Origin of the sequence: Bacillus sp. B1(2022) (assembly GCF_040259625.1) — a bacterium.
In the GTDB taxonomy this organism is placed as follows: Bacteria; Bacillota; Bacilli; order Bacillales; family Bacillaceae; genus Bacillus; species Bacillus velezensis.
The window spans coordinates 57,672-147,015 of record NZ_JANIFO010000011.1; the positions used below are offsets into that span (position 1 = coordinate 57,672).

The following is an 89,344-nucleotide window of genomic DNA, read 5'->3' on the forward strand; positions in this document are numbered from 1 at the left end:
CGTTCTTCCATATACTCAAAGACCATTTGGTGCCACTTGATGGCCGCGTTTAAGTGCTTGACGAAGACGTGTCTTAATTGAGGTGTGGCCGTCTCTGTAATGGCTCCGGCATAATTGCGGACAGATGTTTTGGCCAGAATGAGCAGGCCGCCGCTGTAAAAGGAGGAATCAGCGCGCTCTTCTGTTTCATCCTCACGAAAAGCGGGAGCTTCAGGGAAGAAAGGAAGCAGTTCACGCAGATTTTGTTCCAGCGAATGGATGGAAAATCTGTAAAGCTGTTTTAATCTGGCATCGCTTACGTCCCGCTCTGTTCTTTTTAATTTCACAAGTCCGTTTGCCTGGAAAGCTACTAACTCATGCAGTTCTAACGTTTCATGCCATGCTAATGTTCTCCGCTCAGTCATGGTGTAAGAATCTCCTTTATCCTTCATTTTCACTTTCAGCATATGCCCCGGTCCCGATGTTGTTCCTGATGTTTTGAAGTTTCCAGAAAGGGAAACTCAATGTAAAGGAAATACGAAATAGAGGTGAAACTATATGTGGGACATGATAAAGAACTTCTTCCTTTTCAGCAGCGGGGTTTTGCAGGCGACCACTCTCTTACTTATCGTTATCGTCTTGTTATATGTACGAAAAACCAAAAAGAAAAACAGAGATACTTCTGGTTTCATGGATGATCAGGATCACTGATACAACGGGCATTCTTTCACTGGGATGTCCGTTTGTCTGTTTTCATGTTTCACATGGAACATTGCGGCTGTCCGCGCTCATTTTACTTGCGATTTCGACTTATGTTAAAATATATACGTGTATTTTGGAGAGTTTATGGAAAATTCAGGTCTTGAAAGAGACATTGCGGCGTCAAAAGAGCAGTCGTCTAAGCTGCTCTTTTCTATTCGTATGTTCGAATGATACAAGGTTTGAGGTGAGTAAGTGAAAAATACAAGGGCTCTAATAGAAGGCGCCATTTTGATCAGTATTTTTGCAATCATTTCCCTTTTGGTCGTGTACCTCCCTTTACTGGGGGCAATTCTTCTCTTTGCTTTGCCGCTGCCGATCATTCTTTACACCATTCGGCACGGTCTGAAGCCAGGGGTATGGATGGGGCTTGCCAGCCTTCCTGTCAGCTTTATTGTAAGTTCGTTTACCGGGCTTACAGGCGCTTTTACGGCAGCCTGTACGGGAATCGCCATGGGATATTATTTTAAAAAGAAACAGCCCGGCTATGCGGTTGCTGCCGGCGCTATGGCGTATGTGCTGTGCGGCGTCGTTTTTTTTGTGGTCAGCATCGTGTTCCTTAACATGAATGTGGTTGATACCACCATGTCCCAGCTTCGGGAGTCGCTGTCTTTAGCAGAAACCATGTCAAAGCAGCTGGGTTATGGAGACCAGTTCGGGAAGCAGATCAAGCTGATGGAAAGTCAGCTGAGCACGGTTCAATATCTTTTTCCGACAGTGCTCGTATTGACCGGCATCGTTTTTTCTTTCCTCAGTTATGCTATGGCAAGGCCGCTTTTACGGCGATTTTCCCCTGATCTTCCGAAGATGAAGCCTTTTAGAGAGCTCAAACTCCCGCAAAGCGTTGTCATTCTGTATTTTATTGTGACGATATTAGGGTTTCTGCCTTTAGAAAAAGGGCATATGCTGTATTCGGTTTCATTGAATGGGGGATTTATTCTCAGCTTGCTGATTTGTATTCAAGGATTAGCGTTTATTTTTTTCTATTGCCGCGAAATGGAGATGCCGAAAGCCGTTCCTGTATTAGCAATTGTGCTGGGGGTGCTTTTTCCGCTTATCTTGTCCGTGTATCTCCTCTTAGGCATCATTGACATAGGCTTTAACATAAGAAATAAGGTGACGCGAAATTGAGTGTGACTTACAGGTGGGGAGTTGATAGAAATGCCTAGTTTTTATGAAAAACCGTTGTTTCGGTATCCCATCTATGCATTGATTGCATTGTCAATCATCATAATTCTCATCAGCATTTACTTTAACTGGCTGATAGGAGCCATCGGCGTTGTGCTGCTCGCCGTGATCTTGTTTTTCATTAAGCGTGCGGATTCTCTGATCAGAAAAGAAATTGACGATTATATCTCCACGTTATCCTATAGATTGAAAAAAGTAGGCGAAGAGGCATTAATGGAAATGCCTATCGGGATTATGCTGTTTAATGATCAATATTACATTGAGTGGGCGAATCCGTTTTTGTCTTCCTGTTTTAATGAAAGCACGCTCGTCGGACGCTCGCTGTATGACACATGCGAGGCCGTCGTGCCGCTGATCAAGCAGGAGGTCGATTCGGAAACGATCACCTTGAATGAGCGGAAGTTTAAAGTAGTGATTAAAAGAGATGAGCGCCTGCTTTATTTCTTTGATGTGACAGAACAGATTCAGATTGAAAAGCAGTACGAAAATGAGAGAACCGTGCTGGCATATATCTTCTTAGATAACTATGATGACGTCACACAGGGGCTGGATGACCAAACGAGAAGCACGATGAACAGCCAGGTCACCTCATTATTAAATGCGTGGGCGCAGGAGTACGGCATTTTCCTGAAACGGACGTCCTCGGAGCGGTTTATCGCGGTGTTAAATGAACACATTTTAACGGAGCTTGAAAACGCGAAATTTTCGATTTTGGATGAAATCCGAGAAAAAACATCCGTTCACACTGTATCTTTGACCCTCAGCATCGGGATCGGCGCATCGGTTTCTTCCTTGAAGGAGCTTGGAGATCTGGCGCAGTCCAGCCTCGATTTGGCTCTCGGCCGCGGAGGCGACCAAGTGGCGATCAAAATGCCGAACGGCAAGGTGAAATTTTACGGCGGCAAAACGAATCCGATGGAGAAGCGCACAAGGGTGCGCGCCCGGGTGATTTCTCACGCGCTCAAGGAGATTGTCTCAGAAAGCAGCAATGTCATTATCATGGGGCACAAATTTCCTGATATGGACGCAGTCGGAGCCGCAATCGGAATATTGAAGGTGGCGCAGGCCAACGGCAAAGAAGGCTACATCGTCATTGATCCGAACCAGATCGGATCAAGCGTTCAGCGTCTGATTGAAGAAATTAAAAAATATGAAGAGCTGTGGTCGCGGTTCATCACGCCGGAAGAGGCGATGGAAATTTCAAATGACGACACGCTGCTTGTCGTCGTTGATACACATAAACCATCCCTTGTGATGGAAGAGCGTCTCGTGAACAAAATCGAGCACATCGTTGTGATTGACCACCACCGCAGAGGCGAGGAATTTATTAAAGACCCGCTGCTCGTTTATATGGAGCCATACGCTTCATCCACCGCAGAACTCGTGACGGAGCTGCTTGAATACCAGCCGAAGCGGCTCAAAGTCAATATGATTGAAGCGACGGCCCTGTTAGCTGGTATAATAGTGGATACAAAGAGTTTTTCCCTTCGCACGGGCTCGCGGACGTTCGACGCCGCTTCTTATTTGAGAGCGAAAGGCGCAGATACGGTTCTGGTGCAGAAAGTTCTCAAAGAATCGGTCGGTTCTTATATCAAGCGGGCGAAGCTGATCCAGCATACGTCTCTTTATAAAGAACATATCGCGATTGCTTCTCTTCCTGAGAACGAAGAGGAGTACTTTGACCAGGTGCTGATTGCGCAGGCGGCTGATTCCCTCTTATCGATGAGTGAAGTGGAAGCTTCATTTGCGGTAGCCAGACGGGATGAGCATACGGTGTGCATCAGTGCGAGATCGCTGGGCGAGGTCAATGTGCAGATTATTATGGAGGCGCTGGATGGCGGAGGGCATTTAACCAATGCGGCAACCCAGTTATCGGGCATTTCTGTCTCAGAAGCGCTCGTCCGGCTGAAGGAAGCCATTGATGAATATTTTGAGGGAGGCGTTCAGAGATGAAGGTTATTTTCTTACAAGATGTAAAAGGTAAAGGAAAAAAAGGCGAAGTGAAAAACGTAGCAGACGGTTATGCACATAACTTTCTCATTAAAAAAGGCCTCGCTGTCGAAGCAAATGCGACAAACATCAGCGCATTGAAAGGACAGAAAGAAAAAGAGAAAAAAGAAGCGATTGCCGAGCTTGAAAGAGCCAAAGATTTGAAAGAAACGCTTGAACAGCTGACTGTTGAGCTGAGTGCCAAATCCGGTGAAGGCGGCCGTCTATTCGGATCTGTCACAAGCAAACAGATTGCAGAAGCGCTGCAAAAAACGCATAAGATTAAAGTGGATAAACGGAAATTGGAGCTCCAAGACGGTATCCGCACACTGGGATATACAAACGTTCCTGTAAAGCTGCACCCTGAAGTTCAGGCTGTGCTGAAGGTTCACGTAAAAGAAGAAGCGTAATACACAATGAAAAACCCGCCGATCCGGCGGGTTTTTTTCATGTCAGCAGACGGCGCAGCGCAAGAAAATGATGAGATTGTTTCATTTCCGATCATCACCAGATTGCATATTATATTACATCATAACGAAGGATGTGTCGGTATGAAACGATTTTTTTCTGAAACATATTTTAATAATCCGGAGAATAAAAAGGCGCTGGAGCACTATCCGCTGATCGGTGATGGAAAAGACGGGGAAGTCTATCGCTTAACACACAACAAATGCGTAAAATACTTCTTTGAAAAAGGGACATGCAAAAAGGAATTGGCAGCTTTAAAGACCGGACAAGGTTCCCCGGTGATTCCAAGACTGTATGAATACGGAGATCGTTATATTGTGATGGAATATGTCCAAGGCACCTCTCTTGCCCGCCATATCAGAAAAGAAAAATCCCTGTCCGTCAAACTGACTGCTGATATTTTAAATATGCTGGATGAATTAAAAAGAATCGGTTTTACCAGATGGGATGCCGAAATCAGGCACATTCTGATCAACGAACACGGAAATCTTAAGGTCATCGACCATAAAAGAGCTTTTTCCGCCATTACCCGGTTTCCCGTAAAACTATTAAAAGGACTGGACAAATACGGCTTGGCGGATGAGTTTTTGAACACTATAAAAAAATTAAATCCGTCACGTTACCTGGAATGGCAGCCGCACATGTAAGTTTCTGAAAATCCGCACATGTAAGTTTCCTTTTTGTAGGGTCGTCATATGATATTTGTAACATTTGTTTGGTGGAGTGTGGAAAAAATGGCAGAATACATTATGGTTATCGGCGCTCATCCCGATGATGAACTATTGGGATCAGCGGGCACCATAAAACGGCTGATCAATGAAGGATATAAAGTAATTTCCATTATTACGGCATTAGGAAGAAAAGAAGAAGCTCATCATATTAAACAATTAGGCGAACGCGCGAATCAAGAGCTTGGAATTGAGAAAGTCATCTTTTTGGAGCATACGAATTTAGAGCTGGAATGTATCCCTCTTCATAAGCTTGTCAAAGAATTAGAGCAGCTCATTCGCGTCTATCAGCCTGATAAAATCTTTACACATCATTACGGCGATATCAATATGGACCACCAGAGAACATTCCAAGCAGTTTTAACAGCCGCCAGACCGCTTCCGAATCAAAAGCCTATCGAACTGCTTACGTTTGAAACGCTATCTTCAAGCGAGTGGGAGAGGAATACGGCTGATAAACTCTTCAAGCCTAATTACTTCGTTAACATCACAGACACAATGGATGCCAAACTCGCGGCGCTTCACCACTATGACGTAGAAATGAGGGATTACCCTCATCCCCGTTCATATGAAGGCGTAAAACATCTAGGAAAAGTCAGAGGGATGACGGCGGGTGTGGAATACGCTGAAGCTTTTGAAGTCGTGCGGAGGATCTGGAAATGATCAAGACATTTTCCGTCCCCTATCCGTATATGGTCCAGACGCTTGACCGCTACTACGGGGTCAAAACGCGCCCGCGAAAAAAGGCGGCAGTAAAGACACAGTTGAAACATGAACATCATATTCCGCGGTTATACAGGAAAAAAAAGAAGTTATCCATTTTGATTGCCACGTTTTGGGACTACCCGCACACGGGCGGTTTATCAAACTATATTAAAACGCTTAGTGAAGGCCTGAAAAAGAGAGGTCATAAGGTGGATGTCATATCCCCTAATCTGTTTCCGTCCGCACAGGTAAAAGAACTGCGGGCGGCTGTTGTTCCGAAATTAAAAGATTTCTTTAAAGACAGATATGGGGTTTATAACGATCATATTTTGAAAAATAATCGGCTGATGTTTATATACGAGCAAATGCTTCAAAAGATTCATTTGGAAAGATATGATGTGTTCCACGCTCAAGATTTATTTACAGCCAATATGTTAGGCAGGTTCAATCAAATCTATAAAAAACCTTTATTTTTCACACCGCATGGCATGTTTACTTTCAACAGACTTAAATTTCACATCTTTAAAAAAGGCTCGGTAGAAGAGATTTATTATAAAAAATTAGAGATGAAAGCCATTGAATACGCAGATCGCCTGATTATTATCAGCGATACGTTCCGCAGCCCGCTCATGAAGCTCGGAGCCGAACAGGAAGACATGACAACGGTGGTCACAGGAATCGATTACGATGCAAAAACAGGCGGGAAAAGAAAAACCCCGTTACCGAAAAATAAGATCATCATCTCGTGTATTGCAAGATTAGGCCCGAGAAAAGGTCACAAATATTTACTGGACGCACTTTCGAGAATTCCATCTGATGTACTTGAGCATGTTGAAGTGCTGATCGCGGGCGACGGAGAGATGAGGAGCGCCTTAGAGGAACAGGCTCGAAAACTGAATCTATCTATGGTTTCCTTTTTAGGAAAAAGAGATGATGTTCCCGCTATTTTGAATGTGACGGACATATTCGTACTGCCGACCATTAATGATAGTCTGCCTATTTCGATTATTGAAGCGATGTTCAGCGGCTCGGCTATCATCGCGACCGATTGCGGGGGTATTCCGGATCTGATCCGCCATAACAAAACGGGGCTTATTGTCGAGCCGGGAAATGCAAAGGTTCTTGCCCGGGCTTTAGCGTTTTTTATCACTAACAAATCTGCGCGGAAGATAGCTGCTTCAAACGCAAAGGCCTACGCAGAGAAATATTTAAGCAGTGAGACGATGATAAAAAATATCGAATCGATTTATCAAAATACCAACAGCTCGGAGGGAGATCATGAAACATGAACATGCAGCCGTTGTACTTGATTTCAGTGCAAACGGGATTGGGATCATTCGCAGCCTGGCCCGAAGAGGAATCGATGTTTACGCGTTTGACACGGAGGGACCTTATCGTATCGGAAAATCAAGGTTGGCAGATTGCGGGATATGTCCCAGCCCTTTAACACAAGAGGAAGAACTGCTGACATTTCTGACTGATTTCGGGAAGCGATTCCAAGCAAAGCCGGTTCTGTACGCAGGATCTGATGATTATGCGGGATTTATATCTAAATTCCGCGAGACATTAGCCGGCTTTTTTTTGTTTTTGCTCCCGAGCCGCTCTCTGTTAGAAACGGTCTTAGATAAAAGCAAAGCATATGAATTAGCGGTCAAGCATCACATCCCCTGCCCGAAAACCTTTTTTCCGAACAACCGGGATGAGCTGGAAGAGGCCATCGCCAATATTGACTTCCCGTGTATTTTAAAACCGGTGGCCGGCCATGAATACAGAAAAAAAGTAAACAAAAAAGCAATTGTAATGAAGGATGCCGCACAATTGCGCAAGGAGTTCAGCTCCTACAGAGAAAATGGAGAACTGCTCGTGCAGGAGATCATCCCCGGAGACAACCAGTGTTTTTATAAAGTCGCCACTTTTTATGATGACCAAATGAAATTAATGGGCTTATTCTCTCTGCAAAAGAACCATCAATTCCCTGCAGATTTTGGCGCGGGGGCCCACGTCGTCAGCAAACGGCTTCCTGATTTAATCAAGAAGACCCTGCCGTTTTTTGAAGCGATTCAACTGAAGGGAGTAGGCATGGCGGAATTTAAAAAGGATCCCCGGGACAATGTTTACAAGTTTATCGAAATTAATCCGCGCTTTTGGCTCAGCCATAGCCTGACAGAACCGGCAGGCGTTCATTTCGTTTACATGTACTATCTGTATTTGACCGGACAACATGTGAAGCCCCAGCTCGAACAAAAAGACGGAATCAACTGGATTTATGAGGTGCGTTATTTCTTAACGTTTTTGAAGAAACGAAAAAGAGGAGAAATGACGTTCCGGGATTTTTGGAAAGGGTGTAAAGGAAAAAAAGAGTACGCTCTTTTTGCTTGGAATGACCCGATGCCATTTATCAGAAACACTTGGTCTCATCTCAAAAACAGCTGGAAACGGAAGCGGAAGGAAGATCGGCATGTATGAAAAGGATCTTTTGTATGGCGCATTTCAAAAACTGAGAATTGACGAAAAACTGTCGTATTCGTTCGGTGAAAGGGCTGCGGTGAATCCGGATGACATCACATGCCTGAAATCGACGGACAGAAGCGCCATTTATAAACTGTTTGTAAAGAAAAAATCCGGAACTGTTCCGCTGATATTGAAGGTATATAAATCTTCCCGTGAAAAAAATAAGGTCGAGATTAATATATACGGGAAAGCCCGTTCCGTTTTAGGGGATTTGCTGCCGGACATCTATCTTATAGAAGAAAGTGACCATGAAACGTGGATATTTATGGAGTTTGTCAGCCAGATCAGGGGACAGCTTACATTTCACCCGAAGCATTTCAAGTATATTATTCCGTCTGTCGCAGAATTGCACAGCCGCACCTTTGAAAATAAGAATATTTCTGACGGTAAATGGCGGTCGTGGCTGCCGGTATATGAATCGGAAACCATGAGAAAAGGGCGTAAAAAGCAGATCAAAAAGACAGCGGAATTATTGGATAGGGCTCTTAAAGATGAGCGCACAAAAGATATCGTGAAGCCTCATTATCGGCAAATCACAAACTTGCTTGAGCAGGAGGAGCCGGATTTTTTCCCTGAATTGATACAAAACGGCTCAGCCATCACACACGGTGATCTTCATATGCAGAATATCTGCACCCACGATGCGTCCGGGCATGAACCGTGGGATATTCAATTCATCGATTGGGAATCCGCAAAATACGCGCCGGTTTGGTTTGATATGACGGTGCTGGTTGAAATTCTGCTTGGCTTCAGAAAAGATTGGAGCCGGCACGCAGAAGATATTCGGACGTATTGCGTAAAAGTGTATACGAAAGAAATGAAAAAGCGGGGCATTCATTTTCAGACCCCTCCTATGACGCTTTATAAAATGGCTTATTTGCAGAGAACACTTGAAAAAGGGCTTCATACCCAATTGCGGAGAATCTTCGACAATCGGGGAGGAGAACTGCTGCCGTATCATGTTGACAAAGTGTCAAAATGGGGACGGGAATTAGGATTATAAGTTTGAGAGAGGGGGAGCGGATTTGAAAGAAGAGATCGGCAAGCCGAACGGTCTGGTGCCTCCAGCCTTATTGCGCGTCATGGATCAATTTTACGGGATCGAACATCAAAGTGAGCCAGAGATGCTGTATTCGTTCTGTGCGGAAGGAAAAAGCTCCCCTAAACGAAAAAAGCCATTGCGTATTCTGTACGCAACTTTTCTCCGTTACCCGAATGTCGGAGGGTTGGCGAGTTATATCACATCAATTAAGACGGGTTTTGAGCGCATCGGTCATCAAGCGGATGTCATCTCGCCGCTCCAAATGCCGCCATCTTTTTTTCAGGAAGATATCCCGCGGGCCGCTGACGAGATCAGAGCGTTTCTTGTTGGCAGATACGGCGCCGCAAACGAAAAGTTTGTGAAGAATCTCAGCTATTTACATGTCTTTCAAAGATTTTTGAAGGAGAAAGACTTAGAACAATATGACCTGTTTCACGCGCAGGATTTATTTGCGGTATTTTTGCTGGGATACCTTAATCAAACGTACCAGCGTCCTCTTTTTTTCACGCCGCACGGACATTTTACGAAAAGCCGGATGAAGTTTCATAAAATCCAAAAGGGTTCAATAGAAGAGGCATATTTCAGTGAAATAGAAAGGCAGGGTATTCGGGCTTCGGATAAAATCATTACAATCAGCGACTCCTTTCACGAGCCCTTGCTGGAGTACGGAGCGAAGGAGGCCCAGCTGAAGACTGTTCATACCGGTATTCACATTCAGGATGCCCCTGAGTCAAAACGTGCTGAAAAGCTCGTGATCGCGTGCGTTTCCCGTCTGACCGAGCGAAAAGGACATGATGTGATGCTGGACGCTCTCGCCCGCATCCGGCACCATTTATCCGGAGTTGATATATGGATCATCGGAGACGGAAACATGAGAGGGTTTCTGGAAGAGAAGAGACGGAAACTGGGCCTCTCAAATGTGTTTTTCCTCGGAAAACGACGTGATGTGCCGGCGCTTTTGGCTGAATCATCTATATTTGTCCTGCCGACATTGAATGATAATTTCCCTATAGCGATCATCGAAGCGATGTTCTCAGGTCAAGCCATTGTCGCAACTGACTGCGGAGGAATCCCTGAGATGATCCGGCATGAGGCCACAGGGCTTATTTGTCAGCCCGGCAACAGCCGCGAACTTGCTGATGCTCTCGTAATGCTGATTACGGATCAGTCTCTCAGGGAACGGCTTGGAAAAGAAGCGCGCTCCTATGCCGGCCGGCATCTGCGTCAGGAACTGATGGTTTCAAAAATAGAAAGGATTTATCAATCATTTTTCTGAATGATACCGGCGCCGCATGGCAGGTGCTTCAAGAGCAAAATAAAGAGGCCGGCGTTTAACTATCCAGCCTCTTTCCGAACTATTTTTTCATCTCATACAGAGTCTGCTGACTTTGTCCGCCCGGGCCGCCTGTCATTCCTTGCCGGGCTGAGCTTGTTTTTCCGGTGCTGTATGGGTCAGCTGAGATTTTTGTGCCGTTCTTTTTCATCCATGAGACAAGCTTTGTGTTGCCTGAATTGTTTCCGGATAATAAGGAATGTTTCACTTTTCCTTCGTCAACAATTTTTTCAGCTGTGAGACGGTTAAAATCGGATCGGTTCCGTTCAAAGAATGTTTTACCAAAATTTTCTTCGCGAAAAAAAGAGGCGGAAAGCCATCGCTTCCGCCTCCCGCACATATATATGAGAGAGCAGCCTTTATTTGTGATCGTTCTCTTTTTGGACTTCAGCTAATTTGGCAAGCAGAATGTGCTGAGGCATGTGCATGATTCTCTCAAGCGGCATATTCAGTGATTCTGCGAGCTTTTGCGCCGTTTCGGCGGAAATTTGCAGCGGTTTCATGTGATCACTCCTTCCGTTTCTTTATTGTACTAAAATCAGAAATCTATCGTAAGAGGATATGACAAAGGAATGGAGGTTTGAAAAGCGGGGCTTTATAACAGAATGGGGGAGGTTTTTTATGCAATCGCCATTGATGTTATTACAGCTGAAGCTGGCTGATTATCAGAAAAAAGCCGCAGAACTGCGGACAATTGACGAATTTATCATACTGAAACAGACATTGCAGGACATGATGAAAGTATTCGCCGCCTGTGAAGAATGGGAGCTGTATCAAAAAACGGCCGATCTCATGGCGCAGACGGTGCTGCACATCCGTTTCATCGAATAAGAAAAGCCCTCGCTCGGGCGAAGGCTTTTCTTAAAAGGACCGTTCTTCTTCAATGTTTTTATGCTGATCATAAATGACAAGCTTAGACGGGCTGTTCTCTTTAGCCGTCTGCTCCGCTTTCTCGATCGCCGCGTCCTTTGATGTATAAAGAGCCGTCGGCGCCACATTTTCCACCTTCACAAACCATCCGTCCGCATCAATACTGGGTGTTACTGCATATGTTTTCATCCTTCTTACCTCCTGGTTTCGATTTATTTATTTGTTTCCCAGCATTCGGAATGGTGAAACACGCAGCCGCTGTTTGACAAATACAGGGAAAGTGATGTTTTTCTATTCTTTTTCTTGAGAAATGGTAAAATGGAGTTTGGATATTTTTTAAGGAGAGGACGGTGCTTAGCATGACAGACCTTCTGAATGATCGGCTGCCGCCGCAAAACATAGAAGCTGAGCAGGCCGTGTTAGGTGCTGTTTTTTTACAGCCGTCTGCGTTAACACTGGCTTCTGAAGTGTTGATTCCGGATGATTTCTACAGAATGTCACATCAAAAAATTTACAATGCCATGCTCGTGCTCGGAGACCGCGGTGAACCGGTTGATTTGGTCACGGTAACGTCAGAGCTTGCGAATACCGATTTGTTAGAAGAGGTGGGAGGCGTCTCTTACCTGACGGACATCGCGAATTCCGTTCCGACAGCGGCTAATATAGAATATTACGCGAAAATCGTTGAGGAAAAATCGATTCTCCGCCGTTTAATCAGAACGGCGACCTCGATCGCTCAAGACGGGTATACGCGCGAGGATGAAGTTGAAGATTTATTAAGCGATGCGGAAAAAACGATTATGGAGGTCGCGCAGCGAAAAAATTCGGGCGCCTTCCAAAATATCAAAGACGTGCTTGTGCAAACATACGACAACATTGAGCAGCTTCACAACCGGAAAGGCGATATTACCGGGATTCCGACTGGTTTTATTGAGCTTGACCGGATGACGGCGGGTTTTCAGCGGAATGATTTGATCATTGTCGCGGCCCGTCCGTCTGTGGGGAAAACGGCGTTCGCCTTAAATATTGCGCAAAACGTGGCCACCAAAACGGATGAGAGCGTCGCGATATTCAGTCTTGAGATGGGTGCCGAGCAGCTTGTCATGCGTATGCTCTGCGCTGAAGGGAATATTAATGCCCAAAATCTCAGAACGGGAAATCTGACGGAAGAAGATTGGGGCAAGCTGACGATGGCGATGGGAAGTCTGTCAAACAGCGGTATCTTTATAGATGACACCCCCGGCATCCGCGTCAGCGAAATCCGTTCAAAATGCCGCAGGCTGAAGCAGGAAAACGGATTGGGCATGATTTTAATTGACTACTTGCAGCTCATTCAGGGAAGCGGCCGTTCAAGCGACAACCGCCAGCAAGAGGTATCGGAAATTTCACGGGCGCTAAAAGCGCTGGCGCGGGAGCTTGAAGTCCCGGTCATCGCCCTGTCTCAGCTCTCCCGGGGTGTTGAGCAGCGGCAGGATAAACGTCCGATGATGTCAGATATCCGTGAGTCGGGAAGTATTGAGCAGGATGCCGACATCGTCGCCTTCCTGTATCGTGATGATTACTATGATAAAGAATCCGAAAACAAAAACATCATCGAAATCATTATTGCCAAACAGCGTAACGGCCCGGTGGGCACCGTCTCACTGGCTTTTGTGAAAGAATACAATAAGTTCGTAAACCTGGAAAGGCGCTTTGATGACGGCGGTGTTCCGGCAGGTGCGTAAAGCCTCAAGCAATGTCTTGAGGCTTTTTTTCATCCGAAAGAATGAGAGAATGCCGTCCGTTCGGCAGACGAAAAAAAGAAAGCGCTTTTATATAATGGCATTAAGGGAGGGATGATGATGACAATTGAATTTCCTCAATTTCAAGCGGCGCAAATCCGGATTGCCCGGCCGACCGGACAGCTCAAAGAAATCATCAGGTTTTATGAAGAGGGCCTCGGGCTGAAGAGGGTCAGCAGTTTTTCCGGACATGAGGGCTACAGCGGCGTCATGTTCGGCCTGCCCCATACGCAATATCACTTAGAATTCACCGAAGAAACCGGCGCGTCTCAGCCGGCGCCCGTTCCGCACGGCGACAGCCTGCTTGTCTTTTACATCCAGGATCAGCAGGAGGTCATCCGCATCAGCACGACATTAAAGCAGATGGGATATGAGGAGAAAGCACCCGAAAACCCGTACTGGGAAGAAAAAGGCGTGACCATCGAAGATCCTGACGGCTGGCGGGTCGTCCTGATGAATACAAGCGGCATATAAGTGACTGTCTGAAGAACCCTGATTACGGGTTCTTTTTCTTGTTAAAGCATGAAAGTTTCGGGAGTAATAGATAGCAAATGAAAGAGAAAACGCTTTTAATCATGTTTAAGGCGAACAAATATAGATTGATAAGATTTAAATGTTCGGATTTACGATTGACTTTCTGTTTCGGCACTGATACACTTAATTTGTTTGAATGAGATATCGTTTTGAAAGGTTAACGGAGGTGCACGGATATATGTCTTCAGTAGTCGTAGTAGGTACGCAGTGGGGCGATGAAGGAAAAGGTAAAATTACAGATTTCCTATCAGAAAATGCAGAAGTGATCGCACGTTATCAAGGCGGAAACAATGCAGGACATACCATCAAGTTTGATGGCGTCACGTACAAGCTTCATTTAATCCCATCAGGAATTTTTTATAAAGAAAAAGCGTGTGTCATCGGGAACGGAATGGTTGTTGATCCGAAAGCGCTCATAACAGAGCTTGCGTATCTTCATGAACGCAATGTGAGCACGGATAACTTGAGAATCAGCAACAGAGCCCACGTCATTCTTCCATACCATCTGAAACTGGATGAAGTAGAGGAAGAACGCAAAGGGGCCAATAAGATCGGCACAACGAAAAAAGGCATCGGACCTGCTTATATGGACAAAGCGGCGCGGATCGGCATCCGGATCGCAGACCTGCTAGATCGTGACGTGTTTGCTGAAAAGCTTGAACGGAACCTTGAAGAGAAAAACCGTCTGCTTGAAAAAATGTATGAAACAGAAGGCTTCAAAATTGAAGATATTCTGGATGAGTATTATGAATACGGCCAGCAGATTAAAAAGTATGTATGCGATACATCCGTCGTCTTAAATGACGCGCTGGATGAAGGCCGCCGCGTTTTATTTGAAGGCGCTCAAGGGGTTATGCTTGATATTGACCAAGGGACATACCCGTTTGTCACTTCATCCAACCCGGTCGCCGGAGGGGTGACGATCGGTTCAGGCGTAGGCCCGACAAAAATCCAGCACGTCGTCGGTGTATCTAAAGCGTACACAACCCGTGTCGGTGACGGTCCTTTCCCGACTGAGCTGAAAGATGAAATCGGGGATCAAATCCGTGAAGTCGGACGCGAATACGGCACAACGACAGGCCGTCCGCGCCGTGTCGGCTGGTTTGACAGCGTTGTTGTCCGCCACGCCCGCCGCGTCAGCGGAATCACAGATCTTTCTCTGAACTCAATCGATGTGCTGACTGGCATTGAAACATTGAAAATCTGTGTCGCTTACCGCTACAAAGGTGAAGTGATTGAAGAATTCCCGGCAAGTCTGAAAGCTCTCGCAGAGTGTGAACCGGTATATGAAGAAATGCCTGGCTGGACGGAAGATATCACAGGCGCAAAAACATTAAGCGATCTTCCTGAAAATGCGCGCCATTATCTGGAACGCGTATCTCAGCTGACAGGTATTCCGCTTTCTATTTTCTCTGTCGGTCCCGACCGTTCACAAACGAACGTCATCCGCAGTGTATACCGCGCTAACTAAGAATTTGCAGCAAACAAGCCTCCGGTCACGGAGGCTTGTTTTTTTATGTAGGAAAAAAATAATAGATTTTTTTCAAAAAAGTAGTTGCCACTTTCGAATGTTCTATGATATTATAAATCTCGTTGTTACGGAACAGCTTCAATAGAGTACTGCAAGAAAGCTTTTGTCTGAATGCTCTATGATACATAATCCGACACATCAGGAGCCATTAGCTCAGTTGGTAGAGCATCTGACTTTTAATCAGAGGGTCGAAGGTTCGAGTCCTTCATGGCTCACCACTTTTTATGGCCCGTTGGTCAAGCGGTTAAGACACCGCCCTTTCACGGCGGTAACACGGGTTCGAATCCCGTACGGGTCATTGATTTACTTTAGCGTTATTGCTAACTCCTTATTTGTCCTCGGAGGGCCGCCACGATACGGCTCTCCGGACAAATTACTGTAAGGTCCGGTAGTTCAGTTGGTTAGAATGCCTGCCTGTCACGCAGGAGGTCGCGGGTTCGAGTCCCGTCCGGACCGCCATTTTACTTTACTTTATAGTATAGAAAAGAAACATCTGGCTCGGTAGCTCAGTTGGTAGAGCAACGGACTGAAAATCCGTGTGTCGGCGGTTCGATTCCGTCCCGAGCCACTTACCCAAACGCATCTGCAATAGTAGGTGCGTTTTTTCTTTTGTTATAAAAAAAGGGAGAGCCGGCTTTTCAGCCGGCCCAGAAGAAGACGTCAAACACTAGACGGCGTTTTTTTTCGTGAGGTTTCAAAAAAATATTATTTTTTAAAAGAAAATAAAAAACATGACAAAAGGATGGCAGTTCAATACGTTTTTGCGCTGTTCTCTTTAATTTTTTTATCTTTTGACCTGAAACCGTTATAATAGACGGGGAACGTTTTTCACGATCCGAATTGTGATCATCATGAAACATCAATAGATGAAATGAAGTCATTCTGGCAGGAGGAAAATCAAGATGATGGATAAGAAAATCCTTGTAGTCGATGATGAAAAACCGATTGCAGATATATTAGAGTTTAATTTAAGAAAAGAAGGCTATGACGTGCATTGTGCGTACGACGGAAACGAAGCCGTGGAAATGGTGGAGGAGCTTCAGCCTGATTTAATTCTTTTAGATATTATGCTTCCGAATAAAGACGGAGTTGAAGTGTGCCGGGAAGTCCGGAAAAAATATGATATGCCGATTATTATGCTGACGGCAAAAGACTCGGAGATTGACAAGGTCATCGGGCTTGAAATCGGAGCGGATGACTATGTCACGAAGCCTTTCAGCACGCGTGAGCTTCTGGCCCGCGTCAAAGCGAACCTGCGCCGCCAGCTTACGGTTGCGCCGGCTGAGGAAGAATCAGCTTCTAATGACATTCATATCGGTTCTCTCGTCATCTTCCCTGACGCTTATGTCGTATCAAAAAGAGAAGAAACGATCGAGCTGACTCATCGTGAGTTTGAATTGCTTCATTACTTAGCCAAACATATCGGACAGGTCATGACGCGTGAGCATCTGCTGCAGACTGTGTGGGGCTATGACTATTTCGGTGACGTGAGAACGGTGGATGTAACAGTGCGCCGCCTTCGCGAGAAAATCGAGGATAATCCGAGCCATCCGAACTGGATCGTCACAAGACGGGGTGTCGGTTATTACTTGAGAAACCCTGAACAGGACTAACCGGCGATGAATAAGGTTGGTTTTTTTCGGTCGATTCAGTTTAAGATCACGCTGATCTATGTGCTTCTCATTATCATCGCCATGCAGATTATCGGCGTGTACTTTGTGAAACAGGTGGAGAATTCTCTTCTCAAGTCCTATGAATTATCGTTAAATCAGCGCATTGACAATCTATCCTATTATATTGAGCAGGAATATAAAGGAGATAATGACAGCACCGTCATTAAAGATGACGTCAAACGGATTTTGAATGATTTTACGAAGAATAATGAAATACGGGAGATTACATTTGTTGATAAAAGCTATGAGGTCGTCGGTTCCTCCAGGCCTTATGGTGAGGAAATAGCGGGAAAACAGACGACGGACCCGATTTTTAAACGGATTTTCTCAACAAAACAGGCCTATTCAAAAAAATATTATGATCCTAAAAGCAAAAACAGAGTGCTGATTTCAGCAAAACCTGTCGTCACAGAGAATCAGGAAGTTGTCGGCGCGATATATGTCGTGGCCAGTATGGAAGATACCTTTAACCAGATGAAAACCGTCAACTCGATTCTTGCTTCAGGAACAGGCTTAGCCCTTGTTCTGACGGCTCTTCTCGGTATATTTCTCGCCCGCACCATTACCCATCCGCTGTCGGATATGCGTAAGCAGGCGATGGAACTGGCAAAAGGGAATTTCTCCAGAAAGGTGCGGAAATACGGGCATGATGAAATCGGTCAGCTCGCAACGACGTTCAACCATCTGACGAGAGAGCTTGAAGATGCCCAAGCCATGACGGAAGGGGAGAGAAGAAAGCTTTCATCCGTTATCGCGTATATGACGGACGGCGTCATCGCAACGAATCGCAATGGAGCTATTATTCTTTTAAACAGCCCTGCGCTTGAGCTGCTGAATGTTTCACGTGAAACGGCTTTAGAGATGCCGATTACGTCTTTATTAGGCATAAAAGAGAACTTTACATTTGAGGATTTAGTAGAACAGCAGGATTCCATGCTGCTGGAGATCGAACGTGACGATGAAACGACTGTACTGCGGGTGAATTTTTCCGTTATTCAGAGAGAGCACGGAAAAATCGACGGTTTAATCGCGGTTCTTTATGATGTCACCGAACAGGAAAAACTCGATCGGGAACGCAGAGAGTTCGTTGCCAACGTGTCTCATGAGCTGCGGACACCGCTGACGACCATGCGGAGCTATTTAGAGGCGCTTGCAGAAGGCGCGTGGGAAAACAAAGATATCGCTCCGCGTTTCCTAATGGTGACCCAAAATGAGACTGAGCGCATGATCAGATTGGTGAACGACCTGCTTCAGCTTTCTAAATTCGACAGCAAAGATTATCAGTTTAATCGGGAGTGGATTCATATGATCCGCTTTATGTCACTGATTATCGATCGTTTTGAAATGACAAAAGAACAGCATGTCGAATTTATCCGCGAGCTGCCGGACAGAAATCTGTACGTGGAGATTGATCAGGATAAAGTGACGCAGGTTCTCGATAATATCATTTCTAACGCACTGAAATACTCACCGGAAGGCGGACATGTCACTTTCTCAGTCGATGTGAATGAGAAAGAAGAGCTGCTTTATATCAGCGTAAAAGATGAAGGTATCGGCATTCCGAAAAAAGATGTGGAAAAAGTCTTTGACCGTTTCTACAGAGTGGATAAAGCGCGCACGAGAAAACTCGGCGGCACCGGGCTCGGCCTTGCGATTGCAAAAGAGATGGTTCAGGCGCACGGCGGAGACATTTGGGCCGACAGTGTAGAAGGCAAAGGAACGAAGATTACATTTACTCTTCCATATAAAGAAGAGCAAGAGGATGATTGGGATGAGGCGTGAAAATATAAAAACAGTCATACTGTCAGTGCTGGTCGTCATTAGTCTTGTTTTAACATGGGGAATTTGGACATTCCAGCCCAATTTTTCAGAAGGCACGGCCTCAACCAAATCGACTGTCCGGGAAAAGCATAAAATTGATAAAACGAGCCAAAAAGTGTCGCAAACGGTAAAACCCCGGGATATGTTTATTCATACAAACGGCTCTCATTATAAAGTGGATGATGAGACGCTCTTTAATGACCTGTGGGCGGATTTGCCGCAATGGGAAGTAAAAGGGATGAAGGATATTTCCGATCAATACGACAAGCTCGGTTTTAAAAATTGGCTTTACGGCAGAAACGGCAATTCGGCAAAGCTCGATCTGCAATTCAATGACACCATTCCGATTGATTTCTTCCAATCGATGTTTAAATGGTCGAATCCGTCAATGGAATACAGCTCATTTGACCATATTGTCATTCCGTTTAATGAGAATAAGACAAATAAGAAGATTTACATGGTCTCATACAGCAAGCAGCTGATTTTGGAAGTGACTGTGGAATCGGCGAATTACCGCAATCTGATGAATGAGCTGTACAGCAAAAAGTCGAGTATGCCGTTATACCACCTCTATTCGGTCGGAAAAAGCAAAGAATTTCTCATGCCGAATGCGCGGTTTAATATGAAGGAAAAAGAATTTATCACTGAAACCATTAAGACGAACCTGTTTAAGCAGACGCTTTTTAATGATCCGAGCACGGTCAGAGAAGACCCGAATTACAATCGGAATGTGCTGACTGACGGAATCAGCCGTCTGGAAATCAATTCGACACAGCGGCAGATTCAATTCCAGCATCGGAACCTGGCACAAAGCGCTTCTTATCAAACAGGGGAGCTGATTAAGAAAAGCTATAAATATTTAGAGGATACGGGAAGCTGGACGGATCATTATCAATTTTTCAATGTGAGTGATAACCAGCAGCTGAGTTTCTACATGTTTAAAGACCAAATGCCTGTGATCAACAGCACGTCTAAGCCTTTCGGATCCGGACCTGTTTTGACCCTGCAATGGGCCAATGACGAGGTTCTCAGCTACAAGCGGCCGAACTATGTTCTCGGACCGAATCCGATTAAAACAAAAGACGTAAAAATGATGAACGGCAATGAGGTTGTGTCTCTGCTGGAGCAGCAGGATAAATACGACGTGAATAAAATCGACCAGATCTTCCTGGCCTATCAAATGGTCTCTTCATCAACGAATGATCTCGTTGAACTGGAACCCGTCTGGAGTATGAAAATCAACGGGAAGATCGTTCCGATTACGAAAGATCTGCTGGGGAAGGAGGAGGACGATAATGGAGTGGAATAAGACAAAAACGATCTTCATCATTGCCTTCCTCATCCTCGATATTTTTCTCGGCTATCAGTTTTTTGAAAAACGCTCGAGCAGTGAATACGAAGTGATTAAAAATTCAAATGTGGAAAAAGACATGGAGATGGATCATATCACTTTCGGCAACCTGTCTTCTGATTCCGCTACGGGCTACCGGCTGACGGCGGGCCAAAAGGTATTTACCGCTGAAGATATTGATGCTTTGAAAGATCAAAAGCCTTTAATGGAGATGCCGGCGGATGATCACAAGGTTACCACACTGAAAATGAAATTTACCGATCCGGTCCGTTTATCGAAGCAAAAACCGCAGGAGGATGCGGAATCGCTCGTCAGCTCTAAAATAACCGGCGGTGAAAAATATAAACTGTGGAAAGTCGACAAGGATAAAAAACAGATCATTTTTTACCAGATGTATGACGGCCAGTTGATTTATCAGGATTTTGACTCGTCCACGGATGCGATCGGACAGGTGATTCTGCATCTGAACGATAAAAACGAGGTCGTATCTTACGAGCAGACCATGCTGGAGTCATTCAAGCGAATCCAGACGGAGAGCCTGATTCCTGAGCTTGATGCGGTCGAATTATTGTATTCTCAAAATTACTTAAAAGCGAATTGCGCCGTTAAAAGCGTTAAGTTCGGCTATATTGCCCAATATCCGCTGACAAGTACGCAGGTGCTGGCGCCGGTATGGAGAATTACAATTGAAGATAAGTCAAAAGGGACGAAGAAAAAGACACAGCAAACGTACACTGTGAATGCATTGGAAAGCACAGTCATTGATAACAATCAAAATAAATAATGGAGTGAGACACAATGGGCTTGCAATTTAGCGTGCTTGCGAGCGGGAGTACCGGAAACGCGTTTTATCTGGAGACAGAGGAGCACTCTTTTCTGGTGGATGCCGGCCTGAGCGGTAAAGCGATGGACGGGCTGATGGAGAAAATCGGCCGCAAGATAGACGACGTCGACGGCATCTTTGTCACTCACGAGCACAGCGACCATATTAAAGGGCTCGGCGTCATTGCGAGAAAGTACGGTCTTCCCGTCTACGCCAATGAAAAGACGTGGAAAGCGATGGAGAATCAGATCGGCAAGCTGGATACCGGACAAAAGTTTCTGTTCCCGATGGAAAGCGTGAAATCCTTCGGCGGGCTTGATGTTGAGTCATTCGGCGTCTCTCATGACGCGGCCGAGCCGATGTTTTATGTTTTCCACTACCAGGGCAGAAAGCTCGCGCTGATGACGGACACCGGGTATGTGAGCGACAGAATGAAAGGCATTATCCGTTCGGCCAATGTGTTTGTGTTTGAAAGCAACCATGATGTCGGCATGCTGCAAATGGGCAGATACCCATGGAGCATTAAGCGGCGGATTTTAAGCGATGTCGGCCACGTCTCCAATGAAGATGCGGCGCTCGCCATGACTGATGTCATCGGCGACGGCACATCGCGCATCTATTTGGCGCATCTGAGCCAAGACAACAATATGAAGGAGCTGGCGAGAATGTCCGTGCAGCAGACATTGGCTGCGAAAGGATTTGTCGCCGGGGAAACGTTTCAGTTATTTGATACCGATCCGAAAATCCCGACGCCGCTGTGCGCCGTGTAATTTTTCCAAATGAATCATGATTATTAATCCGCGATCTGACCCACACTATAAGCAAATCGAGTACTCTTGAAAGGATTTGAGATAGGGTGGATTATAATCGCGATGATGAACAGTACGCCTCCGAACAGCCCCGCCGCAGCAAGAGAGGGTACTTTCTATCAAGTCTGATCGGCGTCATCGTCGGGGCCGCGCTCATGGCATTCCTGCTGCCGTACTGGACAGGCGGAGACCATGGGGAAAGCAGCAAAAGCACCAGCCAGCGTCTCGGCAGCGAACAGGTGAAAACAGTCAACGTAAATGTCAATGACGCTGTCACGAATATGGTCAGCCGTGTATCGGATTCGGTAGTCGGTGTTCTCAATATCCAAAAGACCGATATTTGGGGAGAGGGCGGCGAAGCGGGAAGCGGGTCGGGCGTCATTTACAAAAAGAACGGAAACACTTCTTATATCGTAACCAATCACCATGTCATTGAAGGTGCGACTGAGATTGAGATCAGCCTGAAGGATGGCTCACGCGTGCCTGCTGAGCTGATCGGGAGCGACCGTCTGATGGATCTCGCCGTGCTGAAGGTGAAGTCTGATAAAATCAAATCGGCCGCCCAGTTCGGCAATTCTGATCAGGTCAAAGTCGGAGAACCGGTCATTGCGATCGGAAATCCGCTCGGGCTTGAATTTGCGGGATCAGTGACACAGGGGATCATTTCAGGCACGGAAAGGGCGGTGCCCGTTGACTCAAACGGCGACGGACAGCCGGATTGGAATGCGGAAGTGCTGCAGACCGATGCCGCGATTAACCCGGGCAACAGCGGCGGCGCTTTGATGGATATATCGGGCAAGGTGGTCGGCATCAACTCAATGAAGATCGCTGAATCCGCCGTTGAAGGCATCGGCCTGTCCATCCCGTCAAAGCTTGTCATTCCCGTTATTCAGGATTTAGAAAAATACGGAGAAGTCAGACGGCCTTTCCTCGGTATTGAGATGAAATCCTTAACGGATATTGCGAGCTATCATTGGAGCCAGACGCTGAAACTTCCGAAAGGCATTAAAACCGGGGCGGTCATTATGGGTGTCGACGCGTTTTCACCGGCCGGAAAAGCGGGTTTGAAAAAGCTCGACGTGATCACCGGGTTCGACGGACATAAGGTCAATGACGTTGTGGATCTCCGTGAGCGCCTGTATCGCAAAAAGATCGGCGACCGTGTGAACATCACGTTCTACCGTTCGGGAAAGAAAAAAACAGCGGAAGTCAAACTGACAGAAGCGGATCGATTACAGAAATAAAAAAACAGCCCGGACAACCGGGCTGTTTTTTATTGATTTATTTGTTAATATTATACTATTATGAAAACGGGAGGTGACACACATGAAAACGGCTGATGTGATCATCGTATTGAATGAAATTGAAGGTGAATGTGAAGGAAGAATTATTTTAGAATGCAGAATTTAAGAACATGAAACATGTTATATTAAACGTCCTTTTTCAGGGCGCTTTTTTTATGCCGTTTTTCAGAAGCCATAAAAAAGAACTGAACGCGGGTCACAACACGTTCAGTTAAAAATGGGTATATTTAGAAAAAGGTAGACGTAAACTTAGAACTTTGTGATTGAAACAGACTGGTGCTGCTGAATTGAAGCGGCAGATAATGATTTTTATTTGCAGATTGCTCTGTTTTCAGCGTTTCCTTTCACCAATTCAGCTTAGATTCCGTTTTGTTTCAGATAAAAGCGAATAATAGAAGGGGAAGCGAAAAAAATAAACACAGGCTGATACATCTAAGGAGAGACTGCATCATGGAAAAGTTGAAAGGCATCAAGCTGAGTGCAGACGGCGAGTCTGCACTCATTGATTCTTTAACGATGGGGCTTCATTACGGAACGGTCCTCGGGGAAGACAATATCGTCGAGGTGTACATCCGTTCTTTGCGCGAAAAGCTGAAAGACAAAGAACACAAGGTGATTCGCACGGTTCGGGGCGCCGGGTACAGGGTGGATCTGGCATGAAACGGCTGTACAGAACCCTGCGGTTCCAGCTCCTGTTCAGGTCACTGGCGATTTTGGCTTTGCTGTTATGTTTCATCGGCGGCACTCAGTACATGTTTATGACACGGACGATGTATGAAAATCAGGCGATCAGCATTCAGAGTGATATCAATTCAATGGATCAAAGCGTATGGAGGTCCATCAAAACCCTTGCCCGTTCCGAAACACCGGCTCATCCGAATTTGATTTACCCCGGGGTGACGGTTGCTTTTATCAATCAATCATACAAGATGTCTGTTTTATCAGAAGACCCGCACGCGGGGGCCGCTCCTTCTTTCCCGAAAAAAGTGTACCGGGATGCGCTGACAGATACAATGGCGCTTCACTATCAGGTGGCTCACAATAAGGCGGGTGAGGAAATCATCGTCGTGTTTCAGGCGATTTCCGTTGACGGAAGGCAGGCGGGAGTTGTGCAGATGAGCACGCTGACCCAGCCTCTGAATGATTCGCTTTTCCGCCAGATCAGCATTTTCGCGGTGCTTTCCTTTGCGGCTTTGGTCATCGGCCTGTTTGTTTTCTTGCCGGTGATTCGGCTCACACTCAAGCCGCTGTCCCGCATTGTGCGTATGATGGGTGACATTCATGCCGGCAGTCTCGATAAACGGCTGCCGATTGATAAAAGGCAGGCAGAAATTGAGTCATTGGGCATCTCCATCAATCAGATGCTGGAACGGATTGAAACCTCTTTTCAGGCGGAAAAAGAAGCGAAGGAGCGCATCCGGCAGTTTGTATCAGACGCATCACATGAGCTGAGAACGCCGCTTACCTCCATTCACGGCTGTATCGAAATGTTAATGCGCGGAGCGGCGGAGAAGCCGGAGCAGAAAGAAAAAGCGCTTCAAAGCATGTACGCGGAATCCGCCAGGGCGAATAAGCTGATAGAGGATCTTCTGTTTCTCGCGAAGATTGACCGGGTGCCGAGTTTTGAAATGAAAAAAGGCGCATTGGGAGACGTCATTTTGGAAATGGAGGCTCAGCTGAAGCTGCTCGCGAGAAACCGGAAGCTCGAGTTCTTTGTCGATCAAAAGATAGAAGCCGTTTTTGACAAAGACAAAATGAAGCAGGTCATTCTCAACCTCTTTTACAATGCGGTGCAGCATACGGATGAAGACAAGGGTGTCATCACCGTCTCCCTGCAGAAAGACGGAGGAATCATGCTTATGATTGCAGATAACGGAACGGGAATCGCTCCGGAGCATGTGCCTCATTTGTTTGACCGGTTTTACAGGGCGGAAACCTCCCGATCCCGTCAATCCGGCGGCGCGGGACTGGGTCTTGCCATTACAAAAACCATTATCGACAGCCATAACGGAACAATTGAAGTGAAAAGTGAGCAGGGAAAAGGCTCCGTGTTCATCATCCGGCTGCCGGGATAAACCGGGAAGCAGGAAGAAATATCACAATTTATGTATAAATTCTAAATTTTCAAAAAATAACTTGTCCTTTTCCAATATTGGTGATAATATCTAGTTATTGGTAAAGGGGGTGTGTACTGATGAAGATTGAAGAACTTGATCTTGATACAGAAACAGCAAGCTTGGTGCATCGTTGCTAGTAAAGCCGTGACTCCCCTCATTGGGGAGTTATTATCTTTCAGGGGGTATGTCATGATGTCAACGGACTGTAAGCGCTGGAAGTTTAAAGACAGCGTGCAGGTGCTGACCTACACGGCGCATATTATCATTCAATATCGAAAGGCGATTAAGCTTGCGCATACGAGTGAGATCAAAGAGGCGGTTGAACGGCTGACCATCGGCTGTGAAAAACAAGAGCTCTCTGATCTTCTGGGAGAAGAAGCGGGAAACCAGTTTTTCGATGCGTTAATGAAATTGGATGCTTTAATAGAGCCATGGCAAAACGGCCGTGAAGGCCGCATCACTGAAAAGCAGCTGTACCATTTTGAGAAATACAACCAAAACCCCAATCTGATCCAAAACAGATTAGACGGCAGCAGGGCAGCGATCGTGGGTCTGGGGGGCGTCGGAACGATCATTCTTCAAAACCTTTTGGCGGCGGGCATGCAGCATTTTATTCTCATTGATTTCGATGCCGTATCAGTACATAACCTGAACAGACAATTCGTCTATAATCAATCTTCTGTAGGCAAATTAAAGATCTCAGAATGCAGAGATTATATTGCGGGTATCAATCCCAATGCGGACGCAGGACTTTACCATAAGGAAATGACACAGCCGCAGGATCTGCGTGTGTTAGATCCGTATGAAATTGATATCGTCATAAATGCCGCTGACAAACCCCATAACATTTCTGAATGGGTTTACCGGTATTGTAAGGAGCGGAATATCGCGTTTATGACCGGGGGTGTCGGCAGCTTCAGCGGCCAATGGGGGCCTCTGCTCACGCCTGAATCCTATCAATCCGGCGTCACCTATGAAAAAAACATGCCGGCCGGACTTCTGAACTGTTACCCCGATGAACCGATCAAAGGTTCCTTAGGAGCGACAAACGGTATTATATCCTCGTTTATGTCTCATGACATTATCACATACCTTGCAGGCGGAAGCCCGAAATCCCTGAATACCCGCATCGGCCTGGACTTTGACGGCCTTCATATTACAGAAACGAAGCTTTCTCAAAAGGAAAGCGCTTTATGAAGACGATGCATCGTACGGCGAGAAAACCGGGCGACCCTCTAAAAATAGAAATCGACACAAGCCCGATACGCTTGAACCCATTAGATACGCAGGATTACACAAGCAAGATGATTTGCAGCATTATGTATGAAAGTCTGCAGGACGGCTATAACTGCCGGATCATCCGCAAAGATCCCCGCACCTGTCAGGTGGACATTCACCCGGACTATTTAGGCGACGCCGAGGGTGTGGTTCAAACGATCATCTATCATCTGACGAAAGAAAATCAAAGCCCCCATCTCGGCAGTTTCCTGAACATAAAACAGGCCGTTCCGTATGTAAAAGGCCTCGTCTCATCCGATCAGCTCGGGGTGAACGTAACAGGCGAAAAACGCTTTGGAGTCACCTTGGACGAGCCGTCTGATGAGATAGAAGCCGTTTTGCAGAGCAGCTTTCTGATTCCGGGGACCGCCGGGGGCGATGTGCCGGAAAACGGCCCGTACCGATTCAAGCGCACGTTTGAGAAGGGGCTGGAATTTGAGCGGAATCCGCAATATAAAATGACGCCCGCGGATCACCGCACGGTTCAGACCATCCAATTTATTTTGAATGATGATCTGGAAAAAAGCATCGGGCTGTACGAAGCGAATCAAACGGACGTGACCTGCCACACCCAGTTTCATCATTCAAACATGAGGTATCGGCAGTATGCTGATTTTAAAGAAAATCATTTGCCGATGTTATTTACCTTCAAGGTAAAGGACGACATGCTGAGAACTTTTATTCAGCATTATTTTGATAAACAAAAGCTGGCCGGGGATTTGGGGCATATCATCACACCGACTGATTCACTGATCGGTATATGGGAAAGCGGGAGGACACCGCAGAAAGATCCGCCCCTTTTGACAAAAGAAGAACCGATCCGAATCGTTTATGCCGATTATTATCCCAACGGAGAGATTATTGAAAGGCTGGCTGATTTGTTTCGGCGGGCCGGAGCGGACGTGTCCGTCTCCCGCGTCAGTCATTTCAATGATTATTACCATATGGATAAAAGCGGGTTTGATATTGAGCTCCATTTGTTCCTGCCGGCTTACATGCATGAGCTGAGCTATATCAAATATTTCATCCGCGACATCAGCGATCCAGAGAAGAAAAAAACGATCATTGATGCCATAGGATCTGAAAAAAAGAAGGAACTTTTTGGGTTATTCGAGAATACAACTCATTATTGCCCAATTTGTTTTGGGAAAAGTCTGTATCTGCAAGATCCATGTATAGAGGGTTTTAGTGTAAAGACTGACGGGCTCCTTTCTGTTCATGATGTTAAATGCAGATAGCTGGAAAGGGGTATTCATTTGCGGAATCGAAATTTGCTTTACTTCTCCGGTTTTTTCGGAAACTTCTTTTTCGAACGGGGAATTTGGATTTTATATTTAACAAGTATGAATTATTCATTGTTTCTTGTGGGCATCCTGCAATCGGTCCTGAATTTGGCGATGTTTCTGGCGGAAGTGCCGAGCGGCGTCATCTCGGACAGAATCGGGAGAAAAAAATCGCTCTTGCTCGGCCATTTTATGGTCATTGTCTATTTGGTGATGTTCCTGAGCTTCCATAACTTCATCGCCCTCTTCATCGCCCATATTATATACGGTATCGGGCTGACGTTTATATCAGGAACGGATCATGCCTTTTTGTTTGATTCACTGAAAGAACAAGGGAAAGAAAAGTGGTACGGCAAATCCATCGGAAATTATAACGGACTTGTCATACTCGGTCTTGCGATCGCCATGGGCATCGGCGGCTACTTGCAGGAAATATCATGGTCGTATGTGTTTATCGCCGGGATTGTCACTCAGCTGATTGCAATGGCGGTCATTACACAGCTGACGGAAATTAAATTTGAAAACAGTGAACACGAAACGCAGACGGTCGGTGACATCTTAAAAGAAGTCAAAGATTTCTTCAGGCTGAACAAAGCCTTTAAATATCTGGTGCTGTCACTCTCCGTTTTCTTTGCGATTACATCGGTTTTTTATATGTACGGACAAGATTTGTTAAGTCAGGAAGGGCTGTCCGTGCGCAATATATCCATTATTTTTGCGGGACTGTCCATCTTGCAGGCGCTGTGCTCCATCTTTTCTTCCAAGCCGGCGGAAAAATTCACGCCGAGGCGCGTGCTTCTGCTGACATTCTGCATCATCGGGGCGGCCTACCTGTTTATACCTTCGGGCAGTCTGTACGTGACGATTGCAGCTTTTGTCGTCATTAACGCGCTCTATGATGTGATAGAACCCGTATCCAGTCAGGTGGTGAATAATGAGATTCCGTCCAGAACGAGAGCCACGCTGCTGTCCATTATCAGTTTGATGACCTCGCTCTTCATGTTCATTGCCTTTCCGTTTATCGGATTCTTAACGGACTATTTTGATTCAGCTTTGCTGCTGACCGCAATCGGGGTATTATCCATCTTATTGTCGCTGTTTATGATGCTCAGCTTTTACAAACTGAAAGCGAGCGTCGCCATCCAGAATAAAGTCGAGCTTTGAACCAGAATGACAAAGGGATGATGTGAGTTGCTGAATATTCATAATCTTACGGTAAATTTAGCGGGAGATACCATTTTCAAACAAGTTTCTTTTTTCATCAATGAAGGCGAGAAAGTGCTTGTGGCCGGGCCGAACGGTTCCGGCAAAAGCACGCTGTTCAGGGTGCTTTCCGGGGAGCTTGAGGCAGATGAAGGAACAATTGCGATCAACAAAGGGGCGAAGGTCGGTTTGCTGAAGCAGATCGCTGATCCCCATGAGGATCTGACGTTGTATCAATATCTGGAAAAATCGTTTGAAGCTCTAGCGGCGATCCAGAAGGAAATGAAGGCCATTGAGCTGAAGCTTTCAGAACCGATGAGTGGTGACGAGCTGACTGCTTTATTGGAAAAGTACAGTCAATACACGGAAACATTTGAGCGGAACAACGGCTACCAGATGCATGCGATGATTGACGAGGTATGCAACGGGCTCAGCCTCAGCGAATTAAAGGATCAGCCGTTTTCAAAGCTGAGCGGCGGCGAAAAAACAAAAGCCGGCCTTGCCGAAATTTTAATCCGCAACGACGACGTTATACTGCTGGACGAGCCGACCAACCATTTGGATGTCCATGCGATTGAGTGGCTTGAAGGGTTTATTAAAAAATCGAACAAAACCATTCTGTTTACGACCCACGATAAAACGTTTGCCGACCAAACGGCGATGAAGGTGCTCGAGATTGACGATACCGAGGTGAAGATTTGGCCTTACGGATTCAGCGAATACTTGAAAAAGCGGGAAGAATTTATCATCGCCCAGTTTGAGAAATATGAAGAACAGCAGAGAAAAATACAGAAGATGAAGGAATCCATCGCCCAGCTGAGAGATTGGGCCAACCGCTCAAATCCGCCGTCTGTCGGCCTGCACAGACGCGCGAATAATATGGAAAAGGCGCTGAAAAGGATCGAGCTGATCAATAAGCCGGTCCGGACAGAGCAAAAATTAAAAAACGCATTTCAGGAAGCGGGCGCCGGTTCAAAAGATATTGTGTTCATTGAAAACGGAAAGGTGACCAACGGATCTTCCCTTTTATATCAAAATGTGAACCTGCGCATAAAGCATAAAGACAGAATCGGCATCGTCGGCAGAAACGGCGTCGGCAAAACAACGCTGATCCGCTGCATCATCGGGGAAAGAGAACTGTCGGACGGCACCATTAAAGTGGGAGAAAATCTTAAAATAGGCTACATTGATCAAAAGAGCCATGTCGGAGATTCGAGTCAGACGATTCTGCAATTTTTTAAAGAAAATCTGCTGACTGAAGAGGGCATGGCCCGGAATATGCTGGCCAAGTACGGATTTTACGGGTCGTCGGTCTTTAAAAAACTTTCCGTCCTGTCGGGCGGTGAGAGAATCAGGCTGAAGCTGTCCATCTTAATGGAAAAAAAGCTGAATGTCCTGATCCTGGATGAGCCGACCAACCACTTGGATATTGAATCTCAGGAAATTCTCGAAAACAGCCTGATGCAGTTTCAAGGCACCATCATCTGCGTTTCTCACGACAGAAACCTGCTGGAGAAGTTCAACAAGATTTTCTGGCTTGAGAATCAAAACGTCACCATCTTTTCAGGTCCATACAGTTACGCCAAACAAAAAAAACGGCAGATTGCCGAATAAAAGGGGAATGGATATGACCATTGACAGACTGACAATCAATGAGTTATCGTACGATCTTTTTGTAAGCGAGTATGCTGATAAGAAACCTTTTATTTTGACGGGGGCAATGGATCACTGGGAATGCAGGCCGTGGACGCTTGAATACATTGACGAACACTATGGGGACAGAATGGTCACCATCCGGAAATCAGATATCGAAGGGGTCAAAACGTTTAAACAAGTAAAGCTTTCCAACTATATCGAGTACATTGATCAGAATGATGACAAATGGTACTGTGACTGGAATTTTACGCAGCTGAACCAAAATGACTTAGACCTTGTCTATTCCGCACCCGAGTATTTTACAAAAGACACATTGAGAGCGGATGAAGAAACGGGACGGGACTGGAAATGGTTCTTTCTCGGTTCTAAGCAGACAGGCACACCGCTGCATCAGGATTTTAACAATACGCACGCGTGGAACGGCGTCATTTTCGGGGAGAAGGAATGGATCTTCTATCATCCGGACGACTCTCCGTATTTGTACGAAGGAAATATCAATGTCTTTGATGAAAAAGACATTGAGCAAAAACCGCTGGTGCAAAAGGCGTCTCCGATCCGTTTCAGACAAAAGGCGGGAGAAATCATTTACGCGCCGCGCCATTGGTGGCATCAAGTCGAGAATACGGAACATACATTGGCAGTGAGTGAGAACTTTTGGTTTACTGGAGAGCGGCTTGCCAATCAGATATAAACGAAAGGCTGAGGAGCATCTCAGCCTTTTTTTGTATGGATTCATTTCATCCGGTCCAGACCGAATTTTTTCAGGCGGTATTGCAGGCTCTGTCTGCTGATTCCGAGCTCTTTTGCCGTTTTGGATATGTTATTGCCGTGTTTTCTCAGGGTTTTTTCGATCATGTATTTTTCGAAGTTTTCCATTTTGTCTTTTAAATCGGTGCCGGGCTGGGTGCTTGCGGCGGCTTTGGCTTCCGTGTCAGCCGGTTTGATTTTCATCCGGTATTGGTAAGGCAGGTGGGCCGCCGTAATCGTCGTTTCATCCGTCATAAAGTTCATGGCGCCTTCAATCATATGTTCAAGCTCGCGGATGTTGCCCGGCCAGTCATATTCCAGGAAGAATCGCTGCACATCGTCACTGATCGAATCGACATGCATTTGGAACAGGTGATTGTTTTTCTGGATAAAGACTTCGGCCAGAGGCAGAATATCCTCCTTGCGCTCCCGGAGCGGGGGAATGATCAGTGTGACAACGCTTAAGCGGTAGTATAAATCTTTGCGCAGCCGCTCTTCTGAAATGGCGGTGATCGGGTCTTCATTCATCGTGGCGATGATGCGGACGTCAATCGGTTTGTCCTGCGCTGATCCGATGCGCCTGATTTTCTTTTCCTGAAGGGCGCGGAGCAGTTTTGCCTGCAGGCTGAGATTGAGCGAGTTGATCTCATCGAGGAGCAGGGTGCCTCCCTGCGCCTGCTCAAATAAGCCGGGCTGGTCGATGGCTCCGGTAAAGGCGCCTTTTTTCGTGCCGAATAAAATACTTTCGACCAGGCTATCCGGCAGGGCGGCGCAGTTTTGTGAGATGAACGGGGCGCCTGAGCGCTGGCTGCCGTTGTGAATGCTTTGGGCGAACAGTTCCTTGCCCGTTCCCGTCTCGCCGGCCAAAAGCACCGATGATGATGTGCGGGTTGCCCGTTTCGCGTTTTCGATGACTTCCCGAATGACCGGGCTGTTGCCGAGAATACTGTCAAACGTGTAGCTGTTCTGTTCTTTCCTGTGCATGTTCTCCCTGATCAGCCGTTCGAGCTTGGTGACGTCCTTGGCGATTTCCACGGCTCCCTTGATCTCGCCGTTTTGCACAATCGGGAAGGTGTGGTTGATCGTCGTGATTTCCTGGCCTTTGTTATTGAAATAGCTTTGCTTCACGTTTTTAATCGTTTTGCCTTCTTGAAGGGCCTGAACGAGCGTGCTGTCCTGCTGATTGGAAAACATAAATACATCAGTCAGGTTTTTATGCAGGACGTCCCGTTCATCCATATCTTCAATCTGCATCATTTTCTTATTGTAAATGACGGTGCTGCCCTTCTCGTCCACCACATGCAGCCCGACATCAATCTCTTCCAAAATGCTTTGTAACACGAGTGTGTAAAATTCGCTGGTTGTGTGCAGGTCAATTCCTCCTCTCAATCGTCTTAACATTCATTATTTTAAAATAAATCGAACGGGAAACGCAAAAAAATTTTGCGCTTGGACAATGTTTAAAAATAAATGGAAATTGAGGTAATAAAACCATTGACTTTTTTAGGAAAATGGTTGATATTTAGATATATACTTAAATATCTAAATTATGTATGAGAGGGGGAAAGTTTTTGAATAAAGCTTTTAAAGCACTGGCCGATCCTACAAGGAGAAGAATTTTGGATTTATTAAAGAAACAAGACATGACGGCTGGTGAAATTGCGGAACACTTCGACATGTCAAAACCCAGTATTTCTCATCACCTTACCATATTGAAAAATACTGATTTGGTTCACGATGAGAGGAAAGGCCAATTTATTATGTATTCATTAAATACCACTGTATTACAGGATCTTATAGGCTGGTTCTTTTCTCTGACTGATTCAGAACATGATAATAAGAAAGGCGGGGAATCATGAAAAAATATCTCTTTTCAGCAGGAATCATAGTTTTAACTGTTTTCACATGGGTTTGCACATATTCATCTTTACCGGACAATTTGGCGACACACTGGGGATTAAACGGAAGTGCAAATGATTACCAAACGAAAGCTAATGCGATGATGATGCTTATTGGCATCATGATTATTCTATATATTTTAATGGTTATCATCCCTAAGATTGATCCTAAAAATAACTACAAAACATTTATCAGGCCATATATGGCTATATTTAATACAATGTTTGCGGTTCTGTTTGTCATTAATCTGATTACCATCTTTACCGGTCTGGGATATGATCTCCCTATATCTTATTTAGGAAACTTTATAGTGGGAGTCATTTTCATGGTGTTTGGAAACTTCATTCAGATCGTTAAGCCTAATTTCTTTTTAGGGATAAGAACACCTTGGACGCTGAGCAGTGAAAGAGTTTGGAAGGATACACACAGGGTTAGTTCGAAACTTTTTGTCTTAGCGGGCATGCTCATGATGCTTGCAGCTTTTTTGCCGCCGGTGTATAGAGTGTCAGTCATTTTCATGTCTGCGATCGGCTGTATCATATTATCTTTACTATATTCTTACATTGTATATCAGAGACAATTGAATAAATAACTGTTGAGTAGGAGCAATCTAATTGGATTGCTCCTATTTTGTCAGCGGGAAACGCAAAAAATTTTTGCGCTTGGCTGAAGTTTGCACACAAACTGCCGGAAAATTTTGCGGGAAAAGAAAGAATGCTGGCGAAACATCCCGTTTTTTCGGATTGGCACGGAACTTGCTTTATAAAAAGGGAAAGCAAGATCTAATGTTGAATGATTACAAAACAAGGGGGAATCAGATTATGTCAGCTTTCACAAAATCTCAAGAAATTATCAGCCAAACTTCACATTACGGCGCGAACAACTATCATCCTCTGCCGATTGTTATTTCCGAAGCGCAGGGTGTTTGGGTAAAAGACCCTGAAGGTAATCAATATATGGATATGCTGAGTGCTTATTCTGCGGTGAACCAGGGGCACAGACATCCGAAGATCATTCAGGCGCTGAAGGATCAGGCGGATAAAATCACTCTGACGTCACGCGCGTTCCATAATGATCAGCTCGGTCCGTTTTATGAGAAAACAGCCAAGCTGACCGGAAAAGATATGATTCTGCCGATGAATACGGGGGCGGAAGCCGTTGAATCCGCTGTCAAAGCGGCGAGACGCTGGGCATATGAGGTCAAAGGAGTAGCGGATAATCAGGCGGAAATCATTGCGTGTATCGGCAACTTCCACGGCAGAACGATGCTTGCGGTATCCCTTTCTTCAGAAGATGAGTATAAACGCGGTTTCGGACCTATGCTTCCGGGTATAAAATTAATTCCATACGGAGACGCAGAAGCGCTGCGCCGGGCGATCACGCCGAACACAGCCGCTTTCTTATTCGAACCGATTCAGGGAGAAGCGGGCATCGTCATTCCGCCGGAAGGATTTTTACAAGAAGCGGCCGCCATTTGTAAGGAAGAAAATGTGCTTCTGATCGCTGATGAAATTCAGACGGGACTCGGCCGCACAGGGAAAACATTCGCGGTTGACTGGGAAAATATCGTACCGGATATGTTCATCTTAGGCAAAGCACTCGGCGGGGGCGTCTTCCCGATTTCGTGCATCGCGGCGAACCGTGACATTCTCGGTGTGTTTAACCCGGGTTCCCACGGCTCGACATTCGGCGGAAACCCGCTCGCTTGCGCGGTATCGCTCGCATCTCTTGAAGTCCTTGAGGAAGAAGGGCTGGCAGAGCGTTCCCTTCAGCTTGGCCGTTATTTTAAAGAAGAGCTTGAGAAAATTGATAACCCGATCATAAAAGACGTGCGCGGACGCGGCCTGTTTATCGGCGTTGAACTGACAGAAGCGGCCCGCCCGTACTGTGAAAAGCTGAAAGGCGAAGGGCTTTTATGCAAAGAAACACATGATACCGTGATCCGTTTTGCACCGCCGTTAATGATTTCCAAGGAAGACTTGGACTGGGCGATCCAAAAGATCACAAACGTGCTTCAAAACGCGTAAAACCTTGATGCGGCAATGCTTTCCCTCGGCTTGTATGGAATTTACAAATAAAAAATTCAGCACACTCTATTTGCGTGGCGACAGTATTTTAGTATAATGTATCTTTATGTACGAAAATGAATTTCATATAACATTCATATACAAATAGAGGCTCTTTGGACAGCAAATCGGTTTCAAAGCACCGGCTTGGTTCCAATACAAGTTGCTGAAGGGGTGCAGAATAGTGAATACAAATCAAAAAGAGAATCAGCTTCAGCGCACAATGAAATCACGCCATTTGTTTATGATTTCTTTGGGCGGAGTGATCGGCACCGGGTTTTTCCTGAGTACCGGATTTACAATTAACCAGGCGGGACCGCTGGGCGCGGTTCTGTCTTATCTGGTCGGCGGTTTTATTATGTTTTTGACAATGCTCTGCTTAGGCGAGCTTGCGGTTGCCCTTCCCGTATCAGGGTCGTTTCAGACGTACGCAACCAAATTCATCAGCCCCGCTTTCGGTTTCGCATTCGGCTGGCTCTACTGGCTCGGCTGGGCGGTGACATGCGCCATTGAGTTTTTATCTGCGGGACAATTGATGCTCCGCTGGTTTCCGCATGTTCCCGTATGGGTGTGGTGCCTCGTGTTTGTCGGACTGATGTTTCTTTTGAACGCCATTACCACAAAAGCGTTCGCTGAGTCGGAATTTTGGTTTTCCGGTATTAAAATTTTAGTCATTCTGCTGTTTATTATTTTGGGCGGCGCCGCCATGTTCGGCCTGATTGACATGAAACACGGCGAGCAGGCTCCTTTCTTCTCTCATTTTTATGAGGATGGATTGTTTCCGAACGGCATTAAGGCTATGCTTATTACGATGATTACCGTAAACTTCGCGTTCCAGGGAACGGAGCTGATCGGGGTTGCCGCGGGAGAAAGTGAAAATCCCGAGAAAACGATTCCGCGCTCTATCCGGCAGACGGTATGGAGAACGCTTGTCTTTTTCGTTCTCTCCATCATCGTCATTGCCGGCATGATTCCGTGGAGGCAGGCGGGAGTGGTCGAAAGCCCGTTTGTCGTGGTGTTTGAACAAATCGGTATTCCATATGCCGCCGATATTATGAACTTTGTTATCTTAATTGCGCTGCTCTCAGTGGCCAACTCAGGCCTGTTTGCATCGACGCGTATCTTATATGCCATGGCGAACGAAGGACAAGCCTTTAAATCGCTCGGCAAAATAAATAAACGCGGCGTGCCGATGAACGCTCTGATCGTGACGCTGGCCGTCGCCTGCCTGTCACTGCTGTCTAAGGTGGCTGCGCCGGAAACCGTTTATATGTTTCTCTTATCATTAGCCGGACTAAGCGCGCAGGTCGGCTGGATTACGATTTCCCTGTCGCAGCTGATGTTCAGACGGAAATACATCCGCGAAGGCGGCAAAGTGGAAGACCTGAAGTTTAAAACACCGCTGTACCCGGTGCTGCCTATTATCGGGCTGACGTTAAATACGGTTGTTCTGATCAGTCTCGCATTTGATTCAGAACAGCGGCTCGCCCTTTATTGCGGCATCCCGTTCATGGCGGTGTGCGTTATCGTCTATCATCTGTATGTAAAAAAGCATAAGCAGTCAGAAAAACAGATAGAGCTTTAAATCTTTTCGTGTCCAAGTCATCTTTGATAAACCCGCACAGGACAACATACAACATGTTGAGGTGGAAAAACGGATGAACAAGAATATCTCAGTTATTGGAATGCCGATGGATTTAGGACAAGCACGACGCGGAGTGGACATGGGCCCGAGCGCCATCCGCTACGCGCATCTCATTGAACGGTTATCTGACATGGGGTATGCGGTGGAAGACTTAGGCGACATCCCCGTTAATCGTGAAAAACTCAAAAATGATGAAGAGCTGAAAAATCTGAACTCTGTGCTCTCGGGGAACGAGCAGCTCGCCCAAAAGGTGGACAGCGTCATTGAGAATGAGCGGTTCCCTCTCGTCTTGGGCGGCGATCACAGCATCGCGATCGGAACGCTGACAGGAACGGCAAAGCACTATAAACAGCTCGGCGTCATCTGGTACGACGCGCACGGCGACTTAAACACCCTGGAAACATCGCCGTCAGGCAATATTCACGGAATGCCGCTGGCCGTCAGCCTCGGCGTCGGGCACGACACGCTGGTGAACCTGGGCGGGTATGCCCCGAAAATCAAGCCGGAGAACGTGGTCATCATCGGCGCGAGATCGCTTGATGAAGGCGAGCGTGAGTACATTAAGGAAACAGGCATGAAGGTCTATACGATGCATGAGATTGACCGCCTCGGCATGACAAAGGTCATTGAAGAAACCATTGACTACTTGTCAGACTGTGACGGCGTTCACCTCAGCCTTGACCTCGACGGCCTTGATCCGAGCGACGCGCCCGGCGTAGGCACACCTGTCGTCGGCGGCATCAGCTACCGTGAAAGCCATTTGGCAATGGAGATGCTGTATGATGCCGACATCATCACTTCAGCTGAATTTGTCGAAGTCAACCCGATCCTCGATCACAAAAACAAAACCGGCAAAACAGCGGTCGAGCTGGTAGAATCTTTGTTAGGAAAAAAACTGTTATAAAATATGCGCCTCCGCACCTGCGGAGGTTTTTTTGTTGCCACGAGGAAACTAGCGGGCTGCCACCCTCTTTTTGAACCTGTAAATATGATATATTTATTACACAAAATGGGAAAGGGAGGTGTCCTGACAGATGGCTGAAGTGATGGCCCACGAAACAGTTGCGAAAAAAATCAGTGACTGGTATGAGGAAATCAAAAAGCACAACACCGAATCGGCTGAGGCGTTAAGAGAACAACTGCTTACGGATCTGCAAAATATGACACAAAATCAAACGGTGCTCCTTTATTTTAATTTAATTGATTCCCGCTATAAGCTTTTGATGGAAGAGTATGAGAAAACAGACGGCATATTAAAAACGATCCAGCTGAACGCCGATAAAGAAAAAACAGACCAGATGATTCAATACTATTATTATTTCTTTTCCGGAATGCACGAGTTTTACCGTAAACGGTTTATGAACGCCATTAATTTTTACCGGATTGCTGAAAGCAGGCTCCGGCACATACCGAATGAGATTGAAAGAGCCGAGTTTAATTATCAAGTGGCGATTGCCTACTATGAAATCCGCCAAAACTACTTTGCGATGAACCACGCGGAAAAAGCGTTGGAGATCTACAAAGCCAATGAAATGTACGCGGTCAGAGAAGCACAGTGTTTAATGGTGATCGGCTGTAACAGAATGGACTTGTTTCACTATCAGAAAGCCGAAGAGCTCCTGCAGACGGCGGTTCATCAAGCCGCCAAAGCGGGCGATCCGCATATTGAGGCGCTCGCCCACTTTAACGCAGGCATTTGCTATGAAAGACAGGAAAAGCTTGAGGAGGCGCGGGTCGAGTTTGAAACGGCTCTCGATCAAAAGGAGCATTTGCAATCAGCGTATTCGGTGCGGAGTCTGTACATGCTGGCCAGAGTGTTATTGAAACAGGAACAGGCGGATGAGGGCCGGTTTTGGCTGCATAAAGCGCTGAATGCCGCTGAAGAAAAAAACGAGCCCGTATACACCCAAAAGCTGCGCATCTTACAGCATGTCTTTATTGACCGCAATGAAGAAGCGCTTGAATCAGCTTTCGCCGAGTTAAGAAGGAAAGAGCTGTGGAGTGACGTTTCCGACTTGTCGTATCAGGCCGCGGCGCATTTTAAAAAACAGGAGAATTACAAACCGGCGGCGAAGTATTTTCAAGAATCAATTGATGCCAATGACCAAATTTTGAGATTAACGGAGGGGATTCGTAATGAAAACATGTAAATTCATTGTACTCTCAGCAGCCTTGGCAAGTCTCATTTCGATTGGATTATTTGCGCAAACTGGTTCAACGGCACAAGCCGAACAAATCATAAAACCGGCGGAAAACGGAGCCTTCGGATAATACTTCATGATACCGCTTTCAGTCTGTGTTTTGTAAGGAGTGATTCAATGGCTATCACGCTGCAGCCGATGACAGAACAAGAATTTCAGTCCTATCTCGCCCATTCAACCAAGCATTACGCTGAAGAAAAGGTAAAAGCGGGAACGTGGCTGCCTGACGAAGCGCCGGAATTAGCGGAGCTGGCGTTTAATGACCTGCTTCCTGACGGCTTGGAGACGGCCGATCACTATTTATGGACGCTGACATTGGACGGAAAGGAAAATGCCGGCTGGCTGTGGCTGCACGCCGATCCGGACCACCCGCAGCAGGACGCATTTATTTATGATTTCGGCCTTCATCCGCCTTTCCGCGGCAAAGGCTATGCGAAAGAGGCGCTCGCAAGGCTGGAGGACAAAGCCAAAGACCTGGGTGTCCGCAAGATTTCTCTCCATGTGTTCGCTCATAACGAAACGGCGCGGAAGCTGTATGAGAAGACCGGATTTCTGGAGACGGATGTCATCATGAGCAAAAAGCTGTCATGAAAAGAGGCCCGCACGATGGGCCTCTTTTGTTATTCATCTAACAATGTCATCATGTGTTCCGGATAACGCTCGCCGGCCGCCGTGCCGATCGGAAACATCTCATCCAAACGCGCCTTCACATCCTCGGGAAGCACAATGTCGAGAGCGGCGAGGTTCTCTTCCAAGTAGTGTTTCTTTTTTGTGCCCGGGATCGGAATGAGATCATCGCCATTTGCGAGAACCCATGCGAGCGCAAGCTGAGGAGCAGTGATATTCATTTCCCGGGCAATGGCGGTAAGTTTTTGGACGAGCCCTATATTCACCGCCAAATTGTCTCCCTGGAATCTCGGCGTTCTTCTTCTGTAATCATCGGCATCCAGCTGATCGGTCGACGTCATCTTTCCGGAAAGAAAACCTCTGCCGAGCGGACTGTAAGGCACAAATGAAATGCCGAGCTCACGGCAGGCGGGCAGCACATGCTCCTCCGCTTCCCTGCTCCATAAAGAATATTCCGATTGAAGCGCGGCAATCGGGTGAATGCGGACGGCGCGCCTGATCGTTTCTGCGGAAGCCTCTGACAATCCGATATATCTCACCTTTCCTTCGTCTATCAGCTCCTTCATGGCGCCGACGGTTTCTTCAATCGGCACCCGCGGATCAACCCGGTGCAGATAATAAAGGTCGATATAATCCGTCCCAAGGCGTTTCAGACTGGCGTCACACGCTTTTTTCACATAATCGGGCCGTCCGTTAATTTCGATAAACTCACCCTTTTCGCTTCGGACATAACCGAATTTCGTCGCGAGGTAAAGCTCCTTTCTGAATGGGGCGAGTGCTCTGCCGACAAGCTCTTCATTTGCGCCCAATCCATATTGATCAGCCGTATCAAACAAATTCACGCCGAGATGAACGGCATGATGCAGGGTGGAAATCGACTTTTCCTCACTCTGGCTGCCATAGTATTCCGACATGCCCATGCACCCTAACCCCATTGCGGAAACCCGCATCGAACCGATCGTTCTGTCCTTCATATGTCCTCCCCCTTTCTTGTATGATAACCGGATTTCCTGATATTTGAAAATGATTTATGCATATGATTTACATATTGTTATAAAATTTTTAAAAATCTGTAAATTATCTATTTTTTTATCGCAATTCCGTCATATAATACAAATGTGGAAAAATTATACTCAAAGAAAAGAGGCGAAGTAATATGTGTAAAAAGCTGTTCAAAGCCGTCCTCCCGTTTGCCCTGTCATTCACCATGGTTCTGTCATTCTCCGGTTTGAATGTAAAAGCGAAAGAAACAGAAACAGCCCGCTACGCAAAAGAAATCGCAGAGCTTCAGCAGGGCACGACTCCTCAAGACGTTCTCCAATCCGCCAAAGAGCTTGCCAAACAGAAGCACGTTTCAACAGAAGCAATTCTCAAGCAGTTTCATCAAGAAATCACGGCAGACAAGGAGCAGGGAAATGTAATCGCTTCCAAAGAAGGGCTCTCTGCGATGGGCGGATCGTCAGGAACCAAAAAACTTCCGAAAAGCACAAAAGGCAATATTTATTACACGAACTCATACACCGCTTATTACAACCACGGGCATGTCGGCATGTATTCATCCGCTGATAAAATTGTTGAATCCGTGCCGGGAGACGGCGTCCGCCAGATTGCTTATAACGGCAGAGAAGTCGAAGACAATTCAATCGTCCAGACCGTGAAAGTCACCGACGCCCAAAAACAAGCCGCCGCTGACTGGGCTGTATCAAGAGTCGGTGATGAGTACTCCTTCAACTTCGTCAATAACAGAAATACGGGCCATGAAGGTGCCAAAAACTGCTCAAAACTGCTGTGGTCGGCATTCCTCTTAAAAGCCGGGATTGATATCGACTCTAATGGCGGCTTAGGCGTATACCCGCGTGACATCACAAGCTCGTCCTACACAACCACGATTCTGACCATTCACTAAGGAGAACAACGTGAAAAAAATCATCTGGATACCCTTAGTGATCATCGCCGCCGCAGCGGTTTTATGCTTCTTCTATTTCCGCACGGAAGACCCTGCGGAGGTTGCGAGAGACACATTAAATGACCCTGATTTTCTGAAAGATAAAGAGGCGCTGCTGTATTTCTCCACGGCGGCTGATCAAGACACGTTCGGCGGCGGAAAAAGCTACGCCCTCTTCGCCGATGAAAAAGGACGGCTTTCTTCTTATCACATGAAGGGGCTTGAGCTCGGATCGGCCAAAGTGCATGACGGCAGCGTGCTGCTGGAGGACAAAAAAGGAATCTATACCGTTCAGGACGGCCTTCACACGTATAAAAGAGCGTACCAGCATACGGGAGACAGCGCGGGATATATCGAACGGGCGAAAGGCTTTTACACGCTGTATAATTCGGGCTACGACAAGAGCGGCGGCAGCTATCGCTCAGAGCTGTACCGCCAGATTGACGGCAGGTGGAAGCAAGACGTCATTCCGCACTATATCCGCGCTTCAGGCTTTTTTAAAGATCATCTTTTCGCGCTCACGCCGACAGATGACGAAAAAGGCTATCACGTCCAAGACATTCAGGCTGATAAAGAGAAGCTCCATACAACATCAATCGCGACATGGACGTATAAAGAAGGCACGTCTGTCGAATCCCAGCTCACCGCGGACGACAGCGCCGTCTGCTTTGTCACCAGAGGGGAAAAAGCAGATCACATCTATCAAATGGTGAAAGTCATGAAAAACAGCGGCGCCATCAAAACGTATGACATCGCCGCTTATAAAAATGACGAACAGACGATCTATGACTCCATGCCGTTCAGCTTCAAAAAAAGCTTTTTCATGGAGCGGCGCAGCTTCTATTTCGTTGACGGCTTCGGAACCGTCTACCGTATCAACCCTGAGACTGGAAAAAGCAAAAAAGCCTTCACCCTCCCCGCATCACGAATGAAAGCCGACTTCAAGGAGCTGACCCATCAAAACGGAAAGCTGTATCTGTTCACGTACAGCTACAAAAAGCCCGCCAAAATCGAATCCTTCGACCTGAAAACGGGCAAAAAGCTGAACGACCTGACCATCCCAAACTTAAAAAACATCGTCACGCCGAAAAGCCATCTCAAGCTGTATGATGTGCAGGTGATGGGTGGGTTTTGAAGAGTATAAACATTTCGGAAGAGCTTGCCGCTTTTGGTAAGCTTTTTATAATGAAACGTTACTGCAAGAAAGAAGGTGGTCATTTGAAATCATTCAGTATCTTCTTATTGTTGTCCGTCATTTGTATAACCATTGTTTTTGTCATAATGAATATGTTGATTGGATACCCTGATGTGAGTAACGGGGCATTGATTATGATTGTATATATCGTTGTGACCCTCTTAATCAGGCTATATAACAAGAAGACAGTCGGTGAAGGAGGGAGCCGATGAAGAAAAAGCTTGCCGCGGTGACCGTCACCATTCTCCTGGTTTCCGTAATAACCAACTCTTTTTTAAACGGCGGAAAGCCGGACTGGATCGATGTATGCTGTACGCTGCTGGCGTGTCTATTAGGAATTCTGTTCGTCCTTCGCTTAGAAAAAAGAGAAAACACGTAAAGAGCCGGATGCTACAAACGCCGGCTCTTTTTGCGCGTGATTTGCCGAATTGTGGATAAAACTCAGCCCGAAGCACTACTAACATGTGTATAAATAGGTTATATTGAAAAGAGAACAATTGCTGCGCGCAAAAGAAAATCGGAGGATGTAACAATGAAAACCGCTTATTATTCTTGTGAAGAACATATCGAAACCGTGCTGGACATGTACATAGATGATCATGAGCTTCCGCCCGAAATCAGAAAAATCGAACATACTAACAGTTTATCCACAGCCTGTGAATTATGTGGGGACACTGCAACATATCTAGTAGGGAACGAATGATCCTACACAAAATACAGAAAAGATATCCACAATTGTGGACAATATATATGAATAACTTGTTTCTAAAGTGGGGATGACCTGTGAATATCAATATTGTGACCATCGGAAAACTAAAAGAAAAATACCTCAAGCAAGGCATTGAAGAATACAAAAAACGACTCTCAGCCTACGCAAAAATCGACATCATCGAACTCCCGGACGAAAAAGCCCCGGAAAACCTGAGCGACCAAGACATGAAAATCGTCAAAGACAAAGAAGGCGAACGCATCCTGGCCAAAATCAGCCCGGACACCCACGTCATCGCCCTCGCCATCGAAGGAAAAATGAAAACATCCGAAGAACTGGCCGATACAATAGATAAGCTGGCGACATATGGAAAAAGCAAAATCACCTTCGTCATCGGCGGCTCACTAGGCCTAAGCGACGCCGTGATGAAGCGAGCGGATGAAAAGCTGTCTTTTTCGAAAATGACATTTCCTCATCAGCTGATGCGGCTTATTTTGGTGGAGCAGGTCTATCGGGCGTTTCGGATTAATCGTGGGGAGCCTTATCATAAGTAGAGGCAAAAATTGTTGTAGGTAAGGTGGTAATTCTTTATCGGAAGCGGGTATTGAAAACGTGTGTTCATTATCCGTTTCCCGATATAACAAGTGAATTAAGGCAAAAGTTTTACATATGTGTAGTTCGGTAAAATCGAATTCCAATTCTATGTCCTTATGGTTCTGGATATATCTATTTGTTTAATTGAAATATCATCAATTAACAATTGTAGCAATTGCTTTCAATTTTCTCTGAGTGTCTTCTTATAAATCAATAGGCATTTTTTTAGTGGTTTCTCGATTAACTCTGGTTCGATTAATTTTGAATCGACAGAACCTAATTGAATTATAATCTCATTTTTTGTTTGTTCTAACTCTCTCTTTTCATTAGAAACCATTTGTAATCTTTCTTGCAAAATATCTAAAGGAAGAATATTTTTCTCAAAGGCCTCCATATACTTTTCCTGTTATTTTTCAATTTCCTTTAACTTTTTTTCAGCTTCTTCAAGTTCTTTATTAAGCTGACTTATCGTATGAGCAGAACTAGAACTAATATCTGTAAGTGTTTAGATAGCTTCTTCATATTAGAACTAAATTGTACAATTTTTTGGATAACAGCATCCTCTGCTTCGTGTGTTTTAACGGAACTAGCTTTACAAGCAGCAGATCCTCTATTATGAAAATCGCAACAGACGTAATAACGATGTTTTCGTTTCGTCCCATCTTTTAATGTGTAATTGTAATGGAATGAACCATTCCTTTGCATGTTATCAATCATTTCATCCTTGGATATTAAGAAAAAAAACGAAGTTATGATTGAACAGTTTAGAGCAGTAACCAAAAAGGCTATTGGTGGCAGCGCAAAAGCAATGATCGTTACCCCATCCCGTCTTCATGCTGTTCGGTATATGAAGGAATTCATTAAAGAGAAAGGCTATACAGTTACTGATGACGATAAAGAATACACAGTGCCGAGTATGAACGTCACAAAAAATGGTGAGCGGGTTAAAGAGATTCAATTAAAAGAAACATTCCATGGGGATGATTTTAATTTATTGATAGTAGCAGGGAAATACCAAACTGGTTTTGATGAGCCGCTACTTCATACAATGTTTGTCGATAAAAAATTACATGGAGTTAAGGCAGTACAGACACTTTCTCGATTAAATAGAACTATTCAGGGAAAGAAAGATACATTTATCTTAGATTTTGTTAATACTGAGGAAGAAATATTAGACGTGTTCCAAACTTTTTTTCGAAGCAACAACGCTAAAAGAGAAAGTGAATCTTAATTTAATTTACGATACGCAAAGCAAATTACGTAAATTTGCTCTTTATAATGATGATGACATAGTAGAAGATACACAATATGAATTTAGAGTAACACTGCGTAACTTCGGTAAATGGTATAACTATGTCGCGCAGCTAGATCGTACATTTGATATGGAATTATTAGAAGAAAATATTTATACGAGCTATCTATTGAAATTTATCCCGAAAGAAAAACGTGAGAAAGTTTATATTACAGAGAAAGTGAAGCTTGAATACTATACGCTACAAAAGGATTTTGAAGGCGAAATCATGGCTTGTTGCTGAAAATGAAAAGGGTGGCGAATTAAAACATCCCGAAGAATTTAATGCAAACGTAAAACCAGTGGATGGGCGTGATGCGTTTAGAATAGATTATTCATCGAATTAACGAGCGATTCCCAGATGATTTTTCACCACAAGATCGAGTAATTGTGGAAAAATAACACAAGGCATTAACTCAAGAAGTAGATGCAAAAAAGTAAAAACATGGCTAAAAACAATAGCCAAGAAATGATCGAAATAGCTTGTTTAAAGATATATTCCTTGATCGAGTAATGGATGAGTAAACTAAGAATTCAGAAGCCTACCAAAAGCTAATTGGAGCTGACGATTCGTACTTTAAAACTGTCTATGCATATATTTCAGCAGTGGAAGATGTTTATAAGACATTGCGGTCAGAGGTATAAGGTAACATTATATGAAGTTGATGATATAATATACCAAAATAAGGGCTGGGTAGTACAAGAAGTAGTAGAATAAAAGATGAATATTGTTTATAAGAGCGGATGTCAGTCATTTATTGTAAAGGTTATGTGAAGAGAATTTTATGGGGTGCCTTACATTTGAAGGATATTTTGATGGAGGTTTTTGCAATGAGGAAGAAGTTTTCAGCTGTCGTAATTGAATTATTAAAAGAGGCACTATGCAGTATATACTGGTATAAAAGTAATTTAAGGAGCTTTTTAAGTAATTGTATAAATGATCCTACTATTATTAATCGTTCAGACTGGAACGGATATAAAAGACAAATTGTCTCGGATATTATTGATGAACTATGTAGTGATCAGGAAAAGTACTTAGGTGATATCAGAAGACTAATACACGAAGTGATCAAGATGGATAGTTTTCGTCACCTTGAACAACTTGAAGATGGAAAAAGAAAGGCAGAGAGAGCAAAGCAAGCTGTTGCTGACCTTAAAAGGGTAATAGAAGATCAAACACAGAGAATTAAAGAAGAAGAAGAAATTAAAAGAAAAAGACTTGAAAACCTAAAAAAAATCAGATCAAGTCAAGCTGTATTGAGTAAACTAGATGAAATCAAGACAAATTATTTTAGACTTGTTACTTCTCGAGATTATCAAAAGAGAGGTTTTGAACTTGAGAAGGTTCTATACGACCTATTTGAACTATTTGATTTAGATCCTAAAGCTTCATTTAGAAACACTGGGGAACAAATTGATGGAGCTTTTTCTCTAGAAGGTACTGATTATTTGTTTGAAGCCAAGTGGAGGAATCAATTATCAGATGCCTCAGATTTAGATAGTTTTGCTGGAAAGATTAATAGAAAACTTGATAATACTTTAGGTTTATTCCTATCTATAAATGGATTTTCCGAAGATGCTGTTAGAATACATTCCGTAAGTCGTAGTACCATACTGTTAATGGATGGCACCGATCTTATGGCTGTACTGGAAAATCAAATAGATTTTGTATCTTTAATTATAAGAAAGAGAAGGCATGCAGCACAGACCGGAAATATATACCTTAAAAGTAGTGAGGTTTTACATGATTATTAAATAGTATATGTATGAAGAGATCTTTGTTCCATTTAAGCCAAAAATAAAACTTGTAAATAGGGTTAGTTTTAATTATTGATCTTAATTTGATGGGATATCGAGCTTTTGGTGACAAAAGCGATTAGAAGTTAATCGTACAAGATTGGTTAATGGAGTGTTTTTTATAAATGATTATAAAAAGGGAGTTAATTTGATTTGAAAATAACGAAATTAATAATTAATAACTTTCGATCCTTTGGACCAACTAATACTGAAATAGAATTAGAAGAATTATCAGTTCTAATTGGAGCAAACAGTAGTGGTAAAACTTCTGCAATCCAAGCTCTATTAAAACTTTTTAGTCCTTATCAAAGAGATAGATTAATAGAAAGGTCAGATTTCCATATACCTGCTAATGAAAATCCATTAGATTATGATGAGTCTTCACTTTCTATAGAGGCTATAATTGATTTTAATGAACTTGAAAATGATGCTGAGAAGGTAAAGACTACTATCCCCCCGCACTTTAATCATATGGTTGCAGGTGAAGTTGATGGAAGTCCTTATGTACGTATAAGGCTAAAAGCTGAGTTATCAGAAGGATATACTTTAGAAGGAAATATTGAGCAAGGATTATATTATGTCTTATCTCCATTAGGAACAAAAGCAGAAGATGAAGATTTACAGCCGGTTAAAGCTAGTGAGCGTTCCCAAGTTCAAATGATATATATACCTGCAACAAGAGACCCGGCCGTACAATTAAAAAATGCATCAGGAACAATCTTAGGGAGGATTTTAAAAGGGATTAACTGGCCTAAAGAAATTAACAGTGACATACAAGAAAAAATGAAGCAAGTTGATGGGATTTTTGATGAAGTAAATGGTGTTAAACGGTTAAGAGAAATACTTAATAGTCAATGGAGAAAATACCATAATGATTTTCGCTACGGCTCAACTATGGTTGCTTTCAACCATGCAGATTTAGACTCAATTCTAAAAAAGGTAGAAGTTTACTTTGAACCAACTGAAACAGGAAGCAAATATAAGGTGGATCAATTAGGTGATGGGCTACGATCAATTTTTTACTTAACTCTAGTAAATTCTTTTTTAGAAATTGAGAATGAGGCATTACAAGATGACGCTGAGGAAGATAAAAAAGTGTATAATCTTCAACCACCAGTGTTGACGTTGCTAGCCGTTGAAGAGCCAGAAAATCATATTTCTCCGCACTTACTTGGTCGAATAATGAAGGCCTTAACTGACGTTTCTGAAAATGATAATGCACAAGTTTTAGTTGCTACCCACTCACCCTCGATGATAAAAAGAGTTGATCCAAAATCAATTCTTCATTTTAGAATCGATCAAAAAGAAATAAGAACTATCGTAAATTCAATAATACTTCCTGAAAAAGATAAGGAAGAGGAATATAAATATATAAAAGCTGCTATTATGGCATATCCAGAACTTTATTTTTCACAATTTGTTGTTTTAGGAGAAGGGGATAGTGAAGAGATTATACTTCCAAAGATAATTAACCTTCTAGATACCGATTTAGATCAAAGCAATATTTCGATCGTCCCATTGGGTGGAAGACACGTAAATCATTTTTGGAAATTACTACATCAGTTGAATATCCCTTATCTAACTCTATTGGATTTAGATTTAGAACGAAATGGTGGAGGATGGGGTCGAATTAAATATGCATTACAGCAGTTGATCCAATTAGGCTACGATAAGCGTGAGTTACTTTCTGTACAAAATGGAGTACTAAGCGATGACGAATTCTCTCGTATGCATACATGGTCTATAGAAAAGGAAGATGAAAGAGAAAATCTCTATTCATGGGTTGAGTTTTTAGAAGACTATGGAGTTTACTATTCGGCTCCATTAGATATTGATTTCATGATGATTGAAAGTTTCCTAGATGCATATAAAAAGACAGTTCCAAAAAATGGTGGTCCAAAAGGTGTAGATAAAGAGAAGGATTCTATTGAATATATGGACCGTTTAGAAAAAGGGGTAAGAGCAACCTTAAAAACTGAGGGCGGTTCAGGAATTACCTATTCGGACGAACAGAAAGAATTAATGATTTGGTATGATTACTTTTTCTTAGGCAGAGGTAAACCCGGCACTCATATTATGGCATTAGAAAATATAGATACGAAATTATTAAATGGAAAATTACCAATTCCTCTTAAAAAATTAACGAAGGGAATAAAATCATTTATTGATGGTGATTTATCTGAGTAACTATGTAAAAAAAGAATCTTGGATTCCAAAAGACGGAGTTGTTTTAGAAAGAGCTGCGCAAGAAGTGGTAAAGTATGAGAAAAACGCCTATGTGTTATCTGGTCCCGGAGCAGGAAAAACGGAATTGTTGGCTCAGAAAGCATGTTATTTGTTAGAAACAAATACAAGCGCATATCCTGCTAGAATACTAGCTATAAGTTTCAAGAGAGATGCAGCTAAGAATTTAAAAGAACGTGTTGAAAAACGATCAGGAAAAGAATTTGCAAATAGGTTTGTATCCTTAACATTTGATTCATTTGCTAAGCAAATAATGGATAGGTTTCGTTTAGCTATTCCTGAATTTTATAGACCATCATTGGAATATGAAATAGTAAATTTTAATAAAAGGGATGTACCTATTCTCAGAGAAGAAGCAGAAGAACCTAGTGAAGAAAATGGGTGGAATTACTACTTTGATTATGAGCTTTTTGCCAAGACATATGCAGTTGAAAGATTACCATTACATATGGACAGAATAAATTCAGTGGAATCTTGGTATAGGTTTCAACTTTGGAAAACCTATATTAACGAAAAAGAAAATTCAAGATTAACCTTCCCAATGATTTCAAGAATTGTTGAATACTTATTTAGGTCAAATCCCAAGATTTTAAGAGCAATCAGAGCTACATATAGTCATGTTTTTTTAGATGAATTTCAGGACACGACTTTAATCCAGTACGACTTAGTTAGAACAATTTTTATGGATTCAAATGTTTCAGTGACCGCTGTGGGTGATCTTAAACAAAAGATTATGGGTTGGGCAGGTGCTATGGAGGGAGTATTTACACAATTTAAGGAAGACTTTAATGCTAAAGAATTTGAGATGGTTCTAAATCATAGGTCTGCTCCTAATTTAGTCCGAATTCAAACATCTATAATAAATGATATGATGGGTGGTTCAACAGTAGTAATACCATCTGACAAATGGAAGAATGAGGATGAGGGAATATGCGAAATATGGAACTTCACCTATGCTTCTGAAGAAGCAAAAACACTGGCATTAGAAATCAAAACGTGGATTGATCAAGAAAAACTTGAACGAAGAGATATAGGTATTTTAGTTAGGCAACGGGCAGATATGTATTGTGACATGCTTATAGATGAATTAAGAAATTTAGGAATACACTCTAGGATAGAGGATCAATGGCAAGATTTACTAGCGGAAAATTTTATGAAATTTATAATCGATGTATTTTCTTTAGCCACAACAGATCGTGACCCTAAAGCTTGGTCCAGTTTAATATCGAATGTTTTAAGTTTACGTGGCGATAATGAAACAGAATCTTATCAAGTAGAAAAAGAAATTAATAGTTTTATAGTTGACTTTAAAAAGATTCTTAAAGATGAGACAATGAAAGTGACCGAAAAAGTAGTAGAGCAATTGCTATACGAAATTTTAACTTTGATAGGGTTAGATATAATTAAAAGTAGCTACCCTGAGTATAGAAAAGGAAATTATTTAGAAAGAAAAGTAAAACTTACATCTGAATTTCTTTTTTATTCATATGAAAAGCATAAAGTTTGGAATAAAGCAATAGAGGATTTTTTGGGAATCTATTCAATTCCAATTATGTCTATTCATAAAAGCAAAGGTCTTGAGTTTGAATCTGTGATTTTATTGGGACTAGAAGATAGAGCTTTTTGGAATTATGAGGATTCCCCAGAAGATGAAACATTTACATTTTTCGTTGCAATGTCTAGAGCAAAAACTCGAATGATCTTTACCTTTTGTGAAAACCGCTTCTACGGACAAGAAAGGTCTAAGATAAATGACATTTATCAAATGTTGGAGAATGCAGGCGTTAAACAATTCAAATGGACGTAATTAATGTTGATTTTAAATAATCACTAAGATGAAAGAGCATTGGTAAAATCAGTTTACCAATGCTTAATTTTTGCCTCTTAAATTACACGGTGAGCCTTATCATAAGTGAATGAGGTTACTTCTTTCTTAAAGTAGTAAACAGGCATATTAGAATATGCCTGTATAAAATCCTAAGTTTAATAATTTACATTAGTAAATCCAAAGCACATTTTAAACTCAGTATCTATGATTAATTTCTGTCCCTCAGCAGTAAGCCGAGCTGCAATATTTTTAGAAGAATCGATCTATAGTCACTCCAAAAATATATCGTCATGCACTTTTATTTTTGGAGGAGTGAGGATTGCTTTAATTATTGTAAGAAATATAATTACCCTTGAACCGGATACTTCCGACCATTCTTCACAACCTTCTCCTCAATAATCTCCTTCACATCCATATTAAGATCTGAACAAAGCATCAGCGAATAGATAAGAACATCGGCAATTTCTTCACGAATGTTTTCCTCGTTTGCTTTGAGTGCTTCTTCGCTGCTTTTCCATTGGAAGTCTTCTAACAGCTCAGCTGCTTCAATTGAAATGGAGATGGCAAGATCCTTTGGGTTGTGGTATCGTCTCCAGTTGCGTGCGTCTCTAAATTCATTAATCGTGTTAATTAAGTTTTTGATTTCGCTCATTTTTTTCTGCTCCTTTTTAACTCTAGCAATCTATTTCTTAATTTAATATCCGTTGCGTATATGTAAAGACCGTTGATGCCTCGTTTCATGAGGACGTTGATAGAGTTTAGAATAATTTCTTCCTTTATTCTCCTGATTTTATCAACAGACATGTCATCTCGTGAGGTGAATGCGCCTGTATCTTTATATTTTGAGGTGTCAATGAAAAGTTCATCCTTTTCCTTATCATAGCTGACTGAAGGCCCTAGAATGACGCCAACATAATTTAGATCAAAGCCTTGAACAGTATAGATGGAACCGACCTCTTTAATTGAATCTGCATGTTCTGCCCAAGTCCATTTGTCATTTGTAGAATTCCATGGCATGTTAATGCCTTCCTCATCAACCATATAAGTAGCACCATCTTTTTTATGAATATAATCAAAGGTCGAGACAATACGTGATAGACCTACCTCATTATTCTTTTTCTCAATTGCAGCTTTAAAATCGGCCTGGTCTTCAAAGATTTTGAGCTGGAAGGTATCCTTATTTTCTTGCGGCAGAGGGAGCAATTGTTTTGAGACAAAGTGGTTAATCCACTTTAGTGTGTCTGGATTTGCATTCATTCTCATTTGCTCCGTGAGCTTTACGGTTTTTGCATGATAATGATTGGTGATCTCTTCAAGCAATCTTTCATTCCAATAGCTTTTAATTTTTAACACTTGCTTAGGATCGAAGATGACAATAGTGATTCTACTGCGTTTGATGATTTCCTCTAACTGATTTTGGTAGTGGAAGTTATTGTATCTATCCTCTTTCGTTAAAAGCAGATGAGCCTCATCTACTAATACAATATCAGCTGTTTCCCCTGCTTTTGACATTTGATTTATAAAGGAGGTCGGTTTCATTAAGTTTTTTTTCTTTAGATTTGGTAAGCTGTTTGCGATGCTTTTATACGTCTTCAGCATTTCACCATGGTTCACAAGTAAGTAATTGTTCTTGTTTTTTAAATGTGAACTTTCATCTTTAGATAAATCCTGAATCGTGTTAAACAGCGAGCTCAGTAAGACACTTTTCCCTGTTCCGGCATCTCCTTCTATAGAAATGACATGGTTACCTGGTTTGTCAATATGCACCTTGCAAAAATCAAGAATTTCATTTTTGATCTCTACCTGCTGGGGAGAGAGCTCTTTATACGGAGATAGTTTGTAAATGTCTTTATTTCTGAGGTTTTCAAGAGTGTCACTGACAATGTTCTCTTTCCGAAGCTGATCCCATATCTCCTCAAAAAGCTGTTCGTTATAAAAATTCTTTTGATAATAATGATGCATTTCTCTCGATCTAGTTTGACTAACATTTTGCAATTGATAGTGATTTTCGGCAATAAAGTAATTAATAAGATTTGTCTCAATATTGTAGGATGCGGACTGGTGAAATCTCTCATGACCAATGAAAATGGTCTGCGTTAAACTTTTTCGCTTCTTGTCTCTCAAATGATTTTTCAATCGTCGTGTGGCCTGTACAGTCTGCCCAATATATGCAGTCGGTTTCTTTTTTTCGTTATAAAGAATGTATACAACCGGTTTGTTATCTAATTGAGTTTCCTTTAAGGCGAGGATTTGTTCTGTATTAAAATCTTTTTTTAAAAAAACAAGTTCACTCATATGACTACCCCTGTATGTCTTTTTACTCCATCGTATCATAAATTGACAAGGTAATCTTAGAGTAAAAGTAAGATGTAGTATTTATTCAATATATATTCAATTGTGTCGAAAAAAGAGAAGAGAGAATGGTTCCATTTGGATCAATAAAGAATAATAACCGATTGACTTTGACAAAATAGGAGGGAATTATGGGAAAGATTGATGTAAATTCTGTATTAAAGGCATGGCACTTAGTTGAGGCTCTATCACCAAGCGTAGTTAATGGTATAGGAGATGAATTGGGCAGAAACTATTTTTTAGATGGTCAACAACGAAAGAAAACAGAACAAGTTCTTTTTTCTGAAAGGCCTTGGGAGAGGCATCATTTAAAGGATTCTGATAAAAAATTTATTCAATTTCGTTACTATTTAGGTTGCTTTGAGCAACATAAACTTGTTAGTTATCTACGTGATCTATTCCGAAATAATGAAGAAATGATAAATAGAGACCAGAAAATGCTATTTAGCGTGTCTTTTTTAGTTGACCAAACAGGCAATTATGTAAAGGATTCTGTTTTTGTTCCTGTACTTATGTATGTGATGAAATTAATAACCGAACATCTTGAAGTAACATATGATGATTTAATGATTACATTTCGAGATCAATTGAAGCTATTTGAGGAACAGGTTGATGTTATTTTTGTGAATGGAGTAACAGAGAAAGCCCTTAAGAAAGTACTAGAAGTTTACGAGCGTTATTTTTTACGAATAGATAACCTGGCACTTCACTATTTTGAGAAAGAAATTTTAAAGGTTGGACAAGAGGGAGGGGTAAATAATTTTCATAGTTTTTTCTTAGATGACTTGAGTGACATCATCACGCAAGGAGAAAATGAAACACTACGGAAATTTATTGAAGGGGTCGATAATAGAACGAACATTGATGAAAATAGAGTTGTAATTGAAGATGTTTTGCAACCTAAAAATGTACCTAACGGCAGGTGGCCGTCCCCTGTAGAACATAGATTATCCTTAATGCAGCAAGTAGCTGTAAATCAAATTATAAATAACAATCAAAAGATAAGTTCTGTGAATGGCCCACCAGGAACAGGAAAAACAACACTGTTAAAAGATATTTTTGCAAATCTTATGGTTGAAAAAGCAGAAAAAATGGCGTGTTTTGAACATCCTGAAAAAGCTTTGAAAAAGGTGAAGAAACTAGATTTAGATGGCTATCCATATACTATTTATGAAATAAATGAATCTATTAATCAGTATTCTATGGTAGTGGCTTCAAGTAATAATGGTGCGGTTGAAAATATTTCAAACGACCTTCCAAAAAAAGAGGAAATAATACGAAAAGTTACGGATAAAAGTGAATTTTCTTCTTATGAAGAAGCATATGCATTAGAAGCAGAGGAATTATCATTGTATCCCTTTGCTGCAAAAGCTCTTCTCAAAGAAAATACAGATACTTGGGGTTTATTTTCGGCATCTTTAGGAAAGTCAGGGAATATATCGCATTATTTTAAAAAACTTTATTATAGAAATAATGACGAGTGTGAACTGTCATTCATTGAACAATTGGAACAGGAATATAAAAAAATAAGCTTGAAAGATTGGAAAGATGCTGTAGCAGATTTCCGACAAACATTGAAGTCAGTAAAAAAGAAAAAAGCAGAGCTGCAATCTTTATGTGAAAATTTTGCGAAAATTAGAGAGGTAGATAATCAGCTATTGTTGTTAGAGGTAGAAAAGGAAAAGTCGGTGTTAAAGGCAGATCATTATAAACAGAAGAAGCAGCTATTAGAGCAAGAAATTTACGCGTTATCACTATCTAAACCAACCTTTTTTCAAAGAATTTTTCACAAAAAGAGAGATAAAAGATTACAGCTAGAGGGTCAATTGAAGGAACTAACTATGAAAATAAAAATTGAAGAGAAAGAATTGAGTCTCTTGCAAAAGAGATCAAATCAAATGAGGTTAGAGTTAAACAGCTTTTGGGATTCTATCAACAATAAATACAATAAACAGGGATTAGTGATACCCGATGATCATTATTGGAGTGATACTCAAAGTACATACGAATATAGGCAATTAAATACTCCCTGGCTAACAGATGAATTGAATTTTGAAAGAGGACTTCTTTTTTTGAAGGGTATGAAGATTCACAAAATGTTTTTGATATTTAATTATAACGCGATAAAATCAAGTCTGCGTTTGTTAAATTATCGAAGTAAGTTAGATTTAAATCAGACTGAGCATAGAACGTGTTTACAACATATGTGGGGAGTAATTCATTTAATCACACCAGTAATCAGTACAACCTTTGCCAGTGTTCGAACAATGTATAAAGGAATTGGACGCGATTTTATTCGTTACTTGTTTATTGATGAAGCGGGGCAGGCTACTCCACAACAAGCGGCAGGTGCATTATGGAGGTCTCAAAAAGCTATCGTTGTTGGTGATCCAATCCAGATAGAACCGGTTGTTACCATTGATCGAACAATATTAGGAGATATAAAAAAATATTATGGTATTGAAGATAGGTTTATTGAAATAGGGAGTTCTGTACAATCACTGGCGGATATGGCGAATCCATTTGGAATGTATAGCAGTAAAGGACAGTGGGTAGGCGCTCCTTTATGGGTTCACAGGAGATGCTTAGATCCGATGTTTACAATCTCCAATCAAATTGCTTATGATAATAAAATGGTTTTAGCTGTAAAGAAAAAAGGGAGAAGCGGATGGTTTGACTGTAAGGGAGTAGCGACTAATAAACAGTTTGTAAAAGAACAGGCAGATTTAGTAGCGGAGGAAATTTATTCTGAATGGAAAAATGCATCAAATGCTCCTGATATATATGTTATCACTCCTTTTACAGCAGTAAAAGATGGCCTCAAAAAAACGATTAAAAAGCGGTTGGCAGAATTGGGCGTACCAAAGAAAATGGTGAATGATTGGACTCGCAGTTCAATAGGAACTATTCATACTTTTCAAGGAAAGGAAGCCGACACTGTTTATTTTGTAGTGGGGACGGATCAAAATAGTGATGGAGCGGCAAATTGGTCGTGCTCAAAGCCTAATTTAATTAATGTTGCAGTTACACGTGCAAAAAAAGAGTTTTATATTGTTGGGGATTATGATCGTTTATCAAAAAAACAAAATTATAAATCGATTGCCGAGAATGTAGACGGAATCATAAGGTCTGATCGCAATATGAATACTTTTCATGTTTGATAGTGAGCCTCTCAAACTTTATTTGAGAGGTTTTTGATGATTTGTAATCGATTGTAAAACAGAGCCCGGAGAATAATCTCTGGACCCCACAGCCCTCACTTCATATACCGATACTCCTGCAACCTCTCCAAAATAGCCATTTCCTTCAGCAGTTTCTCACCCACATTCGTTCCCTTAACTTCTTCCGCTCCTGCTTTTTGTCAACTAATCTTTTCATTGTTAATAAGACGTCAGTCTCGATGCTCAGAACTTCTGCCTTTGAGTCAAAGTGTTTATAGGCGACGAACTGCATGCCATAGGAGTTGTACAGTAGCGTGTAGCCAGCAATGCCTGTTGTGGATTGACAGGCTTTGGAGAAGCCGCCGTCGATGACGATCATTTTTCCGTTTGCCTTGATCGGATTTTCTCCTTTGCTTTCTTTTAATTGACTACATTTCTCCGCTAGCCAAAACTTCACCTCACGTTTCTTAAAGCGCATTTACTGCAACGAGTCCTCAATAATGCATCGTTTCCCAATGCTTCCCCAACCCCAAAAAAGAAGCCGTCATTCAAGAATCCCCCTCTGAATCACAGCTTCTTCCGCATTTTCCATACGACAGTATAAATCCCTTTGCGTCACGGAAACCTAGTGGAAAAGGTTTCTGAAAGGAGGGGGATATGATGAAGAGTAAAAAAATTCAAAACAAAACATCTTTGGTTTGGAAGATGGCGATTGCATCTGCTGTTGCTTGGGAAGCGGCAAAACTGGTCGGCTCTGATCACCCCTATTTAGCGCCTCTTTCTGTTATTTTATGTTTGCAGCCAACGATAGATCAGTCAATTCGCTTTTCTTTTCATCGTATTGCGGGAACTGCGATTGGGGTCATGCTAACATCCTATCTTGTCAGTCACTTGCCAATGAATGGCTGGATGCTGGGGCTGTTGCTATTAGGCGGAACCTATATTGCCAAGTGGTTGCGAATAGATGTAACGGTTTTACATCAGGTAGCGCTCACCATTTTATTGGTATTTACCTTTGAGCGAAACTCTAAAGATTATGCATTCGACCGAATCATCGATACGGTGATCGGCGTCATCATCGCCATTCTGGTTCACATGTTCCTTTTTCCGCCGGACTATACAAAAAAGGCAGCGGACTCTTTTCAAACATTGGCTCGTCAGCTTTCCGGCACACTTTCAGACCTTTCCAAATGGGTGCAATCAGAGTGGGGACAAGGAAAAGGAAACCTCATGGCGTATAGAATGAACAATCTTCTGCAAGAGCTGCATACGGCAAAAGAGATGCTGCAAACAGCCTCTGACAGCTTAAAATTCAACCCCGTCAGAAAAAAACATAAAAACATCATTTCAAGCTATCAAATTGAGATGCAAAAGTTGAACGCCGGATTTGAGTATTTATCAAATATAGTGAAAACGTTAAAAGAATGGGAAAAAGAAGGAGCTTTATCTTCAAGTGACAAAAGGGAGCTGGGCAATGATTTACAAGTGTTAAGTGAATACTTTGCGGGCTTTAAAGGCATACAACAGGGTGAAACAGACAATTGGAAACAGAAGGAACAGAGCGTGTTATTGGAATCTCTCCGTTCCGACATGCTGTCGCATCCGCCGCCCGGTCATAAGGTCTATAAAGACTCTTTTTTTTTAGAAACGAAGAAATTGCTGAAGCGTTTGTAATGTTTTCTGGAATTATAGAATACGGATATACAGATGCAGATATGATCAGGTAAAACGGGGGACATGAAATGGATGATATACACCGGATTTTGGATGTCATCGCCACTTCTAAAAAAGCTAAGGTACTGGCTACCATTATTAAAACAGAGGGGTCCGCTTATAAGAAAGAAGGGGCTTCGATGTTGATTTTAGGGGATAAAACAAGAGTCGGAATGTTATCCGCCGGTTGTCTGGAAGAAGACCTCGTTGAACGGTCGGAACAGGTCTGGGCTGCAGGAGAGCCGGTGATTGTCCGCTTTGATATGAGCGCGGAAGACGATTTATCCTGGGGACAGGGCATTGGCTGTAATGGTGTTTTGACGGTTTTACTTGAGCCTGTAAAAGGGGAATTGGAACGACATCTGATGACAGTCAAGACATGCTTAGATGAAAAAAAGTCTGTGACCCGAATGAAACGATTCACTAAAACGTTAGAGCCGAAGGAAGATCTGTACATAGTGGAAGACGGCGAAGTGTTTGGAACCGGGGATGTTATGGAACAAGGCCGTATTCAAAAACTGAGACAGACGGAAAAGGGAATCAAGAGGGATGAACATACCTCTGATTTATTTTTTATCCATCAGATGGTGCCAAAACCTTGTTTATATGTCTTCGGAGCAGGGGAAGATGCGAAGCCGTTAGTTTCGTTGGCAGCTCATGCGGGCTTTCATGTGACGGTGATTGACTGGCGTCCCGCTTTATGTCATCACGGCCATTTTCCTGAAGCCGGCCATTTGATAACAGGAGCACCGGAAGAAGTCATGGAAGGCCTGAGCATGACAAAAAGGGATTTTGTTGTCATAATGACGCACAGCTTTCAAAAAGATCAGATCATTTTACGTACATTAAAAAACGAGAATGTGTTTTATAAAGGTGTATTAGGCCCCAGAAGGCGCACTGAACGGCTATTAGGCGGAGCTGAGATTCCGGAGGATATTCATTCCCCTATCGGACTTCTCATCGGAGCACAGGGCCCTGAAGAGATTGCTGTAAGTATTGTTGGCGAGATGATTAAAGAAATGCGAAAGCAAAGGTCTCTCTTATGAAAACAGCAGCCATTTACCTGGCAGCCGGTACAAGCAGACGCATGGGGACGGATAAGCGAAGTTTATTTCTCAATGGAGTCTCCCTCGGAAGTATGGCTCTTAAAAATGCCTTGTTATCTGAATTAGATCATATTTTCGTTATTACGGGAAAGGGAGATCCACTGCATTGGCTTTCGGATGTTTTCTTTTTAAATCCTTTATCAAATAAGTGGAGTCAGGCAGAATGTGAGCAAGCGGATAAGGGCCAAGGCCATTCTATACAATGCGGTTTACAAAAAGCGGCAGAGTACGAGGCTGACGCTGTTATCATTCTCCTTGCAGATCAGCCGTTTGTCACCGCAGATATCATCAATACGTTAATTGATTCCTATCAAAAGGAGCGCCGCTATTCATTTATCGCCGCTGAAAATCATCATCTTCCTATGCCCCCCATTTTATTCTCAAATCAATGTTTTCCGGTATTGCATCAGTTAAAGGGAGATCAGGGCGCCCGGCATGTCATCCGTGAAAGTATGATCAATATGGGAAAAATGATCAGCTTTCAAGACCCTTTGCTTTTTTATGACGTCGATACAGTTGAAGATTATACGCTGCTGCTGAATAAATTCGGGGAGTGAATGAGTTGGAGTATATCGGGAAGAGTGTCATTCGAAAAGAGGCCCTTGAAAAAGTGACGGGTAAAGCGAAATATACGGATGATTTTCAAGAAACAGGCACATTACACGCAAAAATGCTGGTCAGTCCATATGCTCATGCCGATATTGTGTCTATGGACTTTTCAGAAGCTTGGAAGATTCCCGGCGTGAGAGCGATATTGGGTGACGAACCTTTTCCGCTTGCAGGTGAGGAAATTAAAGACAGATCGCCGATTGCTTATAAAAGGGTCAGATACCATGGTGAGCCGGTTGCTGTTGTTGTTGCGGAAAATCCGATTACAGCTAAAAAGGCAGCGGATGCCATCAAAGTATCCTATAAACCTCTTCCCGTCGTCAATTCCCCCCGTGAGGCCTTTCAAAAGGATGCGCCGCTCGTCCATGAAAATGCGGACCGCTATGAGAAGACAAAAGGTGTATTTCCGGTTCCGAAGACCAATATCGCAAACCTGGATAAGGTTAGAAAAGGAAATACTGAAGACGGGTTTAGGGAAAGTGATGTGACAGCAGAATTCCAGATTTCCTTTAACCCTTCTGATCACGCTGCGATGGAAACAAGATGCTCGATTGTTGAAATTCGGGCGGATGAGGAGATTATCATTACCACATCCTCTCAAGCTCCTTTTGCCATTAAAAAATTAATGCAGTGGTATTTTGGAATCGAACCCGGAAAGGTGATCGTCAAAACGCCTTTAGTAGGTGGGGCTTACGGGGGAAAAGCAGCCGTTCAGTTAGAGGTGATTGCCTATTTGGCATCAAAAGCAGTCGGAGGCCGGCCCGTCAAATTGTTTAATACGAGAGAAGAGGATCTGATCACATCTCCCGTTCATATCGGGTTGGATGCCATTGTCAAATTAGGGGCTACAAAGGAAGGAATCTTAAAGGCGGCGGACATTCAGCTTTTATTTGATGGCGGAGCGTATTCTGATAAAGGAGTGGACATCAGCCGGGCTGCGGTGGTTGATTGTACGGGTCCGTACGCGATCGATCATATACGGTGTGATTCATATTGTATGTATACGAATCATCCATATCCAAGTGCATTCAGGGGCTACAGCCATGCTGAAGTGTTATTTGCCTTTGAGCGGACGATGGATGTATTGGCGGAAAAGCTGAACATGGACCCATTAGAACTCCGCTATAAAAATGCCATTCGCCCCGGTGACACCACACCGACTCAAGTTCTTCTCAATTCAAACACGGTCGGAAATGTGCCGAAATGCATTGAGAGATTGAAGGAATTAATGAATTGGGACGAGGGACAGCGAATTGAAATCGACGGCCGGAAGATACGGGCGAAGGGGATCAGCTGCATTTGGAAAACCTCAACATTTGATACAAATGCAACATCCGGGGTGATTCTAACCTTTAATCCCGATGGAAGCATTAATTTGATGTCAGGGGTAGTGGAAATTGGAACAGGGACAAAAACAGTGCTAGCCCAAATCTTAGCGGAACGAATGAAAATGGATATAAGCAAAATTCACGTGAAAATGCTTATAGATACACAAACAACACCCGAGCATTGGAAAACCGTGGGGAGCAGAGGGACGTTAATGGCCGGAAGAGCCGTACTGAATGCAGCGGAGGAAGCCATTCGAAAGCTGAAAGACGTGGCATCATGTGTGTTGCGGGTTCCTGTCGAGGAATTGGAAGTGGCCGACGGAAAGGTTTATTTTATAGATCATCCTTCTGTACATGTTGAAATAAAAGACATTGCTTACGGATATACGTTTCCGAATGGAAATACCATTGGCGGCCAAATCATTGCGAGCGGCAATTACACATTAACCCGGATGACGAATTTAGACCGGGAAACGGGAAGAGGGAAGCCGGGACCCGAGTGGGCTGTCGGTGCTCAGGGAATTGAAGTTGAGTTGGATAAACGGGATTATACGTATCGAATTACAAAAGCCTATTCTGTTGTGGATATAGGAACTGTACTGAATGAAAAAGCTGCAAGGGGTCAAGTGATGGGGGGGATGAGTATGGGAATCGCATTTGGAGGAAGAGAAACCTTTGTATTTGATCCATATGGAAGAGTATTAAATCCTCAGCTTAGAACATATCGCCCCCTTCACTATGGAGAGCAGCCTGAATATATCATTGAATTTGTTGAAACCCCGCATGTGATTGCGCCTTATGGAGCGCGCGGCGGCGGGGAACACGGACTGTTGGGGATGCCGGCAGCATTGGGAAATTGCCTGTCCGCCGCTTTAGGTGTCCAATTGAATCAACTTCCTCTCATTCCCGAACGATTATGGAGAACGCAAGAGGGGTGGAAAGATGATACCGTTTGATTTTGATTATTTTAAACCGAAGACCATTCAACAAACAATCAATCTATTTCACTCGCTTGCGGCCGAAAAGAAAACACCAATGTATTATTCCGGCGGCACGGAAATTATCACGTTAGGAAGGCTGAATATCATCTATACGGATGCGGTGATAGATATGAACGCGCTTCCGGAATTTCAAACCATCCGCTTTTATGAAAATGATCTGGTGATCGGAGCGGGCGTGTCATTAACGAAACTGGAGGAAGAAAATCCATTTCCGCTATTAAGTAAAACAGTCAGTGAAATAGCCGATCGGACGACTCGAAATAAGATCAGCCTGGGCGGAAACATTTGCGGGGGCATCTATTACCGTGAGGCCGTGCTGCCGTTGTTGATTTCTGATAGTTTGATAGGGATTGCAGGGAGAGCGGGGATTCATTACCGTCCCATAAATAAAGTATTTAACAAGGAAATACAGTTGCAAAAAGGTGATTTTTTATTTCATGTCGTTGTCGATCGAGCGTACGTTGACCTGCCATTTGTCAGTATCAAAAGAAGACAGCAGTGGAATGTCGGGTATCCATTGGTGACAGTCTGTGCGCTGAAAAAAGATGATGAGATCAGAATGGCCTTCAGCGGCGTATGTCCATTTCCGTTTCGTTCTGCTGAAATGGAGGCTGTGCTTAACGATAAAAGTTATTCATTAGAAGATAGGGTGCGCAGGTCTTTACAGTATGTACCCAAACCCGTTCTTGATGACGCAGAAGGCTCAAGTGAATACCGAATATTTGTCTTGCAAAATACAATTTTAGATGCCTTACGGGAATTAGAAGGAGGTCCAAATGTCTGATCCTATTACGTTGAAAGTAAATGGCGAGGAAAGACAGATTACGGTCAGGCCGGCTGATACTTTGTTATTTGCTCTTCGTCTTCGTCTCGGATTAACTGGTGCAAAACCGGGCTGCTTAAATGGGGATTGCGGCGCCTGTACGGTATTAACGGACGGGGTGCCGATGAAATCTTGCTTAATGCTTGCGGCAGAAGGGGAAGGAAAGGACATTACGACAATTGAAGGACTGATCAATACGCCGATTCAAAAGGCTTTTATTGAAAAATTCGCGTTTCAATGCGGTTATTGCACACCGGGTTTTCTCATGAATTGTCATGCTTTAGTGAATACTGAGCCGAATGCAAGTGATGACACGATAAAAAATTGGCTGGAGTCCAATATTTGCAGATGTACGGGTTATAGGGAGATTGAAGAAGCGGTTAAATCCGTTTTACATACAGGGAAACCGTAAAAAAAGAGCCCAGAGAATCATCCCTGAACTCCATATTCTTCACTTCATATACCGATACTCCCGCAGCTTCTCCAAAATCGCCACTTCTTTCATCAGTTCTTCACCGACGTTTGTTTCTTTTACTTTCTTCCGCTCCAGCTCTTTGTCGACTAATCGTTTCACTGTTAAGACGTCGGTTCCGGTGCTCAGCACTTCGGCCTTGGAGTTAAAGTGTTTATGGGCGACGAGCTGCATGCCGTAAGAGTTGTATAAGAGCGTGTAGCCGGCGATGCCTGTTGTGGATTGGTAGGCTTTGGAGAAGCCGCCGTCGATGACGATCATTTTTCCGTTTGCCTTGATCGGATCTTCGCCTTCGATTTCTTTTACCGGTGTATGGCCGTTGATGATATGGCCATGATCCGGGTTGAGGCCGAATTCCATCAGGATGTTTCGGCAGGCTGCTTCGTCTTCACGCAAATAGTAATACGGGTTTTTCTTTTCTTTATGCGTTTCCTTCTCTTTAATGAAATACCGCTCAAAGGTTGTCATGGCGCGTTTTCCGAAGAGGGAAGAGTATTCGCCTGTCCATAAGTACCAAGTCATATCTGTCGCCAGATCTTCGGTTTCTTCCGGATGGGCAAACGCTTCCCGTAAGAACCGTTCAAATACATCGAGCAGCTCTCGGCCCGCATAAGCTTTATCCTCTATCATCATCGTTTCCATGCTGCCGTTTTCATCGACGGGAATACAGCCGTGAATCAGCAGGTTGCCGTTATATTTTAAATAAAGGCTGCCTTTTTTCATCATAAAATTCATATGGCGGCCCAGCTTTTCGGAGTTCTGAACAGAGAACAGCAGCTTGTCCATGACTTCTGCTTCTTCTTCTAACAGCTCGTCAGGCTGTTTAGGATTCACCGTCGCAAAGCAGGTGTTTTCCAGTTGATATGTTTTTCCGTTCAGCGTGATTTCATTGCGGTCATAATCGATCTTTTCCAGTAACAGCCGTTCCTCCATATTAAAGTTCGGCCGTCTCTTAATAATCGGGCTCTCAAGCTTGAATTGGATCATCGCGATCGCCTGATGAATTTTTGTGATTTGTTTAATCTCATCTTCCGGTCTGTTTTCGTCCGCTTTCGGGCGGAAAGACGGGTTATCATCGTAATATTTTTCGGCAAGGTTCAATAGCGGTCTCAGATTGATGCCGTAAACGTCTTCAATAATATCCAGATTGTCATAGCGGGCACAGATGCGGATAATGTTTGCCAGGCATACTTTTGAGCCGGAATAAGCGCCTATCCAGAGAACATCATGATTCCCCCATTGAATATCCACTGAATGATAGTTGATCAGTTCTTCCATGATCTTATCCGGCTGCGGTCCGCGGTCATAAATATCGCCGACAACATGCAGATGGTCGACCACCAAACGCTGCGTGCTGTAGGCAAGGCCGGTGATCAGCTTATCGGCCTGGCCGAGCGCAATGATCTGTTCTATGATTTCGGAATAGTATTGTTCTTTGTTGGCGGCTTGTTCTGTTTTGTACAGCAGCTCTTCAGAAATATAAGCAAATTGGGCGGGCAGTGCTTTGCGCAATTTGGAGCGGGTGTACTTGGAAGAACAATAAGAAACGAGCTTAATCATCCGGTGAATCGTTTCTTTATACCACTCGTTTAATGCCTCTTTCGTATCAAAGTCATGTTTGATCAGCTTCAGTTTGTCTTCCGGATAATAGACCAAAGCCGCCAGTTCATCAATTTCTCTATCGTAAATGACGCCGCTGAAAATATCGCGGATCTTCTCTTTTACCCTTCCTGAACCGTTCCGCAGCACGTGCTGGAATGCCTGATACTCCCCATGCAGATCACTGACGAAATGCTCGGTTCCTTTCGGCAGGTTCAGTATCGCTTTCAGATTAATGATTTCCGTGACCACTTTTTCTTCACAATCGTATTTTTGTGCGAGCAGATCTAAATATTTCGTTTCCAATCTCGTCCATCCCCTTTTTATTTACGAGCAATTGTATGATAAAGTGAATTTAAAGTATGACATAATGTTTAAATGATTAGACCTTATATGATAGTACCGCATAACGCCTTTTTGAGACAATGAAAACGGAAAATACGCGCTTCAGGCATCAAAAATTGGACCGGGATAACGCCGTGCAACTCATCCCTCTATTGACAATGCATTCAAGTTCCATTAAAATAAAAAGTTAGCTGATAGGTGTTTCTATCAGAAACTCAATACGTAGCAGGCTATGATTGCTGTGGGTCGAACTACAGCAGGAGCGGCTTCTGGAGAGACCGCGGGTTTTCCGCGGCGCCGAAGGGTTCACAATCTCAGGCAAAAGGACAGAAGAGTACCGAATATGTATTTGTCATGCTGTTGATTGTCAGCGGCGCAGATATAATTTGATATTCTTATGACCATGAGATTGGAGGGCATCCAATCTCTTTTTTTATTGGCTTTTTTTGCTCGTCGTTCACTAGAGAGGTAAGGAGGAGTCAGATGTGGAGCAGCGAGAGCTAAAGAGGGACTTATCGAATCGGCACGTGCAGCTGATCGCCATTGGCGGCACGATCGGCACCGGATTGTTTTTAGGGTCTGGTAAGGCGATTCAGCTGGCGGGTCCTTCTATCATCTTTGCGTATTTTATTGTAGGTATTGCGCTTTTTTTCGTCATGCGGGCGCTGGGAGAACTGCTGTTATCTAAAGCGGGATACCAATCATTAACGGATATTGCCGAGGCGTACTTAGGGCCGCGTGCAGCGTTTGTCACCGGATGGACCTACTGGTTTTGCTGGATTATGACGGCTATGGCTGATGTGATCGCCGTCGGTGTGTATGTGAAATATTGGTTTGATATTCCGCAGTGGATTCCGGCACTTATCTGTTTGCTCATTTTATTAGGGCTTAATCTGTTAACGGTTAAGATTTTTGGAGAATTGGAGTTTTGGTTCGCCTTAATTAAGGTAGTCACGATTCTCGCGTTAATTGTCATCGGTGTGGTTCTGCTGGTGATTGGGTTCAAAACGCATACCGGAACGGTTTCAGCGGCGAATCTGTGGGAGCACGGCGGCTTGTTTCCGAACGGATTTTCAGGCTTTTTGCTTTCGTTCCAGATGGTGATCTTCGCCTATGTCGGTGTGGAATTAGTGGGTGTGTCGGCGGCGGAAACGTCAAATCCGAAAAAAAATATTCCGTCCGCTATCAATAAAATTCCATTGCGGATTTTATTTTTCTACGTCGGGGCATTGCTCATTCTTTTATGTATTAATCCGTGGATGCAGCTGAATGCGGCGGAAAGTCCTTTTGTAAAGACCTTCAGTCTGGTCGGCATCCCGTTAGCCGCGGGAATCATTAATTTTGTCGTATTAACGTCTGCCGCTTCTGCTTGTAACAGCGGGATGTTTTCAACAAGCCGGATTTTGTATAACTTAAGCAAAACGAAACAAGCGCCTGCAAGTTTTGCGAAGCTGAATAAAAATCATGTGCCGAGCCGCGCATTATGGATATCGGTTATTGTGCTGTCAGCTGGCGCTCTTTTAAGCAAATTGATACCGGAAGCGGCTTTTGGCATCGTGACCACCATCAGCGCGATTTGTTTCATTTGGGTGTGGGGCGTGATTCTGGTCTGTCATATCAGATACAGGAAAACCCGTCCGGACTTACATGCAAGCTCGTCTTTCAAGGCGCCGTTTGCGCCGTTTATCAATTACGCCGTGCTGGCACTGTTTGCCGTCATTCTGGTGATTATGCTGTTTGCGGATGCAACGCGCCCGGCTTTGCTGCTGACGCCGCTGTGGTTTATTGGATTATTTCTTATCTATCGGGCAAGAGGGAGAAAGACAGATTGAATTGCTTCAGACGGTGTACTGCCATGCAGTATGCCGTTTTTTGTTTTGATTGGAAAGCGAGAATATTTGTTAGAAATCAGGCTATAATGATTGTATAATTTAAAAAAGTGTATAATTTTAAATTAAGCGAGGTGATGATATGAAGTATGAGAAGTTATCTAAGCTTTTTTATAAAATGGATGCTGATTCATATGAGAAAGAATTTAAAAAGAGAACAAGCAGCTATGGCAGTTATTCAACATCATTAAACATACGGGGGTTCCGAAAAGGCCGACCCACGGACGATTCATTTGAGCTATTTTATGTGAATACACATAAACTCATGAAGCTGAATAATGAAGTGTTGTTAAACAGTTCCAAAATTTCATCCCTTATCAGTCAGCTCCCCGAATTTGCCGTCAAACCTTATTTTGATAAATTAATTATTAATGAAGCACAGAGTAATAATGAAATTGAAGGAATCCGCAGTACAAAAAAAGAATTGAAAGAGGCTCTTAAAGCGTTAGAACAATCCGAGCCCTCACATAAGCGGTTTGTCGGATTGATGAAAACATATCAATTTATAGACCGAATTCCGTCGTTTACAAGCATTCATGACTTTAGGGAATTATATGACGAGCTGGTCGCAGATGATATCGGAACAGAAGATGCGCCGGATGGTGAGCTATTCAGAAAAGGCTATGTTGAAGTGAACGATGGGAACATGACCACCCATATCGGCGTTAATTCTGAACAGAAGATAACAGAAGCGCTTGAGGCTTTAATTGCTTATCTTCATGATGAAACACATCCCCAGCTGTATCGTTACATGACAGCTCATTACTACTATGAATACATTCATCCTTTTTATGACGGCAATGGAAGAACAGCACGCCTTATCGTTGGGAGTTATTTGTCCCGATACTTAGAAAAATATTCAGCCATCACTTTTTCTTACGCAGTTAATAAGAACAAAGATAAGTATTATAAGGCATTAGAGGAAATTCCCGCACCTTTAAACCGGGGAGAGCTGACTTTTTATTTAATGGATATGCTGGAGTTGCTTCTGTCAGGACAAAAAGGGATTATTGAGGATCTTGAATTTAATTTAATGAAACTGAAACGAATTAGGAACTATATTGATAGCGATCAATGGGCTGATTATAAAGATGAACGTGATATTTTTAATATCATTATCACGATTAATGTATTTGTAAATGATCAGGTTACGCTGTCGGTGCAAGATTTAATGGAGCTCTCAAATAAATCGAGACATAAAATTAACAGAGTAATGGATTATTTAGAACAGCAAGGATTTGTTGAGCTGGTAAGCAGAAGGCCAAAATCTTATAAAATCAGCGAGGATTGTTTAGAGGAAATACTGCCTTCTTAATTAGTATATGTAAAAAAGCCGCCATTCATATGGCGGCTTTCACATTAATTCCGGATCAAATAATCAAATGCGCCTAAAGCGGCAGTTGCACCTGATCCCATGGAGATAATGATTTGGTTGTACGGGCCGTCTGTGCAGTCCCCTGCGGCAAATAGGCCGGGAACGCTTGTCGCGCCGCTCTTATCGACGATGATTTCGCCGATGCGGTTGCGTTCGACCGTTTCGTCTAACCATTCTGTATTAGGCACGAGGCCGATTTGGACGAATACACCTTGAAGTTCAACGTGTTTTTCTTCGCCTGTTTCACGGTCAACGAACGTAATGCCGTTTACGTTTTGGTCGCCTGTGATTTCTTTCGTTTGTGCATTTTTGTGCACAGTGACGTTTGGCAGGCTGTAAAGACGTTTTTGCAGGACTTCGTCTGCTTTCAGTTCAGGCGCGAATTCCAGCACAGTCACGTGATTGACGATACCTGCAAGGTCAATCGCCGCTTCGATTCCGGAGTTTCCGCCGCCGATAACCGCTACGTCTTTGCCTTCAAACAATGGTCCGTCACAGTGCGGGCAGTATGCAACACCTTTGTTTTTGAACTCTTGCTCACCAGGTACGTTGACATTGCGCCAGCGGGCACCTGTTGAAAGGATCACTGTTTTACTTTTCAGTACAGCGCCGTTTTCGAGTTCAAGTTCGAAGAGGTCTTTTTTCTCAAGGCGTTTCGCGCGCTGAAGGTTCATGACGTCAATATCATAATCTTTCACGTGCTCTTCAAGGCTTGCAGCGAGCTTCGGTCCTTCAGTCGCTTTGACGCTGATGAAGTTTTCGATGCTCATGGTGTCGAGTACCTGGCCGCCGAAGCGTTCAGCGACGACACCGGTGCGGATGCCTTTACGCGCCGTGTAGATCGCCGCGCTTGCGCCGGCAGGGCCGCCGCCGACAACAAGAACGTCAAACGGCTCTTTGTCGGCAAACTCAGACGCATCTGCGCCGCTGCCCATTTTTGCGAGAATCTCTTCGATGGTCATACGGCCGCTTCCGAAAGATTCACCGTTTAAGAATACAGTCGGAACAGCCATGATGTTTTTGCTTTCCACTTCTTCTTTGAATGCCGCGCCGTCAATCATTGTATGAGTGATATTCGGGTTGAGCACGCTCATCATGTTTAATGCTTGGACGACATCAGGGCAGTTGTGGCACGTCAGGCTGATATAAGACTCAAAGCGGTATTCTCCGCTGATGTTCTTAATCTGGTCAATGACCTTTTGATCAGCCTTAGGCGCTCTGCCGCTGACTTGAAGCAATGCCAGCACTAATGATGTAAATTCGTGGCCGAGAGGAACACCGGCGAATGTAACGCCTGTGTCTTCTCCGGTACGATTAACGCTGAAGCTCGGTGTTCTGTTTAATTCAGTTTTTTCAACTGAAATTTTAGATGACATGGAAGCCAGCTCGTCAACGAGAGCCAGCATGTCCTTAGAAGTGTCATCGTCACCGGCGCTTACTTTGAGAACAATGTCGTTCTCAATTAGCTGCATGTATTGATTTAATTGTGCTTTGATATTTGCATCAAGTACCAATGGAATGCACTCCTTAGATTTTACCTACCAAATCAAGGCTAGGTGTAAGTGTTTCGCCGCCTTCTTCCCATTTAGCCGGGCAGACTTCACCTGGGTTTTGACGAACGTATTGAGCTGCTTTTACTTTGTTAACTAGGTTGCTTGCGTCACGGCCGATACCGCCTGCATTGATTTCAACTGTTTGGATAACGCCATCAGGATCGATGATGAATGTTCCGCGGTCAGCAAGACCAGTTTCTTCGTCAAGAACGTCGAAGTTGCGGGAGATCGTTTGAGATGGGTCACCGATCATTGCGTAAGTGATTTTGCCGATTTTTTCAGAGCTGTCATGCCAGCCTTTGTGTACGAAGTGAGTATCTGTAGAAACAGAGTATACTTCAACACCTAATTCTTTCAGTGCAGCGTATTGTCCTTGAAGATCTTCAAGTTCAGTCGGGCAAACGAAAGAGAAATCCGCTGGGTAGAAGCAGAAAACGCTCCATTGACCTTTCAAATCTTCGTTTGTTACATCGATGAATTCACCGTTTTTGAAAGCTTTTGCTTCGAATGGCAGTACTTCTTTTCCGATTAAAGACATAATATCTTCCTCCTGAAATGTGATTTGAAATATATTAAAAAGACAAAGCATTCACTTTATCTTTCAATAATAATTCTAATTATATATAGATTATTAAATAACATTTATTTTTTGTCAAGCTATATGGGGTATTATTTTCTGCTTTTTTTGCTTTAGATGTTTAAAAACGCCTGGTATAAGCGGTTTGGCGCTGTTTGTCATGTTTAGCGCCGGGCGAAAGGGGGATTCTCAATTGGTGCAGAATAATATCAAGAATCCACCCTCTATATGGTAGTATAAACCAAAGAGGGGACGGTCATGCAAATAAAGTAACTTTGTTCAGGAACACTTTTATGAATGGGTGTTAGGTTTTTAAAAAAAATGATGAGTCCAGTGACTGGAATTTAAAGATATATATTTGTTTTGAACTTATTCAATTATGGATAGCGGATGTTCTTATATTAGCTTTACCTCATATATCATCATGAGTGATTTTTTGAAAGAGATTTAAGTGTGAAATGAAGATGGTTTTACGCAGGGGTGTTAGGAACGCAAAAATAATATAAATATCAAGCCAGTTTTAACAAAGACGTTAAATAGGAGTGTAGAAGTTGACCATACCAGGATATCAAGAATTTATGTACCCTTTTTTAAAGATTCTTTCAGATAAAAAGGAGCACAGATTACAAGACTTATACGTGAAATTAGCAAAAGAGTTAAACCTGTCAGAGGAAGATGCAGAAAAATTATTACCCAGCGGAAACCAAAAAGTACTTCATAATCGAATCGGTTGGGTAAGAACATATTTAAGTAAAGCCGGTTTAATCGACATTGTCAGACGGGGTGTTTTTCAGATCACCAGCGAAGGCTTAGAAATAATTAATGACCCGAGTGTCGCCAGTATAGATAATAGATTTCTAATGAAGTATAAGAGCTTTCAGAGATTCAAACAGACGGGTAAAGACAGCAATCAACAGGAAAGTGAGCCGTCGATTACTTCAGAGCCCAGAACTCCCAATGAAATCATTGAACAGAATTATAATGCTGTTAAAAATGAGATTAAAGAAGAGTTACTGAACCAAATATACAAATGTTCTCCTGCCTTTTTTGAAAAACTAGTCGTAGAATTGCTTGTTGCTCTTGGATATGGCGGTTCATTAACAGATGCAGGCACGGCTATAGGGAGATCTGGAGATGGCGGCATAGATGGAGTTATCAAAGAAGACATTTTAGGGCTGGATATGATTTATCTTCAAGCCAAGAGGTGGAAAGATTCTGTTTCAAGGCCGGAAATACAAAAATTTGCGGGCAGCCTGGATGGGAAAAAAGCGAAAAAGGGTGTGTTTATTACTACATCTGTATTTACTGATGGCGCAAAAGAATATGTTAAAGTGATCGATAAAAAAATTATATTAATTGATGGAGAGAGGCTAACGGATTTAATGTTCAACTATAATGTCGGCGTTAGTTTAGAGAATACTTTTGTTATCAAGAGAGTGGACCTGGATTACTTTGAAGAGTGATTAAAAAGAGGTGCTGTTAAAAACAGCACCTCTTTTTCGGAAAAAAATGGATGGTCATCTTTACAATGCTATTTTCGAAACCGATAATAAAAAGACAGTTTAAGTAGTGGTAAATCATTCAAACATAATAAAAAAGGGTGATCAAAAATGGAAGTTAGAAAAACAAAGTTCAATTATTTATACATTGTTTGGTCTGGGCTGACAGTTTTGATTTCAATTATGATCTTCAGAAAATTATTTCCTTTGGCGCTTTTTCCAACGGTTCTTCTTTTTTTATCCATTTACGGATTGTTATTCTTTATGAATTATGGACTTTTTGGAGACTGGAGAAATAGAATAAGGGCCGGGTTAAGGCGCCCGGCAACCATTGGAGAAAAGGAGTACCTTGAAAGGTTAAACGATGAAGTTTTTGTAAGCGTACAAAGACATTATCCTCATGTGAAAAAAGCGGATCTTTTTTTAATAGATGATGAGGGTATTAATGCATTTGCACTGGGGTTTAAAACGATAGGATTGACTTCGGCGGCTATGAGAAATTTAAGTGATGGTGAGCTAAAAGCGGTACTGGCCCATGAGTATGCGCATCTTGCTTTTAAAGACACATTACACCTTGTGATGTTTAATTCCAGTTTTACTATTTTGAGTATCGCACTGTTGCCGCTGTATGTGATGGGATTCTTTATATGTTTTATTCTGGGGTGTATTGAAGGGCTTCTGAACGGCGGATCAAATCCTTCTGTGTCTGGGGGGTTATTAAATATATTCTTTAGGCTGGTCGGATGGTGTTACATAACGTACTGCCGTTTGGGATTTTATTTTGTGAATATCGGAAGCAGAGATTTTGAATATCGGGCAGATGAAGTAGCTGCGAAAGCGGGTTTCGGAGATGAGCTGTTAGAATTTTTCTATCGGATTGAACGTGAAAATATTGACGTTCGAAAAGGTTTTATCGCTTTATTAGCTTCCACTCACCCCTATACTGCTTACCGAATTGAGAATATTGAATCATTTTTGAACGGAGTCAGACAAGAATATTGATATATTCATTGTCTTTATAACCAAAGGGGGTATGATCATGCAAATAAATAACATTACTTTGTACAGTTGTGCGTTGGAGGAGACGAAACACTTCTATGAACGGATGTTAGGTTTTCCTTTAATTGATGAGTCCGGTGATTCGTTTACCATCAAGGCGGGAGAAAGTGAGTTGGAATTCAGGCGCGCCGATTCTCACTCTCATCCGACGTATCATTTCGCGTTTAACATTCCGAATAATCGTTTTGATGAGGCGAAGGCGTGGATGAAGGATAAAGTCGTTTTTCAAACGGAAGATGGGGAGGATGAGGTGTATTTCTCTCATATTCAGGCGCGTTCCGTTTATTTCAAAGATCCGTCCAACAATCTGGCGGAATTCATCGCGAGAGAAACATCGCCGCCAAGCGCGAAACATTTTTCGATTGAGTCCGTTCTGAATATCGGCGAGGTGAATCTGACGGCTGCCGAAGTCGTATCAACCGGGAGGGAGCTGCAGCGTTTCGGCATTCCGGTGAGAAAGCATGCGCCTCTTAGGGAAAATGGGTTTCATTTTATGGGTGATTACAATGATGGGGCGTTTTTGCTTTTAGGGCCGAGCGGCCGCCGCTGGATTTTTTCTGATCAGCATGCGGAGTTCCATCCGCTGTCTGTCATTGTGAACGGGACGATCCGCATTGAGGCTGACGGAAAGGGCGGCATTGACATCAGGCGGGCACAGCCGTCATAAAAAAGCCCGGGCTCAAAAGGCCCGGACTTGAGGTCATTATTTATAGACAACACGGGTGCTGCACATGATGTCGTGCAGCGTTTTTTTCTCTCCGAAGGCGCCCATGATGAATCCGATATAAAGAATGAGCTTAGATATGATATATGCGAAAGCGCGTCCGAAGGCCTGGCCGATGGAAATGCGTCCGCCATCTTCATTGACGACCTTAAGGCCGAGCAATGCTTTTCCCAGGGTCCCCTGCATCTTTGAGGCCGTGAGCAGGCTGAAATATAAGATACTGATCACAAAAGAGCTCGCAAGAATCGGGATGACGCCGAACACCAGAAAAGAGATGTTAAACTGATTTTCGGTCATGAAGGGGTCAGCCGCCGCAACGCCTGCCGCAAATAAAAAAGAGACCATAAATTGAATGATAAAAATCGGAATTCCTATGATGATTTGATCAATGACGTAAGCCAGAAACCGAATCCAAAATCCTGCCGGTCTTTCCATGTATCTTTTTCTCTCCCTTGCTTTAATCTGGAATATTATACGTAATCATTCCGGATTTTGCAACGGAGCTTAAGCTTTTGCGAGCAGCCTCTTTCCCCATGCCAAGCGTCCCATGATCAGCCCGAAAGCCAGAAGGGCAAACATGATGCCGCACCACATCAGCTGATGGATTCCCAAATGTGAAATAAACCAGCCGCCCGCCGCCGTTCCGATGGTGATGCCGAGGTTGGAAAAAGAGACAAACAGGCTGTTGCCGAATTCGGGCGCCTCCTTTGCTTCCGCAGTAAGCCATGTCTGGCTGACAATGAGACCGCCGGAATGAACGGCGCCCCATACGAAGACGAGGACGGCCATCGGCGCGAAAGACGTCCCAAACCCGTATATGAGCAAGTAGGCGGCTGTATAAAGAAGCGGAAACAGGATGACGGTCTTTTTCATATTTTTATATAACAAAGCGCCGAAGACGAAATTCCCGGCTATCATAATCACTCCGAAGCTCATCAGCATGAAGCTGACCCATGTGCCGTTCATATGGGACACCCGTCCGAGGTACTCCGCAAAATAGCTGTAGACAGAAAACATGGCCGCAAAGAGACAGGTGACGGCAGCGATATTGAGCCACAAAGCCGGTTTGCGAAGGATGCCGAGCTGACTTCTGAAAGACATTTTTTCTGTGACCGGCATGGATGGCAAAAAGAGAAGAATGCCCGTGAATGCGATGAGACTGATGATAGCGCCGAATAAGAAGGCGGCTTCAAGGGAGAGACGCTCCGCCAGATAAGACGTGAAAGGCACGCCGAACGCAAAGCCGGCGGTGATGCCTGAAAAGACTTTCGTTACGGCTTTTCCGGATTGGCCGGCGGGGACAAGCCGGGCCGCGGCCGCAAGCGCTACAGAAAAGAACACCGGGTGGCATAAAGCCGGAATGATCCGAAACGCCAGCATGACACTGAAATGCGCCGTATACGCGTAGACCGCATTTGAAACGGCAAACATCAGCACCGCCAAAAGCAGAATGACTTTCCGGTTTATGCCTGAAGCAAGCAAGGTCAAAAACGGTCCCGACACAGCGACGATGAACGCGAAAATACTGACAAGCCACCCCGCTTTTGAAGCAGAAATATGAAATCTGTCCGCCACTTGCGGAAGAACGCCGATAATGCCCATTTCGGTCGTGATAATTCCGAAAACCCCTAATGCCAAAAACAGAATGAAGATGGAACTGCTTTTTTTCATTGTTATGTATGCCTCCTTTTATAACTACATATATAGAAAAATAGATATGTTAGAACAAAAAAAGCCCTCCTTTCATGGTTATAGCTGGTGCTGAACATAGTCAGCAAAGGCTTTAATTTGTTTTTCATTCCTTCTGTAATAGGTCCACTTTCCGATTCGTTCGGATTCCAGCAGGCCGGCTTTTTGCATGGTCAGCAGGTAGCTGGAGATGACGGACTGCGCAAGCCCCGACTTTGCCTGAATATCACCGACGCAAATTCCGGTGCGGAAACTGAGTCCCTGCTCAAGATAAGGTCTTTCATCAAAATGGTCTTCCGGGTGTTTAAGCCACGTCATAATATCACTTCGTGTTTTGTTAGATAGCGCTTTATGAATCAATATCGGTTCCATAACGTTTATTATATCTATTTTTCTGGATTTGTAAATTCGTTTTTGACAAAACATTCTCAAATTAAGTAAAAATCGTGCTAAAATATAACATATTATCAGATTACCGGTAAAAAAGCCGGGTTATTGTCAGGAGGATATTCACATGAATCAAAAGAAAAAAGGTGCGGTTGCGGTGACCTTGCTTTCCGCTCTGCTGTTTTGTTTATTGCCGGTCCTCGTCTCGCTTTCTCCGCTTGCGGAAACGGGGCCGAACGCGAATCGTTTTAATTCCGCGGGCATGTGGGCCGCCGTCGGCCAGATCTTTGTTATATATGCGGTCCCGCTCATTTTGTATATTCTCGGTATTCGTGTCATGAAAATCATCATGGCCGTTTTTTGCGGAATCGGGCTTATCATTTGCGCGGCTGTCTTGTTGGTGACGTTATTGACCGCAATTTCCTTAGGGCAGGAGCTGTCTCTTTATTACGGCCTTTTCGTTTGGTCAGGCGCGGCTTTCATCGTCAATGTGGTGTGGTATATTGCCGCGTTTCGATCATCCCCGAAGCATCAGCAGGCTATGTGACATTTGTTCTATAAATCTACCGAAAATACAAATATTTCATAGGTTAATTATGGTATGATCGAAGTGATATAGCAGCTTTTAATAGAAACGGGAGGAACTGACATTGAAAAAAAAGACAGCTTCATTGCGAATGAAAACATTGGCGGCCGGCGCTGCGGTTGCTGCGGCTTTATCTGTGGGAGCGGTTTCTGATCTGCCGGGGGCAAAATGGCTGCATCCGGCGGCTGCTCAAGCTGCGGAAACGGTATTTAAACAAAATCATGCGGCATCCGGTTTCTTGGCGGGACGGTATGACGCGCAGGCGATGTCTCCGACGATGTTCAACTGGTCAAGAGAAAGCCGGTTTACAAGCACTGCCGATGGCGCATTAAAATGGGAAAAGAATGTTCCGGCCAATCCTCAAAACGGTGCGGGAGCCGCGGTTGATGGGGACGGCACCGTATTTATTCAATCAAAAGACGGGAAGCTGACGGCGTATCATCCGGACGGTACTGTGAAATGGGTGACGGAAAACCTCGGGACGACCTATACGCTGACTCCGGTGCTCGGAACAAACGGTGTCATTTATCTTCCTTCTCACGATAAAAAACTATATTTCATCGACAAAGAAACCGGAAACATTTTAACATCGGTTCCGCTGAGCGGAGCGCCGAGTTCCGATGCGGCTATCGGCTCTGACGGCACGCTGTATGTGTCGACGCTGGATAACTATATCTATGCGATTAAACCGACGTCGCCTTCGACATGGACGCAAAAGTGGAAGTTTAAAACAAACGGCGTGGTCGGCTCCGCTCCCGTGTTAGCGTCAAACGGCACGCTGTATACGGCAACGTACAATAATATCTTTTACGCGATCAATTCCGGAACGGGCCAAGTGAAATGGTCAAAAACGACGTCCAACGGGTTTAAAGGCTATCCGGTTATTGATAGAGACGGCACCGTTTACGCCGGAAACCAGGACGGCAATTTATACGCCTATACATCAACGGGTGCTGTAAAGTGGACGTTCCCGTTAAACGGTTTCTCCAGCTCTTCATTAGCGATCGACCATAACGGCAATGTGTATATCGGTTCCGGAAGCGGCGAGCTGTTTTCCATCAGCAAAACCGGCAATATGAACTGGTCTTTCTATACGGACGGGCCTGTGAGAACGGCGCCGCTGATTGATGCGGACGGCAATGTGTACTTCGGTTCTGACGATAAAAATGTCTATGCGGTTGACGCTGACGGTAATGAAAAATGGCGCTATCAAACAGACAGCAATGTCATTTCCTCCCCGGTTCTGGCTGAAGACGGCACGCTCTATGTCGGCACTTATACGAAACTGCTCGCATTCGGGGCAAAAAAATAATAAAAAAGAATCCGCGTCATCTGCGCGGATTCTTTTTTTATTTAGAGGCTTGAATAAATACGCCTTTTTCATGAGAAAATTCTTTAAAGCCGTACACACCGTGATATGAACCGATCCCGCTCGTATTGACACCGCCGAACGGAAGGTTGACGTCAGTGAAATGAACGACGACATCATTGACAGAAGCATTGCCGGATGTCGTATGCTGCAGCACATAATCGATCAGCTCCTGATTATGGCTGAATACATACAAGGCAAGCGGCTTGTCCCGTTCAGTGATGTAATCAACGGCTTCACTGATATCTTCGTAATTCATAATCGGCAGAATCGGTGCGAAGATTTCTTCCTGCATGATCTTCATATCAGGCGTCACGTTTGTCAGCACGGTCGGAGAAATCGTGCGGTCATGCGCATCGAATACGCCGCCGAACGCCGTTTTCGCCCCTTTTTCAATGGCGTCATCATACAGGGCTTTGACACGGTTAAAGTTGCGGTCGTTGACAATCTGCGTGAATTTGTTGCGGTCAACCGTATGATCATCCTCCATAAAACCTGCATTGACAATGGTTTGCAGGAGATCTGTAAAGGTGCTCTGCACTTCTTTCTTCATAAGGAGATAGTCAGGTGCGATACATGTTTGCCCCGCATTGACAAATTTGCCGACGGCGATTTTTTTCGCCGCGTCCATCAAATCATAGCCGCTGTCGATGATCGTCGGGCTTTTTCCGCCAAGCTCAAGCGTGACGGACGACAAGTGCTTCGCCGCTGCCGTCATGACGATTTTACCGACATTCGTGCTTCCGGTGAAGAAAATGTGGTCAAACGGCTGGTCGAGCAGTTCTGTGGCGACATCGACCTCACCTTCAAAAATGGCGACTTCTTCTTCGTGAAATGCCTCGCGAATAACTGTCGCGGCGATATGGCTCGTCTCCATTGTAAAATCGGACAGCTTCACAATCGCGCTGTTGCCGGCCGCAATGGCAGCCGCAAGCGGAGCCATCGTCAGCATAAACGGATAATTCCATGGGCCGAGAATTAAGGTAAGGCCTTTTGGCTCGTACATTAATACGCCGTCAGCGTCGGGGCTGACGGATGAGCCGACGCGTTTCGGCGCCATCCAGGTGTCGAGATTGTTCATATTATCTTTAATCGCCTTGATCGTTCCCTGCGTTTCCGCTCTTTTCACCTCATGATAAGGCTTGCGGACGTCCCGTCTGATCGCCTCGATGATTTCTTCTTCATGTGCGGTGACGGCATCTAAAAAGCGCTGAAGCTTTTCTCTGCGCTGCCCGGCTGTTGAAGCACGCAGCGTTTTTTGATTTTTTTTCTGAAGCTCAAAGACGCGTTTGATGTCTGCTTTTATATGCTGATCCATCGGTCTTCCCCCTCTGGTTGCTTTTTTGTTTCTTCAGGGCCTATTATAATGTGATGTGTTTTTGCGGCAAAGACAGCGTAAACACATCTATACGTTACCGTACAAATTGCGGTGATCTGTCTAATGAAAGGAGTGTCTCTTATGCCGGATTCTGTGACAACTGACATCAAACAAGCGCTTTTGACCATGCTTGGAGAGCGGGATATCCGCCGTGTGACCATGAAGGACATCGCCGAACGGGCGCATGTGAGCCGGGGGACACTGTACCTTTATTACGAAGATAAATATGCGATTTTAAAGGATATAGAGGAAGAAATGAAAGACGGGCTGAGCGAAGCGCTGTATGATTCACTGAAGAATAAAGATGTGCTTCATTTACATGGCGGATGGCAAAAAGTGCATCCGACCCTGTCTTTTGTTGATCGGCATCGGGTGTTTTTTCAAACGATGATGGACCGCAATAAAATGCCCTATTTTCACTTTCATGCTTTTTTAAAAGATGTGTTCCGGCATGATGTGCTGCTGTCACCGGTCAATGCGGATTTCTCACCGACTGAACAGGATATGTACATTCATTACCGCGCTTTATACACGTATGCCATTGTGTTGTACTGGCTGAATGAGGAGCCCGGGGCATCCCCGGAAGCGATCAGCGGACAGGTGTGGGATTTGATTTCTCAAAAACGGTTTTACTGGCTGTTTGGCCGCCGGGTGCCGGAACAAGAAGAAAAAAAGCCCGCCGACCGCCGGGTGACAAGGACGAGGCAGGCCTTGCAAGAAGCCATGATCGGCTTAATGGCAGAAAAAAAAGAGTACGCGGCGATTACGATTTCCGATATTGCCCGTCAAAGCAACCTCCGCCGCGCCACTTTTTATGACCATTACGCCAACAAAGAAGCATTGCTGAAAACGATCATCCATCAATCATGCCGGGATCTGATCGGATTATTGACGGTAAAAGGAGAGCCTGCCGATTGCTCCATGGAAGAAGCGGAAGCCGCGCTCGTCCGTCTCTTTTCGGCACTGTCGGAAGGCCTGCCGCTCGTCCATTTTCTGAGAGAGGGCTCCGGAGTGCCTGACGTCATTCCGGAAATGTTCAGAGCGCTGCAATCGTTTTATCTTCATCAGCCCCTGCACATTCAGGCGGGCAAAAAACTCTATGCATATTATGTCGCGTCCATGCTCGCCGGCTTGATTCAATATCGTCTTCATGAAGGAAAAGACCACGCGCCGGACATGCTGGCCCGGGAGTTTCTGCAGTTTTTGGATGTAAAGAAGTATCGGGTGATTTTGCTGTGAGGATGATGAAAAAGAACTCAGCCGAAAACAGGCCGGGTTCTTTTTTGCTGTTTTCATTGAGAAGTGCCGATATGAAGTGTCCGGCTTTATCCCTCATAAAAAAGATACCTTCCATATGCCGCCTGATCAGCATTCTGCCGCCAAACATGACAAATGTCATATTCGGGGCATGATGGCTGCTACTACAACCGCCGCGAGCGCCTCGGTATACTTGGAATTATAATAAAAAAAAGGGGATATGACATTCATGACCAATCACGCCGCAACTCAAAAACAAGCATCTTTAAAAAAGCAGGTTGCTGCATTTTCCGGTGCCGATACAAAGCATAGTGTCAATCAGCTTTTCAACACGTTTGTGCCGTTTTTTGCCCTTTGGTTTCTTGCTTACTTCAGCCTCAATGTCTCCTATCTTCTGACCCTCGCCTTTACTGTTATAGCAGCGGGATTTTTGACAAGAATCTTTATTATTTTCCACGACTGCTGCCACCAATCCTTTTTCAAACAAAAGAAACTGAACCGGCTGTTCGGGTTTATTTCAGGTGTGCTGACACTGTTTCCGTTCCTTCAATGGCAGCGCAGCCACTCCATTCATCATGCGACAAGCAGCAACTTAGATAAACGGGGCACCGGCGATATTTGGATGATGACCGTCAAGGAATACAACGAAGCGTCAGCTTGGACAAAAGTACGCTACAGACTTTATCGCAATCCGTTTATTATGTTTATTCTCGGCCCGATTTACGTATTTCTGATTCAAAACCGTTTCAATGTAAAAGGCGCCCGCCGCAAGGAGCGCTGGAACACCTATTTCACGAACGCGGCGATTGTCTTATTGGCTGCTGCGACGTGCCTGCTTGTCGGCTGGGAAAACTTTTTGCTTGTTCAAGGTCCGATTTTCCTTATTTCGGGGTCAATCGGCGTCTGGCTCTTTTATGTTCAGCACACGTTTGAGGATTCTTATTTTGAAGCCGATGAGCATTGGGATTATGTGCAGGCCGCGGTAGAAGGAAGCTCCTTTTACAAGCTTCCGAAGCTTTTGCAATGGCTGACAGGCAATATCGGCTACCATCATGTCCACCACTTAAGCCCGAAAGTGCCGAACTACAAGCTGGAAGCCGCTCATGAGGGGCACGAGCCTTTAAAAAACGTACCGACCATTACGCTTAAAACAAGTCTTGAATCCATGAAATTCCGTCTGTGGGATGAGGACGAAAAGCAATTTGTCACCTTTCGGGAGGCGCGGAAAAAACCGGCGCCCCATCCGGTGCCGAAAGAACCTTTGAAGAAAAATGCCTGATATGGCGCGCGGCTCTTTCTCTTATCAGAAAGGGCCTTCTCTTCATGCGTGAGGATGCAATGAAGGCGGTGTTTTGATAAAGTGATGGTAGACACAAGCAGCAGAAGGTGGAATAAGGATGAAGAAATATTTTAAATTTCAAAAACTGAACGGGATTTCTCCTTATATATGGATGATTTTTTTCATCTTGCCTTTTTATTTTATTTTTAAAAGCTCTTCTACCTTTGTCATCGTAGCCGGCATCATGTTCACACTTGTTTTCTTTGGCGCATACCGCTTTGCATTTGTTGCAAAAGGCTGGCCGCTTTACTTATGGGCGCTTCTTCTGATCGGCATTTCGACCGGCTCAGTTATGCTGTTCAGCTATATTTACTTCGCCTTCTTTATCGCCTACTTCATCGGCCATATCCGAGACAAAGTTCCTTTTTACATCTTATATTACATTCATATCATCAGTGCGGCGGTTGCCGTCAACTTCAGCCTTGTTCTGAAAAAAGGGTGGTTTTTGACACAAATTCCGTTTATCGTCATTACACTGATCAGTGCCATCCTGCTCCCGCTCAGCATTCGAAGCAGAAAGGCACGGGAGCGCCTTGAGGAGAAATTAGAATATGCAAATGAGCGAATCGCCGATCTTGTGAAGCTGGAAGAAAGGCAGCGCATCGCCCGGGACCTTCACGATACACTTGGACAAAAGCTCTCCTTAATCGGACTGAAAAGCGACCTCGCCCGAAAGCTGATATACAAGGACCCTGAACAGGCCCGCACTGAGCTGAAAAGCGTGCAGCAGACGGCCCGCACCTCCTTAAATGAGGTCAGACAAATTGTCTCGTCGATGAAAGGCATCCGATTGAAGGATGAGCTCGGCAATGTTCGGCAAATTCTTGAAGCGGCAGGAATTGATTTTGTGTATGAAGAAAAAGAAGCGCCCAAACATATCTCTTTGCTGAACGAAAACATCGTCAGCATGTGCATTAAAGAAGCCGTCACCAATGTCGTGAAACACAGCGGCGCCAAAGTATGCCGCATCACCATTCAGCAGCTTTGGAAAGAGGTTGTCATTACGGTAGAAGATGACGGCAGCTTTCAATGCAAAGAAGACCGCTTTTTTTCAAAGGGGCACGGCCTGCTTGGAATGAGGGAACGTCTTGAATTCGCAAACGGCAGTTTAGCCATCGATACAGCCGCCGGAACAAAGCTGACCATGAGAATCCCGAATGATTCAAAATCAAAAGAAAAGGATGGTAGCAGATGATCAACATCTTCATTGCCGAGGATCAGCAAATGCTGCTCGGCGCACTCGGTTCGCTGTTGAATTTAGAAGAGGATATGACGGTTGTCGGTAAAGGCACAAGCGGCCAGGATGCCATCGATTTCGTGGAAAAACATGCGCCCGACATCTGTCTGATGGATATCGAAATGCCCGGGAAATCAGGTCTTGAAGCGGCAGAAGAACTCAAGGACAGCGGTGTGAAAATCATCATTTTGACGACCTTTGCCCGCTCCGGCTATTTTCAGCGGGCGCTAAAAGCAGGCGTCAGCGGGTACATGCTCAAGGACAGCCCGAGCGATGAGCTCGTCAGCGCCATCCGCAGCGTCATGAAAGGAAGACGCGTCTACGCCCCTGAATTAATGGAGGACATCTATAGTGAAGAAAACCCGCTGACCGAACGGGAAAAAGAGGTGCTCGAGCTTGTCGCAGACGGGAAAAACACGAAAGAAATCGCAAACGCCCTCAGCATCAAAAGCGGCACAGTCCGCAATTACGTTTCGATGATCCTGGATAAATTAGAAGTGAAAAATCGAATTGAAGCCATTACCCGATCAAAAGAAAAGGGCTGGTTTAAGTAACCCGCCCTCAGCTTGTTCAGCCAGTGTTTTTTGCACTGGCTTGTTTCTTTTTCGCCGTCACTCCGTCTCTTCCTTCCACTTCTTATCAATCAGCATTTTTCCCGGCCAAGTGTATGCCATGATGCCGCCGTCTGCGGTGATGTCTTCTCCCGTGACGTAAGAGCTGTCGTCTGAAGCGAGGAAGAGCGCGACGGCTGCCATTTCTCCCGGTTTTCCGAGCCGGCCGAGCGGCGTGATCCATTTGTTGGCTTCACGGAACGCTTCGCCCATTTCGTCTTCTGTCGTGCCTGCCAATTTATCAATGAGCGGCGTTTCAATCGTCCCCGGCGATAAGGAATTGACGCGGATTCCGCTTCTGGCGTAATCAATGGCCATCGCTCTCGTCAGGTTCGTGATTCCGCCTTTTGCGGCGTTATAGCCTGAGCGGTCAAGGTCTGCGGCCCGGCCGGACATGGAGGAGGTGTTGATGATGGAGCCTCCTTTTTCGAGCATGAGCGGAATCAGGTATTTGCTGCAAAGAAATGTGCCGCGCAGATCGACGGCGATGATCCGGTCAAACAGGTCGACCGGGTATTCATGAACTTTTCCGCCCTCTTGGTCAACACCGGCATTGTTAAACAGAATATCAATTGTTCCGTACTTTTGCTGAATGCCGTCCGCAAAAGACTTTACGTTTTCTTCGTCTGATACATCAAGGTGAAAGGCTTCTGCTTCTCCGCCGTTTTTTCTGATGGCGCTGACGGTTTCATTCAGTTCGCTTTCATTGATGTCACCGCAGATCACGCGGGCGCCTTCATCGGCGAAAACCCGTGCCGTCGCTTGTCCGATGCCTGTCGCGGCCCCTGTGATGATTGCGGTTTTGTCTGTTAATCTTCCCATATTGCGATTCCTCCTTTTTTTATATCTGTTCCCGCTGAATAGGGGGATAAACATACGGAGGTCTGTTTCTAAATACCTATTAAATATGTTAATATTATGTATATACATCATTGGGAGGTTTACATATTTTGAAGATACAGCATAAGAAGGAGATAGCGTTTTATTGTTATGCCATTGTTCCTATGGGATTTGTGATTTACACCGTTATCTCTATTCTATTTCAGGACATCATATTTCCTCTCACTGTAAGAAATGTTCTGCATGAGTCTTTGCGAAACTTGGGATCTCTTATCTTATTTAGTTTGTTTTTCTACCCGTCATACATATGGATGAAGAAGGAATTCGGCCGCCGGAAAGAAGCAGAGAGGAGAGGATGATCAACATTCTCTCTTTTTTATTGATAAAATGGGTGAAATGAATCCATTAACATGTTAAATTTACAATATATGCATCTGCTAATCCTAGTTGACAATTGTCACTGTATATGATAAATAGATGCTGAAAAGATTTTACATAACATCAAAGCATAATTAAAGGAGAGATCTGAAGTGCGGAAAAAAAAGTTTAAAGCAGAATCCAAGCGATTGCTGGACATGATGATTAACTCCATTTACACGCAGAAGGAAATTTTTCTCCGCGAGTTAATTTCCAACGCGAGCGATGCGATTGACAAAATCTATTACAAGGCGTTAACCGATGATTCATTAACGTTTGATCAAGACAATTACTACATAAAAGTGACGGCGGACAAAGAAGCGAGAACGCTCACCGTCACAGACACCGGTATCGGGATGACAAAAGACGAGCTTGAACAGCATCTCGGCACGATTGCGAAAAGCGGTTCACTCGCTTTCAAGCAAGAAAATGACACGAAAGATGGCCATGACATTATCGGCCAGTTCGGCGTCGGATTTTATGCGGCGTTTATGGTGGCTGATAAAGTCACGGTGAAAAGTAAGGCGCTCGGCAGTGACGAGGCGTATGTATGGGAGTCGGAAGGGGCTGCCGGCTACACGATCGCGCCGTGTGACAAAGAAACCGTCGGTACGGAAATCACCCTGCAAATAAAAGAAAACACAGAAGATGAAAGCTATGATGAGTTTTTAGAAAACTACCGCATCAAAGCGATCGTGAAAAAGTACTCTGATTTTATCCGCTACCCGATCAAAATGGAAGAGACGGTCAACAAGCCGAAAGAGGGCAGCGAGAACGAATTTGAAGAAGTTCAGGAAGAACAGACGGTCAACAGCATGGTGCCGATCTGGAGAAAAAATAAAAGCGAGCTGACGGATGAAGATTACGAGGCTTTTTACGCCGAGAAGCATTACGGCTTTGATAAACCGCTGACCCATGTGCATATCAGCGTCGATGGAGCGGTGCGCTACAATTCGATTTTGTTTATTCCGGAAAACATGCCGTTTGACTATTATACGAAGGAATTCGAAAAAGGATTGGAGCTGTATTCCAACGGCGTGCTGATCATGAACAAATGCGCCGACCTGCTTCCGGACCATTTCAGTTTTGTAAAAGGCATGGTCGATTCTGAGGATCTGTCGCTGAACATTTCCAGAGAGATGCTGCAGCACGACCGCCAGCTGAAGCTGATTGCGAAAAACATCAATAAAAAAATCAAAGCCGAGCTGAAGAGCCTGCTGAAGAACAAAAGAGAAAAATACGAATCTTTCTATGAATCTTTCGGCAGACAGCTCAAATTCGGCGTCTATAATGATTTCGGCGCGAATAAAGATGTCTTAAAAGATCTGCTTCTCTTCTATTCATCTAAGGAGAAAAAGCTCGTCACTCTGGACGAATATGTGTCCAGAATGCCTGAGGATCAAAAATATATCTATTACGCGTCCGGCGATTCATATGAGCGGATTGAAAAGCTGCCGCAAACTGAAATGGTGGCGGACAAAGGCTACGAAATTTTATACTTCACGGAAGATATTGATGAATTCGCGATCAAAATGCTGACAAGCTATGAGGAAAAAGAATTCAAATCCGTATCAAGCGCCGACTTAGGCATCGACAGTGATGAGGATGAAAAGCAGACTGAAGCCGAAGAGAACGAATATAAAGACCTGTTCGAAAGCATGAAAGAGATTCTTGCGGATAAAGTAAAGAACGTCAGAGCGTCGAAACGTTTAAAATCCCATCCGGTATGCTTTGCGACAGACGGCGAAGTGACGATCGAAATGGAAAAAGTATTAAACGCCATGCCTGACAGCCAGCAGGTCAAAGCGGAAAAAGTGCTGGAAATCAACCCGAATCACGAAGTGTTTGAGACGTTAAAGAACGCGCACGGACAAGATCGGGAAAAGCTGGCATTATACACAAATCTTCTCTACAATCAGGCGCTTCTGATTGAAGGGCTGCCGATCCATGATCCGGTCGAATTTACGAATGACATCTGCAAAGTTATGGTATGACGCCAAAAAGGAATCGCCCAGCGGGGGCGATTCCTTTTTTTATTACAGTGTGCGCTGTTTAAGAATTTGATTTTGTTTGCTGCGCTTCTTTAAGGAGAACCGTTTTTTCAAGTGCGTTTCGATTTCTTCTAAACTTCTGCCCTTCGTTTCAGGAACGATGTAAGCGGCGAAGAAGAAGGATGAGAGGCAAATGACTGAGAATATTCCGAATACCCAGCCGATGCCCATGGCGCTCAGCATAAGCGGGAATACCAGTGAAACGATCAGGTTGGTTGCCGACAGAATCAATGTCGTAAATCCGGTTGCGGCTCCGCGTGCGTTTGACGGGAACAGCTCCGGCATCAGAACCCATACGACGGGACCCCATGTCGCCTGGTAGAAGACGATATAGATGCCGAGAAACAGCACGGTCAGCCATGCTGTTGAAGCTGACAGGCCGGCCAGAAGGAGAATGGCTGATAGTGACGCCAGGCTCAAGGTAATGCCGACACTTCCCCACATCAGCAGTTTTTTCCGGCCGATCCGGTCAATTAAGATCATGGCGGTGATACACATGATGACGTTTAAGACACCGATGCCCATCGTGCCGAGAACGGACGCCGAAGTGCCGAGTCCGGCCTTTGTAAAGATGGTCGGCGCATAGTAAATCACCGTGTTGATACCGACCGCCTGCTGGAAGATGGCGAGGCCGATCCCGATCAGCAGCATAGGGCGGATCCATTTGGCTTTCAGCAAGCCGAGCGTAGATTCTTTTTTCTCGGCTTCTCCTTGTTTCATTTCCGCCAATTCAACGGCGATATCCTCTTTGTCGTGGGTCATTTCCATGACTTGTCTGGCTTCCTGCTCACGGCCGCGTTTGACGAGCCATCTCGGAGATTCCGGCATAAACGCGATTCCGATTAATAAAAGCGCCGCCGGTACTGCGGCGAGACCGACCATCCAGCGCCAAGCTTCAAATGGGGTGAATATGTAATTCACAATATATGCGAGTAAAATTCCGGTTACAATCATTAAGTTATTCAATGTGCCGAGCGTTCCGCGTATTTTTGTCGGCGCCATCTCAGATAGATAAACGGGAACCAGCGCCGTTGAGCCCCCGACGGCTAACCCGAGAATGACACGGGAGATAATCAGCATGGTGACGGTTTGCGAAGCCGCACAGGCAAGCGCGCCGATAATAAAAATGAGTGAAAGGACGAAAACCACTTTTCTCCGGCCCCATCGGTCAGAGCATGTCCCGCTTAATGCGGACCCGAAAATCGCACCGAGCAGCAGCATGCTGACGACCAATCCCTCGGTCAGCGTGTTTAAAGGAATATCATTGTTAATAAATAACAAAGCCCCTGAAATCACACCGGTGTCATAGCCGTAAAGCAGCCCGCCTAATGCTCCGAAAAAGTAAATCAGGTATTTTTTGGTGTTTTTCTTCACAGATGATCCTCCTCATCTTTTGGAACGCATAATAGTTTATTTAGATAACTATTTCATTCCCCGAAGAGAAAAATATAAACATAAAAAAAACACGCCCCTT

At 44.1% G+C, this 89,344-nt stretch carries 82 protein-coding genes, 4 tRNA genes, 2 pseudogenes and 1 riboswitch (1 of these 89 running past the window's edge); of the genes and pseudogenes, 69 read left to right on the top strand and 19 right to left on the bottom strand.

Annotated features, from left to right (window positions below; all coding sequences use genetic code 11):
• On the bottom strand, window positions 1-404 hold the 5' portion of the coding sequence (locus NQS30_RS17320) for a spore coat protein (protein WP_007407913.1). Its footprint begins 82 nt before the window's first position; the window shows 404 of its 486 coding nt (coding positions 1-404); the start codon lies at window positions 402-404; its stop codon lies beyond the left edge, outside the window.
• A 133-nt stretch (window positions 405-537) separates the two neighbouring features.
• On the opposite strand from NQS30_RS17320, the gene NQS30_RS17325 reads away from it, so the two are divergent.
• The 10 genes from NQS30_RS17325 to NQS30_RS17370 all read left to right on the top strand — a co-directional run bounded on the left by NQS30_RS17325 (window position 538) and on the right by NQS30_RS17370 (window position 10,645).
• A complete protein-coding gene (locus tag NQS30_RS17325; RefSeq protein WP_004393059.1) occupies window positions 538-690 on the top strand; it encodes a hypothetical protein in 153 nt (50 codons plus the stop codon).
• A gap of 243 nt (window positions 691-933) precedes the next feature.
• Window positions 934-1,869, top strand: a complete 936-nt coding sequence (locus NQS30_RS17330) for a YybS family protein (protein ID WP_025285576.1) — start codon at window positions 934-936, stop codon at window positions 1,867-1,869.
• Between the two features lie 30 nt (window positions 1,870-1,899).
• A complete protein-coding gene (locus tag NQS30_RS17335; protein ID WP_015240959.1) occupies window positions 1,900-3,879 on the top strand; it encodes a DHH family phosphoesterase in 1,980 nt (659 codons plus the stop codon).
• On the top strand, window positions 3,876-4,325 hold the full coding sequence (gene rplI / locus NQS30_RS17340; RefSeq protein WP_007407910.1) for a 50S ribosomal protein L9: 450 nt from the start codon (window positions 3,876-3,878) through the stop codon (window positions 4,323-4,325). Before NQS30_RS17335 ends, rplI begins: the two co-directional genes overlap by 4 nt.
• 6 nt (window positions 4,326-4,331) lie before the next feature.
• Window positions 4,332-5,030 (top strand): protein kinase family protein, encoded by a 699-nt coding sequence (locus NQS30_RS17345; RefSeq protein ID WP_080760387.1) that lies wholly within the window; start codon window positions 4,332-4,334, stop codon window positions 5,028-5,030.
• An 87-nt stretch (window positions 5,031-5,117) separates the two neighbouring features.
• The gene (locus tag NQS30_RS17350) at window positions 5,118-5,774 is read left to right on the top strand and encodes a PIG-L deacetylase family protein (protein WP_032866867.1); all 657 of its coding nucleotides are present in this window, start codon (window positions 5,118-5,120) and stop codon (window positions 5,772-5,774) included.
• Window positions 5,771-7,105: a glycosyltransferase family 4 protein gene (locus NQS30_RS17355; protein WP_007407907.1), complete on the top strand. Its 1,335-nt coding sequence runs from the start codon at window positions 5,771-5,773 to the stop codon at window positions 7,103-7,105. The genes NQS30_RS17350 and NQS30_RS17355 overlap by 4 nt, the downstream gene beginning before the upstream one ends.
• Entirely contained in the window at window positions 7,095-8,282 is a 1,188-nt protein-coding gene (locus NQS30_RS17360; RefSeq protein WP_007407906.1) for a carboxylate--amine ligase, read from the top strand. Before NQS30_RS17355 ends, NQS30_RS17360 begins: the two co-directional genes overlap by 11 nt.
• Complete coding sequence (locus tag NQS30_RS17365) at window positions 8,275-9,330, top strand: phosphotransferase (protein ID WP_007407905.1); 1,056 nt, start codon at window positions 8,275-8,277, stop codon at window positions 9,328-9,330. The genes NQS30_RS17360 and NQS30_RS17365 overlap by 8 nt, the downstream gene beginning before the upstream one ends.
• A 22-nt stretch (window positions 9,331-9,352) precedes the next feature.
• Window positions 9,353-10,645 carry a glycosyltransferase family 4 protein gene (locus NQS30_RS17370; RefSeq protein WP_218791435.1) on the top strand — a complete coding sequence of 431 codons (1,293 nt, stop codon included), beginning with the start codon at window positions 9,353-9,355 and terminating at the stop codon, window positions 10,643-10,645.
• A 79-nt stretch (window positions 10,646-10,724) separates the two neighbouring features.
• On the opposite strand, the pseudogene NQS30_RS21445 reads toward NQS30_RS17370, so the two are convergent.
• Together NQS30_RS21445 and NQS30_RS17375 are read right to left on the bottom strand one after the other, a co-directional pair.
• Window positions 10,725-10,972, bottom strand: a pseudogene (locus tag NQS30_RS21445) (mannosyltransferase YkcB-related protein); the annotation flags it as partial.
• Window positions 10,973-11,061: 89 nt separating this feature from the next.
• Window positions 11,062-11,205, bottom strand: a complete 144-nt coding sequence (locus NQS30_RS17375; protein ID WP_007407902.1) for a YycC family protein — start codon at window positions 11,203-11,205, stop codon at window positions 11,062-11,064.
• A gap of 118 nt (window positions 11,206-11,323) precedes the next feature.
• Here NQS30_RS17375 and NQS30_RS17380 point away from each other — a divergent pair, with 118 nt between their 5' ends.
• Window positions 11,324-11,533, top strand: a complete 210-nt coding sequence (locus NQS30_RS17380) for a hypothetical protein (protein WP_015418617.1) — start codon at window positions 11,324-11,326, stop codon at window positions 11,531-11,533.
• Between the two features lie 30 nt (window positions 11,534-11,563).
• Here the strand turns inward: NQS30_RS17380 and NQS30_RS17385 are convergent, their stop codons facing one another.
• Window positions 11,564-11,761 (bottom strand): DUF2188 domain-containing protein, encoded by a 198-nt coding sequence (locus NQS30_RS17385; RefSeq protein WP_025285570.1) that lies wholly within the window; start codon window positions 11,759-11,761, stop codon window positions 11,564-11,566.
• Between the two features lie 170 nt (window positions 11,762-11,931).
• Here NQS30_RS17385 and dnaB point away from each other — a divergent pair, with 170 nt between their 5' ends.
• From dnaB to NQS30_RS17485, 20 genes are all read left to right on the top strand, one after another.
• Window positions 11,932-13,296, top strand: coding sequence for a replicative DNA helicase (gene dnaB / locus NQS30_RS17390; RefSeq protein WP_004393100.1), 1,365 nt, complete (start codon window positions 11,932-11,934; stop codon window positions 13,294-13,296).
• Window positions 13,297-13,413: 117 nt separating this feature from the next.
• Window positions 13,414-13,827: a VOC family protein gene (locus tag NQS30_RS17395; protein WP_099567238.1), complete on the top strand. Its 414-nt coding sequence runs from the start codon at window positions 13,414-13,416 to the stop codon at window positions 13,825-13,827.
• A gap of 238 nt (window positions 13,828-14,065) precedes the next feature.
• Window positions 14,066-15,358 carry an adenylosuccinate synthase gene (gene purA / locus NQS30_RS17400; protein WP_012118894.1) on the top strand — a complete coding sequence of 431 codons (1,293 nt, stop codon included), beginning with the start codon at window positions 14,066-14,068 and terminating at the stop codon, window positions 15,356-15,358.
• A 202-nt stretch (window positions 15,359-15,560) separates the two neighbouring features.
• Window positions 15,561-15,636 (top strand) — tRNA-Lys (locus NQS30_RS17405).
• 8 nt (window positions 15,637-15,644) lie between these two features.
• Window positions 15,645-15,716 (top strand) — tRNA-Glu (locus NQS30_RS17410).
• Between the two features lie 84 nt (window positions 15,717-15,800).
• Window positions 15,801-15,877, top strand: a tRNA-Asp gene (locus NQS30_RS17415).
• Window positions 15,878-15,913: 36 nt separating this feature from the next.
• Window positions 15,914-15,986: transfer RNA gene (locus tag NQS30_RS17420), tRNA-Phe, on the top strand.
• Window positions 15,987-16,323: 337 nt separating this feature from the next.
• Window positions 16,324-17,031 carry a cell wall metabolism DNA-binding response regulator WalR gene (walR, locus tag NQS30_RS17425; RefSeq protein ID WP_004393104.1) on the top strand — a complete coding sequence of 236 codons (708 nt, stop codon included), beginning with the start codon at window positions 16,324-16,326 and terminating at the stop codon, window positions 17,029-17,031.
• 6 nt (window positions 17,032-17,037) lie between these two features.
• On the top strand, window positions 17,038-18,873 hold the full coding sequence (walK, locus tag NQS30_RS17430; RefSeq protein WP_004393106.1) for a cell wall metabolism sensor histidine kinase WalK: 1,836 nt from the start codon (window positions 17,038-17,040) through the stop codon (window positions 18,871-18,873).
• Window positions 18,863-20,221: a two-component system activity regulator YycH gene (gene yycH, locus NQS30_RS17435; RefSeq protein ID WP_064108028.1), complete on the top strand. Its 1,359-nt coding sequence runs from the start codon at window positions 18,863-18,865 to the stop codon at window positions 20,219-20,221. The genes walK and yycH overlap by 11 nt, the downstream gene beginning before the upstream one ends.
• On the top strand, window positions 20,208-21,047 hold the full coding sequence (locus NQS30_RS17440) for a two-component system regulatory protein YycI (protein WP_122504311.1): 840 nt from the start codon (window positions 20,208-20,210) through the stop codon (window positions 21,045-21,047). The genes yycH and NQS30_RS17440 overlap by 14 nt, the downstream gene beginning before the upstream one ends.
• A gap of 14 nt (window positions 21,048-21,061) precedes the next feature.
• Window positions 21,062-21,856: an MBL fold metallo-hydrolase gene (locus NQS30_RS17445; RefSeq protein WP_007407895.1), complete on the top strand. Its 795-nt coding sequence runs from the start codon at window positions 21,062-21,064 to the stop codon at window positions 21,854-21,856.
• Window positions 21,857-21,942: 86 nt separating this feature from the next.
• Window positions 21,943-23,139 carry a S1C family serine protease gene (locus tag NQS30_RS17450; protein WP_007407894.1) on the top strand — a complete coding sequence of 399 codons (1,197 nt, stop codon included), beginning with the start codon at window positions 21,943-21,945 and terminating at the stop codon, window positions 23,137-23,139.
• A gap of 510 nt (window positions 23,140-23,649) precedes the next feature.
• The gene (locus NQS30_RS17455) at window positions 23,650-23,859 is read left to right on the top strand and encodes a winged helix-turn-helix domain-containing protein (RefSeq protein ID WP_025285567.1); all 210 of its coding nucleotides are present in this window, start codon (window positions 23,650-23,652) and stop codon (window positions 23,857-23,859) included.
• The gene (locus NQS30_RS17460) at window positions 23,856-25,274 is read left to right on the top strand and encodes a sensor histidine kinase (protein ID WP_069007590.1); all 1,419 of its coding nucleotides are present in this window, start codon (window positions 23,856-23,858) and stop codon (window positions 25,272-25,274) included. Before NQS30_RS17455 ends, NQS30_RS17460 begins: the two co-directional genes overlap by 4 nt.
• Before the next feature lie 231 nt (window positions 25,275-25,505).
• Complete coding sequence (locus NQS30_RS17465; RefSeq protein ID WP_069007589.1) at window positions 25,506-26,513, top strand: ThiF family adenylyltransferase; 1,008 nt, start codon at window positions 25,506-25,508, stop codon at window positions 26,511-26,513.
• Complete coding sequence (locus NQS30_RS17470; RefSeq protein WP_069007587.1) at window positions 26,510-27,832, top strand: periplasmic substrate-binding domain-containing protein; 1,323 nt, start codon at window positions 26,510-26,512, stop codon at window positions 27,830-27,832. Before NQS30_RS17465 ends, NQS30_RS17470 begins: the two co-directional genes overlap by 4 nt.
• A gap of 18 nt (window positions 27,833-27,850) precedes the next feature.
• A complete protein-coding gene (locus tag NQS30_RS17475; RefSeq protein ID WP_014306161.1) occupies window positions 27,851-29,041 on the top strand; it encodes an MFS transporter in 1,191 nt (396 codons plus the stop codon).
• Window positions 29,042-29,068: 27 nt separating this feature from the next.
• A complete protein-coding gene (locus NQS30_RS17480; RefSeq protein ID WP_059367460.1) occupies window positions 29,069-30,694 on the top strand; it encodes an ABC-F family ATP-binding cassette domain-containing protein in 1,626 nt (541 codons plus the stop codon).
• Between the two features lie 13 nt (window positions 30,695-30,707).
• Entirely contained in the window at window positions 30,708-31,427 is a 720-nt protein-coding gene (locus tag NQS30_RS17485; protein ID WP_007407887.1) for a cupin-like domain-containing protein, read from the top strand.
• 41 nt (window positions 31,428-31,468) lie between these two features.
• Here the strand turns inward: NQS30_RS17485 and NQS30_RS17490 are convergent, their stop codons facing one another.
• Window positions 31,469-32,884 carry a sigma-54 interaction domain-containing protein gene (locus tag NQS30_RS17490; RefSeq protein WP_069007586.1) on the bottom strand — a complete coding sequence of 472 codons (1,416 nt, stop codon included), beginning with the start codon at window positions 32,882-32,884 and terminating at the stop codon, window positions 31,469-31,471.
• Window positions 32,885-33,054: 170 nt separating this feature from the next.
• On the opposite strand from NQS30_RS17490, the gene NQS30_RS17495 reads away from it, so the two are divergent.
• The 8 genes from NQS30_RS17495 to NQS30_RS17530 all read left to right on the top strand — a co-directional run bounded on the left by NQS30_RS17495 (window position 33,055) and on the right by NQS30_RS17530 (window position 39,885).
• A complete protein-coding gene (locus tag NQS30_RS17495; protein ID WP_015240946.1) occupies window positions 33,055-33,342 on the top strand; it encodes an autorepressor SdpR family transcription factor in 288 nt (95 codons plus the stop codon).
• The gene (locus NQS30_RS17500; protein ID WP_099567232.1) at window positions 33,339-33,974 is read left to right on the top strand and encodes an SdpI family protein; all 636 of its coding nucleotides are present in this window, start codon (window positions 33,339-33,341) and stop codon (window positions 33,972-33,974) included. The genes NQS30_RS17495 and NQS30_RS17500 overlap by 4 nt, the downstream gene beginning before the upstream one ends.
• A gap of 229 nt (window positions 33,975-34,203) precedes the next feature.
• Window positions 34,204-35,409 (top strand): ornithine--oxo-acid transaminase, encoded by a 1,206-nt coding sequence (locus tag NQS30_RS17505; protein ID WP_004393130.1) that lies wholly within the window; start codon window positions 34,204-34,206, stop codon window positions 35,407-35,409.
• Window positions 35,410-35,632: 223 nt separating this feature from the next.
• Window positions 35,633-37,033 (top strand): amino acid permease, encoded by a 1,401-nt coding sequence (locus tag NQS30_RS17510; RefSeq protein ID WP_020958097.1) that lies wholly within the window; start codon window positions 35,633-35,635, stop codon window positions 37,031-37,033.
• Between the two features lie 73 nt (window positions 37,034-37,106).
• Window positions 37,107-37,997 carry an arginase gene (rocF, locus tag NQS30_RS17515; protein WP_007407883.1) on the top strand — a complete coding sequence of 297 codons (891 nt, stop codon included), beginning with the start codon at window positions 37,107-37,109 and terminating at the stop codon, window positions 37,995-37,997.
• 130 nt (window positions 37,998-38,127) lie between these two features.
• Entirely contained in the window at window positions 38,128-39,243 is a 1,116-nt protein-coding gene (locus NQS30_RS17520; protein WP_032868107.1) for a response regulator aspartate phosphatase, read from the top strand.
• Window positions 39,230-39,364, top strand: a complete 135-nt coding sequence (locus NQS30_RS17525; RefSeq protein WP_007407881.1) for a hypothetical protein — start codon at window positions 39,230-39,232, stop codon at window positions 39,362-39,364. Before NQS30_RS17520 ends, NQS30_RS17525 begins: the two co-directional genes overlap by 14 nt.
• A 47-nt stretch (window positions 39,365-39,411) precedes the next feature.
• On the top strand, window positions 39,412-39,885 hold the full coding sequence (locus tag NQS30_RS17530; protein ID WP_099567231.1) for a GNAT family N-acetyltransferase: 474 nt from the start codon (window positions 39,412-39,414) through the stop codon (window positions 39,883-39,885).
• Between the two features lie 29 nt (window positions 39,886-39,914).
• Here the strand turns inward: NQS30_RS17530 and NQS30_RS17535 are convergent, their stop codons facing one another.
• Entirely contained in the window at window positions 39,915-40,895 is a 981-nt protein-coding gene (locus NQS30_RS17535; RefSeq protein ID WP_124692640.1) for an aldo/keto reductase, read from the bottom strand.
• A gap of 182 nt (window positions 40,896-41,077) precedes the next feature.
• Between NQS30_RS17535 and NQS30_RS17540 the strand changes: the two genes are divergently transcribed.
• From NQS30_RS17540 to rlmH, 5 genes are all read left to right on the top strand, one after another.
• The gene (locus NQS30_RS17540) at window positions 41,078-41,827 is read left to right on the top strand and encodes a YiiX/YebB-like N1pC/P60 family cysteine hydrolase (RefSeq protein WP_124692641.1); all 750 of its coding nucleotides are present in this window, start codon (window positions 41,078-41,080) and stop codon (window positions 41,825-41,827) included.
• A gap of 10 nt (window positions 41,828-41,837) precedes the next feature.
• Window positions 41,838-43,001, top strand: a complete 1,164-nt coding sequence (locus tag NQS30_RS17545) for a hypothetical protein (RefSeq protein WP_136396743.1) — start codon at window positions 41,838-41,840, stop codon at window positions 42,999-43,001.
• Window positions 43,002-43,269: 268 nt separating this feature from the next.
• Window positions 43,270-43,440 (top strand): hypothetical protein, encoded by a 171-nt coding sequence (locus NQS30_RS17550; RefSeq protein ID WP_004393146.1) that lies wholly within the window; start codon window positions 43,270-43,272, stop codon window positions 43,438-43,440.
• A gap of 153 nt (window positions 43,441-43,593) precedes the next feature.
• Window positions 43,594-43,764, top strand: a complete 171-nt coding sequence (locus NQS30_RS17555) for a CxxH/CxxC protein (RefSeq protein ID WP_004393147.1) — start codon at window positions 43,594-43,596, stop codon at window positions 43,762-43,764.
• Between the two features lie 80 nt (window positions 43,765-43,844).
• Window positions 43,845-44,324 (top strand): 23S rRNA (pseudouridine(1915)-N(3))-methyltransferase RlmH, encoded by a 480-nt coding sequence (rlmH, locus tag NQS30_RS17560; protein ID WP_032868098.1) that lies wholly within the window; start codon window positions 43,845-43,847, stop codon window positions 44,322-44,324.
• Window positions 44,325-44,545: 221 nt separating this feature from the next.
• On the opposite strand, the gene NQS30_RS17565 is transcribed toward rlmH, so the two are convergent.
• Window positions 44,546-44,758 (bottom strand): hypothetical protein, encoded by a 213-nt coding sequence (locus NQS30_RS17565; protein ID WP_050594981.1) that lies wholly within the window; start codon window positions 44,756-44,758, stop codon window positions 44,546-44,548.
• A gap of 309 nt (window positions 44,759-45,067) precedes the next feature.
• Here NQS30_RS17565 and NQS30_RS17575 point away from each other — a divergent pair, with 309 nt between their 5' ends.
• The 5 genes from NQS30_RS17575 to NQS30_RS17595 all read left to right on the top strand — a co-directional run bounded on the left by NQS30_RS17575 (window position 45,068) and on the right by NQS30_RS17595 (window position 51,503).
• On the top strand, window positions 45,068-45,595 hold the full coding sequence (locus NQS30_RS17575) for a type I restriction enzyme subunit R domain-containing protein (RefSeq protein WP_050594980.1): 528 nt from the start codon (window positions 45,068-45,070) through the stop codon (window positions 45,593-45,595).
• Window positions 45,585-45,899, top strand: coding sequence for a hypothetical protein (locus NQS30_RS17580; RefSeq protein ID WP_050594979.1), 315 nt, complete (start codon window positions 45,585-45,587; stop codon window positions 45,897-45,899). The genes NQS30_RS17575 and NQS30_RS17580 overlap by 11 nt, the downstream gene beginning before the upstream one ends.
• A gap of 557 nt (window positions 45,900-46,456) precedes the next feature.
• Window positions 46,457-47,410 carry a hypothetical protein gene (locus NQS30_RS17585; protein WP_225917429.1) on the top strand — a complete coding sequence of 318 codons (954 nt, stop codon included), beginning with the start codon at window positions 46,457-46,459 and terminating at the stop codon, window positions 47,408-47,410.
• A 195-nt stretch (window positions 47,411-47,605) separates the two neighbouring features.
• Window positions 47,606-49,639 (top strand): AAA family ATPase, encoded by a 2,034-nt coding sequence (locus NQS30_RS17590; protein ID WP_160222780.1) that lies wholly within the window; start codon window positions 47,606-47,608, stop codon window positions 49,637-49,639.
• Complete coding sequence (locus tag NQS30_RS17595; RefSeq protein ID WP_032868090.1) at window positions 49,620-51,503, top strand: UvrD-helicase domain-containing protein; 1,884 nt, start codon at window positions 49,620-49,622, stop codon at window positions 51,501-51,503. The genes NQS30_RS17590 and NQS30_RS17595 overlap by 20 nt, the downstream gene beginning before the upstream one ends.
• A 367-nt stretch (window positions 51,504-51,870) precedes the next feature.
• On the opposite strand, the gene NQS30_RS17600 is transcribed toward NQS30_RS17595, so the two are convergent.
• Both NQS30_RS17600 and NQS30_RS17605 read right to left on the bottom strand, forming a co-directional pair.
• Window positions 51,871-52,176 carry a nucleotide pyrophosphohydrolase gene (locus NQS30_RS17600; RefSeq protein ID WP_032868087.1) on the bottom strand — a complete coding sequence of 102 codons (306 nt, stop codon included), beginning with the start codon at window positions 52,174-52,176 and terminating at the stop codon, window positions 51,871-51,873.
• Window positions 52,173-53,819, bottom strand: coding sequence for a DUF2075 domain-containing protein (locus tag NQS30_RS17605; RefSeq protein ID WP_032868085.1), 1,647 nt, complete (start codon window positions 53,817-53,819; stop codon window positions 52,173-52,175). Before NQS30_RS17605 ends, NQS30_RS17600 begins: the two co-directional genes overlap by 4 nt.
• 188 nt (window positions 53,820-54,007) lie before the next feature.
• Here NQS30_RS17605 and NQS30_RS17610 point away from each other — a divergent pair, with 188 nt between their 5' ends.
• Complete coding sequence (locus tag NQS30_RS17610) at window positions 54,008-57,037, top strand: DEAD/DEAH box helicase (RefSeq protein ID WP_160222779.1); 3,030 nt, start codon at window positions 54,008-54,010, stop codon at window positions 57,035-57,037.
• A 95-nt stretch (window positions 57,038-57,132) separates the two neighbouring features.
• Here NQS30_RS17610 and NQS30_RS17615 read toward each other — a convergent pair.
• A pseudogene (locus NQS30_RS17615) lies at window positions 57,133-57,461 on the bottom strand (fructose-bisphosphatase class III); the annotation flags it as partial.
• Window positions 57,462-57,694: 233 nt separating this feature from the next.
• On the opposite strand from NQS30_RS17615, the gene NQS30_RS17620 reads away from it, so the two are divergent.
• The 6 genes from NQS30_RS17620 (at window position 57,695) to NQS30_RS17645 (ending at window position 64,029) form a co-directional block, all read left to right on the top strand.
• The gene (locus tag NQS30_RS17620; RefSeq protein WP_218791434.1) at window positions 57,695-58,711 is read left to right on the top strand and encodes an FUSC family protein; all 1,017 of its coding nucleotides are present in this window, start codon (window positions 57,695-57,697) and stop codon (window positions 58,709-58,711) included.
• Window positions 58,712-58,779: 68 nt separating this feature from the next.
• Window positions 58,780-59,796 (top strand): XdhC family protein, encoded by a 1,017-nt coding sequence (locus NQS30_RS17625; RefSeq protein ID WP_218791433.1) that lies wholly within the window; start codon window positions 58,780-58,782, stop codon window positions 59,794-59,796.
• Window positions 59,793-60,413 (top strand): NTP transferase domain-containing protein, encoded by a 621-nt coding sequence (locus tag NQS30_RS17630; protein WP_218791432.1) that lies wholly within the window; start codon window positions 59,793-59,795, stop codon window positions 60,411-60,413. Before NQS30_RS17625 ends, NQS30_RS17630 begins: the two co-directional genes overlap by 4 nt.
• A gap of 5 nt (window positions 60,414-60,418) precedes the next feature.
• The gene (locus NQS30_RS17635; protein WP_218791431.1) at window positions 60,419-62,749 is read left to right on the top strand and encodes a xanthine dehydrogenase family protein molybdopterin-binding subunit; all 2,331 of its coding nucleotides are present in this window, start codon (window positions 60,419-60,421) and stop codon (window positions 62,747-62,749) included.
• The gene (locus tag NQS30_RS17640; RefSeq protein ID WP_033574299.1) at window positions 62,736-63,578 is read left to right on the top strand and encodes an FAD binding domain-containing protein; all 843 of its coding nucleotides are present in this window, start codon (window positions 62,736-62,738) and stop codon (window positions 63,576-63,578) included. The genes NQS30_RS17635 and NQS30_RS17640 overlap by 14 nt, the downstream gene beginning before the upstream one ends.
• Complete coding sequence (locus tag NQS30_RS17645) at window positions 63,571-64,029, top strand: (2Fe-2S)-binding protein (RefSeq protein ID WP_015418586.1); 459 nt, start codon at window positions 63,571-63,573, stop codon at window positions 64,027-64,029. Before NQS30_RS17640 ends, NQS30_RS17645 begins: the two co-directional genes overlap by 8 nt.
• Window positions 64,030-64,068: 39 nt before the next feature.
• Here the strand turns inward: NQS30_RS17645 and fbp are convergent, their stop codons facing one another.
• Entirely contained in the window at window positions 64,069-65,994 is a 1,926-nt protein-coding gene (fbp, locus tag NQS30_RS17650) for a fructose-1,6-bisphosphatase (protein WP_163114122.1), read from the bottom strand.
• 298 nt (window positions 65,995-66,292) lie between these two features.
• Window positions 66,293-66,373: riboswitch (glycine riboswitch) on the top strand.
• Window positions 66,374-66,518: 145 nt separating this feature from the next.
• Between fbp and NQS30_RS17655 the strand changes: the two genes are divergently transcribed.
• A complete protein-coding gene (locus tag NQS30_RS17655) occupies window positions 66,519-67,865 on the top strand; it encodes an amino acid permease (protein ID WP_007614904.1) in 1,347 nt (448 codons plus the stop codon).
• A 139-nt stretch (window positions 67,866-68,004) separates the two neighbouring features.
• Window positions 68,005-69,237, top strand: coding sequence for a Fic family protein (locus NQS30_RS17660; protein ID WP_025285546.1), 1,233 nt, complete (start codon window positions 68,005-68,007; stop codon window positions 69,235-69,237).
• Window positions 69,238-69,281: 44 nt separating this feature from the next.
• Here NQS30_RS17660 and ahpF read toward each other — a convergent pair whose 3' ends face one another.
• Window positions 69,282-70,811 (bottom strand): alkyl hydroperoxide reductase subunit F, encoded by a 1,530-nt coding sequence (gene ahpF / locus NQS30_RS17665; RefSeq protein WP_007614902.1) that lies wholly within the window; start codon window positions 70,809-70,811, stop codon window positions 69,282-69,284.
• 13 nt (window positions 70,812-70,824) lie between these two features.
• Window positions 70,825-71,388 (bottom strand): alkyl hydroperoxide reductase subunit C, encoded by a 564-nt coding sequence (gene ahpC, locus NQS30_RS17670; RefSeq protein ID WP_004393188.1) that lies wholly within the window; start codon window positions 71,386-71,388, stop codon window positions 70,825-70,827.
• 590 nt (window positions 71,389-71,978) lie between these two features.
• On the opposite strand from ahpC, the gene NQS30_RS17675 reads away from it, so the two are divergent.
• The 3 genes from NQS30_RS17675 (at window position 71,979) to NQS30_RS17685 (ending at window position 74,652) form a co-directional block, all read left to right on the top strand.
• Window positions 71,979-72,890: a restriction endonuclease gene (locus NQS30_RS17675; RefSeq protein WP_015240924.1), complete on the top strand. Its 912-nt coding sequence runs from the start codon at window positions 71,979-71,981 to the stop codon at window positions 72,888-72,890.
• Window positions 72,891-73,037: 147 nt separating this feature from the next.
• Window positions 73,038-73,928, top strand: coding sequence for a M48 family metalloprotease (locus NQS30_RS17680; protein ID WP_025285545.1), 891 nt, complete (start codon window positions 73,038-73,040; stop codon window positions 73,926-73,928).
• A gap of 37 nt (window positions 73,929-73,965) precedes the next feature.
• The gene (locus tag NQS30_RS17685) at window positions 73,966-74,652 is read left to right on the top strand and encodes a VOC family protein (RefSeq protein WP_218791430.1); all 687 of its coding nucleotides are present in this window, start codon (window positions 73,966-73,968) and stop codon (window positions 74,650-74,652) included.
• Between the two features lie 36 nt (window positions 74,653-74,688).
• On the opposite strand, the gene NQS30_RS17690 is transcribed toward NQS30_RS17685, so the two are convergent.
• The 3 genes from NQS30_RS17690 to NQS30_RS17700 all read right to left on the bottom strand — a co-directional run bounded on the left by NQS30_RS17690 (window position 74,689) and on the right by NQS30_RS17700 (window position 76,770).
• Window positions 74,689-75,144, bottom strand: coding sequence for an RDD family protein (locus NQS30_RS17690; RefSeq protein WP_014419310.1), 456 nt, complete (start codon window positions 75,142-75,144; stop codon window positions 74,689-74,691).
• A 69-nt stretch (window positions 75,145-75,213) separates the two neighbouring features.
• On the bottom strand, window positions 75,214-76,380 hold the full coding sequence (locus NQS30_RS17695; protein WP_038460489.1) for an MFS transporter: 1,167 nt from the start codon (window positions 76,378-76,380) through the stop codon (window positions 75,214-75,216).
• Between the two features lie 78 nt (window positions 76,381-76,458).
• Window positions 76,459-76,770, bottom strand: coding sequence for an ArsR/SmtB family transcription factor (locus tag NQS30_RS17700; protein WP_015240918.1), 312 nt, complete (start codon window positions 76,768-76,770; stop codon window positions 76,459-76,461).
• A gap of 142 nt (window positions 76,771-76,912) precedes the next feature.
• Here NQS30_RS17700 and NQS30_RS17705 point away from each other — a divergent pair, with 142 nt between their 5' ends.
• A complete protein-coding gene (locus NQS30_RS17705) occupies window positions 76,913-77,332 on the top strand; it encodes a DUF5391 family protein (RefSeq protein ID WP_015240917.1) in 420 nt (139 codons plus the stop codon).
• A 130-nt stretch (window positions 77,333-77,462) separates the two neighbouring features.
• Window positions 77,463-78,683, top strand: a complete 1,221-nt coding sequence (locus NQS30_RS17710) for an outer membrane protein assembly factor BamB family protein (RefSeq protein WP_089072494.1) — start codon at window positions 77,463-77,465, stop codon at window positions 78,681-78,683.
• A 37-nt stretch (window positions 78,684-78,720) separates the two neighbouring features.
• On the opposite strand, the gene NQS30_RS17715 is transcribed toward NQS30_RS17710, so the two are convergent.
• Window positions 78,721-80,058, bottom strand: a complete 1,338-nt coding sequence (locus tag NQS30_RS17715; protein WP_012118856.1) for an aldehyde dehydrogenase family protein — start codon at window positions 80,056-80,058, stop codon at window positions 78,721-78,723.
• Between the two features lie 141 nt (window positions 80,059-80,199).
• On the opposite strand from NQS30_RS17715, the gene NQS30_RS17720 reads away from it, so the two are divergent.
• The 4 genes from NQS30_RS17720 (at window position 80,200) to NQS30_RS17735 (ending at window position 84,505) form a co-directional block, all read left to right on the top strand.
• Window positions 80,200-81,357 carry a TetR/AcrR family transcriptional regulator gene (locus NQS30_RS17720; RefSeq protein WP_059367485.1) on the top strand — a complete coding sequence of 386 codons (1,158 nt, stop codon included), beginning with the start codon at window positions 80,200-80,202 and terminating at the stop codon, window positions 81,355-81,357.
• Window positions 81,358-81,604: 247 nt separating this feature from the next.
• On the top strand, window positions 81,605-82,654 hold the full coding sequence (gene desA / locus NQS30_RS17725) for a Delta(5) desaturase DesA (protein WP_012118854.1): 1,050 nt from the start codon (window positions 81,605-81,607) through the stop codon (window positions 82,652-82,654).
• Window positions 82,655-82,772: 118 nt separating this feature from the next.
• Window positions 82,773-83,909: a sensor histidine kinase gene (locus NQS30_RS17730; protein ID WP_218791429.1), complete on the top strand. Its 1,137-nt coding sequence runs from the start codon at window positions 82,773-82,775 to the stop codon at window positions 83,907-83,909.
• Complete coding sequence (locus tag NQS30_RS17735; RefSeq protein ID WP_007407848.1) at window positions 83,906-84,505, top strand: response regulator transcription factor; 600 nt, start codon at window positions 83,906-83,908, stop codon at window positions 84,503-84,505. The genes NQS30_RS17730 and NQS30_RS17735 overlap by 4 nt, the downstream gene beginning before the upstream one ends.
• A gap of 57 nt (window positions 84,506-84,562) precedes the next feature.
• Here NQS30_RS17735 and NQS30_RS17740 read toward each other — a convergent pair whose 3' ends face one another.
• Window positions 84,563-85,384 (bottom strand): SDR family oxidoreductase, encoded by an 822-nt coding sequence (locus tag NQS30_RS17740; protein WP_218791428.1) that lies wholly within the window; start codon window positions 85,382-85,384, stop codon window positions 84,563-84,565.
• A gap of 128 nt (window positions 85,385-85,512) precedes the next feature.
• Here NQS30_RS17740 and NQS30_RS17745 point away from each other — a divergent pair, with 128 nt between their 5' ends.
• Both NQS30_RS17745 and htpG read left to right on the top strand, forming a co-directional pair.
• On the top strand, window positions 85,513-85,761 hold the full coding sequence (locus NQS30_RS17745) for a hypothetical protein (protein ID WP_007614882.1): 249 nt from the start codon (window positions 85,513-85,515) through the stop codon (window positions 85,759-85,761).
• Window positions 85,762-85,932: 171 nt separating this feature from the next.
• Window positions 85,933-87,813 (top strand): molecular chaperone HtpG, encoded by a 1,881-nt coding sequence (gene htpG, locus NQS30_RS17750; RefSeq protein ID WP_025285538.1) that lies wholly within the window; start codon window positions 85,933-85,935, stop codon window positions 87,811-87,813.
• Window positions 87,814-87,855: 42 nt separating this feature from the next.
• Here htpG and NQS30_RS17755 read toward each other — a convergent pair whose 3' ends face one another.
• Window positions 87,856-89,244 (bottom strand): sugar porter family MFS transporter, encoded by a 1,389-nt coding sequence (locus NQS30_RS17755; RefSeq protein ID WP_007407844.1) that lies wholly within the window; start codon window positions 89,242-89,244, stop codon window positions 87,856-87,858.
• Window positions 89,245-89,344: the final 100 nt, after the last annotated feature.

Coding starts and splice junctions, on each gene's coding strand:
- NQS30_RS17660 (WP_025285546.1), top strand. CDS start 68,005: ATGAAGTATGAGAAGTTATCTAAGCTTTTTTATAAAATGGATGCTGAT.
- NQS30_RS17690 (WP_014419310.1), bottom strand. CDS start 75,144: ATGGAAAGACCGGCAGGATTTTGGATTCGGTTTCTGGCTTACGTCATT.
- NQS30_RS17525 (WP_007407881.1), top strand. CDS start 39,230: ATGAAAACATGTAAATTCATTGTACTCTCAGCAGCCTTGGCAAGTCTC.
- NQS30_RS17520 (WP_032868107.1), top strand. CDS start 38,128: ATGGCTGAAGTGATGGCCCACGAAACAGTTGCGAAAAAAATCAGTGAC.
- NQS30_RS17375 (WP_007407902.1), bottom strand. CDS start 11,205: ATGAAACCGCTGCAAATTTCCGCCGAAACGGCGCAAAAGCTCGCAGAA.
- NQS30_RS17605 (WP_032868085.1), bottom strand. CDS start 53,819: ATGAGTGAACTTGTTTTTTTAAAAAAAGATTTTAATACAGAACAAATC.
- NQS30_RS17365 (WP_007407905.1), top strand. CDS start 8,275: ATGTATGAAAAGGATCTTTTGTATGGCGCATTTCAAAAACTGAGAATT.
- NQS30_RS17710 (WP_089072494.1), top strand. CDS start 77,463: ATGAAAACATTGGCGGCCGGCGCTGCGGTTGCTGCGGCTTTATCTGTG.
- NQS30_RS17540 (WP_124692641.1), top strand. CDS start 41,078: ATGTGTAAAAAGCTGTTCAAAGCCGTCCTCCCGTTTGCCCTGTCATTC.
- NQS30_RS17695 (WP_038460489.1), bottom strand. CDS start 76,380: ATGAAAAAAAGCAGTTCCATCTTCATTCTGTTTTTGGCATTAGGGGTT.
- NQS30_RS17335 (WP_015240959.1), top strand. CDS start 1,900: ATGCCTAGTTTTTATGAAAAACCGTTGTTTCGGTATCCCATCTATGCA.
- NQS30_RS17380 (WP_015418617.1), top strand. CDS start 11,324: ATGCAATCGCCATTGATGTTATTACAGCTGAAGCTGGCTGATTATCAG.
- NQS30_RS17620 (WP_218791434.1), top strand. CDS start 57,695: ATGATGAAGAGTAAAAAAATTCAAAACAAAACATCTTTGGTTTGGAAG.
- NQS30_RS17325 (WP_004393059.1), top strand. CDS start 538: ATGTGGGACATGATAAAGAACTTCTTCCTTTTCAGCAGCGGGGTTTTG.
- NQS30_RS17505 (WP_004393130.1), top strand. CDS start 34,204: ATGTCAGCTTTCACAAAATCTCAAGAAATTATCAGCCAAACTTCACAT.
- rplI (WP_007407910.1), top strand. CDS start 3,876: ATGAAGGTTATTTTCTTACAAGATGTAAAAGGTAAAGGAAAAAAAGGC.
- NQS30_RS17645 (WP_015418586.1), top strand. CDS start 63,571: ATGTCTGATCCTATTACGTTGAAAGTAAATGGCGAGGAAAGACAGATT.
- NQS30_RS17680 (WP_025285545.1), top strand. CDS start 73,038: ATGGAAGTTAGAAAAACAAAGTTCAATTATTTATACATTGTTTGGTCT.
- desA (WP_012118854.1), top strand. CDS start 81,605: ATGACCAATCACGCCGCAACTCAAAAACAAGCATCTTTAAAAAAGCAG.
- NQS30_RS17600 (WP_032868087.1), bottom strand. CDS start 52,176: ATGAGCGAAATCAAAAACTTAATTAACACGATTAATGAATTTAGAGAC.
- NQS30_RS17595 (WP_032868090.1), top strand. CDS start 49,620: ATGGTGATTTATCTGAGTAACTATGTAAAAAAAGAATCTTGGATTCCA.
- NQS30_RS17490 (WP_069007586.1), bottom strand. CDS start 32,884: ATGTTAAGACGATTGAGAGGAGGAATTGACCTGCACACAACCAGCGAA.
- NQS30_RS17640 (WP_033574299.1), top strand. CDS start 62,736: ATGATACCGTTTGATTTTGATTATTTTAAACCGAAGACCATTCAACAA.
- NQS30_RS17445 (WP_007407895.1), top strand. CDS start 21,062: ATGGGCTTGCAATTTAGCGTGCTTGCGAGCGGGAGTACCGGAAACGCG.
- rocF (WP_007407883.1), top strand. CDS start 37,107: ATGAACAAGAATATCTCAGTTATTGGAATGCCGATGGATTTAGGACAA.
- yycH (WP_064108028.1), top strand. CDS start 18,863: ATGAGGCGTGAAAATATAAAAACAGTCATACTGTCAGTGCTGGTCGTC.
- NQS30_RS17530 (WP_099567231.1), top strand. CDS start 39,412: ATGGCTATCACGCTGCAGCCGATGACAGAACAAGAATTTCAGTCCTAT.
- NQS30_RS17630 (WP_218791432.1), top strand. CDS start 59,793: ATGAAAACAGCAGCCATTTACCTGGCAGCCGGTACAAGCAGACGCATG.
- NQS30_RS17385 (WP_025285570.1), bottom strand. CDS start 11,761: ATGAAAACATATGCAGTAACACCCAGTATTGATGCGGACGGATGGTTT.
- NQS30_RS17700 (WP_015240918.1), bottom strand. CDS start 76,770: ATGGAACCGATATTGATTCATAAAGCGCTATCTAACAAAACACGAAGT.
- NQS30_RS17550 (WP_004393146.1), top strand. CDS start 43,270: ATGAAGAAAAAGCTTGCCGCGGTGACCGTCACCATTCTCCTGGTTTCC.
- NQS30_RS17565 (WP_050594981.1), bottom strand. CDS start 44,758: ATGGAGGCCTTTGAGAAAAATATTCTTCCTTTAGATATTTTGCAAGAA.
- NQS30_RS17460 (WP_069007590.1), top strand. CDS start 23,856: ATGAAACGGCTGTACAGAACCCTGCGGTTCCAGCTCCTGTTCAGGTCA.
- NQS30_RS17440 (WP_122504311.1), top strand. CDS start 20,208: ATGGAGTGGAATAAGACAAAAACGATCTTCATCATTGCCTTCCTCATC.
- NQS30_RS17535 (WP_124692640.1), bottom strand. CDS start 40,895: ATGAAGGACAGAACGATCGGTTCGATGCGGGTTTCCGCAATGGGGTTA.
- NQS30_RS17575 (WP_050594980.1), top strand. CDS start 45,068: ATGTTATCAATCATTTCATCCTTGGATATTAAGAAAAAAAACGAAGTT.
- ahpC (WP_004393188.1), bottom strand. CDS start 71,388: ATGTCTTTAATCGGAAAAGAAGTACTGCCATTCGAAGCAAAAGCTTTC.
- NQS30_RS17610 (WP_160222779.1), top strand. CDS start 54,008: ATGGGAAAGATTGATGTAAATTCTGTATTAAAGGCATGGCACTTAGTT.
- walK (WP_004393106.1), top strand. CDS start 17,038: ATGAATAAGGTTGGTTTTTTTCGGTCGATTCAGTTTAAGATCACGCTG.
- NQS30_RS17360 (WP_007407906.1), top strand. CDS start 7,095: ATGAAACATGAACATGCAGCCGTTGTACTTGATTTCAGTGCAAACGGG.
- NQS30_RS17465 (WP_069007589.1), top strand. CDS start 25,506: ATGATGTCAACGGACTGTAAGCGCTGGAAGTTTAAAGACAGCGTGCAG.
- NQS30_RS17485 (WP_007407887.1), top strand. CDS start 30,708: ATGACCATTGACAGACTGACAATCAATGAGTTATCGTACGATCTTTTT.
- walR (WP_004393104.1), top strand. CDS start 16,324: ATGGATAAGAAAATCCTTGTAGTCGATGATGAAAAACCGATTGCAGAT.
- NQS30_RS17345 (WP_080760387.1), top strand. CDS start 4,332: ATGAAAAACCCGCCGATCCGGCGGGTTTTTTTCATGTCAGCAGACGGC.
- NQS30_RS17625 (WP_218791433.1), top strand. CDS start 58,780: ATGGATGATATACACCGGATTTTGGATGTCATCGCCACTTCTAAAAAA.
- NQS30_RS17555 (WP_004393147.1), top strand. CDS start 43,594: ATGAAAACCGCTTATTATTCTTGTGAAGAACATATCGAAACCGTGCTG.
- NQS30_RS17455 (WP_025285567.1), top strand. CDS start 23,650: ATGGAAAAGTTGAAAGGCATCAAGCTGAGTGCAGACGGCGAGTCTGCA.
- NQS30_RS17350 (WP_032866867.1), top strand. CDS start 5,118: ATGGCAGAATACATTATGGTTATCGGCGCTCATCCCGATGATGAACTA.
- NQS30_RS17705 (WP_015240917.1), top strand. CDS start 76,913: ATGAATCAAAAGAAAAAAGGTGCGGTTGCGGTGACCTTGCTTTCCGCT.
- NQS30_RS17470 (WP_069007587.1), top strand. CDS start 26,510: ATGAAGACGATGCATCGTACGGCGAGAAAACCGGGCGACCCTCTAAAA.
- NQS30_RS17685 (WP_218791430.1), top strand. CDS start 73,966: ATGCAAATAAATAACATTACTTTGTACAGTTGTGCGTTGGAGGAGACG.
- NQS30_RS17730 (WP_218791429.1), top strand. CDS start 82,773: ATGAAGAAATATTTTAAATTTCAAAAACTGAACGGGATTTCTCCTTAT.
- purA (WP_012118894.1), top strand. CDS start 14,066: ATGTCTTCAGTAGTCGTAGTAGGTACGCAGTGGGGCGATGAAGGAAAA.
- NQS30_RS17355 (WP_007407907.1), top strand. CDS start 5,771: ATGATCAAGACATTTTCCGTCCCCTATCCGTATATGGTCCAGACGCTT.
- dnaB (WP_004393100.1), top strand. CDS start 11,932: ATGACAGACCTTCTGAATGATCGGCTGCCGCCGCAAAACATAGAAGCT.
- NQS30_RS17500 (WP_099567232.1), top strand. CDS start 33,339: ATGAAAAAATATCTCTTTTCAGCAGGAATCATAGTTTTAACTGTTTTC.
- NQS30_RS17395 (WP_099567238.1), top strand. CDS start 13,414: ATGACAATTGAATTTCCTCAATTTCAAGCGGCGCAAATCCGGATTGCC.
- NQS30_RS17735 (WP_007407848.1), top strand. CDS start 83,906: ATGATCAACATCTTCATTGCCGAGGATCAGCAAATGCTGCTCGGCGCA.
- NQS30_RS17740 (WP_218791428.1), bottom strand. CDS start 85,384: ATGGGAAGATTAACAGACAAAACCGCAATCATCACAGGGGCCGCGACA.
- NQS30_RS17715 (WP_012118856.1), bottom strand. CDS start 80,058: ATGGATCAGCATATAAAAGCAGACATCAAACGCGTCTTTGAGCTTCAG.
- NQS30_RS17720 (WP_059367485.1), top strand. CDS start 80,200: ATGCCGGATTCTGTGACAACTGACATCAAACAAGCGCTTTTGACCATG.